Here is a 95,463-nt window from a genome sequence, read left to right as displayed (position 1 = left end):
GGGCTCCATCGCCAGCCGGAAGAGCCACTCCAGCCCCAGGCGCTGCATCGCCCCGGGTGCCTGCCGGACCCGCCCCGAGTGGAAGTCGAAGGCCGCGCCCACCCCCAGCATGGTGAGGGGCAGCCGGTCGCGGTGACGGTACATCCACCACTCCTGCTTCGGGCAGCCGATCCCCACGAAAAGGATGCGGGCCCCGGAGGCGAGGATCTGCCGGACGTCCTCGGCGTCCTCCTCGGGCGTCAGCGGGCGGAAGGGCGGGGCAATCGTGCAGGCCACCTGGATGCCGGGGAACTGGCGCTCCAGGAAAGCCCGGAAGTCCCCCAGGCTCTCGGGCGTGCCGCCGTACAACCCGATGGGCACCCCCGCTTTGGCTGCCGCCTCGCAGACATGCAGGGTCAGGGTGGGGCCGTAGACCCGCTCGGCGTCCCGGACCCCCAGCAGCTTCAACCCCCAGACGAGCGGCATCCCGTCGGGCGTGACCAAGTCGGCGGAGTTGGTGACGGCCTGGAAGTTGGGGTCGTCCACTCCCTCCATGACCATGTGGACGTTGGCGGCGTGGACCCGGCGGGGGCCCCCGGCCTGCGCCCAGGTGATCACGTCTGCTGCCGCTTGGGCGTAGCTGGTCGCGTCGATGCGGGTGCCCAGGAGTGGGCGGGAAACGGGCCTCTGGGCGTGATCCGGCAGGGAGGTCGGTGGGGTCTGCGCGGTTACCCCGCCAGTGTACGCACCCTGGCGCGGGAAGGCGGGAGGACGGGTAGACCCCCCCTGGTGACACTGCAGGCCTGGGTGCGCGCGGTGCCGCGGGCATCACCCTTGACCCGCCCCCAGCGGAGAGACGTTCCGGTAACGCCCCCAGGCTGATCCTCGGGGAATGAAATATCGGGTGCGCCGCTACCTCTGGCATTTGAAGCGTCACGACGCCTTCTGGATGACGCCCATGGCCTTCGGGATCGTCCTGATCGCCCTGTTGGTCGTGCAGGTGCTGCGATGACGGGTGGTCGAACGCCGCGCGGCCTGCGCGCCCGATCTGGGACTTCAGTGCGCCAGCAGGCCCAGGACGCCCATCCTGCTGGATTTACTCTGTAAAGACCTGACGTGGCGGCCGTGTCCGCTTTGGCCCCCGACCCGCTCGGGGCACTTCTCGCCGCTGCGAGGCCGTGACCGGGACGGGGAGGGCCAGGCGTGTGCGCCAACTCGCGGGCCGCGCCGTCCCGGGGCCCGGATCAGTCCCGGCCCCACACCCTGACCTTTGGTTCATGAGGAACCTTTTCCGGACGAGAAGATGATAAAACTTGTCGGTCATTCGGAGCCGCCGCTCCGGGCGAAAGGAATGCCATGAAGAACTTCCTCCCCCTGCTCGGCACCTTGCTGCTCGGTCAGGCGCTCGCGGCGGGCACGCTGGTGTACGGCGCGCCCGGCGAGCCCGTGAACCTGAACCCCGGCAATGCCAGCGACAGCCCCAGTCTCCAGGGTCAGGTTCAGATCTACGACCGCCTGGTCCACTTCAAGCCCGGTACCGCGACCCCCGTCCCCGGCCTCGCCACCGCCTGGAAGAGCAACGCCAATGCGACCCAGTGGACCTTCACCCTGCGGCAGAACGTGAAGTTCCACGACGGCACCCCCTTTAATGCAGACGCCGTGATCTTCAACGTGAACCGCTGGTGGGACCCGAAAAACCCCTACCGCTACGGCGGCACCTTCGAGATCTGGGGTGAACTCATGGGCGGCTACAAGGGGCAGAGCGGCAGCCTGCTCAAATCCATTTCCAAGGTGAACGCCAACTCCGTGCGCTTCACGCTCAGCCGGGGCGTCACCGCCTTTCCCGACCTGCTGGGAACCGACTACTTCGGGATCGCCTCGCCCACAGCGGTGAAAAAGCTCGGTGCGAAGTACGGCACGCCCGCAAGCGGCGCAGTCGGCACCGGACCCTTCCGCTACGTGAGCTGGCGCACCGGGGACCGGCTGGTCCTGAAGCCCAGCCCGAACTACTGGGGCACGCGCAGCACACTGGATCAGATGATCTTCCGCTTCATCAAGGACCCCAGCCAGCGCCTGAACGAGCTGCGGGCCGGGACGGTGGACTTCACGAGCAACCTCGATCCCCAGGTGGCGAAGTCGATCAAGGCCGATCCCAACCTGCGCCTGGTGCTGCCGCCCGCCTTCAACGTGGGCCTGCTGAACATGAACGTCCGCAACAAGGCGCTGAGCAACACCAAGGTGCGCGAGGCGATCCGCTTCGCCGTCAACCGCCCCGCCATCGTGGACGCCTTCTGGGGCGACCTGGGCGCGACCGACAACAGCCTGCTCCCCCCCGCGCTGAACTGGGCGAACTCCAAAGACGTGCCCAAGGTGACCTACAACCCCGCCGTCGCCAAGCGCCTGCTGGCCGAGGCGGGCTACCCGAACGGCTTCTCCGTGGACCTGTGGTACATGCCCATCAGCCGCTCCTACTTCCCGCAGCCCAAGCCCGTCGCGGAGGCCATCGCCGCTGATCTGGGGGCTATCGGCATCAAGGTGAACCTGAGGACCGAGGACTGGGCCAAGTACCTCGAAGACCGCCAGAAGGGCCGCTTCGACCTGTTCCTGTACGGCTGGAGCGGCGACTACAGTGACCCCGACAACTTCTACAGCGCCTTTTACGGCGACGCGGGCAGTGACGACATCGGCTTCGACCCCGGCAACATCAACGCGCTGCTGGGCAAGGGCCGCGCCGCCCTCGACCGCCAGGCCAAGGCGCGGGTGTACGCCCAGCTTCAGGAGCTGACGTACAACGCCAACGTCCGTCTGCCCATCGTCCACAGCGCGGCCCCGGCTGCCGCCCGCACCCGGGTCAAGAACTGGATCACCGGCCCGCTGGGCACCGTGGGGTCGCTGAACCTGATCCGGGTCGAGGGGAAGTAGGACCTGGACAGTTCGGGGAGGAGGGGCGCGGCGTATGGCCCCTCCTCCCCGGGCGTTTAGGCTGGGCCGCCATACAGGCGGTGAAAGGCCGCAGTGTAGGCCCCGCGCGGCGCGTGTGATGGGACGGGCGGGGCGGGCTCTTCCGGGAGGTCCGGCCTCCCCATCGCTTCCCCCAGACGGGCGTGCAGCCCGCCCTCGGGCATGGCGAGCACGGCGGCGCCCTCGGCCGCGCCCGCTGCCGAGCCCGTGCGGTACACGTCCAGCCCCAGCGCGTCAGCCATCAGGCCGAGCCACAGGTCGCTGCGCGCGCCGCCGCCCGTGGCGAGCAGGGAGCGCAGCCCCACATGCTCCCGCATCACGTCGTAGGTGTCGGCGAGGGCGAAGGCCGTTCCTTCCAGCACCGCCCGCACGAGGTGACCCCGGCGGTGCGCCAGGCTCAGGCCCAGCCACGCGCCGCGCAGGTCAGGGTCCATGTGCGGGCTGCGCTCCCCGGCCAGGAAGGGGAGGAACAGCACGCCCTCCTCGCTGGCGGGCACGGCCCGCGCTTCCTCCAGGAGTGTTCCCAGTTCGGCCTCGGGAAACAGGCGGTCATGCACCCACTGCAACGCCCCGGCACAGGCCAGCGTCACGCCGAGCAGGTGGTAGCCCCCGTCCGCGTGGGCGAAGAGGTGGACCCGCCCCCCGGGGTCGGGGGTGGGCCGCGCGAGGGGGGCGAACAGCACGCCGCTCGTCCCCAGGCTCAGCGAGCCGGTCTCGGGCCGCGCGGCGCTGAGCCCCAGGGCGATTCCGGCGGCGGCATTGTCCCCCCCGCCCGCCACGACGGGCAGGCTGGCCGGGAGTCCGGTGCGCGCCGCGAGGTCCGCCCGCAGGGTTCCCACCCGCGCGGTGGAGGGCCGCACCCCGGGAAACAGGGTGGGGGAGAGGTCCAGCGCCCCCAGGATGTCCCCGTCCCAATCCAGCCAGGCGAGGTTGAGGGCCCCCACCCCGCTCGCGTCGGACGGTTCGGTCGCCAGCTCCCCGGTCAGGACGTACCCCAGATAGTCCTTGGGGAGCAGCACGTGGGCGAGCCGGGCAAAGACCTCCGGCTCCTCGTCCCTCAGCCACAGCACCTTGGGGAGTTGGAAGCCGGTCACCGCGCGGTTTCCCGTGCGCGCGATGAGGTCGGGCCGGGGAATGCGCGCCTCGATCTGCCGCACCTGCGCGCCCGTGCGCTGGTCGTTCCACAGCGGGGCGGGCCGCAGCACCTCGCCGCCCGCGTCCAGAAACACCGCGCCGTGCATCTGCCCACTCAGCCCCAGGGCCGCCGGGGTGTGACCGCCCTCCCGCAGCAGGCCTGCCACCTCCGAGAGGGCGTCCAGCGCCGCTGCGACCCAGTCCCCCGGGCGCTGCTCGGTCCAGCCGGGCTGGGGGGTCAGCAGGGGATAGCTGCGGGTGGCCGAGGCGACGGAGCGGCGGGCCGCGTCGAGCGCGACGACCTTGACCCCGCTCGTCCCCAGGTCCACGCCCACGGTGACCTCGGCCATCAGCGCACGCCCAGCAGGAGTTCGACGGTGAGCTGGTCGAGGTGTTCCAGCCCGGGGCCGCGCTGACCCAGCAAGGCCCGGTCGAAGGTCCGGTTCTTCAACGCCTGCGCGTTCTCCGGGCTGAACTGCCGGGTCAGGCTGGAGAGTTCCGCGTCCTCCACCCGGTACGCCGCGAGGGCCGCCTGAATCTCCGGGTCCTCATTGAACTGCCGCGCCCTGTCTCTCAGGATCAGGTACGTCCGCATGCATCCCCGTGCAAACGCCCACACCCCCGCTTCGTCCTCCGTCCGCAGCGCGTGGGCGTCGAAATGTCGCGGCCCGTCGTACCCGCTGTCCTCCAGCAGCTTGACCAGGAAAAAGGCGGTCTTGAGGTTCTCCGCCCCGAACCGCAGGTCCTGGTCGAATCGCCCCGGCTTCTGGTCGTTCAGGTCGATGTGGAAGAGCTTGCCCGCGTCGATGATCTGCGCCACCGCGTGCGCGAAGTTCAGCCCCGCCATGGTGTCGTGCGCGAACTCGGGATTGACCCCGAAGAGCTCCGGCTGGTCGAGGGTGGCGATAAAGCCCAGCATCGAGCCCGCCGTGGGAAAAAAGATGTCCCCGCGCGGCTCGTTCGGCTTGGGTTCCAGGGCGAAGCGGTAGCCGTACCCCTGGGACTGGCTGTATTCGGCGAGGAAGTTCAGGCTGTCGCGGAACCAGGCGAGGGCGTCGAGCAGCTTCCCGCTGGCGTCCACTTCCGTGCCCTCGCGCCCGCCCCAGAAGACGTAGGTCTGGGCACCCAGCTCGTGGCCCAGGTCCATGCTGTGCATCGTCTTCTGGAGGGCGTAGGCCCGGACCCTCGCGTCGGCTGAGGTAAAGGCGCCGTCCTTGAAGACCGGATCGGAAAAGAGGTTGGTGGTCGCCATCGGCACGACCAGGCCGTGATCCGACAGGGCCTGCTGGAACTCGGCGACGAGGCGGTCACGCTCCCCGGCAGAGGCATCAATTGGAACCAGGTCGTTGTCGTGGAGGTTGACGCCGTAGGCGCCGAGTTCGGCGAGTTTCTGGACGATGTGCGGGGCGGAGAAGCCGGGGCGGGTGGCCTCGCCGAAGGGGTCACGGCCCACGTTGCCCACGGTCCAGAGACCAAACGTGAACCGGTCGGCGGGGCGGGGCTGGAAGTCACTCGTCATGGGTCACCTCGGGGGGCAGGACAGGTGGGCGGCGGGTCTGGTCCCCGACCGGCAGCCGGAGACCGCCGTGAAGCGGCAGGTGTTCCCCATACCGTACCCCGGACGGGCGCGTGACGGCGCGACGTGGGGGTCACGGCCTGCGGGGTGGGTGCTTTCCGCGCCCGGCATGCCCCCCAAGTGTCTGTGCCGTTAGGCTTCTGTATGACCGAATATCCTACCCTGACGCCCGTGGTCAACCTGACGCCGCAGCTCCCGTTCACGGGGTGGGGCGCCGCGGGACCGGCCGCCCCACGACCATGAGCCAAACGCTGCCCACCCCCAAGCCCGTTCTGGACGCGCATGTCCTGGTTCACCTGGCCCGTTCGTCCCAGGACGTGTTCAGCCGGTGCGTGACCCTGGCCCTGGAGGCCACCCGCGCCACCACGGTGCTCGCCCTGCTGCACCGCCCGTGCCGCGAGGAACTGGAGGTCGTCGCCGCCGCCGGTCACCTTGCCGAGCAGGCCGTTGGCCGCACCTTTCGCTGGGGGGAGGCGCTGGCATGGCGGGTCTTCGTGGCGGGGGAGGCGTATCTGGCGCCCGACGCGCACACCCGCGCCGACGCGCACTTCATCTCGGGCCAGGCCCGGCCGGGGATGTACCTGGGCGTGCCCCTCACCGACCCCGACGGGCAGGTGATCGGCGTGCTGTCCATCGACACCACCGACAGTGCCGAAACGCTGGGGGACGGGGACGCGCAGACGCTGACCCTGCTGGGGCAGGCCGCTGGGGTGGCCTACGCCCGCTGGTTGGCCCTCGAACGCGCCCAGCAGACGGCCCACCGCTTCGAGCAGCTGGCCCGGCTGTCCGCGGAGCTGGAGTCCCTGCAGACGCCGGATGAAATCGCCCGCCGGGCGCTGGAGACCCTGCTGGACCTCAGCGGCTTCACGACCGGGGCGGTGTTCGAGCGGTGTGGGGAGTCGCAGGTCGCCCTGACGGTGCTGGCGGGCCACCTGGGTGAGGGTGACCTGAACGCCGTGCGCCTGCACCAGCCTCACGCCCCGACGGGGCTGGTCGCCCAGGTGCTGGACACGCAGTCCACCCTGGTGGTGCCGGACTATCCCCGCTGGTGCCAGGCGTCCCCGGTCGCGGTGAATCAGATCCACACGGCCCTGGCCGCGCCGCTGCGGTCGCGGGGCCGGGTGGGCGGGGTCATCGGGCTCGCCCATCTCGGCCAGGTCCATGAGGTCTCTCCGGAGACCGTGACCCTGCTGGAGATGGTCGCGGCGCACATTGACCGGGCGACGGAGCGGGCGGCGGGCGTGGAGCATCTGCGCCGGATGCGCGAGGCGGCCCTGCGGGGGGTGGGCCGGGTGCTGGAGCGCCGGGACGGCGAGACCTTCGGGCACACCGACCGCGTGACCGGGCTGGCCGTGCGGCTGGGCGAGGCGTTGGGGCTGTCCCCCGCCGCGCTGCAACACCTGCGCTGGGGCGCGTACCTGCACGACGTGGGCAAGGTGGCGGTGGACGACCAGATTCTGCGCAAGCCCGGTCCCCTCACCCCGGCGGAACGGGAGGCCATGCAGGCGCACGTGGTGGTGGGCGACGACATGCTCCGCGACGAGGCCTTTGTGCCGCGCGAGGTGCGGCAGGTGGTGCGGTCGCACCACGAGCGCTGGGACGGGGCGGGCTACCCGGACGGCCTGGCCGGGGAAGACATCCCCCTGCTCGCCCGCATCTTCAGCGTGGTCGACGTCTACGACGCCCTGATCAGCCCCCGCCCCTACAAGCCCGCCTGGCCCGCCGAGGCGGCGCGGGCGGAGCTGGCCCGGGGTGCCGGGCGCCAGTTCGATCCGCGGGTCGTGCAGGCGTTCCTGGGGCTGCCGTCATGAGCGGGGGCGCGGGGCGGGACCGCGGCGCCCCCCGGGAATGCGGCTGATGTCCGGCCTCCCCCCAGCGTCAGGGGCCGCCCCCCTGCGAGCGGCGGTCGAGGCCCGGCAATCCGCCCTGGCCGCCCGCCGGGACGCGGGGGCGCCGCCCGCCGAACTCGCCGCCCTGCACCGCGAGGTGGTGTACGCCGCGCTGGACTCGGGCGACGTAGCGGTGGCGATGACCCACGCGCTGGCCTGCCTGGACCTGGCCCGGGCGGCGGGCGACCCGTCCCTGCAGGCCAAGGCGCAGGTGGCGCTGGCCCTCGTCCAGGCCGAGGCGTACGACGACCTGGGGGCCGCCGTCCACTTCCAGCAGGCCGACCGGCTGGCGCGGGAGGCCGGGGACGACCGGGGGGTGGCGCTGGTCGCGGTCAACGCCTCCCACCACGAGCTGGAGCGCCGCCAGTACGGCGCGGCCCTGACGCGGCTGCACGAGTTGCAGGCGTCCCCACAGGCCCGCGGCCTGGACCTGGGCGACTCGCGCGAGATGCGGCAGGCCTTTGCGATCAACTACGTGACCAGCGCGGCCGAGGCGCTCCGCGCGGGCGAGGTGCCCGGCCCGGCCCGCGCGGGAGTCGAGGCGCAGCTCCTCGCCGCCGTCGCCGAGCTGCGCGGGTGGAATGCCGACCGCGCCGCGCTGACGCAGCCCCTGCACGTTCTGTCCATCCTGGACGCGCTGACCCGCCACGCCGTCTGGGCGCGGGACCTGCCCGCCGCCCGGCGCCTGGCCGATGAGCATGTGGGGCTCGCGGGGCAGACGGGCAGCCTGCTGCTGCTCGGCCGGGCGCTGCTGGAGCGTAGCCGCCTGGCGGCCCACGCGGGGAGGTGGCCGGAGGCGATCCGCGACGCGGAACAGGCGGTGCGGCACTTCGAGGCTGGCGGGCAGGACCTTTGGGCCGCGCGGGGACGTGAGGCGCTGGCCGAGGCCTATGCCCGGACCGGGCGCTTTCAGGACGCCTTCGAGGCGCAGCAGGAGGTGACGCGCCGGGTCGAGGACCTTTTCCGGGCCTACCACCAGCAGCGCGCCCTGGTCCACCAGATCGAGCAGCAGGCCCGCGAGGCGGAGGTCCGCGCAGCGGCCCTGGCCGAGGCGGCCCTGAAAGACCCGCTCACGGGGGCGCCCAACCGCACGCACGCCATGCGGGTGCTTGAGGGGCTGCGGGTGCGGCCCGGCCAGGGGAGCGCCGTCGCCCTGATGGACCTCGACCACTTCAAGCGGGTGAACGACACCTACGGGCACGGCGTGGGCGACACTGTGCTGAGGCGGGTGACCCGGGACCTGACGGCCGCGCTCCGTCAGGTGGACTGCCTGGCGCGCTTCGGCGGGGAGGAATTCGTGGTCATCCTGTCCGGCGTTAGCCTGAGCGAGGCCCTGGCCTGCTGCGAGCGCCTGCGGTCCGTCCTGGCCGACCTCGACTGGGCGGACGTGGCGCCCGGACTGCGGACCACCGCCAGCTTCGGGGTGGCGCCGCTCGATCCCGACACCGGGCTGGACCTGACGTTGCAGGCCGCCGACGAGGCGCTGTATGCTGCCAAGGCCACGGGGCGCAACGCCGTGCGGGTGGCCGAGCACCGGTCGCCGGGCCGTCGCCCCCGGACCGTGCCCCAGCCCCCGCGGGGCGGCGAGGGGCCAGGCTCCCCCGGGCAGGGGTGAACCTCGGCGGTCCGGAGGCTGGGACGCAGAACGCCTGTCTCAGGAATCAGGGTCACCTGGAGCAGTCCTCCTCCTTCCCGGTTTCAGCCCCGGTCCTCCGCCACGTCCGTGAGGTCCATCGCGCGCAGCTCGGGCGCCAGGTACGCCGTCACGCCCACCACCAGCAGCGTGACCAGGCCGCCGAGCCACACGCTGCGGGCGGTGCCCAGCAGGCTGGCGGCGACCCCGCTCTCGAAGGCGCCCAGCTCGTTGCTCGCGCCGATGAACATGGAGCTGACCGCGCTCACCCGCCCGCGCAGGTGGTCGGGAGCCTTGAGGCGCAGGGTGGCGCGGCGCACGACCATGCTGATCCCGTCGAAGAGGCCCGCCAGCACGAGCGCCGCCACGCTGAGGGCGAGGTTCCGCGACAGCCCGAAGACGACCATGCACACGCCGAAGCCCGCCACGGCCCCCAGCAGGGTGCGACCGGCGTTCTTCCCCGGCGGTCGGGTGGTCGCGTACAGCATCACCGCGAGCGCCCCGACGCTGGGCGCGGCCACCAGCAGCCCCAAGCCGGTCGGCCCCACCCGCAGGATGTCCGAGGCAAACACCGGCAGCAGCGCCACCGCGCCCCCGAACAGCACGCTGAACAGGTCGAGCGCCATGCTGCCCACCAGGACCTGCCGCCGCAGGACGAAGGCCAGCCCCTCCTTGATGCTCTGCCACACGGGCTCGCCGGGCACGAAGTGGGGCCGCGGCTTGGGCCGGATAAAGGCCACGCATCCCAGCGCCACCCCGAAGAGCGCGGCAGCGAAGAGGTACGCGCCCCGCGCCCCCAGCGCCGCGTACAACACGCCCCCCACCGCCGGACCCGCGATGGCCGCCGCCTGCCACACGCTCGCCTGCCAGGCCGACGCCCGCAGCAGGAGTTCGCGCGGCACGACCTGCGCCTCGAAGGCCGGGAGGGCCGGGTCGGAAAAGCCGCGCGCCAGCCCCAGGCAGAACACCAGCGCCAGGATGGGCCCCACCCCCGCGCCCGCCCCCAGCAGGGCGTACCCGGCAAACAGCAGCGCGCACCCCACCTCGATGGTGGTCGTCGTGAGCAGGATGCGGCGGCGATCGTTGCGGTCGGCCACCACCCCGCCGAAGAGGGCCAGGCTGAGCGCTGGGATCGCCTCCACCAGCCCGAGAATGCCCAACGTAAGCGGGTTTTTCGTGAGCTGATAGAGCTGGTAGGCGACGGTGAGGGCCACGGCGCGGCCCGCGAGGGTGCTGCACAGCGTGGCGAGGAGCATGGCGCGAAATTCGGGGAGTTGCAGGACGGCCCGGCTGGAGGGGTCCCTGGCGGAAACCAACATGGGCGCACTCTAGCGGCTTCCTCCTGACCGTGGGCGTGCCGCTGGGCCGTCTCCCCCCCTTTGTCTTCGCCAGCGTCCCCCAGGCGCTAGACTGTCCGTCTCCAGAGACCGGGTGCCGCACCGTGCCGGGGCTCCGGCCACGACTGGGGTCACCGGAAAGGAAGTGGAGGATGACCCAATCCCCAGCCCGCTGCGTCCGCCTGGGCGGCCTGGGCCTCGCGCTCACCCTCGGCGTTGCCCTGGCACAACCCGCCGTGCAGCGGCAGACCGTCCGCGCCGGTTCGGCCAATGTCGCGGTCACGTCCGTCCGCTTTCCAGCCGGACGTTACGACCTGAGCGTCGCCCTCGCTGGGCCCCGAGTGGCCTCGAATGCCCCGCTCGCGCAGATCGCGGCGCGGTCCGGGGCCACCTGCGCGATCAACGGCACCTTTCTCGCGGCGTATGCCGGGCAGAGCGGCGAGCCATACGGGACGCTCGTGGTGGGGGGGCGGGTGCTCCACCTGGGCACGGTGGGCACCCGGCTGGACGTGCTGCAGGACGGCCGGGTGCGCTTCGCGCGCGACGGGCTGCGGATTCGCGGCACGCTGGACGGCTCCGGCGCCTCCCCCAACAACTGGTACGCCTACAACGTCAACCAGACGCCCTCGAACGCCAACTACGCCTACCTCTACACGCCCGACTACGGCCCGCGCCTGCGCTTCGTGCCTGACGTGGCCGTGATCGTGCGGAACGGGGTGGTGGAGCGCGCGGTTCGGGGCGAGGCGGCCCAGATTCCGGCGGACGGCTTCGTGCTCGCCCTCGCCGGAAGCGAGGTCCGGCAACTCGCGGGGCGGTTCACCCCTGGGCGCCGCGCCGACTACCGGGTCGAGGAGGCAGATGGCACGCCTCTGGGGGCCCGCTTCAGTCTGGGTGCGGGACCCCTGCTCGTTCGCGACGGGAGCGTCGTCGCCGATCCCTCAGCGGAGGGCTTCCGGCAGGACAAGATCCTCACGGCCCGCGGGGCGCGGTCGGCGGTGGGCTTTACCGCGGCGGGCGACCTCCTGCTCGTCACGTTTCCGGGCGCCACGATCCGGGAGGAAGCCCAGGCGATGCGGGCGCTCGGGGCCGTGAACGCCATGAATCTGGATGGGGGTGCGTCGAGCGGGCTGGTCTGCGGGGGCCGGGCGGTCGTGCCAGGCGGGCGCCAGATCGCCAACGCCCTCGTCGTGCGCTCCCGCCGCTGAGGCCCCGGGTGAGACCGGCCTGCCCGGACGCCAGAACACCCGGGCAAGTGCCGGGGGTTCGAGTGGCCCCTCGCCCCTGTGGTGAAGAGCGGCGTGGACCGACTCGCTCACCGCCAGTTCGGAGGGGTCACGGCCCGACCCGGATGCCCCGCACGGCCGCGTCCAGCTTGCCGAGCGATGGGGAGAAGTCCGCTGGCCCGGTCGCACCCAACATCTGTGCCGTGCGGGACAGGTACGCCGGGTACCCCACCCCGCGCGCGAGGGCGTCCCGCTGGCCAGGGGGCACCGCATCGTAGTTCGCCGGAAGCCGCCGGGTCGAGACCGGGTAGGTCAGCACCAGGATGTACTTCCCGTCCTCCGTCAGGCCCTGGAAGGTGTAGAAGAGGCGATCACTCGTCACCGGGGACACGTCGCTCGAATACATCGTCAGGTAGCGCACGCCGCTGCCGCCCGGGAAATCGAGGTAGCGCACCGCCGTGGCGAACACCTGATCCGCGGGGGGACCCAGCAGGTAGGGGAGTTCGCCCGAAGGCCGGGCGGGCCAGCTCTTCAGCAGGGTCCGCAGCCGCCCGAGCTGGGTCTGGACCTCGCGGCCGAGGTCCCCGGGGTTCGCCGCGACGAGTCCGGCCACGGGGTAGACCGAGAGCGCCGCCTCCTGACGGGCGGGGTCCTGGGGACCCAGGGCGAGGTGGACGGCGGCGGCGTGCCCCCAGTCGAGCGGGTCTTCCGGGTTGACCCGGTGGGCGGGCAGGACGGTCTTGTGTACGGCCACGCCGAGCGGGCGGGTGTCCAGGGTGACGGCGGGGGGAGTGGGGGCGGCCCAGGCTAAGTGCGCCCCCAGGCCTAGCCCCAGGACCGCTCCCAGGATCAACAGTGGTGTTCGCATCGTCTGTCCTCCAGGGGCGGGTCACCCCGCTCGGCCCCAGTTCACCCCCCCGGGCATGTCTGGCCGATGATGCGGCCGGGGGGTCATCCCCGGGGCGCACCTTCCTGGCTGGGTTTGGGCGCGGGATTCTGATTGAGGTAGAGGATGTCGTCCGCCCGCAGGTAACGCCGACCGCCCAGCACCTTCACCGTCCCGGTGTCGCCGCTGTCGTACTGGAGCGAGACGGTGTCCCCCTCCAGCGCCCCTCCCGGCTTCACGCTGTAGCGGCCCCAGGTCGTCGTCATCTCGTATCTCGGCTGGAAGGTCGCGTCTAGCCCCCCCGGCAGCGTGACCGAGTGGACGAAGCGCCCGTTCGGGTAGAAGAAGAACTCGGCCGCCTGGAAGGTCTGGTACTGGTCGGACTGGTTGACATTGTTCGGGTCGACGTAGGCGCGGTCGAGGATTGTCATGTCCATGAAGCGCACGAAGGGCGGGGCGTAGACGGTCGCGCCGGGATTCACGCGCTCGGGATGCGGGTCCTTGTCCCGGTTGCCGGGCCGGGCCTTACCCACCGGATACTTCTTCTGCCAGCCCTGGGCGTTCGCTGCGGCGGCCGCGTACTGCCGGGCGTACTCGTTCGCGGCGTCCCCCGCGTCCCCGACCCGCCGCAGTTCGATCCAGCCCGCCAGGGTCATCCCGTCCCCCGTCACGCCGTAGTCGAGGGGCTCGGGCCCGCTCACCAGCCAGTTGAAGGCGAGCTTGTGGTTCTGAATCTGCCAGGTGCCCGGCTGGGCCGCCACCTTGCTGCTGGACTGCGTGTTGAGCACGAACACGCGCCCGTCGGGCAGGAAAGACAGTTCGAGGGTATCCCCGTAGTTCTGCCAGACGCCGACCACGTCGGGGTCGAGGGTGGGGGCGGCGTGGACTTGGGAGAGCAGGGCGGTCAGGGCGAGGGCGGCACACTTGTTCATCGGTTCTCCTGTGGGGAATCACGGTGTGGAGCAGGGGAGGAGCCGCAGGGCCCGGGAGGCGCCGCGCAGGTCGAAGGTTTCCGGGGGACGTGTTCCCACGCGCAGGGTGAGGGTCCTGGCCTGTCCCAAACCCGACAGCAGCGTGGCGGCGGTGCGTCCAGGAATGGCGAGGGCCGCCCGCGTCTGCACCATGCCCCAGCGTTCCGGGGCCGAGGGCGGACGCGCGTCCAGGCGCCAGCTCACAGGCAGGGCCTCGTCCTCGGCGGGGGCTGTGCCGTCGTCCCCCAGGAAGGGCGCCTGGACCTCATAGAACGCCGCTGGCCTGCCGCCCGGGCAGGAGAAGCCCAGCCGGTCCCCGTTCCGCGCGGAAACCCAGATCGAGACGGTGGGCGGCTGAGTGCTGGTGTAGGTCCGCACCGTCCACGCCCCTACCCTGGTGGCCGAATCGGCCAGAGCCGGGCCGGGCGCGAGCAGGGCGGCGAGGCAGAGCGCCATGAAGGGGGTGGGTGAGCGCATGGGTCCTCCTGTGCCGTCCCTACTGGAACTGCCGCTCCTCCCCCGCGTTCGGCTTGGGATTCTGGTTGAAATACAGAACGTTCGGCGACTTCAGGAAACGCCGCCCGCCCAGCACCTTCACCGTCTGCGTGTCGCCGCCGTCGAACTTGAGGGTCACGGCGTCACCGTCCACGGGTCCGCCCGGTTTCACGCTGTAGCTGCCCCACACCCTCGTCAATTCGTGGATGGGCTGGAAGTTGGCGTCGAGCCCCTTGGGAATCCAGCTCTGGTGCCAGAAGCGCCCGTTCGGAAAGAGGAAGAACTCGACCGCCTGGCCGACCTGGTACTCGTGGACCTGCTGGTAGGGGTCCTTGTACGAGCCCGTCAGGATGGTCAGGTCCTCGAAGTCGAGCCCGGCCCCCGTGTAGACGGTGACGTTCCTGGGCGCCCGCTCGGGATGGGGGTCGTCTTTGGCGTTGGTGGCCCTGGCGGGGCCCACCGGATACTGCCCCGCCCACTTCCGGGCAATCGCGGCGAATTGCCCCATACGCTTCGTGTACTCGTTCGCGGCGTCCCCCGCGTCCCCGACCCGCCCCAGGTTCAGCCAGCCGCCGAGGGTCAGGCTGTCCCCCGTGACGCCGTAGTCCTCACGCTCCACGCCGGAAATCAGCCAGTCGATGACGAGCTTGTGGTTCTTGATCTGCCAGGTGCCGGGCTCGCCCTCGACCTTGTTGCCCGCCATCGTGTTCAGGCTGAAGGTGCGGCCGTCGGGCAGGAACACCATTTCGAGGTCCTCCCCGGCGTTCTCCCACACGCCGACCAGATCGGGGTCGAGGGCGGGGGCGGCCTGGGAACGGCTGGCCGGGGCGAGCAGGACGATGAGGGCGGCGGTGAGGACATGGCGGAAGGTCGGTCGCATGGCGGCTCCTGGGATGTGGCCCGGCGGCTCAGAAACGCTCACTGCCTCCCCTGCGGGGCAGCCTCGTGGACCTCGGGCCGGGGCGTGAGGGTCACCCCCATGGGGTCGAAGGCGGCGGGTTCGGCCACGCGCCAGCCCTTGTCGATGAGCACGCGGTCCAGGCCCTGCGACTTGCCGTTCGGCAGGAACACCTCGGCCACCTCCGCCCCGCTCAGGGTTCCTCGGGCGTCAAGGTGCAGGGCGCCGCGGATTGTCAGCCGGTCGAAGGGCGCGGCGCCCCAGTTCGTCTTCGGATCGTCGCTGCTGAGCATCACGGCGCTGAAGTAGGCGGTGCCCCCCCGCGCGGTCCAGCGGCCGACCATGAGCGGGCTGTCGGACCAGGAGGTGTTGTAGGCGGTCAGCGTGCCGTCCGGCGCCAGGTTGAGCACCCCGGGATTCGGACCGTGGCGGACGTGCACGTTGGGGTAGTTGCTGTGGTCGTGGTCCTCCCAGATGAACCACAGGCCCGTGAACGGGGCGGTCGGCGTACTGCGCGTTTGGGCCTGGGCCCGGAGGAGTTCGGGGGCGGCGAGCGTGGCGGCGCAGAGGGTCAGGACACCCGCCGCGGCGGCCCGGGTGGAGGGAGAAAAGGGCATACGTTTTGGCTCCTTTCGGCCCCTGGCGCGTGCCTGGCGACCTGGCCGTACCGTAGGGGGAAAGGGCCGGGCGGCGCATCGTTCGTTTCAACCGCAGCCCGCCCGATCCCGAGCGGTGGGGGCAGGTTCAAACGAACGATGGAATCGGGTTCGGCCGAACGCCGCCAGGTGGGGCTCCTGCCGGGACAGGCGGGGCCCCATGGTTGGAAAAGCTTCCGGGCAGCCGCGGCTTATCATGGCGCTACCAGGACACAAGGAGTGCGAACCGTCGCGGGCATCGTCGACAAGTCTTGGACAGTTCACAGACCAACTACGGCGAGGAGCGGCGAATGGAACGAGTGGTGGTAACGGGTGTGGGTGTATGCAGCCCCCTGGGCTCGGGGGTCGAGGAGTTCTGGCGCCGACTGCTCGCGGGGCACACGGGGGTCCGAGGGCTGGCGGATCCGGAGAGGGAGACCCTGGGCCTGCGCGTGGCCGCCACGGTGCCGGGCGGGGACATTGAGCCCTACCTGGACCCCAAGGCGGCGCGCCGGATGAGCCGCTCCTCGCACCTCGCGCTCGTGGCCGCCCGGGAGGCGGTGCGTCGGGCGGGCCTGGAAGGGGCAGGCGTGGACCGGGAGGAGGTCGCCGTGATCGTGGGCAGCTCCATCGGTGGTTACAGCGCCAGCGAGGCCTCGTTCAAGGCCTTTTACCGGCAGGAGTCAGTCAGCCCCTTCACCATCCCGCTGTCCATGAACGTCGCGCCCGCCGCGAACATCTCCATCCACCACGGTTTTCAGGGCCCGCTGCTCTCGGTGGACGCCGCCTGCGCGTCGGCCGCCCACTCCATCGGGCACGCCTTTGGCCTGGTCGCCAGCGGCGCGGTGCCCGTCGCCGTCACGGGTGGTGCCGACAGCCCCTTTTCCCCCGCCGTCGTGCGCGCGTGGCGGGCCCTGCGGGTGCTCTCCGACTGGGTGGGCCCCCCGGAGGAGGCCTGCCGTCCCTTCAGCGCGGACCGCAGCGGCCTGGTGCTGGGTGAGGGCGCCGGAATCCTGGTGCTGGAAGCCGAACGCTCAGCACGGGCGCGCGGGGCCACCATTCTGGCCGAAGTGGTGGGCTACGGGGCCAGCTCGGACGCCCACCACCTCACCCAGACCGAGTCCGCCGGTCCGGTTCTCGCCATGCGGCGGGCCCTGCGTCAGGCCGGGGTGGACCCCGAGCGGGTGGACTACGTCAACGCCCACGCCACGGCCACGCCCCTCAACGACAAGACGGAGACCCGGGCGATCAGAAAGGTGCTGGGGGAGCGTGCCCCCCGCGTCCCGGTGGTCGGGAACAAGGCGGCGCTGGGGCACGCGATGGGTGCGAGCGGCGCCCTGGAACTCATCAGCACCGTGCTCTCGCTGCGCGACCAGGTGGTGCCGCCCACCCTCAACTGCCGGGTGCCCGACCCGGAGTGCGACCTGGACTACGTGACGGAGGGCTGCCGCCCGTGCCGAGTGGAGTACGCCCTCAGCAACTCCTTCGCGTTCGGCGGAAGCAACGCCGCCCTGCTGGTGAGGGCGTACAGCGGGGCTTAAGGCCGCGCCGGGCGGGGAAAGGGGGAGATGGGCCGATTCCCCGAGGCGAGGAGCTTTGGTGGTTCTGCCCGCGAGGCTGACGGCAAGACGACGGTCACCGTGGACCCTAGGCTGGAGGAGCCGCCCTGGTACCGGTTCAAAACCTCTGGGGAAGCACCGCAGGGTCTTTCGGTGTCGCCAGCCGGTCTCCTGTGAAGCTGCCTGTCCGCGCGCCCCTTGCCTGCGCCTCACTGCGAGTTCGGGTGTGTCCCCTCCGTGCAGCGCGGCTGCGCCCCGCTCTGCCACACTTTTCCCGGAGGTCCACCCGTGAACGACTCGCCCATCCCCACCCTGACCACGCCGCGCCTCGTGCTGCGCGCCTTTGAGCTTGGTGACGCGCCCCAGGTCGAGACGCTGGCTGGGGACCCCGCCGTCGCCCGCTTCACCTTCGTGCCGCACCCCTACCCGCCCGGGGGTGCAGTGGGCTGGATCGCGGGCCATGCGCAGGAGGCGCGGGTGGGGCGGCAACTGTCGTGGGCGATCACGCGCGGGGGCGAACTCGTCGGGTGCGTCGAACTCGCCCTCAACCCCTTTCACGGCTGGGCTGAGATCGGCTTCTGGCTCGGCACGCCGTTCTGGCACCGCGGTTACGGGACCGAGGCGGCGGAGAGAGTGCTGACGTACGCCTTCGAGGACCCCGGCCGCCGCCGGGTGCAGGCCGCCGTGTTCGTCGAGAACGCCGCCTCGGCCCGGTTGCTGGAGCGGCTGGGCCTGCGCCGCGAGGGCACGCTGCGGGGCTCCGGCCGCCCGGGGCCGGGACGGTCCGGCGATATGCACATGTACGCCATCCTCCGCGAGGACCTCGGGCGGGCGTGACGGCGCCTCCCCGGTCCGGTCTCTTCCAAGAGGCCGGATCGTTCGTTTCAACCTGCGCGCCCCGGGTTCAACCGAACGATGTGCGATGTTCCGGCCCTCCGTACCGTGGGCCTCACCGGAGCACCTGACACGCTCACCGCTCCGCCGGAGGTCCCCATGAAGACGCGCCCCGACACCCGCACGCTGCTCCTGACCCTGGCCCTCGCCGGACCCGCCCTCCTCGCGGGCTGCGGGGGAGGAACGGCCCCCACGCCCGGGAAGGAAGGCCTGGTCACCCTCACCCTGAAAGCCCCGCTGCCCGCCCCGGTCCAGGCCGCCGGTCTGCGCTCCCAGGCCGTGCCCATGGGCAGTGACGGGAACACTCCGGTGGGGGGGGTCCGCGTTCGGGTGTTCACCGGGGACGGCACCCCCGTCAAGTTCAACGCCCAGCACCAGGCCGATCCGCAGGGCGGCGTGGACCACCTGGACCTGACGCCAAGTGCATCCAGCACCTCGGTGAGCCTGACGCCCGGGACGTACACCTTCCAGTCGTCGGGACTGAGCGAGGCGGAGAACGGTACCCTGCTCGCCTTCGGGCGGCTGGAACACCAGGACGTCGCGGCGGGAACCACGGTCAACCTCAAGGTGCAGACCCTCACGGACGACGTGACGCTCACGAGCGCCCTTCCCATGAATGCCGCCGTGCCCGGGCAGACCTTCGACGTGCTGCTCACCGTCCGCACGCCGGGCGTGAATGGAACCCGGTTTGCGGTGCCGCTCTCGGACTTCAAGGCGACGTACACGCTGGATGCCGCTGCGGGTAGTGTCCAGGCATCGAGCAACCTGGGGGCCCGGGTGGGGGTGGCGGCCTCACCTTCAGCCGCGAACTTCACCCTGAAGGCCGCCTTGGACGGCCTTACGGCCAGGGATGCGGAGACGGCGCAGCCCAAGACCTTCGGGCCCACCTTCACCCTGCCGTTCCTGTCGGGGACGGGCATAGGGGTGGACCTCCGCGCCCCCGACCTCGCGGTGGACACCCCGCAGGTCACGGCGGGCCAGCCTATCCTCCTGACGGGCACGGGTGGAGACAACGTGGGTCTGAAAAAACTGGAGGTGTTCGACGGCCCGGTCCTGATCGGCAGCACGGAGGACAGCGCCGGAGTCCCGAAGGTCACCTTCGACCTGGACGGCGACGGGAAGGTCACGAACCGGTGGCGCCTCTCGTGGGCGAACGCGGCGGTGGGCCCCCACGCGGTCACGGTGATCGCCACCGACACGAGCGGCAACGAGACCCGGCGCGAGATCAGCGTGACCGTGGGCGGTGGTGACGGGGGCGGAGGTGGAAACGGCGGCAACGTGATCCCCACCCCGGACTACAGCGCCTCAACGGGGGACATGATCTCGGCCAAGGACGGGGGCACCCTCACCACCACGGGGGCGGACGGCACCCTGTACCGCCTGACCTTTCCGCCGGATGCCCTGGCCGAGGACACCCAGATCACCATGACACCCCTCTCAGGGGTCGGGGGGCTCCCCCTCTCGGGGCCCCTCGCCGGGGCGGTGAAGCTCGAACCCGACGGCCTGAAGCTTTATCAGCCCGCCACGCTGACGATCACGCCCGCCCACCCGCTCGCGGCGGGGGCCGTCTCGCCCTTCTCCTTCGAGGGGTCCGGGACCAGTCCCGGCATTCCCGCGCTGGGGCCGGACAGTACCCCGAGCAGCTACGCCCTGAAGCTGCTGCACTTCAGCGGCTACGGGGTGGCGGGCGGCTCGGACGCCGAGCGGGCCGACCTCGCCGCGCGGGCCGTGAGGTACGGGACCGAGGCCGTGACCTCGCAGATCAACGACCTGCTCAACGCGCAGCGGCGGCGGATTCTGGACGGCCAGCCGGGCGACCCGCAACTCTGGGACAAGCTCTCGGCCCTGATGGAGCAGATGTACGACGAGGACGTGGCGCCCTACCTCGGCGAGGTAGCGGGGAACTGCACCGTGGGCGAGGCGCTGATCCCCTCGCTGCTGGTGTGGGTGCGTCAGGTGGAGCTCGTCGGCCTGGGCGGCTTCGAGGCCCAGAAGGGCGCCGTGATGGACGCGGTTCGCGGCTCGGTGGGGTCCTGCCTGCGGGAGGAGACCGTGCCGTGCGTGCTGCCCGACCTCCCGTCGCTGCGGAAACTGTTCGGCACCATTCGCAAGGCGCAGTTGCTGGGGGTGGACGACAACCACGCCTCCCTCGCCCCGACCTGCGGTTGGCAGGGCACCCTGAAGCGTTCGGTGCACAAGAACGCGCAGACCACGCCCGTGCCCAATGTGACCGACACGGTCCAGAAGGACGCGGAACTCAGCATCGACCTCACCACGCCCCCGGCGGCGGAGATGGTGGACATCCTCGCCGGGCGGGGCGCGCACAACAACCTCACCTCCGCCTCGTACGACCTGCGGCACGAATGGGTGCGGCTCGTCACCGGGCCGGACGAGGCGCGCGACTGGAAGGGGGACATCCTCTGCCAGGGGAGCTACAGCATCCGCCAGACCGACAAGAGCACGGAGGCGGGGGAGTCCCACGAGAGCGCGGGGGGCGGCGTCAGCTTCCAGGACGGCAAGTGGGTCATCAACTACGGCGGCCCGACCATCTTCACCCAGTACACCCGTACCCTGACCAACGTCTCGAACTACGATTGCGAGCCGCAGCAGAACGTCGACACCGTGACCACCGAGGGCCCCACCTGGCAGTCCGAGGGGCTGGGCCTCTACGCGGAGGTGCCGGGGAGCGCGGACCTGGACTCCCTCTCGGGCACGGCCAAGGGTCCCGAGGACGGCAGCGACACCCAGGACCTCATTACCTACAACCTGATGCTCCTGCACCGGTGAAGCGGCATGGACGATCAATCCTTCACCCTGCCCGCCCGCGTCACCCGCGCCGGGGAGCGGCGGGTGCTGACCCTGGGCGGCCTGCGCCTCGCCTACTTGGAGGGCACCGACGGCGAGGGCAATACCCTGGAACTGCTGCTCCCCCCTCGCTTCCACGAGTGGGCACCCACGGCCTTTCACCTTACCCACCTGACGTACTTCGTGGTCTTGGGCGAGGTGACGTTCACCTGTGGGGAACGCGTCACCTTGGCCGGACCGGAAACGTCGGTCGCCGTGCCACCCGGACTTGCCCACTCGCTGGAGAATTCGTCGGGTGCGGAGGCGCATGTCCTGCTCCTCGCCCGGCCCGGCGGGCTGCACCGCTACTTCGAGGCCCTGGCGGGGCTGCGCTCGCGCTCGCGGGGCTGGCCGCCCGAGCCGCCCGGCCTGCTGGAGGCGCTGGAGCGGGCCTACGGGGTGACCCACGAAACCGCCTGAGCCCCACGCCGCCGTATCATGAGGGGCAGCCATGCGACCTGCCAGCGGGGAGTCACACCGTCCATGAGGGGGGAAGAAGCGGGGGAAGCCGCGCGAGCTCCGAGGCTGGACCCTTCACCCGGCGAGCTGCTGGGCCGGGAGCGTGAACTCGCCGCCTGCGCCGAGCTGCTGCGCCGCGGCGACGTCAGCCTGGTGACGATCACCGGAATGGGCGGGATCGGCAAGACCCGCCTGGCGACCCGCCTCGCGCAGGACCTCGGGGGAGCCTTTCCCGACGGGGTGCGGCTGGTGTCGCTGGCCGCCGTCACCGACGCCGAGCTGGTGCCCCAGGCCGTCGCCACCGCCCTGGGCGTGAGTGGGGAACAGGCCGCTGCCGAGGCCGTCTTCGCGGCGTTGCGGGGCGCCCGGCTGCTGCTCGTGCTGGACAACCTGGAACACGTGCTCGACGCGGCGAGCTTCGTGGCCGAACTGCTCGTGGAGGCCCCCGGCGTCCGGGTCCTGACCACCAGCCGCGCGCCGCTGCAACTCACCGGCGAGTACGAGGTGCCGCTCGGCCCGCTCGCGCTGCCCGGGCCCCCCGACCGCCTCTCCCCGCAGGCCCTCCTCGCCGTGCCCTCGGTGGCCCTCTTCGTGGCGCGCGCCTCGGAGGTGCAGCCGGGCCGGGTCTGGGACGCGGAGGCGCTGGGGGTGGTCGCCGACATCGTGACCCGGCTGGGAGGCTGGCCGCTGAGCATCGAACTCGCCGCCGCCCGCACCCGGCTGTTTCCACTCCCCGCCCTCAGGAGCGCCCTGGACGCGCCGCTGGGGGTGCTGACCCGGGGGGCGCGCGATCTCCCGGCCCGGCAGCAGACCCTGCGCGCCACCCTGGATTGGAGTTACGCCCTGCTGAACGGGGGCGAACGGGCGCTGCTCGCGCGGCTGGCGGTGTTTCCCGGGACCTTCACCCCGGATGAGGTGGAGGGCGCGTTGGGGGAGGTGGGTCGCCTCGACGCGCTCGCAGCCCTGGTCGAGCACAGTTGGGTGGTGCGCCCCGAGCCCGAGGGCGGCGGGCTGGCCCTGCTCGAACCCGTGCGCGAGTACGCGCTGGAGAAGCTGACGACAGAAGGGGCGCTGGACGCCGCGCGGGAAGCGCACGCCCAGTACTACCTCGCCCGGCTGGAGGACCTGTTCGCGTCTGGCGAAGCGACCCGGGCGTATTTCGCCTGGGTGCAGGTCGCCTACCCGCACCTGCGTTCGGCGATGAACTGGGCGCTCTCCGCGGGGGCGCTGGACCTGGCCCTCCGGCTCGAACAGGGCCTGCTCACCTTCTGGACGATGGGCGGCAGCGGCCTGGTTACCGAGGGGCGGTTATGGGCCGAGTCGCTGCTGGCGCGGGTGCCCGAGAAGGACGAGCGCGCGGTGGCCCAGTTGTGCATCGCTGTCGGCCTCTTCGCCGCACGCCAGAGCGAGTTCGTGGCCGCCCGGCACCTGTACGAGCGGGCCCTGACGCTCGCCCGGCGTGCGGCGGACCCCGTGGCGGAAGCCGATGGCCTCTTCAGGATTGCCGAGGTGGCGCGAATGGGCGGCGGAACGCCCGACGAGGCCGAGGCGCTGATGCGCGACGCCCTCGCCCGGTTCCGGGCGTTGGGTGAGGTGGGCCGCTGGCTGTCCGGTACCGTTCAACTCGCGGCGCACCTCGACACCCTGGGCCGTTACGCCGAGGCCCTGACCTTGCTGAAGGGCATTCAGGCAGAGGCCTGGAATCACCCCGACCCCCGCGCCTCCGTGAGAGCGCTGGTGTACTCGGCTTGGCTGCTCATCCGTCTGGGCCGGCCGGAGGAGGCTCGTGCCCCCCTGGAGGAAGCCCAGGGCCGCCTCGCGGGGCTGGCGCTCCCCTCGCTGTGGCAGTCGGTGCAGCACGCGCTGGCAGAGTGGGCGCTGGCGACCGGGCGGGAGGCCGAGGCCGAGGCGTACCTCGCGCGGGCGCAGACCCACATCCTCGACCTCCAGTCCCCTCACCTGCTGGCCGGACTGTTCGAGACCCAGGCCCGCCTCGCCGAGCGCCGGGGCGAAACGGCCCGGGCCGCCGCCCTCTACTGCCGGATGCTCGACGAGCTGGGCCCGGGCGGCGCCCCCTACATGCTGGCGGAAGCCCGCCAGGGCCTCGCCCGCCTGGAGGGGAGGGCCGTGACCGTTTCCGCTCCCAAAGCCCCCCGCTCCGAGCCGGGCCTCACCGACCTGACCCCCCGCGAGACGGAGGTGCTGGCGCGGGTCGCGCTGGGGGACACCAACGCGGGGATCGCCCGGGCGCTGGGGATCAGCCTGCCGACCGTGAACGCCCACCTCCGCACCATCTTCTCCAAGCTGGGCGTGGGCAGCCGGGTCCTGGCCGCCCGCGTTGCCGTCGAGCGCGGGCTGGTTGGACCGGGCTGACCCGCCGGGAGTAGGCTGGAGCCGGAGCCCCCCACATGACCCACCCGCCGCGTCACGCCGCAAGTCTGCCGCAGCCGCCCACTCCGCTGATCGGCCGGGGTGCTCAGGTTGCCGACCTTCTGACTCTGCTCGCCCGGCCCGAAGTCCCGCTCGTCACCCTGACCGGGCCGGGCGGTGTGGGCAAGACCCGCCTGAGCTTGGAAGTTGCGCGGCACCTCGCCGCTGTCGGGGAGGAGGCGGTCTTCGTGCCCCTGGCCGCGCTGCCGAGTGCCGACCTCCTCCTGCCCGCCACGCTGCGCGCCCTGGGCCTCGACCCTGGCGAAAGCGCGCCGCTGGACGCCCTGCGACAGGCCCTGGTCGCCCGTCCCCCCCTGCTGATCCTCGACAACCTCGAACATCTGCCCGGTGCCGCGCCCGTCGTGGCTGAGCTGCTGTCCAGCGTGCCCGGGCTGCGGGTGCTGGCGACCAGCCGCGCGCCCCTGCGCCTCTCGGGCGAGCAGGAGTACCCGGTGCCGCCGCTCGCCCTGCCCGAACCTCGGCGGCCCCCGGAGGAGCAGGCCGCCTCGCCCGCCGTGGAGCTGTTTCTCGCCCGGGCGCGGGCGCGCGGGGCGGCGCTCACCCCGTCAGGCGAGACCGTGGGGAGCGTCGCGCAGATCGTGCGGCGCCTGGATGGTCTCCCCCTCGCCATCGAACTCGCCGCCACGCGGGCGAGGGTGCTGCCCCCCGCCGCCATGCTCGCCCACCTGGACCGGGCGCTGCCCCTCCTGCAGGGCGGCCCGCGCGACCTGCCTGCCCGCCAGCGCACCCTGCGGGCCACCCTCGACTGGAGCTACGGGCTGCTGGGGGGGGAGGAGCAGGCGGTCCTCGCCCATCTCGGCGTGTTCGCGGGCGGCTTCACGCTGGAGGCGGCGGGGGCGGTCACGGGCCGATCCGACCTGCTCGACCCCCTCTCCGTCCTCGTCGAGCAGCACCTCGCCCTGGCGGTGCCCGGAACGGCTTTCACCCCGCGCTTCACCCTGCTGGAGACGGTGCGCGAGTACGCGCTGGAGCGGCTGGAGGAGCGCGGGGAACGGGAGGAAGCCGAGGCGCGGCACACCGCCTTTTTCCTCGCGCTCGCCGAGAGCGCCGAGGCGCCCCTGCGCGGTGGGGACCAGCGGCTGTGGGCCGAGCGGCTCGAACAGGACGCGGACAACCTGCGCTCCGCCGTGCGCCGCGCCCTCGCTTCCGGCCAGCCGGACCTCGTGGCGCGGATCGCCTGGGGCGTGTGGTACTTCTGGTGGCAGAACGGGCACCACGCCGAGGGCCGCCGGGCCGTCGAGGAGGCGCTGCGCTTGGGGCTGGCGGACGGCACCCTGCGGGCGCGGGCCCTCTTCGCGCTGGGCGGCATGGCCTACCTGCAGGGCGACTTCGAGCTCGCCGCCCGCTGCGCGGGGGAGGGCTTCCCACTGATGCAGGCCGAGGGGGACCGGCTGGGCCTGGCCCACTACCTCTCCGCGCAGGCCACGATGGCGATGTACGCGGGCAACCTGGAGGAGGCCGCGCCGAGCTTCGGGGAGGCCGAGCGGGCCTACGCGAGCGTCGGGGACCGCTGGGGTGTGGGCTACGTGCGGCTCGGGCAGGGGCGGCTGGCGGCGCTGCGGGGCCGCTGGGAGGAGGCCCGGGCCTTTCTGTTGCAGGCCGTCTCCCTCTTCCGTGAGCACCGGGACCGCAGCTACCTCGTGTTCGCCCTGCACAGCCTCGCGCTCGCCGAGCTGCGGCTGGGCGACGAGGACGCGGCCCGGCGCGGACTGGAGGAGGCCTGGGCCCTCGCCCGGGAGGGCCGTGACCCGGGCAGCGTGGCCTACGTGTTGGAGGGCTTCGCGGCGCTGGAAGCAGTCCGGGAGCAGCCCGAGCGTGCCGCCTCCCTCTGGGGCACCGCCGAGCACTGGCGGGAGGCCCAGGAGGTCGCCCTCACGCCCACCGAGCGCACCCTGTACGTCCCCTTCCAGGAGGAGGCGCGGCGGGGGGCCGGGGCACGATTCGATCCCGCCTGGCAGGCTGGTCGGGGTCTGACGCCCGAGGCGGCCCTCTCCCCGGAGCCTGCTCACCAGGAGCCCTGGCCAGCCGCCGCCCCCCACCCCGACCTCACCCCCCGCGAGGCCGAGGTGCTCGACCTGATCGCCGACGGTCTGACGAACGCGGGGATCGCCCGCCACCTGGAGGTGAGCGTGCCCACCGTGAACGCCCACGTGCGGACCCTCTTCTCCAAGCTCGGGGTGACGACCCGGGTCATGGCGGCCCGGCTGGCCCTGGAACGGCGCGAAACGGGGGGTGGGTCCGGGACGTGAGGTGGGCGGCCCATCTCCCGGCCGCCCACCCCAAATGCCGCCTGGACGCTTCAGGGTTGCGTGGCCGGGCGAACCCGCGGGTCATCCGCACCGTTTCCCCGGGCCTCCCACCCGAGAACCGCCAGAAAGGCCAGACCACCCAGCAGGGCCAGCCCGCCGCCCGTCACCCCCCAACTGCCCGCTCGCTCGACGGTGGCAAAGGCGCAGACGCCGAGATACACGAGCGAGAGGCCGACCAGCGTGCCGACTACCCGGGCTCCGGGCGCCCGAGTCGCGCTCAGCAGCCCGCCCAGGGTCAGGAGCAGCGCGAGCGTCACGGCGCTGGCGTGCGTGTGGTGCTGCGCGAGGTAGTCGTGGGTGGTGGCCTGGAGATGCGCCTCGTGCAGGCTCACCGGGAGCAGGGCCAGCGCCAGCCAGACACTGGCGACCACGAGGGGGAGGCTGACGTTCGTGAGAGCAGGTGGGCGCAGCAGCGCGCGGCGGGCGGGGTAGGTGCCCAGGACGAGCGCCAGCGGGAGGCCCCCGGCAACCAGCAACTCCAGCCCGGAGCCGGGATTGCCCCCGGGTTGGGCACGACCACGAAGGTGAGGCTGACCAGCCCCATCACCAGGGCGAAGAACTGGACGAGCAGGGGCCGCCCCGCCGGGCGCCGCAGCGAGGCGAGGAGCGCGCCGCAGGGCAGGATGGCCGACAGCACCGCCCACTGTCCCTGATACCAGGCGTCGATGAAGTGGGGCACGTCCGGCTCGAACGGCCCGAGCTTGACGCCGAACGGTTCGAGCGCCACGGTGAACGAGCCCGTGAAAAGCTGCATGGCCGCGAAGGTGAGGAGCGCCGCGACCGTGTAGAGGACGGTGCGCCAGCGGGCGTGCGTGCGGGCCGGGGTGCCTGGCGAACGGTCGGTCAATAGAGTCATCTTTTTCCTCCTGCGGCCCCTAGGACCGCTGGGAGCAGCGTAGGCGGGACCATTTTCCCGGCACATCGTTCGGTTCAACCGCGCGGGCCGGGAGAGGGCAGGTTGAACCTGACGATGTGCGGGCTGCGGAGGGCCAGGTAGGCTCGGAGCGTACCGGACGGCCATTCCCGCCCCGAGAGGAGCCCCCCATGCCCAACTCCCGCCACCGAACCACCGCCATCCTCGCCACGCTCACCCTGCTTCTGGCCCTGCCCGGGCACGCGCTCGCCGCAGATGACCTCGCGCCGCTCAGTGACGAGTTCTCGGATGCGGGCACCCTGCGCTCGTGGCAGCGCGCGGACGAGGTGGAGGGCTGGCCGGGCAAGTGGCGGGCGCTGGACGTGAACGCGGCTTTTCCCGGGGAGCTGCACATTGAGCCGCAGACGAGCGAGTGGTACGGGGACTGGCAGGCGCCCTACCTGTTCAAGACGGTCTCCGGGGACTTCGTGGTGACGGCGCGGGTGAGGGTGACGGGGCGCGGGGGTGCCGTGCCGCAGCGGGCCTTCTCCCTGCTTGGCCTGATGGCCCGTGCCCCCCGAATGGATACGGCGGCCACCTGGACGGCCGGGCGCGAGAACTGGGTCTTCCTGACCGTGGGCACCGGGAACGGCGGCGTGCCCCAGTTCGAGGCCAAGACGACGGTGAACAGCGCCTCCACCCTGGAACTCACCCCGGCGCGCACGGGCTGGGTGGAACTGCGGCTCGCGCGCGTCGGCGCGTCGTTCGTCCTGCTGCACCGCCTGGATGGAGGGCGCTGGACCCTGCACAAGGCCTACTTCCGCCCGGACCTGCCCGCCACCCTCCAGGTCGGCCTCAACGCCTACACCGACTACGACACGATCCAGCGGTACCTGCGCCGGGGAGAGTACGACCCCAGGCAGGCGAACGGCAGCCTGGTCCCGGACGGCCAGCCGGACCTGATCGGGCGGGTGGACTTCGTGCGCTTCGGGCGCCCCAACGTGCCCGATGCCTGGCGCGGGCAGGACCTGTCCGGAGTGACTCCCGCCGAGCTGGTCAGCCGCTTGGGCTTCCCTTCGGACCCTGTTCGCTGAGTGGCCTCAAGCCGACGAGAGTTGCGAGCAACAGCATGCTGTGGAGGATGGCGGTGGGCGTGGCTGACGAGTTCCACGAGCGCACCGTCGCCCGCACGCTCTCCAGAGCGAGCAGCGAAGCCGGGCTCTTGACAGCGATTTCTCTACCATCTGATTGCAGAAAGCTACTTTTAACGTTCCATTCCGCCCCCGCGAACCCCTCCTCAGAAAAGTAATTGACAGCGGTTTCAAAACCTGCGTATGCTCTTCGCAAGCACATATGGAACCTACTGTGACGCTCGCGGAAGTGGCGCGTGCGGCCGGAGTGTCGGCCAGCACGGTCTCCCGGATTCTCAATGGCACGGCGAACGTGAGTGCCGAGAAGCGGGAGGCCGTCGAGCGCACCCTGACGCGGCTGAACTACCGTCCCAATGTGCTGGCCCGCGGCCTGGCGAGTGGCCGGACCATGAGCGTCGGCGTCCTGACGCAGGACATCTCCAGCCCCTTCTACGGTGACACGTTGCGGGGGCTGGAACAGGGGCTCGCCCGCAGCGGCTACCACCCGGTCGTGATCAGCGGCCACTGGCGGGCGCAGGAGGAGATGGAGGCCATCGACTTCCTCGTCTCGCGCCGGGTGGACGGCATGGTCGTGCTGGGCGGCGTCACGCCCGACGAGCGGCTGCGCGAGGTGGCGGGACAGGTGCCGCTCGTTGCCCTGGGGCGTTGCGTTCCCGGCCTCGACGCGCAGTGCCTGCGGCTGGACAACCACAGCGGGGCATACGCCGCCACCCGGCACCTGATCGACCTCGGTCACCGCGCCATCGCCCACATCGCCGGGGTGAACTCGCACCGCGACGCGCAGGACCGCCTCGCAGGATACCGCGCGGCCCTGCAGGACGCGGGGCTCCCCTTCGACCCCGAACTCGTGCTGGAGGGAGACTTCCTGGAGCAGTCGGGCTTTCTGGCGGCGACCCGCCTGATTGAGGGGCGGCGGATGTTCACGGCGATTTTCGCGGCGAACGACCAGATGGCCTACGGGGTGCGCCTCGCGCTGTACCGCCGGGGGCTGCGCGTGCCCGAGGACGTGTCCCTGGTGGGCTTCGACGACCTGCCGGGTTCGATCTACACCACCCCCCCGCTCACCACCGTCCGGCAGCCCACCTACGAGATGGGCGTGGCGGCCGCCGCCTGCGTCCTGCGCCTGCTCCGGGACGAGCCCCCTGAACTGCCCCCCCTCGACGTCACCTTGATCGTCCGCGAGTCCACCGCCCGCCGCCGCACGTAGAAAACCTCACCCGGGCCGGAAGGAGCTCCGCCGCAGGAATGAAAGCGTTTTCAAAGTAAAGCCACCCCTCGTCCCCGGAGGACTGTATGAAGAAGACCTTGACTGCCCTGACCCTCGCCCTCGTCGCCAGCGTCGCCGGAGCCCAGACCAAGAAGACGATCACCGTCGGCGTGTTCCCCGACCTCGACAGCGTGGTGAAGGCCGCCCTACCCGGCTTTTACAAGACGCACCCGAACATCGAGGTCAAGATCAACTCGCTCGCGTACGCCGATCATCACAACGCGCTGACCACGGCGCTCTCCACCGGCTCGGGCGCGAACGACGTGGAGGCCATTGACTTCGGCTACATCGCCAAGTTCGCTGAGGGGGGGGGCCTGGTCGACCTCAGCAAGGCGCCATACAACGCGGGCAGCCTGCGGTCCCGTTTCGTCGCCTACACCATGCCGCAGGCCACCACCCAGGACAGGCGGATCGTCGCCATCCCGACCGACATCGGCCCGGGCAGCATGTACTACCGCACCGACTTCCTGAAGAAGGCCGGGGTGCGCCCCGTTGACCTCACCAAGAGCTGGGACTCGTACATCGCGGCGGGGAAAAAACTCGTGGCGGCCAATCCCGGCACCTTCCTGATCCCCGACGCCTCGGAGGTCGCCACCATCATCATCCGCACGGGCCTCCAGCCCGGCGAGGGGCTGTACTTCGACAAGGACAACAAGGTGCTCGTCGGGCCGAACAACCCCCGCTTCGTGCGCGCCTTCACCGTCGCCAAGCAGATCCGCGACGCGAAACTCGACGCTAAGGTCGGAGCGTCTTTCAGCGCCGACTGGACGACCGGTTTCCAGAAGGGCAACTTCGCCACCGAGGTCAGCGGCGCGTGGCTCGTGGGCCACATGCAAAATTGGCTCGCCAAGGATTTCGCGGGCAAGTGGAACGCCACCCAGCTTCCCGGCAACACCTTCACCTCGTACGGCGGCTCCTTCTACGGCATTCCCAACCAGAGCAAGAACAAGGCCGAGGCCTGGGAACTCATCAAGTACCTCACCACCAACCCCGACCAGCAGGTGCTGGCGTTCAAGACGACGGGCGCTTTCCCCGCGCTGCTCGCCGCGCAGAACGCCCCGCTCTTCAACGAGGGAGTGCCCTACCTCGCCAACCAGAAGGCTCGCGTCCTGTGGCGTCAGGCCGCCCTGAAGATCAAGCCCATCGACGTGAACCGACTCGACCCGGTCGCCGAGCAGATCGTGAACGATTCTCTCAGCGCCGTGCTCGACGGCTCCAAGAGCGTGCAGCAGGCGCTCACCGACGCGCAGGGACTCATCCAGCGCCGAGCCCGCTAAAGGCCGCACCGGGGGTCGCCAGGCGCGGCCCCCTTTCGTGAAGAAGGAGACCGGCCTTGCAAGCCCCGCTGTCCACCCGAACGCACCCCCGCCTGACCCCGCGCGCCCGCTGGGACAACTTCCAGCGGCGGTACGCGCCGTACATCTTCATCAGCCCCTTTTTCGTCCTGTTCGCCGTCTTCGGCCTGTTTCCCATCGTGTTCTCGCTGTACCTGTCCTTCCACTCGTGGCAGCCCGCGGCGGGCCTGGGCGACATGGACTTCGTGGGCTGGCGCAACTTCACCGACAACCTCACCGACCCGACCTTCTGGCAGTCGCTGAGGAACACCATCGTCATCGGGCTGGAATCCGGCATCCCGCAGCACCTGATCGCCATCCCGCTCGCCTTCGCCATCCACATGGGGCTCAGGCGGATGCAGGGCATCCTCACCGCCCTGTATTTCGCCCCCTACATCACGTCCGTGGTGGCGATCACGGTCATCTTCTTCACCCTGTTCAGTTGGCAGTACGGGGTCGTGAACGCCGTCCTGTCCAGCCTGCATGACCTCCCCGTGATCGGCGGCCTCTTCCCGGAGGAAAAGGTCAACTGGCTGGGCAACCGCAGCTTCGTGCAGCCCGCCGTGGCGACCGTCGTCGTGTGGCGGTACGTCGGGTGGAACGTCGTGCTGTATCTCTCGGGTCTCCAGAGCATCCCCAGGGACCTGTACGAGGCCGCCAGTGTGGACGGCGCGACGACCTGGCAGCAGTTCCGCTTCATCACGCTGCCGCTGCTGCGCCCGATCATGTTCGTGGCGATCACGCTCACCCTGATCGGAAACCTGCAACTGTTCGAGGAGCCGTACATCCTGACGGGCGACTCGGGCGGCATCGGGAACATGGGCCTGACAACCGTCATGTATATGTACCGCACCTACAACTTCTACAGCGATGCGGGGCTGGCGGCGGCGATGTCGTGGTTGCTCTTCCTGGTGATCGGCGTGCTGACCCTGGTGAACAACCGCCTCTTCGGCCGCAGCGGCCTGGCGAGGGCCGACTGATGCGCGTCCCGGAAAGGAACTGACGTGGCGATTGCCACCCCCACCGTAAAGTCCCCGGTCCGCCCGCGCGGCACGGTCCGACCACTCAGCCGCTGGGCCGCGGTCGCCCTGCTCTTCCTGGGCGCCCTGCTGACCGTCGCGCCCTTCTACTTCATGTTCGTGTTCGCCACGCACACCCGCGCCGAGATCTTCCAGATCCCGCCGCCCACCTGGTTCGGCGAGGCGGCGGGCCGCAACTACGACAGCCTGCTCGAACGCCTGCCCTTCTGGCGCAATCTCTGGAACAGCCTATACCTCGCGCTCATGAGTACGGTCACCACGCTGTTCTTCTGCTCGCTGGCGGGCTTCGCCTTCGCCATGTACAACTTCCGCTTCCGGGAAGGGCTCTTCGGGGTGGTGCTCGCCACGCTGCTGATCCCCAGCGCGCTGAACATCGTGCCCTTCGCCCTGATTATGCAGGCGCTGGGCTGGATCAACACGCCCCGCGCCCTGTGGGTGCCCGGCATGGCGAGTGCGTTCGGCATCTTCCTGATGCGGCAGTACATCGGCAGCGCGATTCCAAAAGAACTCGTGGAGGCCGCGCGCATCGACGGGGCCAGCGAGTTCGGCATCTACCGGCGCATCATCCTGCCGCTATGCGGACCCGCCCTTGCCACCCTCGGCCTGGTGACGTTCGTGAACTCGTGGAACTCCTTCGTGGGGCCGCTCATCATCTTCCGCACCGCCGAGACGTATACGGCGCCGCTCGCGCTGCGGAGCCTGCAGGGGATCGCCAATACCGACTGGGGCGCCCTGATGTGCGGCGTGGCGCTGACCGTGCTGCCCCTGCTGATCGTGTTCGTGTTCTTCTCGCGGCAGCTCATCGAGGGGCTGACCTCGGGCTCGCTCAAGGGGTGAGGGTGCGGCGTTTCCTGCTCCCCCTCCTCCTGAGCGCCACCGCGTCCGCCGCCCCCGCCACGTTGACTGTTACCGGTCCGGGCACTCCCATCGCCCCCCTCGCGGTGAACGGCTTCAACACGAGCTGGCAGATGTCGGTCGCGGAGGCCGTGGAGCCGGTGCGCTCCGTCGCCCCCACCTCCCTGCGCTTCCCGGGCGGGAACGTGGGGGACGAGAACGACCTGACCGACAAGGCGCTGGTGTACTTCAAGGGGAACCTGGGCCTGACGGGAGGGAACACCGCCGCCATCGTCCAGACCAGGGTTTTCGCCACCCGCCCGGAGGCCCGCAACCGCCCCGAGGATGCCGCGCAGGCGGCACATGACGCGAAAGCCCTCGGCCTGAAGGTCACCTACTGGGAGATCGGCAACGAGCCCGACCTGTACTCCAAAAATCGCGGGGATCAGAGCTGGACGCCGGAGAGGTACTGCCAGGTCTTCCGCGCCCAACGCGGGGCCATCCTGAAGGTGGACCCGGCGGCGAAGTTTGCCGGTCCCGCGATCTCCAACCTCACCCTGCCCTTCCTGGAGGGCTTCGTCAAGGGCTGCGGCGACGTGGTGGACCTGTTGACCTGGCACGAGTACCCGACGGACGGCACGGCCACGGACGAGGCGGCGCTGGCGACCGCGCCGACGGTGACGCAGCACGTCAGCATCGTGCGTGACCTGCTGCGCGACCCGGAGCGCAACCCCCTGGGCCACACCCGGGACGTGCCGCTCGGCGTCACCGAATACGGCCTGTCCTGGCGCAGCGACCGGCCCCGCCACCTCGCCGATCAGGTGGGGGCGCTGTGGGCCGCCGAGGCCGACCTGCGGCTGGCCGAGGCGGGCGTGAACGTGACGAACTACTTCGCCCTCATCGCGGCGGGGAATCACGGGCTGGTGGACCTTGCGGGCATTCCACGCCCCACGCTGTACGCCTTCCAGCAACTGCGGCACTTCCGGGGGACAGCGCTGCCCGTGCAGTCGAGTGACCCCGCCCTGTGGCCGCACCTCGCCGAAGATGGCCGCCTCCGCACCCTGCTCGTCACGAACACAGCGACTGACACCCACCAGATCACCACCGCCATGCCCGGGTACACCCTGATCGGCGCCAAGACCTTCACTGAACAGACCGTGCAGGACGAGGCGGACTTCATTCGGCTGAAGCTTGGCTCCACCCTCGACTTGCCTGGACGCTCCCTTACCCGGCTCGTCTACAAGCGCCTCCCGTAATTCCCTCCCCAGTTCAGAGGACCTGCTCCATGACCATCACCCGCAAGGATTTCCCCGAGAATTTCGTGTTCGGCGTTGCCACGTCCTCCTACCAGATCGAGGGGGCGACCCGGGAAGACGGGCGCGGCCCCTCCATCTGGGATACCTTCTGCCGCGAGCCGGGCCGGATTCTCGACGGCACGAACGGTGACGTGGCGTGCGACCACTACCACCGCTGGGCCGAGGATCTCGACCTGATGAAGAGCCTCGGCGCCGACGCTTACCGCTTCTCCATCGCCTGGCCGCGCATTCAGCCGGAGGGGAGGGGAGCCGTCAACCCCAGGGGGCTCGACTTCTACGACCGCCTGGTGGACGGGATGCTGGAGCGCGGCCTGAAGCCCTACGCCACGCTCTACCACTGGGACCTGCCGCAGACGTTGCAAGATGCCGGGGGCTGGGCCAACCGCGACACCGCGCACCGCTTCGCCGAGTACGCCCGCCTCGTGGCCGAGCGGCTGGGGGACCGGGTGACGAGCTACGCCACCCTCAACGAGCCGTGGTGCTCCTCCATCCTCAGCTACCAGATCGGGGAACACGCGCCCGGCCTGCGAAACCGCAGGCTCGCCCTGGCCGCCGCCCACCACCTGCTTCTCGGGCACGGGGAAGCCGTGTCGGCGATGCGGGAGGTTGTGGGTAACGCCGAACTCGGCATTGTCCTCAACCTCCAGCCCACATACCCCGCCTCCGACCGGGCCGAGGATGTGGCCGCCGCCCATCACGCCGACGGGACCTTTAACCGCTGGTTCCTCGATCCCCTGCTGAAGGGCGAGTACCCCGACGACATCTGGGCGGCGTACGGCGCGGACGTGCCCGAGGTGCGTGGGGGCGACCTCGCCTGCGTCGCGCGGCCCCTCGACTTCATGGGCGTGAACTACTACAGCCGGGGCGTGAACAGCGCGAATGGGAGCGTGCGGCCCGCCGACTCGGCTTACACCCACATGGGCTGGGAGGTGTACCCCCAGGGCCTGACGGACCTGCTCGTGCGGCTGAAGGAGGACTACGCCGTGCCGCCGCTTTTCATCACCGAGAACGGGGCCGCGTACCCGGATGAACCGAACGGGGACCGCGTCCACGACCCGGAGCGGGTGCGCTACTTCGAGTCGCACCTGGAGGCTGTCGCCCGTGCGGCCCAACACGGTGTGGACGTTCGCGGCTACTTCGCCTGGAGCCTGATGGATAACTTCGAATGGGCCTGGGGGTACAGCCGCCGCTTCGGGCTGGTGTACGTGGACTACGCCTCGCAGCGCCGGGTCCTCAAGGACAGCGCGCTGTGGTATCAGGGGCTTCTCACCGGGCAGTCCGAAGGTGTACTCCTGTCCGCCACCGACTGACTCCGCTGTGCCGGGCCGGGTTGGAAGGGTCCCTGTCCAGCCCGGTCGCCCCTGAAGGAGCCCCGCATGACCCATCCCCTCAGCGAAGAGAACCGTGCCCTGATCGAGCGCCTGCTCGGCGAGATGACGCTGGGCGAGAAGATCGGGCAGATGACCCAGGCCGAGAAGAACAGCGTGCGCCGCGGCGACGTGGCCCGCCTGGGCCTGGGTTCGGTGCTCAGCGGGGGTGGGGGGAGCCCGAAGCCCAACACGCCGGAAGCGTGGCGCGAGATGGTCACGGGCTTCATCCGCGAGTCGCTCGCCTCGCCGGTGGGCATTCCGCTGCTGTACGGGGTGGACGCGGTCCACGGCCACAACAACGTCGTGGGGGCGACCATCTTCCCGCACAACATCGGGCTGGGGGCGACCCGTGACCCCGACCTCGTGCGCCGCATCGGCCGGGCGACGGCGCTGGAGGTCGCGGCGACGAACGTCCGCTGGGACTTCGCCCCGGCGGTCAGCCTTCCGCAGGACCTGCGCTGGGGCCGGACCTACGAGGGCTACAGCCAGGACCCGGCGCTCGTGTCCGACCTCGCCGTCGCCTACATCGAGGGGCTGCGCGGCGAGGGCTGGGACAGCCCGACCTCGGTGCTCCCCAGCGTGAAGCATTACGTGGCGGACGGGGCGACCGCCTTCGGCACCTCCACCCGGGTGAACCGCTTGGGGGTCACCCTCGACCACACACTCGCCCTGGCACGGACGGGGGAGGGGATGAGGAGCCTGCTGAACCAGGGCGCCTGGCAGATCGACCAGGGGGACAGCCCCATCGACGAGGCGACGCTGCGCTCGGTCCACCTCCCGCCGTACCGGGCGGCCATCGAGGCGGGGGTGCTCAACGTCATGGCGTCCTACAGCTCGTGGCAGGGGCTCAAGATGCACGCGCACCGCTCCCTGCTGACCGACGTGCTCAAGGGCGAGCTGGGCTTCCAGGGCTTCGTGGTGTCCGACTGGGAGGCCATCGACCAGCTTCATCCCGGCGACTACGCCAGCTGTGTGGCGGACGCGGTCAACGCGGGCGTGGACATGGTGATGGTGCCCTTCGACTACGAACGCTTTATCCACACCCTGCGCGCGGAGGTGGAGGCCGGGCGCGTGAGCGGGGCGCGCATCGACGACGCCGTGCGCCGCATCCTGACCGCCAAAGTTGCGCTGGGCCTCTTCGAGCGGCCCTCCACCGACGAGGCGCTGCTGTCCCTGGTCGGCTGCCCCGAACACCGCGCCGTCGCCCGCGAGGCCGTCCGCAAGTCGTTGGTCCTCCTCAAGAACGAGGGGAACGTCCTGCCCCTGTCCCCGGACCTGCCCGCCCTGCTCGTCGCGGGGGAGGCGGCGGACGACCTCGGCGCCCAGTGCGGCGGCTGGACGATCACCTGGATGGGCGGGCACGGCCCGACCACGCCCGGCACGACCATCCTGGAGGGCCTGCGCCGCCAGTTCGGACACCCCGCCCGCGTCCACTACGTCCCCAATGGAGAAACGAGCAGCCGCTACCCGGTCGGCCTGGCCGTCCTCGCCGAGGAGCCGTATGCCGAGGGCATGGGGGACCGCCGGGAGCTGCGCCTGTCGCCCAAACACCTCGCGCTTCTCGCCCGCGTCCGGCAGCAGTGCGACCGGCTGGTGGTCGTGCTCCTCTCCGGTCGCCCCCTGGTGATCACCGAGCAGGTGCCGGACTGGGACGCCTTCGTCGCCGCCTGGCTCCCGGGCACCGAGGGAGACGGTGTGGCCGAGGTGCTGTGCGGGGCCGCCCCCTTCACGGGCCGCCTGGGCTTCGACTGGCCGCTCTCGCAGGCCGATGTGGCCCGGACGGCGACCAGCCAGAACCTCTGGAAGATCGGGGCGGGGCTCACCCCGGTGTCCGGGGAGATCCCCCCCCTCTCTCCAACCCCATAGGAGCCCGATGCACCAAACCCTCCTGACCGCCCTGCTCCTCGCGGCCCCTGCTGCCGCCCAGACCGCGCCCTACCTCGACCCCAGCCTGCCCACCGAGCGCCGCGTAGAGGACCTTTTAGGCCGCATGACGCTGGAGGAGAAGGTCGGCCAGCTCGCGCAGATCGACGTGCTGCGCCTGATGGGCCAGGGCGAGTGGGACCGCGGCCCGCTGAACCCCGAATGGCTGGAGAACATCCTGGCCCAGCGGCACGTGGGGTCCCTCCTGAGCAGCGGCGGCGCCGCCCCCGTGCCCAACACCCCGGAGGCGTGGGCGCGCATGACGAACGACCTCCAGCGCTACGCCATAGAGCATTCCCGCCTGAAAATTCCCATCCTGTACGGCATCGACGCCGTCCACGGGCACAACACGGTCATCGGCGCGACGATCTTCCCGCACAATCTGGGCCTGGGCGCGACTTTCGATCCGCCACTCGCCCGCCAAATCGGCACGGTGACGGCGCGGGCATTGCGGGCCACCGGGATCACCTGGAACTTCGCCCCAGATGCCGACATGGGCCGCGATCCCCGCTGGGGCCGCTTCTACGAGACCTGGGGCGAGGACCCCCTCCTCGCCTCCACGATGGTCGCCGAGAACGTGCGCGGGCAGCAGGGGGACACGCTCGGCCCGAACTCGGTCGCCGCGACCTTGAAGCACTTCACGGGGTACGGGTCACCCCTCGGGGGCAAGGACCGGGCGGACGCACGCATCACCGACACGGAATTGCGCGCCGTCCACCTGCCGCCCTTCCAGGCGGGCCTGGCGGCGGGGGCGGCGTCGGTCATGGTGAACAGCGGCTCGGTGAACGGGGTGCCCGCCCACGCCTCGGGGAAGCTCCTCACCGACGTGCTGCGCAAGGAACTGGGCTTCACGGGCGTCACGATCTCCGACTGGGAGGACGTGACCAAGCTCAAGACCGTCTACAAGGTCGCGCCGACGGACCGGGAAGCGGTGCGGCTGGCCCTGATGGCGGGCGTGGACGTGTCGATGGTTCCCCACGACGCGCAGGGCTTCACCGAGGCGGTCCTCGACCTGGTAAGGACGGGTGAGGTGCCGGTGCCGCGCATCGACGAGGCCGCCGGGCACGTTCTGGACCTCAAGTTTCGCCTGGGCCTGTTCGAGCGGCCATACGTGGACCCGGCCGGGGCGCAGGCCGCCGTGACCGCTGGACAGGACCTCGCGCTGCGGGCCGCACGTGAGTCGGTCACCCTGCTCGCCACGGATGGCCGGACATTGCCCCTCGGGAAGACGGTGAAAAACGTCCTCGTGGTGGGGGAGCGGGCCGCCGACCCCCGCGCCCAGCTCGGCGGCTGGACCATCGGCTGGCAGGGGCTCCCGGAAGGGGAGAGCACGCGGGCGGTCACCGTGCTGAACGGGATGAAGGCCGTCGTGCCCCCCGGGACCAAACTCGCCTACAGCACCTCCGTGCCCGCCAGACCCTCCGCCGACGCCCTCGTGGTCGTCGTGGGCGAGCCGCCTCACGCGGAGGGCGAGGCGGACAATCCACCGCTCACGCTCCCAGACACGGACCTCGCCCTGCTGCGGGACGCGGTGGCGACTGGAAAGCCCGTCGTGGCCGTCCTCCTCGCCGGGCGGCCCCTCATCCTGCCTGAAAACATACGCACCCGCCTCGCCGCCCTCGTGATGGCCTACCTGCCCGGCAGCGAGGGGGGGCGGGCGGTAGCCGACGTGCTGTACGGCAACATCAACCCGAGCGGGCGCCTGCCTTTCACCTGGCCGAAAACGCTCGCGCAGGTGCCCGGCCCATACGACGCGCCCTCCTCACCGGGCACGCCGCTCTACCCCTTCGGCCACGGCCTGAGCTACACGACCTTCACCTACAGCGGGCTTCAGGCGGCGGGTGACAGGATCACGGTGAACGTGACGAACAGCGGGAAGGTCGCGGGGGCGCATACCGTCCTCGCCTTCGCCCGGCCACGGGGCGCTGGCGCCCCCCCAAAACTCGCCACGTTCGGGCGGATCATCCTTCAACCCGGCGAGACACGCAACGTCGCTCTGCCCCTGCCCCGGGGGCTGCTCCCGGCGGGCGGGGCGGAGATCCGCGTCGGGGACCTCCATACGAATACGGACCTGCCGTGAGGAGGGGGCTGTACGCTGGCCCCGTCCCGCCTCTTTCCCCCATTCCCCAGGGAGCGTGATCCTATGAAACTGCGTGTCGGTGTCGTCGGTGCCGGAAATATCAGCCCGATCTACCTGAAGGCCCCCTCGAAGTTCTCCGTGCTGGAGGTCACCGCGATCAGCGACCTCGACCCCGACCGGGCGAGGTCCCGGGCGGAGGAGTTCGGCGTCCCCCGCGCCCTGCTGCTGGACGAACTCCTCGCCGCCAAGGACGTGGACGTGGTGCTCAACCTCACCGTGCCCGCCGCTCACGCGGACGTGTCGCTCGCCGCGTTGGAGGCGGGCAAGCACGTGTACTCGGAAAAACCCCTCGGCACGGACCTTGCGGCCGGGCGGCGGGTCATCGACCTTGCCGCCGAGCGGGGCCTGCGGGTGGGCTGCGCGCCCGACACGTTCCTGGGGGCGGGGCTCCAGACCGCCCGCAAGGCGCTGGACGACGGCCTGATCGGTGAGCCTGTCGCCGCGACCGCCTTCATGCTGAGCCACGGGCCGGAACGCTGGCATCCCAACCCGGACTTCTTCTACCAGCCGGGTGCGGGGCCGATGTTCGACATGGGGCCGTACTACCTCACCGCCCTGGTGAACATGCTCGGTTCGGTGCGCCGCGTCACGTCCTCGGCCCGCGCCTCCCTCCCCGAGCGGGTCGTGGGGACGGACCCGTCTGGGCGGCGGATTCCGGTGAACACGCCGACCCACGTGGCGAGCGTCCTCGACTTCGAGGCCGGTCCCGTCGCCACCCTCGTCACCAGTTTCGATGTCTGGGCCGCCGACGTGCCCCGCATCGAGATCTACGGGACGGAGGGCACCCTCAGCCTCCCCGACCCCAACACCTTCGGCGGGCCGGTGAGGGTTCGGCGCATGTTGGAAGAGGAGTGGGAGACCCTCCCCCTGACCCACCCCTTCGCGGAGAACAGCCGGGGCATCGGGCTGGCCGACATGGGAACGGCCCTGGGGAGGGGGCGGCCCCACCGGGCCAGCGGCGACCTCGCCCTGCATGTGTTGGAGGTCATGCACGCGAGCCTGCACGCCTCCGAGGCGGGCCGCCACATTGAGATCGAGTCCCGGCCCGGGAGGCCGGAGGCGCTGCCCGTGGCCGCGGGCGAGGAGGTGTTGAGGTGACCGGTGCCCTGCTGGACCGGGTGGCGCTGCAACTGTACACGGTGCGGGACGCCGTCCAGGGGGACATCCTGGGCGTGCTGCGCCAGGTCGCCGCGATGGGCTACCGCGGGGTGGAGTTCGCGGGCTTCGGCGGCCTGCCCGCCCGCCAGGTGCGCGAGGTGCTGGACGGCGAGGGCCTGAGCGCCGCGGCCTGCCACGTGGGCGCCGCGGACCTGGAGAGGGACTTCGAGGGCACACTCACCGGGGTGCGGGAGGTCGGGGCGGACTACGCCGTCTGCCCCTGGATCGATCCGGCGGTCGCGCAGGACGCCGGGCGCTGGGACGAGTTCGCCGCCCGGCTGGAGAACTGGGCGCGCGGGGCGGAGGCGCAGGGCCTGAGGTTCGCCTACCACAACCACGTCTTCGAGTTCGAGGCCCGCCACGGGGACGAATACGCGCTCGACCGCCTCTTCGCCCGGGCCCCGACGGTCCTGATGGAACTCGACGCGGCTTGGGCGCACGCGGGCGGGGTGGACCCGGCAGCCTACCTCCGCCGGTATGCGGGCCGGGTGCCCCTCCTGCACGTCAAGGACGTGACCGGGGCGCGCGAGACGGTCGAACTCGGCCAGGGGGAGGTGGACCTGCCTGGCCTGCTCGCCGCCGCCCCCGAGGCGGGGGTGCAGTGGCTCATCGTGGAGCAGGACCACTGCCAGCGTGACCCGGTGGTGAGCGCGGCGGCCAATGCCCTCTGGCTGCAACGGACCCTGGGCGCCGCGGCCCCTGCCTAGGTGGCCTCCACGGCCGCCGCCCTCCTCCCGCCGCGCCGGCTGGCCGCCGCGGGCCTCGGCAACTTCCTGCTGCTGGGGCTGCTCTATCCCATCCTGGGTCCCGCGCTGCCCACCCTCAGCGAGCACTTCCACCTCAGCGGCAAGGGGGCCTCGCTGCTGCTGAGCCTCAACTCGGCGGGGGCCTTTGCGGGCGTGCTGCTCGCGGGCGGGCTCTCCCGGTCCTGGCCGCCGCCCCGGCGCGCGGCGCTGGCCCTGGGGCTGCTCGCCGCCGGGTGCCTGGGGCTGATCCTCGCCCCCACCTTCGGGCTCGCGCTCGCCTCGTCGGGGCTGCTCGGGCTGGGCTTCGGGGTGCTGGACCTTACCACCAACGTGTGGCTCTCCACGGCCTACGGGGAGCGCAGTGCCTCCATGCTCAACCTGCTCAGCGCGAGCTTCGGCGTCGGGGCCGTCCTCGCGCCGCTGGCGGTGGGCCTCGCGGGCGGCGACTTCCACCGACCCCTGCTGGGCTGCGCGGCCCTCGCGGCCGGGCTGCTGCCCCTGATGTTCACCCTGCGTGGGGCTGCGGGGGGCGTGGTCACCCCGGCTGCCAGGGCCACTGGGCGGTCGCGCGCCCTGCTGCTCGGCTTCGTGGGGCTGTTCCTCACCTACGTCGCCGTGGAGGGCGGCGTCGGCGCCTGGGAGGTCACGCACCTGCAGGGCGTTCTGGACCTCACGACCGCGAGTGCGGCGTCCCTCACCGCGCTGTTCTGGGTGAGTTTCACGGTGGGGCGCCTGGTCTCGGCGGCGCTGGCCCTGCGGCTGGAGCCCGCACGGCTGGTGACCGTCTCGCTGGTGCTGGCCGCCGCCAGCCTCGCCCTCGCCTGCGTGCCCGTCGCCGCGCCGACGGCCTACACCCTGACCGGGCTCTTCCTCGCGCCCGTGTTCACGACCGGTCTGGTGTGGCTGGCCCGCACCCTGCCCGGAAGTGGGGTCACCACCCTCGTCTTCGCCAGCGCGTTTCTCGGCCCCGTGCTGTTCTCCCCGGTCGTCGGCGCCTTCAAGGACGTGTACGGCGCCCCCGCCATCCCCGTCACGCTGCTCGGCGTCACCCTGCTGTGCCTCGCCACCGCCCTCGGGCTGCGGCGGGCGCTGCGCTCGTGATCCCTCAGGCGGGCTGGTAAGCCGCCGCCCCGGCGCCGTCCCCCTGCCGGACCTTCACTGCAGGGTCGGCGGGCAGGCGCATCCGCATCAGGCCGGGCTCCATCTCCAGACTGCCGCCGTGCTGGTGCAGGATGCGCCGGGCGCTGGCGAGGCCGATGCGCTCCCCGGCGCGCAGGGGGGAGGGAACTGCGCCGTCCGCCCCGTCCGCCGGGCAGGTGTGCCGGACAGACACCACAACCTCGCCCTCCTGCCGCTCGGCCCACACCTCGATTCGGGGCTGGGGCACGTTCCCGGCGGCGTCGAGCGTCGCCGCGAACACCTCCGTGAGAGCCAGCCTCAGCAACATGATGTCCCCGCGCACCCGGGGCAGTTCGTCCATGTTCCACTGCACCCGCCGTCCCCGCAGCAGGGGTTCGAGGTCGCTGCGGACCTGCCGGACCAGGACTCCCAGCGAGACCTCCTCGAACCGGGCGGGCGTGCCTTGAAAGAAGGGGAGCTGCCGGAGCTGCGCCACATGGGTGCCCATGCTGTCCACCTCCTGCCGCAGCAGGGCCAGGTAACGCTGCACCCGGGGGTCCGCCGTGTTGCCCAGGGTCCGCTCCAGGAGCTGCGTGACCCCGGCTGCCCGGCGGGTGGGTTCGGCGAGTTCGTGGGACAGCGCGACGGCATAGGCCAGCAGTTCGGCGTGGGCGTGTTCCAGTGCCTCGGTGCGCTCGGCCACCCGGCGCTCCAGCTCGCCGTTGAGCCGCTGCAGCTCGGCCGAGCGGGCGACGTGCGAGGTGATCCGCTCGTTCATCAGCAGGGCCCACACCGCCATGCCCAGCAGGGTGACGGCGACCAGGGCCACGCTCCGCGCCAGCCCCACGCTCGACAAGACGCCAGTCGTATCCCCGGCGGCCATGCCGTCCAGATGGAAGTGCGCCGCGTGCATCCCCGTGTAGTGCATGCTGGCAATGGCGAGGCCCAGCACCATCGCGCCGCCCAACCGCCAGCGCTCCTGATGCGTGGGAGCCGTGACCCGCACCCGCAGCCCCAGCCACAGCGCGGCGGTCGCCGCCCCCACGGCGACGAGCACCGAGAGCGCCACCCCCCACGGGTCGTACTCCACGTGCCCGCCGAAGCGCAGGGCGTGCATCCCCAGGTAGTGCATGCTGGTGATGCTCAGCCCCAGCAGGACGCCCCCGCTCATCAGTTCCCGGGGGCCCACCTCCCGGCGGTGGACAAAATGCAGCGCCAGCGCAGCGGCCAGCACGGCGGCCAGCCACGAGAGCAGCGTGGTGGGCAGCGCGTAGGCCATCGGGACCGGAGCCTTCAGGGCCAGCATCCCGATGAAGTGCATGGCCCAGATGCCGAACCCCAGGATCAGGGCGCTCCCGCCCAGCCAGACCCAGGACGCCCGCCGCGCCGCCCCGGCACCCGCCGCCAGGCTCAGTGTGGCGTACCCCGCCAGGCAGGCGATCAGAAAGGACAGCGCCACAAGCTCGGGCTGGTAGGTGGGCGTCAGGGAAGGCATGAAGTCGAACTTAAGCTAAACCTCCAGGCCCGCTCACAATGGGAATTTTCCGTCAATCAGGGCTTCATCAAACCGGAGGTGGGGCGCCGAACGGGGCCGAACCAGGTCAGTGGGGCGCCACTCAGTCCCGCTGCAGAACCCCCACGCGAGGACGAGCAGCACGCCGCCGACCAGCACCAGCCGCCCCTGGGCGCTGTGGTGCCAGGGGACGGCGCGGGAAGGGCCGGGGCGGCCTCCCTCTGCTCCTCCCGCGGGGTCAACGTGTGCGTCGTGTACCCCAGGGCGGGCAGCTCCTCCAGCGCTGCCCGCGTCGTCCGGCTCTCGTTCAGGCGCAGCGTCTGGATGGTGAAGTTCGGCTGCACTTCGTGGGCGCCGGGCAGGCGCGACACCGCCCGCTCGACCTTCTGCACGCACGGGGCGCAGTCCATCCCGTCCACGAGGGAACGCAGGTCCGGCCAGGAAGTGGGGGAGGGGACAGGTGCGGCGGGGCGTGACCCGCGGTCGTTATACCTGAGCAGACGCTCAGGTATTTGCCCTGCCGTTTGGAACCATTCATCCCGGGCCGCAACCGCGCGAAAGGAGCGGCTGAAGAGGCTCTCCGGCACGGCTGTTCCGCTCGCGTCCGCCACTCACGGCCATTTGGGCGCCCGCACCTCGATCAGCAGGTCGTCCGGCCCCCGGCACATGAAGTAGACGTTGGGGCCGCCCTCGCGCGGCGCCGACAGCGTCTCCACCCCCGCGCTCCTGAGCCTCTGGTAGACGGCCTCGACCTGCGAGGCCTCCTCCAGGATGAACCCGATGTGGAAGTCCGGCGGGTAGCTGGGACGGCCGGACTGCCCATTCAGGTTGCTCACCCCGAACGAGAACCCGGTGTCGTCCCCAAAAAAGGCGAGCTGCGAGCCCCTGGCATACACGCATTGGAGGTCAAAATGGGTCTCGAAAAAGACCCGTGCCGCCTGAACGTCGGACACCTGAAGGTCGAGATGGTTGAGCCGCATGCCTGCTCCTTTCGGGGAAGAGGTCCCCGCGAAGAGGAAGGGCGAGGTCTGTTCCGCCGTTAGCGCAGCACGGCCCCACCAGCCACGTCCAGGATGACGCCCGTGACCCACCCGGCCGCGTCCGAGGCCAGGTAGAGCGCGGCGTCGGCCACGTCCTGCGGGGTGCCCAGCCGCCTTAAGGGATGGGCGTCCGTCCACCTTCCCCGCAACTCCTCCGGAATACGGGCCTCGTTGCGCTCCGTAAGGATCGTTCCCGGCGCGATGCCGTTGACGCGGATGCCGCAGGGCCCCACCTGCGCGGCGAGGTCCTGGGTGAGGAGTTGCACTCCGGCCTTGGCAGCGCCGTACGGCATGGGCGCCCCCGGGTGCGGCTGCCTGCCCGCCGACGACGAGAGGGTGATGATGCTGCCCGACCCGCGCGCCTTCATCCCCGGCAGGAAACTCTTGAGGGTCAGGAAGGTGGCCGTGAGGTTGCCGTTCACCGCGGCGTGCCAGCCCTCCTCGCTGATGTCCTCCAGGGGTGCGGGCGGCGTGAAGCTCCCGCCCGCGTTGGCGACCAGGATGTCCACCGGCCCCAGGTCCGCCTCGGCCCGGCGGCGCATCGCCTCGATCTCGGCAAAGCGGGTCACGTCGGCGACCACGCAGATCGCCCGGCCGCCCGCCGCCGCGATGTCCGCCCGCACGCGCTCCAGCGCCGCCTCGTCCCGCCCGTGCAGGACCACCCCGGCGCCGTGCCGAGCGAACTCCCGCGCGATGGCCGCGCCGATGCCGCGCGAGCTGCCCGTCACCAGGGCCACCTTGCCGTTCAGCGACCTGTTGTCCATCTTGCCTCCACCGTTGCGGCGTGATCGTGCGCGGTTCGTCTCCCGGACCCGTGGGGTGGCGGGGCGATGGGGCTCAGGTGCATCCCCGCCAGGGCCCAGCGCTCGTCCTGACGAACAAAGGCCTGTGCGCCGCGAAACGGCCCATTGCTCGGGCGGCCATGACGGGTGGGCTCCTGCACCTGCCGCCCGATCAGGGCCACTCAATCCCCGCAGAGGCGCCTCTCCGCGTCCTCCCAGGACAGCGACTGACACCTGAAGTGGCCCGGGCGGGAGCGGTGGGGCCACTGCGGCTTCGTGAGGAGGAAGCCCGGCGGACCGACCCCCCGGAAGTCCCCGGTAGGGAGCCCGTCGAGAAACCCGGTGTCGCCGCGCCACTCGGCCCTCTCCCACGCCCGCCCCAGGCTCAGAACGTCCTGCGTCATCGTGCTCCCCCCGTGCCTGACGTCGCCGGAACGCCCGGCTCCCCAGGTACGTTTACCTTACACCTCTAAGCGTTAGATATCAATACATTAGACCTCTACCTCTTTGATAAGGTGAGGCATGGCGGGGCCACCGAGAGAGACTCCCCTGGGCATCGTCCTCGCGGGCGTGGGGCGCGAGGTCAGCCGGGCGTTCGACGACGCGCTGAGTGCCGCCGGGGGCTCGCTGCCCACCTGGCTGGTGCTGCTGGCCCTGAGGCGCCACCCGGGGGCCAGCCAGCGGGAACTGGCGGCGGGCGTGGGCATCCAGGGCGCCACCCTGACCCATCACCTCAACGCGATGGAGGAGGGCGGGCTCGTCACGCGCCGCCGCGATCCCGCCAACCGTCGCGTGCATATCGTCGAACTCACCCCGCAGGGCGAGGCGGCCTTTCACCGGCTGCGGGAGGCCGCCGCCACCTTCGACCGGGGGCTGCGCGCGGGGCTGGGCGAGGCCGAAGTCCACACGCTGCGCCTGCTGCTGGCGAAACTGCAGGCCAACGTCCGCGACCCGGGCACGGCTGAAGTGGGGTCAGGCACCGCTTCCCCCGCGGCCACGGCCGCTCCCCACCTCCCCGCGGGTGCGGAAGATGCCGGGTCCTGCCCCTGAACGTTCGGCCCGCCTCCACCTGGCCCCCGGGGTGTGCCGCGCGCTGCTGGTGCTGCACCTCGTCGCCGGGGTGGGCTGGATGGGCGTGGACATCGCGCTGCTCGTGCTGCTGCACCACGCCCGCACCACGAGCGACCCGGTCGCGGCGCTGGGCGGCTACGCCAGCGTGGGCCTGATCGTGCCCGCCGCCGTGCCGCCCCTCGGCCTCGGCGTGCTCGTGACCGGCCTGGGGCTGGGGTGGGGCACCCCGTGGGGCCTGACCCGCCACTGGTGGGTGCTCGTCAAGCTGGTGCTGGCCCTGGTCATGACCGCCCTGGTGTTCTTCCTGCTGCTGCCGCTGGTCGGGCGCCTACCCCCCCTCACGTCCGCCGAGGCCCAGCCCGCCCGTGACGGGCTGGGCAGGCTGCCGGTCCTGCTGATGTTCCCCCCGGCGGTGTCGTTCCTGCTGCTCGCCCTCGCCGCCGTCCTTTCGGTGTTCCGGCCGTGGGGGCGCACACCCTGGGCGCGGTGAGGGGAGGCGGCCGATCAGTGGCCCCTTCTGTTCCTTTCCTGCCCGGGAGGTCGTCGCCCGGGGCGTCAGGCCCCTCCTCCGGCCCGGCTGACCTTCCCCGCCTGGCGTTCGAGCAGGGCCACATACGCCGCGAGCAGGGCGTGCCCGGGTGTCCTGCCCCGCCGGGTCTGGCCCTCGCCCGTCCCCTGGGTCGACACGCGCGCCAGGTACGGCGGCGCGTCCTCCTCGACCGGGGCGAACAGCATCACCCAGCGCCATCCCCGCGCCTCGACCACATCCCACAGGGCGTGCAGCAGCCTCCCCTGGCCCCCCGGCTCGTCCGCCTCCCCCGGGGATACCGGGACCGGCGCCCCCTTCAGTCCCCCGCCAGTTCGCCGCCCACCCGCCGGTTCCCCCAACGCCCCGGGTTCCAGTTCCGCCCACCGCCGCAGCAACTCGTCCATGCCCTGACGATAAGGGTTTCGCGTCTGAGGAACCTCCGGGTCGGCACATAGGTCCGCGCCGCCGGGGAACACGGGACCTTCACGCTCAACGTCCCGCCACCGGACGCCGTCCCATCTGTGGAGCGGGTGACCCATGCCCGCGCGGGAACAGCCCCACCTTCAGCCCGGCCCCGGCGGCAGCCTCACGCTCCCCAGCAGCTCCTCCAGCCTCCCCCCCAGCCAGAGCGCCAGGCCGTCCTGCCCGGGCGGCGTCACGATCTGGAGGCCGACCGGCAGCCCCCCTGCGCCGAAGCCGCCATTCACGCTCAGGGCCGGGAACCCGGTGAGGTTGTGCGGCCCCGTGCGCCGGGCCTCCGCCGCGCCCTCGTCGCCCGCCACCGCCGGGTCCTCGTGCGGCGCGACCCAGGGGGCCGTGGGCGTGAGGATGGCCTCGACCTCCCCGAAGACCCGCGCGAACTGGCGGCTGAGGTGGCGGCGGTACTGCCCGGCGCGCACGTGCGTCACGGCGGGCACCGCGAAGCCGAGTTCGAGTTGCGTCCGGGTGGCGGGGGCGTAATCCCCGGGACGTTCCGAGAGCCAGCGGGCGTGAACCGCGCTCGCCTCGGGAAGCAGGACGTTCAGCAGCGCGGCGTCCGCGAGGTCGAGGTCAGGCACCTCCACGTCGGCAAGGACGGCCCCTGCCTCATGCAACGCCGCACAGGCCCGCTCGAACACCTCGTGTACCCCGGCTTCCACCTCCTCCCCCCCGGCATGCGCCCGCAACACCCCCACCCGCAGCCCGCGCACCTCCCGCTCCAGCACGAAGGAGCGCCCCGTCAGCGCCTCCAGCAACAACCGCGCGTCGTCGCTCGTGCGCGCGAGCGGCCCCGCGTGATCCAGCGACCACGACAGGGGAAAGACACCCTCCAGGTCCACCAGCCCGTACGTCGGCTTGAGCCCCGCCACCCCGCAGTAACTCGCGGGGATGCGGATAGAGCCCCCGGTATCCGTCCCCACCGCCGCGAAGCACAGCCCCGCCGCGACCGCCGCCGCCGAGCCCCCGCTCGACCCACCCGCTGTGCGCGACCTGTCCCAGGGGTTGTTCGTCTGCCCGTAGTCCGGGTGAACGATCCCGTACGCGAACTCCAGCATGTTTGTCTTGCCGACGAGAACGGCGCCCACGGCCTCCAGCCGCGCGGTGATGGCCGCGTCCCGTTCGGGCAGATGGTCCGCCAGAATCCGCGAGCCGCAGGTCATGGGCACACCCGCCATGTCCACGAGGTCCTTGAGCGCGATGGGAACGCCGTGCAGCGGTCCCCGGTCCAGGCCGCCGCGCAACTCCTCTTCAGCCCGAGCTGCCCCCGCGAGCGCCCGCTCCGCCGTGACGGTGATGAAGGCGTTCAGGGTCGGGTCGAGGCGTTCGATGCGCTCCAGCGTCAGGCGCGTGACCGTAGTGGGGGAGAGGGAGCCGTCCCGGTACCGCCTGCCTAGTTCCGCGATGGGCAGGAACAGCACGTCGTCTGTTGCTGACATTCATCCTCCTTGCCCCAAAACGGGCCTGAAGCTCACGATACGCACGTCCGAGTTGCCCACCACCATCTCCACCTCCAGAAGATCCAGCACCTCAGCCAGCTCCTCGTTGGTGCTCAGCCGCACGGCCGCCGCCAGCTCGTGCTGGGGCGGCATGCTCGCCGGGGCGGGAGTTGGCGGGGCCGCCAGCGAGGACAGGCGGGCCGTCAGGGTTGCCCGCCGTTGATCATAGGTCGCCCGGTCGATCACCTGCTGGTGCGCTTCCTTGACGGGTACACGGCGGTCGTGCCGAGCGGCGTGCTGAAGAGGATCACGTGAACCCATTCCCGACGCGCCAGGCGGCCGAGGCGTACCTCTCACGCATCCCCGACCAGGTCGTGCGTGAAGTCACCCGGGCACGGCTGGGGCTGGACACCGCAGCGAACACTCCCGCCCCCGCCCAGCGCACCGCAGGTGCCGGACATTGCCCCCGCCACTCTGCCCGGCGCCCTCCTCTTCGCCCTGCCCTGGCCGCCCTCCCTCAACAGCATCTGGCGCGCGACCGTGGTCCCCTGCAAACCCAAGAAGCCGGGCGCACCCCCCTACACCGCCCGCGTGCTGCTCAGCCAGGAGGGGAGAGCGTACCGGAGGGCCGTGCGTGAGGCCATGAACGCCTACCGCTCCCACGCGCCCTACACCACGCCGCCGGGCGCCCGCCTCGCGCTGACCCTCACCGCCTGCCCGCCCGACAAGCGCGCCCGCGATCTCAGCAACCTCCCGAAAGCGCTGGAGGACGCCCTGACTCACGCTCAGGTCTGGGCGGACGACAGCCTGATCGACGAGCTGATCGTGCGGCGGGGCGAGCCAACCCCGGGCGGCCGGATGGTCGTGCAGATCGTCCCCATCGGCAACGTGCTGTTTGGAGAACCATGACGACGAATGACGACACCCAGATGACCGCAAATCCCTGGGCGACCACGCTGCCCGGGCGTCTACTCGCCCTGGCTGCCCGCGCAGGGGGTGAGGAATGAGTCCTCTACCGAGAGAGCACAGTGCTCACCGCGTCGGCCGTCACCCCGACTGTGCGGAACAGCCAGTAGAGCCTCAGCAGGACCAGGGGGAACGCCCAACCCTTCCGGTTTGCCCGCCAGGTCTGACGAGCCTGGTAGAACAAGAGGAACGACACGAGCAGCCCTACCAGCCCGATCAGAACTGCCCCAGCCCACAACGTCCTGGCCTCGCTCGGGTCACCGCGAAACAGCAGGAAGCTGACGACCAGAGCAACGGCGTAGAGAATGCCAACCACCTGGAGAGGTTTGAGGCGGCGCATAAGACCCTTGTATCACTCTGCCGGGTCCAGTGGAGGGCCGCATGACCGCTCCCACCAAGAAGCGCGTCAACTCCCGCGAGGAGGGCCAGTGCGGCGAGAGGGCGCGGGCCAGCTCCCTCGCCTCCCAGCCCACCCCGACGCTCAGGTGGAGATAAACGGCCCCGTGGAGCGGGTCATGACTGCCCGCTCAGCTCCCCTGCACGCTGGCCTGCACCCAGGAGGGCTCCTGGTCGAGCAGAAGGATCTGATAACCCTCCCGCTCGATGACGGCACCCAGCAGCAGAACCAGCGGGACAGCGAGCAGGGCCGCCCAACCTCTGAGGCCAGCCTGGCGCTGGCGGGAGTGATGCACGTACAGCAGCAACACCAGGCTGGTGGTGAGCAAGAGACCGGCGGCCATCCACAAGATCGTGCGGTCCGTGATCAGGGCGTACAGCCCGCCCGCCAGGCCAACAACGATCAGCGTGTCGCTCACGTCTACCAGACGCTGCCATTCATCCTTGCGTGGATGCCGCTGCGTGTTCATGTGCCCTTCATACCAGCTCCCCCCGGCGTGGTCATGGGCGGTTGTGCCTACCAGCGATACGCCAACCGCACGGTCCTGGGGGGACTCATCACCCAGGCCGTGAGCCGCTCCAACGGCTGCATCAGCCAAGCGGTGGGGGGCGGCCACAGGTTTGGGATTCTCCGCTGTTGGGAGCAGCCGTCAGAGAACGGGTGAAAGGTGCTGCGCTACGAACTCCGTGTGGACGGCAAGCGCCACGGTGAGCGGCAGAGCGGCCCGCAGGCCAGCCAGACCCTCACCACCCGGGACCTCAGGGGGAAGGCGTGACGGGGGGCAAGAAGCGCCCCACCTACTCCACCCAGGAGCTGAAGGAACGCGGTTGGACGCCCGCGATGATCCGGGACCTCCTGGGCCAGCACGACGCCGAGCGTCCCAACGAGATGCGCGTGGGGCGCCGGGATCGCCGCCTCGACGCCCCCATGAAGCTCTACTTCCGTGACCGCGTGGAACACGCCGAGATGTCCGAGGTGTTTGCCCGTGCCCAGGAGCGTGCCCGGGTGGCGCAGGACCGGGCAGGAAAGGCGCAGGAGACGCGGCAGGCTAGGGTGGAGAAGCAGGTTGCCGAGTACGTCGAGGCGTACAACCTGACCCTCACGCCCCACCCGGACGCGGCGGGCATGACCGACCACGACCCGTGGCGGCATCACCTGAGCGACCTCTACCAGTGGGAACTGGACCACAGCCACCTGCTGAACGGGGTGCGTGGAAAGCAGCGGCGGGACGCGGAGAACGCGGCCTTCGAGAAGCACCAGGCAGTGGTGCATGCCCTGTACGAGAGGACCCCCATCACTGCCCTTGCCGCGGCTGCGAGCCAAGGGGGTGAGGGGCGGTGACGGGCTACCCCACCTTCCGGGTGATCTGGACCAGCACCTCCACCGCTTCTCCCTTTACGGGAAGGAGCTCGACGACCACCCAGGCGCCCAGCGAGTCGAAGACGAGGCGGTCACCGAGGCTCGGCGGGCGCACGCTGGGATGGAGCCGGATACACACACCGCCCTCCGCGAGCCGCATGTCCAGGATGTGGCCGTCAGGGAGACGCATGGTCTGCATGTACTTCAGTACCACATCCGCTCTGACCGTTGGTCAGCTCTGCCTAGGGGCCGCGTGACCACCCTTCCGGATGATTCGCGACAGATGCGAAGCAGGCGTGGGACCGGCGTTGTGGGTTCAGAGCAAAAGGAAGCGGCCGCGCATCACGCGTTCCAGGTCGTTGTAGTTCCCGGCCACCCGGCCCACAGCCGTGCGGCCCATCGCCGTCACGACGTGGTGCCGAATGGTGGTAGCCAGGTGTCGGGCGCCACGCTCGCGCATGGCGGTGACGATCTCCTGGGCGGTAAAGGTCGGGTAGTCCGCTCTCGACTCCATGTTCGAGCGACAGCAGGAAGCTTGTCACGCCAGGCCATGACGAGATTCCGCCGAAGATCATCGCGTGACGGGCGGCGGCCCGCCTCGCGCCTGAAGGGGCAGAGCGGGCCGCTGAGGCTGTTGGAGGTGTCGTGACGTCAGTACGGCAGTTTCACCGCGAGAAAGGGACCAACCACGGCGCCCAGAGCGGTCCCCATCGGCGTCATCGTATTGGCATCGCCGAACAGGACGCCTACCACCAGCCCCAACAGCAGCCCGACCCCCATCGAAACTGCCACCACTTCCCCTTTAGTCTCCATGAGTAAGAGTTTAGTTTCTCTTAATCCCTCAGGCTGTGAAGATTTCCACGCCGCCTCGGCTGGCCAGAAGCCCACGAACGCCTGCCGCAAGGAGACGAGTGGCGAGCGCGAGCTGGCGAAAGCCCTCACCGCCCTGGACTACCCCGCCAAGCACGGGCAGCAGCGCACGGGGGGAGAGGAACGCCCGGACGTCCTGTGCTCCTCCCTGGCCGGGTTCCATATCGAGTGCGGGGCGACGGCCACTTCGCAGCTGAATGGCTCAGCCGGGCATGAGCAGGCACGACTGGACGCGGGCCCAGACGAACTTCTGGTGAATGCACATAAGGGGACGGGTTCTCCCAGGGGGGCGTCAACCTGGATGGAGGCCCGTCTGGCTGACCCTGCCGAACGGCGTCGCGGAGTGGGGAAGGTAGTCGAGTTGAGCGCCAGCCGACAAGTGCTGGACGGCTTCAATGAACGCCATAGCGGCGGCCTTCCGGAGATGGGCGTCACGCCCTTGCCCGATGACTGCCCCGTAGTGAGCGATGGTAATGCACTCCAGAACCTGACCCACAGGTCCCCGTTCCTGAGTCAGAATCAGCTCGCACTTCGCCTCTCTCAGCAGCGCCCATACCTCGCCCAAGATGCCCGCAGTCAGGGAATTCATGCCGCTCAGGGTAGGCAGATGCCAAGCCGCTTACCTGCGGGATGCCTTCAAAAGGTTTCAGGCGCTGGGGGCCCCCCGCTGACCGAAGGAACTCTTATGACCCTGACCCTTCCACTTCCCCCCTCCCAAAGTGCCGCGTCACCTACCCGAACCGTCCCTCATGGCCAGCTCCCCGGCGGGCGCGACCGGGCAACCCGTGTTGAGAGGCCCTGAGTTCATCGGGTGGCCGTCGAGGTCAAGCTCATGGCGCCGTGCCGGACCCGTCGCCCGGCCACGGTTGCCCAAAGGGAGGTTCTACCCGCACGAGCTGAGGCTGACGCGCGAGTGCTGGCAGACATGCCCGCCCCCAGGGGAGCCCGTGCCGGTGATCAGGACGGGAAGGAGAGCATAATCTCGTCCCTCAAACGCACAGCTTCCTCATGGGACATGCCGCAGTTGACCAAATAGCTTTCAACTGCGGCACCTGCTGACGTAACTGCCTCTTCTTTCACTTCCATGCCAGAGAACATCATCACGTAGAGCCTGAAAAGGTGTTCGGCTGTTGCGAAAGCGACCCTGTTCGCGTCCATTCCCCACCCTACCCCCGGGGAGGTGGCCGTACCCACGCAAACCGACGGCCCCAACCTCCTATCAGCAACCTGGAGCAGGTGCATAGGCATGGGGGCACACGTGCGTGCGAATGCTCTATCACCCGCTGGGCTGGGAGGAAGCTGGTGATCCCAAACGCGACAACCACTGCGGGTTCGGTAAGCCTCTACTCCTCGTGCAGAAATTCGCCACGCAAGCTTGACCACCCCGCTAAGCTGAGCGCCGCATGAAAATATTCTGTGCTTCCAAAGTAGTTCTGCGTCTCCTCGCCCTCGCCGTGGTGGGCATGGTAGTGGGATGCGCCCCGGCTGCTACCACGCCCCCCATCAATGATCCGATCTTTGCCCAGGGACAAATTTGGGTCATGACGCTCCAAGGCGCCAACGTGGGCACTCCCAGGACGATGACGGTGGGTACCCGCAGCAGCGTGAAGCGGGACGGGGTGTTTTATGAACCGACCATCACCCGGGAGGGTGGGAAGGTCGTCGGCGACAGCTTTGTCTTCGACCCGCTGGACTCCGATCCCGAATTCATCTTCGCGCTGCGGCTGGTCAGGGACGGGACCACGGATGTCAGCGAGGTGTGCGTGGTGAGGACGCCGGGCGCCGTGGCGATTGGGCAGCCGCTGGCTGGCGTGTACGCCAGGACCGTGGACAAGGAAAAGACGCCTGAATATTTCAACACCTACATCGAAGACGGGAAGACGGAGGGGTTGCCCACCTGCACCCTAACCCGGACCCGGTAAGACGCTGCTCGACACAGCTCCCGTCTCCGGACGGGGTTTTTGGTTGCACACCGACAACCCCCGTCCATGCCCCTGCTTGGAGCGGTGATTTGCGGGAGTAGGGGCTGCTCAGGGATGATGGGCTGGATGACCTCCATGCCCCTCCTCGTAACTCTGCACCTGAACAACGGAGTCACCATCACCCAGGAGATGACGCTCCAGCAGAAGCAGCGCATCTCCCGCACGTTAAATCAGGCCGTCCTGCCCGTCACGCCCTACGAGACGACCGTGGATGACGCCCACTACGAGATTCCCTGGCGCAGCATCAGCCACATCAGCTTCCACAGTTGGGAGACCCTGCCATGAGGAGGTGAGAGACCGTGACCCAGCTCGACGCTCCACACGCCAAGACCGCCGAGGAACTGGGCACGAGCCCCACCGAGCGGCGCCCCAAGAGGCACGCCATCCCACAGCGGATGGGCAGAATCCAGGGCAGAACTGGAAGGACGCACTTGCACGAGCTCCTCATGAGGACCTCGTACTTTGGGCATAACCCACAACTCAGAGCCGCTCGGGTGAAGGCGGCGGGCAGCCCCACTCGGCGTGGGGCTTTTGCGGTAGGGAGGCGGTAGGCACGAGTCCGAGGACACACCGGTCGCCCTCACCAGATCTCGCGGCGATCCAACATCCCCCGCACCACGTCCAGCAAGTCCTCGTCCGGCAGGCGATCCGCGTCCGGCACGAAGACGATCTGCCGGTCCACCCGGACCGTGGTGCTCCGCCACACTCCATAGATGCCCGGATGGTTTGTCCGCTCGATCGTAATGGCTCGCCCCCGATGCCTGGCGTGCATGCCCCACCGTACTTCCACCCTTGAGGAGGTGACCGTACGCTGTAGCCCGAAACGAAACAACCCACCGCCCCACTCCAGCGGTGGGGCTTTTTGCTGCCGCCCTCGCACCCCACATTGCACCTCGCGCCACATCAAGGAGCATCCCGCGTCGGCGAGGTTTTTTACGCCGACGGGCCCGACGAGTCCAGAGTCCTTGGTTCTTCCCGCGTAAGGACCCTGACGAGGCGCCCCATACCTGTCAAGAAAGGTGCCCCATCCCCTCCCAGGATGCCGACCTCCTTGGGCGGGCGTTTACTCATGCAACGCCCCTCCCGCTTCCCCCGTATCAAAATTCACCATGAGCAAGGTCATCCACCTCCCGCTCCTCGCCGCGCTCCCCGCTCTACTGGCCGCCTGCGGAAACGACCAGGACCTGAGCCGGTACAGCCGCACGTCCTACAACTCCTACGCCCAGTGTCAGGCCGCCTACCGCGAGCAGATCCGCCAGGGCCTGCAAAACCCCTGCCAGAAGACCACCCGGACAGGCGGCGGCTTCTTCTACTTCGGGCCGTACATCTACAACGCGGGCGGCACGACTCGCTACGTGGGCTACACCCCCACCGGCGGCGTGGCGACCACCGGCCTGACCTCCAGCAAGAGCGGGTATTCCACCTTCAAGGCCCCCTCAATCAGCCGCGGCGGCTTCACCACCAGCAGCCGGGCGAGCGGGAGCGTCGGCGGCTGATGCGGCGCCTCACGTTTCCACCCCGGCCGAACTGGGAAGGGCGTCTCGAAGACGTTGGTTTCACCTGGTACGCCCCGACCCCCGAGCACCCCGTCCCCTACTGGGGTGAGGAGGCCTGCTATGCCTTCACGCCGGGGGAGATCGAGACCATTCGGGCCGACGCGCAGGAGCTCACGCGGTTGGTGCTGGACGCCACCGGGTCCGCCATCGCCTGGGGACGGCTGGAGGAGCTGGGTATCCCCACCTACCTCCACCAGGCGGTGCGCGAGTCCTGGGACCGGGACGACCCCACCCTGTACATGCGGCTCGACCTCGCCTACGACCCTGCGGGCCGCGTCCGGCTGCTGGAGGTGAACGCCCAGACGCCCACCTCGCTGATCGAGGCCGCGGTCAGCCAATGGCACTGGCTGGAGGACCGCCTCGCCGCGGGCCAGCTTCCTCCAGGCACGTCCCAATGGAACACCATCCACGAGGGGCTGGGGGAGCAGTGGGCGCACCTCGCCCGAGAGCGCGGCGTCACCAGCGCGCACTTCTCCTCCGCACCGGTGGACGAGGACATCGCCACGGTGACCTACCTGCGTGACCTCGCCCAGCAGGCCGGGGTGAGCGGGTCCTATCTCACCGCCGACGAGGTGGGGACGAGCCCCGAGGTGAATCACTTGGTGGACCTGCTGGGGCTGCGCATCCGGAACCTGATGTGGCTGTGGCCATTTGAGTTTGCCTGGGAAAGCCGGGACGCGGCCTTCCTTGCCTCCACCGAGACCCGCTTCATCGAGCCGCTGTGGAAGGTGGTGACCGGCAGCAAGGGCCTGCTGGCGTGGCTGCACCAGCGTGAACCGGACCATCCCCTGCTGCTGCCCGCCGCGCTCGCGCCCGGCGCCCTGGGGGGGAACGTGGTCCGCAAGCCGTTGTACTCCCGCGAGGGGCAGAACGTCACCCTGCCCGGGGAAGAGCCGACGCCCGGTGCCTATGGGGACCTGCTCTTCGTCGAGCAGGCGTACACGCCTCTGCCCGAGTTCGGGGGAGAGGACGGCACGCCGCGTTATCCCGTGCTCGGTGTGTGGGTGGCGGGGGACGAGGTATGCGGGCTGGGCATCCGTGAGGGGCGGGGCCGGGTGACCGACAACCGGGCGACCTTCGTGCCCCACGTCGTGATGCCGTAACTGTGCTGCCCCGAGACCAGAGGCTCAGCACCATCCGGCACAACTGGGCCAGGGGCGAGCACGGCGTCCTGCCCATGGTGACTATCATGCGCCGCCTGATCGACGAGGAGGGCCTAACGGTCGAACGGGTGATGGCCCGATGCGGCATGGAGAAAGAAGAAGTCACCCGCCTCAACGACCAGGGCGAGATGACCGAGCGTGGGGCTTTTTTCGTGGCGACAAACATCCAGGGGAAGACTTGAAATAGAGCTATGGCTTCAAGTTGCCCTTCTCGGGGAGATGCCTGCAGGTGGCTCGTGGTTCCTCTTCGAGTGTCGCCAACTCACTCTGGTACTTCTCAGTCCAGGGATCTGCGTGGTTGAACACGTCAACCGCTCGTCCCAAACCCATTTGCACAACCCAATTCAGGGCATTACCTTTCTCGGCGTACTCGGCTGCGGACTTGCGCCCTTCCTCCAGGGCTTCTGCAACGATGACTGATTCATCCATCCTTAAAACGTTCCAAGGAAGTGAGCCGCGACATGCCTCATCTACCCCATGACAGGGACACGTCGCGGGCTACCCCATGACCGGGACACCCCGCCGCAAGCCCGGCCAGAAACCCACCACCCGCGCCGAGGGCGCCAAGCTCCCGACCTGCGGCGCCGAGAACCGCAGCGGCAAACCCTGCAACCGCCCGGCAGGTTGGGGCAACAATCACCCCGGGGAGGGCCGCTGCAAGCTCCACGGCGGCGTCGGCCAGAAGCCCAGCGCCCGCTACGCGGCCGTCAACGCTTCCCCCACCCTGAAGCAAGCCATCGCGCAGCAGCAGGCGGACCCGGACCCCTGAACCTGCTCCACGACCTCGCCCTGATGCGCGCCCTCCTGCAGGACTACGTGGAGCGCCACAGCCACCTCACCGACGCCATCATTGCCTGGCACGCCAGCCACACCCGCAGCTACCAGGAGGAGGTCAAGCTCTGACGTGAGCGGCTGGCGACCTACCTGGAAGCGGTCCAGCAGGGCCACAGCGAGCCGGAGAGGGGCCGCCCCCGCCCCCCACCCCATCCCCGAGGCTTTCGAGAACAAGCCGCGCCAGCTCCCCGACCTCGCCAGCGCCGTCGGCCTGCTCGACAAGATCGGCGGGATGGTCGAGCGCATCCAGAAGCGGGAGGGCGAGCGCAGCATCAGCCTCGCGGACATGGACCGCGTGCTGAGCGAGCTCGGCTTCAAGGCCGAGCTCGCCCTGAAGGAGGTGATCCCCGACGACGCAGTCCTCCAGACCTTCGAGCCAGCGGCCCTGCGTCGTGAACTTGGACGCGCTCTTACAAGACACTGGGCCACCGTTCGCTACTGAGCCCATTCTGGCGTCCCCGCTCCTCCGGGGCCTGGAGCGCGGCCTGACCGAGACCGCCCCCAAGCCCTCGCCCCGGGCCGACGAGAACCCCTTCGCCCGGTACCGGGATGACCCAGTCGGCTTCGCCCGGGACGTGCTCGGCCTGACGGTCTGGGCCGCGATGGAGCACATCCTCCTGGCCGTCCGGGACAAGCGCAAGGTCGCCGTCCGCTCGGGTCACAAGGTCTCAAAGTCCACCACGGCGGCTGTGATCGCCCTGTGGCGCTGCCTGTGCCAGGAGGGCAGCCGCACCGTCCTGAGCGCGCCCACCGCCCGCCAGGTAAAGATCATCATCTGGAAGGAACTCACGGCCCGCCGCCGCGCCGCCTGGCTTCCCGGCGACCTCTTAGTGGACCCCGGCACCGGCTTCCACTACCGGGACAGCGAGGTCCTCGGGTTCGCCACGAACGAACCGGAAAAGATCGCCGGGGTGTCCGGCGTGGACCTGCTGTTCATCATTGACGAGGCGTCCGGCGTGGATGAAGCGCTGTTCGAAGCCATCGAGGGGAACATGGCGAGCGGCGCCAGTCTCTTCCTCATCAGCAACCCCACCCAGGTCAGCGGCACCTTCTACGACGCGTTCACCACCAAGCGCCACCTCCGGGAGACCATCCACATCTCCTCCGAGGACACGCCGAACGTCATCTCCGGCGAGATCCTGATTCCCGGCCTCGCCACGCGGGACTGGGTGATGGAGAAACGCCAGGAGTGGGGGGAGGACTCCCCGCTCTATCAGGTGCGTGTCCGGGGCAACTTCCCGACGCAGTCCGAGAACACCGTCATCGGTCTCACCCTGGTGGAGGCTGCCCGGCTGCGGTACGACGCGGACGACGCGCCCATCACCGGGGCCTTCGACCTGGGTGTGGACGTCGCCCGTTTCGGGGATGACAGCACGGTCTTGCAGCCCATCCTCCGGGCACGCAAGCGGGCGCTGCCGCCCCGCGTTCACGCGAAGCAGGACAACGTCGAGGTGGCCGGACACGTCATGGACCTCGTGCAGGAACTACGGGAAACGCTCGACTACCCCGTCTCCGAGGGCCCTGTCCACGTCAAGATCGATGACACTGGCAACGGTGGCGGCGTCACCGACCACCTCCGGCACAGCGAGCGCGCGGCGGCCCTGGGCATCGTCGTCATTCCCGTCACCGTCGGCGTGCCCGCCACCACCGAGGGGTACAGCAACCTCCGCGCGCAGATCTGGTTCGCCTCCCGCGACTGGCTCAAGGAGGGCGGGCAGCTCCCCCCGGACGGGAAGATGGAAGGCGAGGCCGTCGCCGTGAAGTACTCCTTCGACACGCAGGGCCGCGCGAAGGTCGAGCGCAAGGAAGACATCAAGAAGCATCTCGGGAGGTCCAGCGACCGCTGGGACGCCCTCGGCTGGGCATTTATGACCCGCCCGTCCAGGACCGCCAGGACCGTGCAGCGGAGGCTGCGGCCAGCCTCACGGTGCAGTCCGGCCCGAACGCGGAAGGGGATGAGTACAACGACCTATATTCTTGGCCCTGACGGGCAACCGGTCAGCAGTCCCCGCGAGGACAGTACCCCCGCCACCGCCCAGCTCCGCGGCGCCTCCCTCCCCGCCAACCCCACCATTCTCGACGCCACCGGGAGCACCGCCCCCGGCCTGCGCGGCGGCTGGACGTACGCTGACGGGGCCGGGCGACCCCTCCGCACCGGGCGCTACGGGATGAACCGGGACGCCGAACGGCTGCGCTGCCCCAGCATGTACTTCCTCAACCCGCTCTTTCAGGCCGCCCTCCGCATCGCCACCTCCTTCCTGATCGGGGACGCCTTCACGTACGGCGAGGTGCAGGACAAGACTGCCCGCCTCGGCCTGGAGGAGTTCTGGCAGGCGAACAACCTCGGCACGCTGATGAGCGAGCGCTGGCTTACCGAGGTCTTCCTCGACGGCGAGAACGCCACGGTGTTCCCGCAGGGTGACGCCAACCCCGGCCCGGACGCCCCCGCCCGCATCGCCTTCCTCGACCTGGAATCCGGAGTGCGCGTGGAGTCCGACACCGCCCTGGGCACCACGGCCGCCGACATGGTGACCGCCCTCTACCTGCGCCAGGGCGTGCGGGAACGCACCTGGGAGCGCGGGCAGTTCGTGTGGACGGCCGAGGGCGCCCTCTGGAACGACCCCCGGGGGTTGCCTTTCGCATCCGGCGCGGTGGACGCGGCGATGGCGTACATTCAGCTCGCCAACCACCGCCTGAACATCCACGAGGTGCAGCAGCGCATCATCGGCATCTACACCGCGATGCTCAACCCCAGTGAGCCGGACGGCGGGGAGGCGAAGTGGCGCGCGAAGGCCGCCGCCTTCCGGTTCATCCCCTCCAAGGGCGCGGTCATCCCCCTCATCACGAAGCCCGGCCACGTGGACAAGGAGGGCAACCGCTACGACGGGGTGACCGAGAAGCTGGAGTTCCCGAAGCCCGCGAGCGGCGCGTCCGACGCGAAGGAGGACATGGGCGTGTTCCTGCGCCTCGTCGGCCTGTGTCTGGGCGGTCTGCCCGAACACTGGCTGGGGGAGGGCGGCGAGGTCACCCGCACGGCCGCCGACAACATGAGCCTCCCCGCCGTGCGCCTCGGGCAACTGCGACAGGCCACCGTCCGCAGCTACCTCGACCGCCTGGGACGGACTGAACTCGCCCGCCGCTGGCCCGGGCGGCTGTACACCGTGTACATCACCCGCATCTGAGATCCGGCCCACCGACCCCTTGCGGTTCGTGCGGCGCCACCAAGAAGGCTATGAGGCCTCCTCCGGCCGCTGGGGTCTGGTGCCGAGCGGCATGAGTCTGAAGCAGGCCAGGCGGTACGCCACATTCAACGCCCGCATCGAGAGCGTCGAGGACAAGCCCATGTTTCGAGACGCGTTCAGAACCCGGCGCTGCGTCATCCCCCTCGCCGGGTTCTGGGAATGGCCGATGCGGGATGGCGTGAAGACGCGCGTGCGGATCGCCCGACGGGACGGGCTGCCGTTGCTCGTCGCTGGGCTGTGGAATCAGCTCGAAACATTGCAGGGGGCGCTGGAGTCCTGCACCATCGTGACCCGCCCCCCGACACCGGACCTGGCCGAGGTGCATGACCGCATGCCCGCCCTGCTGCTGAACCGGGATCTCGACGCCCGGCTGGGAGGCCATCCGGGTGCGGCCCGCACCGCGGCGCTGGAGAGCTGTCCACCACGCATCCTCAGCGTTTCGGTATCCTCGCCGCCCGGATCAGCGCGCTCCTGAGCAGGGCCCTGGTGTCCCACGGACGGTCAATACGCGTCCAGTAAGGCGAGCAGGGCATGTTACAGTCGACCATGACAGCAGCCCATGTCCGTCCGCTGCCCCTCCTGTGGGTGGCCGGGCTCCTGGTTCCCGTCCTGTACTTCGGCTCACAGGTGCTCGCCGCCCCCTCCTTCCCAGGCTTTGATTTCCTTCGAACGACCGCGAGTGACCTGGGCTCAGACCACTCCAACGTGCCCGGCATCGCCAACACGGGAGCCCTGCTCGGCGCCCTGGTGACCATCGTGACCGCCGCCTGGTTCGCGCTGCAGTTGTCCCGCCGGGTCCCGGTGGTGCTGGTGGCGTTGGTCACGCTCGCCCTGGCCTTGACAGGCGCGATGAACTTCTGGGCCTGGCTGCACCCTCTGCCGGACCCCCTGCATGGCCGCAATCCATTCACCGTCGCCTCGCTCATCCTCCCGGTGCTGCTCCCCCTCGCCACGTGGAGGCTGCTCTCACGTGGGGTTCGGGTGTACCTGCTGATCAACCTCGCGGGCTACCTGGTGCTCTTCGCAATGTTCACCGGGTTGTACCCCGGCCCAACGCAGACGTATCCCGGGTTGATGCAGCGGCTGCTGGCTGTCACCACCTTCGTCCCGGTGGCCGTCCTTGCCGTCGCGCTGCGTCGCTTCCCAGTCCGGTCACATGGTCGGCACAGCAAGCCGGGCGGTGAACACGCGACCTGAGGGTGCTGCTGCCCAGGAGGTCAACGCCTGATGGTCAGCGGAGGGCACGCTACCCTCCCCCCATGCGCCCCGCCGATCTCACTCCCGCCGAACTCGTGGACCTGCTCGACGACGCCTATCAGGAAGACCGGGGCGGCCCTTCCTCCGGGCTTGCGCCCGCCGAACGCAATGTCTTGGCCGACTACCTGGGCTGCCACGGGGAGGCGCGCGCCGAGGCCCTGCACCTGTGGCAGGAGCGGCTGGCATGGCAGGGCGGCGACGGGGAGGACGCGGCCTACTGGCTCGACGGGGAGTTCGTGGGGACAGGATAGGACCATTCCTCAGGGGCACCATCCATCCTCTGAAGCCTTTTGCGCTGAACCTTTCTTGCTACGGTGGGGCGTGATCAAAGACGACATGGCGATTCATGCCGGTATTCCCGAAAAGGCCATCAAGGCGGCGCTCCGACAATTCGACGAAGTGCCTTCGGAAGTCACCTGGAACCTGGCCCGCAGCCGCCCGGGTCGTCCCACCAAGGTGTACTTCGAGGCGCCCACCACGGCGGAGATGCAATTGGCCAAGCAGCGCCTCGAGCAGCTGCTCAACGCCAGTGGGTTCGATCTGTACCCCTAAGGTGGGCCAGGGGAGGCGCTTCATCGTCAGGAAGGGGGCCACTTTCGTTTACCTTCTGTCCTCGTGACTGACTTCCGACCCTGATGACGCGGCGTACTGGCTTCAACGTGGCGTTCATGGGGGCGAGCCAGTAGGAACTCCACATGCTGAGGCGCCAGGCCCCTTGAGTGTGCTCACCAGGTCACGACGTCATGTTGGGTGACACGATTTTGATCAACCCAGACGTGAAAAGTTGAAGAAAGTAGTTCTTCCCGTTCCACACGAGAAAACGTGCGAAAGCACGGGGAAGTCAAGCTCAGCCTTCAACGCTGAGAAAAAATAGGCAGGTGCCCGATATACCTGCAGGTCACCAGGTCATGGCTCTCCAGAAACGCCAGAACCTCAATCAGATCACTTCTTGGACAATTCACGGCGCTACCGATGTCACCCAGCGTAACCTTACGACCCACGACGTACGCCATGACCTTCTGCTGTAAGGGGGACAGAACGGGCGGGAGAGCGGGAGCCGCCAGGGAAGTGTTCAGACTGTAGGTTGCCCCGGTAGCCACAGCCCTGGATGGATCGATAAAACGTTGACGAAGGGTGCCGTCACCCAGAAGGTCGGAGAGCAGTTCTTGGAGGACTGGTTCCTCAAGCTCGGAGGCGGCGCGCAGGTCATCCGCATGCCAAGTGGGCCGCGTGGCAAGGAGCTCGAGCAGGTGAGGACGAGCGGCTCGAACACGACCGGCATACCTGGTCGTTGTCATGAACCTCCTGCCTTCATGCCGCGGGCAGGGCCCGCGCATTTTAAGTTGTGTGGCATGTCCGCACTATAGACACTCCGGAGGGTAACGAAGCAGAGAACGCGTTCCTCCAGAACTTAAGCTGCCAGGAGGCCGCAGTGACATGGCGTGAGTCCACCCCAGCCCTCCCCGCTGTTCAATACGTCCGCCAGTCCAGCAGCGCCGCCCGCGTCAGCTCCCGTGCATCCAGCGCCGAGCCGTCCGCAGCCCGCACCAAAGGCAAGCCCGCCCGCATCTGCCACAGGATCACCAGGCGGTGGCCCAACGCCTCCGCCACGTCGTGAAACTCGGTATGCCGACCCCACTGGACCGAGACGGGGAAGAGGTCGGCTGGGGAGGATGAATTGCAGTGTCCTCACTCACGTGACCCCTCCGTCCAGGGTGGACCCAGGGCGCTCAGTGGACCGAGGTCGAGTCTGGCGATCCGCGCGTCCCCCTCCAGCACGGACTGAAGGAGCGGTACGAGGTCCGCCGCACGCTCAGGGGCCAAGTCCAACCCAGCCAGGCGCGTGACTTGCCGCACGAGGTCCGGTGTCAGGTCTTCCCCCCTCATCGCGCCAGGTACGTGTTCACGAAGACGTTGTTGCCGAGCGGTGTCTGAACGAAGCCGCGCACATTCTTCGCCAGCGCCACCGGGAAGGGCTGCTCGTACAGGAAGACCATTGGGGCGGCGTTCACGTAGAGGCTCTGAATCCGCTTGTAGAGGGCGGCACGCTTGGCCGGGTCTATCTCGCGCTGACTCTGGGCAAAGAGGCTGTCCACCTCCTTGCTCTGAAAGCCGGTGTGAAAGGACTCGGCGGAGCTGTACACCGCCGCGTAGGCCGTGAGTTCATTCGGGTCGGCGATGTCGTCGTTCCAGTAGTTCATCTGCATCTGGAAGTCGTTCGCCTGGTACCGCCCGTTGGCGGTCGCGCTCTCCAACTGCTCGATCCTGAGCTGAACTCCGATCTGTCCCCACATCTGCTGAAGGGCCGTCGCCAGCGCGAGCTGGTCGGCGTTCCCCGCCACGACCTGGAGGGTGAGCGCCAACCCCGCCTTCACCCCCGAGGCCGCGAAGAGCTGTTTGGCTTTGTTCAGGTCGAAGGAATACGTGTTCTGCGGCGAGAAGAGCGGCGTGGCGCTCGACAGATACGACTGCATGGGCTTGCCGTTCCCGAAGGTGACGAGCGAGATCAGCGCCTTCTTGTCCGTCGCGTAGTTCAGCGCCTGCCGCAGCCTCAGGTTGGCGAGCGGATTGGCCGACCCGTCCTTGAGCTTGGGCCGCGTGTTCAGCACCACGAAGCTCACGCGAGTCGAGGGGAACAGCTGCATGTTGATCTTGGGATTCGCCTTGAGTTCCGCCACCCGCGAGAAGGGGATGAACTCGGCGCCCTGCAGCTCGCCCGCCTGCAATTTGAGGATGCGGGTGTTGTCGTCGGGGATGATCTCAAACCGGACAGCGTCGAGATAGGGGAGGGGCTTGCCGTCCGCCCCCTTCTGCCAGTAACGCGGATTGCGCTTGAGGACCATGGACGAGCCGCGTTTCCACTCACTGAGCACAAAGGGGCCCGAGCCGAGGGGCTTTTCCCCCACCGCCTTCGCCTTGTCGGCGTCCGTCTTGCCCGGAGCATTGGCGAACAGCTTGCGCGGCACGATGGCCGAGTTGAAGGTCGCCAGCGCCGCCGTCAGGCTGGGGTCGGGGTTCTTGAGGTTCAGGATGACCTGATTGCCCTTCGTGGTGACGCTGGCGATGGAGCCCAGCAGGAAGTTCCACGCCCCGTTGTCCGGCTTACGCGCCCGGTCGAGCGAGAATTTCACGTCCTGGACGGTCACGGGCGAGCCGTCCGAGAAGGTCACGCCCGAGCGCAGGGTCAGGGTGAAGGTCTTCCCGTCCTTCGAGAACCCGTAGCTCGACGCGAGGCCGGGCCGCAGCCCCTTGCCCCCCGGCCCCGTCTGGATCAACGTGTCGTAGATATTCGTCAGAATCCAGATATCGAGGTTGGCGTCCGTGAACACCGGGTCGAGCAGCAGCGAATCCGCGTAGCGCCCGTACACCAGGGTCCCGCCGCGCTGTGGGGCGGGATTTTGCGCGCTCAGACTGGCGGACGCAAGCACGCAGGTGGCGAGCAGGACGAGGGCGCGGCCTTTGGGGTTTCGCATGGACTGCCTCCGGGGAAGGGCGCGAAGTGTTATGCCGGGCGGGGGAGGTGTACTGAAGGCGGGGCAAGTCCATCGTGGTGTTTCGGCACGCGGTCAGCGGGAACTCGTCCAGACAGGGGACGGAGTGCTTGACCACTGCCGGACTGACCGTTACAGTTCACCATAACACTTTGAATTCGTTGTGCAGTCCGCTGCCGCCTGTGTTCGTCCCCCCTTGTTCCCCGTGGCTTTTCTGTGGAGGTTGGCATGAACCGATTCACCCGTCTGACGCTCGCCCTCGGTGCCGCCCTGACGCTCGGCTCCTCGCTCGCCGTAACGCGCGGCGGCACGATGGTCTATGGCCGCTACGCCGATTCGCTGTTTCTCGACCCGGTCCTGAACGACGCGAACCTCGACATCTGGATTCTGACCAACCTTTACGACACCCTGCTGCAACCCAGCCCGGACGGCAAGAGCGTCAAGCCGGGCCTCGCCAGCCGCTACGTGGTGAGCCCCAACGGCCGGGCGATGACCCTCACCCTGCGGCCCGGCATCAAATTCGCCAACGGCTCGCCCATCACCGCGCAGGACGTGAAGTGGTCCCTCGACCGGGCGCGCAACCCCAACAACGGCGCCTGGAACGGCTCGCTCGCCTCCATCACCTCCATCACCGCGCAGGGCAACACGGTCGTGCTGAACCTTAAGAGTCCCGACCCCACCCTGCCCGCCGCGCTGGCGACCTTCAACGCGGCGATCATGCCCCAGAAACTCTTCAACGCCGCCCCCGGCAAGAACGACGCCGAAAAGGCCAAGGCGTTCGCGGAGAAGCCCATCGGCTCGGGGCCGTTCGTCCTGAGCGAGTGGAAGCGCGGCTCCTCCATGGTCCTCAAGCGCAACCCCTACTACTGGCAGAAGGGCGAGGACGGCAAGGCCCTGCCGTACCTCGACGCCGTGCGCTTCGAGATCATCCCCGACGACAACACCCGCATCCTCAAGTTGCAGGCGGGCGAGTTGCAGGGCGCCGAGTTCATCCCGCTCTCGCGCGTGTCGGAACTCAAGGCGAATCCCAAGATCAACATGCAGCTCTTCCCATCCACGCAGGTCAACTTCATCACGATGAACAACCGGCCGAAGCTCAAGAACGGCTCGGCCAACCCCCTGTCCGACGTGCGGGTGCGGCAGGCGCTGAACTACGCGACGAACAAGGACGCGCTCATCCAGGTCGTGACCTACGGCACGGGCAAGCCCATGCGCTCCTTCATGTCGTCCACCACGCCGCTCTTCACCGCGCAGCAGGGCTACCCGTACGACGTGAACAAGGCGCGGCAGCTCCTCCAGGCGGCGGGCTTCGGCAATGGCTTTGAGGTGAGCTGCCTCGCCACCTCGGGGAGCGCCAACGACCTCGCGCTCCTCACGGCCCTCCAGCAGATGTGGGGGCAGGTGGGCGTGAGACTCAAGATCGAGCAGGTCGACGCGGCCACCAAGACCGCCCGCTACCGCGAGAACGACTTCCAGATGCGGACTGCGGGCTGGACAAACGACATCAACGATCCCAGCCAGATCACCAGCTACTTCGCCATCTACGAGAACGTGGAGAGCCTGCACACCGGCTTCAAGAACGCCGAGGTGGAAAAGCTCTTCGCGCAGAGCCAGTCGGAGACCAGCCGCGTCAAGCGCGCCGGGCAGTACCGCCGTATTCAGGACATCTACATGAAGGCTTCCCCCATCGTCTTCCTGTACGAGACGCCGTACCCAGTGGCGCTCGCCAAGAACGTGCGGGGCTTCGTGCAGATTCCGCTGGGCAACAACATCTTCACGGCCACGTCCCTGGAGAAGTGAAGACGAGGATTTGACGAACCGTTTTTCTTGAACGTCAGGCCCGTTCACCCCCACCCGGCCTCCCCCCTCTGCCTCGCAGCTTTGCAAGTCAAGGGGGAGGAGTAAAACCTCGCCTCTACCACTTCGGTGAAGAGGGGCTCACTTCTGAACCAAAGCTCCAAGAGGTTCCTATGCGATGGACCTACGTCCTCACGCGCCTGCTGCAAATCATTCCCACCCTGATCCTCGCGGCGGTGCTGGTGTTCACCCTCGTGCGGCTGCTGCCCGGCGACCCCGCGAGCGCCATCCTGGGAGACCGCGCCACCCCCGAGATCGTCGAGCGCACCCGGCGGGAACTCGGCCTCGATCAGCCGCTGCCCGTGCAGTTCGCGCGCTTCGTGGGGCGGCTGCTCCAGGGGGACTTCGGGATCAGCACCAGCCTCAAGGTGCCGGTGCTGCGGCTGATCGCCGAGCGGCTGCCCGTCACGCTGTTTCTGACGCTGTACGCCGCCGTCCTGGGCGCGCTCCTCGCCGTGCCGCTCGCGGTGCTCGCCGCGGTGCGGCGCAACACCTGGGTGGACGCCGTGATTCGCGCCGTCTTCCAGGTCGGCCTCTCGCTGCCAGTGTTCTACATCGCCCTGCAACTGCTCACCCTGCTGGGCGCGCGGCTGGGGTGGTTTCCCATCGGCGGGTACGGCGATACCTTCGCCGAGCACCTCTATTACCTCTTCCTGCCCGCCCTGACGCTGGGCTTCAACCTCGCGGCGGTCCTGATGCGGACCCTGCGCGCCTCGATCATCGAGGTGCTGACGGCGGAATACGTGGACTTCGCGCGGGCGAAGGGCCTGAGAAGCCGGGTGATCATGACGCGGCACGTCCTGCGGAACGCGATGATCTCCACCGTCACGCTGCTCGGCCTGAACATCGGGGCGCTCATCGGCGGCGCGGTGATCACTGAAACCGTCTTTGCCATCCCCGGTGTCGGCCGCCTGATGGTGGACGCGATCTTCGGGCGCGACTACCCGGTGATCCAGGGGCTGACGCTGATGTTCGCCGTCATCGTCTCCCTGGTGTTCCTGCTGACCGACCTCATCCACGCCCGCCTCGACCCGAGGGCGCAGCATGCTTAGGGGCGCGGACGCGGCGGCCACGGCGCCCCTTCCCAGCCGTACCCGGCGGCGCTCGCGGCCCAAGCCCACCCTGCTCGCGGGGCTGGTCATCCTCGGCGTGCTGCTGTTCGCGGCGCTGTTCCCGGCGCTCGTCGCCACCCACAGCCCCACCGACTTCGACTACAACGCGATCCTCAAGGGGCCGAGCGCCGGGCACGTGTTTGGCACCGACAACTTCGGGCGCGACGTGTACTCGCGGGTGGTGTACGGGGCACGCATCGACCTCCAGATCGCCCTCTTCACCACCCTCTTCCCCTTCGTGTTCGGCAGCCTGATGGGCGCGCTGACCGCCTTCACGGGCGGGTGGCTCGACGCGGTGTTCGGGCGGCTGGCGGACCTGGTGGTCGTGTTCCCCTTCCTGGTGCTGGTGATCGCCATCGTGGCCGTGCTCGGGCCGGGGCTCCTCAACCTCTACCTCGCGGTGAGCGCGGTGGGGTGGGTGACGTACTGGCGGCTGGTGCGCGGGGAAGTACTGGCGCAGAAGAGGGCCGAGTACGCCCAGGCCGCCCAGGTGATGGGCTACAGCCCGGCGCGCAGGTTGCTGCGCCACCTGCTGCCGAACGCGGTCACGCCGAGCATCGTGTACCTGATGACCGACATGAGCCTGGGCATCCTGCTCGGCGCGTCGCTGGGCTACCTGGGCCTGGGCGCGCAGCCCCCCACCCCCGAGTGGGGCGTGATGGTCGCGGACGGCAAGAACTTCATGGCGAGCGCGTGGTGGGTCTCGACCTTCCCCGGCCTCGCGCTGACGCTGGCGGGTGTGGGCTTCAGCCTGATCGGCGACGGCCTGGCGGACGCCCTGAGGCCCCGCTCATGACGGTCGCGGTCGATACCACCCTTTCCGTGCGCGACCTGCGCGTGCGCTTCGCCACCCCGCGCGGTCCCCTCGACGCCGTGCGCGGCGTGAGTTTCGACCTGCGGCCCGGCGAGGTGCTGGGCCTGGTCGGCGAGTCCGGGTCGGGCAAGAGCGTGACCCTGCGCGCCCTGCTGCGGCTGCACCGCCCGCCCACGCAGGTCAGCGGGGAGGTGCGCTGGAACGGGCAGAATCTGCTCTCCCTGCCGGACACCCGATTGCGCTCGGTGCGCGGCGGCCAGATCGGCATGATCTTTCAGGAACCGATGACCGCCCTCAACCCCGTCCTGACGGTAGGAGAGCAGATCGGCGAGAACCTGCGCGAGCACGCCCGATTGACGGGTCGGGCGGCGCGGGACCGGGCGACCGAACTCCTGGGCCTCGTCGGCATTCCCTCGCCCGCTGCCCGGCTGCGCGACTACCCCCACCAGTTCTCGGGCGGGATGCGCCAGCGGGCCATGATCGCCATCGCGCTCGCCTCCCAGCCGAAGGTGCTCCTCGCGGACGAGCCCACGACCGCGCTCGACGTGACCATTCAGGACCAGATTCTGCGGCTGCTCCTGCGGCTGCGCGAGGAACTGGGCATGGGCCTGATCCTCGTCACCCACGACCTCGGGGTGGTCGCCCAGACCTGTGACCGGGTCGCCGTGATGTACGCGGGCACGCTGGTGGAGACGGCGCCCGTCCTCGATCTCTTCCGTGCCCCGAAGCACGCCTACACCCTGGGCCTGCTGCGCTCGCTGCCGGAGGGGGGAGACCGCCGGGTGCCCCTGCAACCCATCCCGGGCTCGCCGCCCAACCTGCTCGCCCTCGGCGACGCCTGCCCCTTCGTGCCCCGCTGCGCCTACGCGACCCTGAAGTGCCAGGTCGGGGAGCCGCCCCTGGAGGAGGTCGCCCCCGGACGCTTCAGCGCCTGTGTCCACCATGCCGAACTGCCCAGACCGGAGGTGCGGGGATGACGGCCTACGAGAACGTGGTCGCCGCCGAGCAGAATGCCCCCGGCGAGGTCATCCTCACCGTGCAGGGGCTGAACAAGTTCTTCCCGGCGCCCTCCTCGCCGCTCGACCGCCTGCGCGGTGTCCCCCGGCGGGTCGTGCGCGCCCTCAACGACGTGAACCTCGACGTGCGGCGCGGCGAGACGCTGGGGCTGGTGGGCGAGTCGGGCTGCGGCAAGTCCACCCTCGCGCGCTGCCTGGTGCGGCTGCATACCGCCGACGCGGGCAGCATCACCTTCGAGGGACGCGACGTGCTGGGGCTGCGCGGGTCCGAGCTGCGCGCCTACAACCGCCGCGTGCAGATGATCTTCCAGGATCCCTTCTCGTCCCTCAACCCGCGCATGACGGTGGGACAGACGCTGCGCGAGGCGCTGAGCGTGCATAGGATGCGCCCTCCCGCCGAGATTCCCGCCCGGGTCCGCGAACTCCTCGACCTCGTCGGCCTGCCCGCGGAGGCAGAAAGCCGGTTACCCCACGAGTTCTCGGGTGGGCAGCGGCAACGCATCGGCATCGCCCGGGCGCTGGCCGTGGAGCCCCAGTGCCTCGTGGCGGACGAACTCGTCTCCGCCCTCGACGTGAGCGTGCAGGCGCAGGTCGTGAACCTGCTGCTGGAGTTGCAGGAGCGGCTGGGCCTGACGGTGCTGTTCGTCGCGCACGACCTGCGGCTGGTGCGCCACCTCTCGCACCGGGTCGCGGTGATGTACCTCGGCTCGGTGGTGGAGGTGGCGGGCACCGACGACGTGTTCGAGCGTCCCAAGCACCCCTACACCCAGGCCCTGCTCGCCGCCGCGCCCAGGCTCGACCCCGCGCACCGGACGGACGCGCCCGCCGTGGAGGGGGAGATTCCCAGCCCGCTGAACGTGCCCAGCGGCTGCCCCTTCCGCACGCGCTGCCCGCACGCCTTCGACCGCTGCGTGACCCAAAAGCCCGCGCTGCTGGAGACCGACCCCGGACAATACGTCGCGTGTCACCTGTACGATCCACGTCCCGGGCAGGCCGCCCCATGAGCGAGCCCGCCCCCCCTCCCGACACGGCCCCGCCGCGCTTCGCCTTCCGCATCGACCGCTCGCTGGCGGTGCCGGTGGGGGTGCAACTGCGCGGGCAGATCGAGTACGGGGTCGCCTGCGGGGAGATTCCGCGCGGGGCGCAGATGCCGTCGGTGCGCGAACTCTCGCAGGACCTCGGGCTGGCGCACGTGACGGTGGCTGGGGTGTACAAGGAACTGGGGCAAAAGGGCCTGCTCACCACCCATCCGGGACGCGGCACCTTCGTCGCGGACGGGGTGGATGGGGCGCCAAAGCGCGACCTCGCGGCGCTGCACCGGGCGGTCGAGCGGCTGCTCGCCGAGGCGGAGCGGCTGGGCTTCACCCCCGAGGAGGTCTCGCAGGCGCTGGGCACCGGGCTGGGCCGTCTCCGCTCCCCGGAGCGCCCGTTGCGCCTCGCCTTCGTCGGCATCTTCCCCGAGGCGACCCGCTTTTACGTGGACGAGCTGAGAAAGCAGCTGCCCCCGGGGGACCGCATCGAGGCCCTCACGGTGCAGGACCTGCTGGACGACGCGGTGGCGGCGCGGGTCTCGGAGATGGACCTCGTCATTACCCTCGGCCACCGCGAGGCCCAGGTGCGCGACCTGCTGAGCGGCCCCCCGGTCGTGTCGGTGCAGTTCATCCCGGCCGATTTCACCCGCACGGCGCTCGCCGCCCTGAGTCCCCTCATGCGGCTGGGCCTGGTCGTCACCTTCGAGGACTTCCTGCCCACCATGCGGGCGGGGGTGGCGCGCTTCGCCCCGCACATCGACCACGTTCAGGCCGTCACCCTGGACAGCCCGGGGCTCCCCGAGCTGCTGCGCGGCAGCGACGTGATCGTGTACGCCACAGGCTCGGAGCGGGTCGTGGCCGAGCTCCCCAGCGGCACCCAGGCCTTTGAGTACCGCCACGTCCCCGACCCCCGCGCTGTGGAGGGCACCCTCCTCCCCCTGATCGAGGAGCGGCGGATGAGGCTGGCCTCCCAGGACCGTGCCCCTGAAGAAAGGACCCCCCATGCGAATTGAGGACATGAACTGGATGCAGGTCGAGGAGCACCTGACCCGCGACGACCGCTGCGTCCTGCCCCTGGGCAGCACCGAGCAGCACGCCTACCTCAGCCTGTGCGTGGACAACATCCTGCCCTCGAAGCTCGCGGAGGAGGCCGCCGAACCGCTCGGTGTGCCTGTCTTTCCAGTGCTGCCCTACGGGATCACCCCGTATTTCCGCGCGTACCCCGGAAGCGTGACATTGCGGGTCCAGACCTATCTCGCGGTCGTGCGGGACATCCTGGACGGCCTCTACGAGCAGGGCTTCCGCCGCATCCTGATCGTGAACGGGCACGGCGGCAACTCGCCCGCGCAGGGCTTTGTGGGCGAGTGGATGGCCGACCACCCGGAGGCGCGCGTGAAGTTCCACAACTGGTGGAACGCGCCGCGGGTGTGGGCCAAGGTGCAGGCCACCGACCCCAACGCCTCCCACGCCTCGTGGATGGAGAACTTCCCCTGGACGCGGCTGGAAGGTGTGGACCTGCCCGACGAGGAAAAGCCCATGACCGATCTCGACCGCCTGCGCCTGCTGCCCCCCCGGGAACTGCGCGACTTCCTGGGTGAAGGGAATTACGGCGGACGCTACCAGCGCCCCGACGAGGACATGCGGGCGATCTGGGACGTGGCGGTGGGGGAGACGCGCGAGTTGCTGGAGGGTGGCTGGGGCGAGGACCGGACGGCCGCTCCCGTCGGTTTCGGCCGGGGGCAACGATGAGGCTGCTGGTCTGGGGCGCGGGGGCCATCGGCGGCACCATCGGCGCGCACCTCGTGCGGGAGGGGCATGACGTGACCTTCGTGGACCGCGCGGCGGAGCACGTGGCGGCGATGAACAGGAGCGGCCTGCGGATCGAGGGACCCATTACTGAGTTCACCGTGCCCGCCACCGCCGCCACGCCCGAAAGCCTCAGCGGCCAGTGGGACCGGGTGCTGCTCTGCACCAAGGCGCAGGACACCGAGGGGGCTGCGCTCGCCCTCGCGCCGCATCTGGCGCCGGACGGTTGCGTGGTTTCCGTGCAGAACGGCCTCAATCCCCTCACGCTGGCGGAGCACTTCGGCCCGGGACGCGTCCTCGGCAGCTTCGTCAACTTCGGCGCCGACTACCTCTCGCCGGGCGTCATTCACTACGGGGGGCGGGGCGCGGTCGTGCTGGGGGAACTGGACGGCAGGGCGAGCGAGCGGGCACAGGAGTTGTACGCGGCCTTTCGCCAGTTCGAGCCCAACGCCGTCCTCACGCCCAATATCCTCGGCTACCTGTGGAGCAAGCTCGCCTACGGGGCGCAACTCTTCGCCACCGCCCTCACGAACGACGGCATCGCGGACGCCCTCGCGTGGCCCGAGTACCGCCCCCTCTACAGCGAGATCGCCCGCGAGGTGCTGCGGGTGGCGACCGCCGGGGGCATCAAGCTGGAGAGCTTCAACGGCTTCGACCCCACGGCCTTCCTGCCCGGCGCCTCCGAGGAAACCTCCCAGCGTTCCCTCGACGACATGGTCACCTTCAACCGGAAGAGTGCCAAGACCCACAGCGGCATCTGGCGCGACCTGGCCGTTCGCAAGCGCCGCACTGAAGCGGATGCGCAACTCGGCCCCATCGTCGCCTTCGGGGAGAAGTGGGGCGTGCCCACCCCCCTCACCGCGCGCCTGATCGAACTGGTGCATGACCTGGAGGAGGGGCGGCGGGACTTCGGCACCGCCAACCTGGATGAACTGCGCGCCGTGATGGCGGTGCGGGTGTGAACGTCCGCTTCGACGGGCAGCGGGTGATCGTCACCGGGGCGGCCCACGGCTTCGGGCGCGCGATCTCCCTCGCCTTCGCCGAGCGCGGCGCGACCGTCTGGGCCTGCGACCTGAACCGGGACGGGCTGGCGATGACGGAGCAGCAGGCGCTGGAACGCAGCGTGCCCCTCAACGTCCGCGTGGTGGACGTAAGCGACTGCGAAACCGTCCAAGCCTTCGTGCAGGAGGCGAGTGGGGGAGAGCGGGTGGACGTGCTCGTGAACAACGCGGGCGGCGTGCTGGGCCAGGTGGGGCGACCTCTGGAAGAAATTTCTGAGGACGACTGGCACGCCATCTTCCGGGTGAACGTGGACGGCGCCTTCTACTTCGCGCAGGCCGCCGCGCCGCTGATGAAGGCGCGGGGCTCCGGGCGCATCGTCAACATCTCCAGCGGGGCGGGGCTGGGCGTGAGCCTCACGGGCATTCAGGCCTACGCGAGCGCCAAGGCCGCGCAGATCGGCCTGACCCGGCAACTCGCGCACGAACTCGGCCCCTTCGGCATCACCGTGAACAACGTCGCGCCGGGCTTCGTGCGGAGCAACCCGACGACGGAAAGGCAGTGGGAGAGCTACGGCGAGGAGGGGCAGAGAAAGTTGGTGGAGGGGATCGCGCTGAAAAAACTGGGGACGCCCGACGACATCGCGCATGCCGTCCTCTTCTTCGCCTCCGAGTACGCGGGCTGGATCACCGGGCAGGTCCTCAGCGTGGACGGGGGGAAATGATGGAGGAGGTTCTGGCGTATCTGGACGGGAAGAAGGACGCGAACCTGGCAGACCTTCTGACCTTCGGCGCAATTCCCAGCGTGAGCACGGACCCGGAGAGCAGGGGAGAGGTGCGGCGTGCGGCCGATTGGCTCGCCGACCGTCTGCGCGCCACCGGTCCCCTGACGGTCGAAGTCCTCGACACGCCCGGCCATCCCGTCGTCTATGCCGAGTGGCTCGGTGCGCCGGACGCACCCACCGTCCTCGTCTACGGGCATTACGACGTGCAGCCGCCCGACCCCCTGGACCGCTGGGAGAGCCGGCCCTTCACGCCGACGGTGCGGGGGGAACGGGTCTACGGGCGCGGGGTGTCGGACGACAAGGGGCCGCTGCTGATCCCGGTTCAGGCGGCAGAGGCCTTCTTCCAAACACGGGGAAGGCTCCCCCTCAACGTCAAATTCCTCTTCGAGGGCGAGGAGGAGGTCGGCAGCCCCAACCTCGCGCCGTTCGTGCGGGAACACGCGGGGCGGCTGCGCGCGGACGTGGTGCTCTCCGCCGACGGGGGGATGTGGCGGGCGGACGTGCCCACGCTGACCGTGAGTTCGCGTGGTCTCACCGGACTCGAATTCACCCTGCGCGGCCCCAGCAAGGACCTGCACTCGGGGCGGCACGGGGGCGCGGTGCAAAACCCGCTGCATGCCCTGGCCTCACTCATCGCCGGATTGCATGACGAGCAGGGCAGAGTAGCGGTAGACGGTTTTTACGACGATGTCCAGGAGTTGGGCGAGGGCGAGCGGGCGAGCCTCCGAGCCCTGCCCTTCGACGAGGACGTTTACCGCGCGGAAGTCGGCGCCCCCGAACTGGTCGGCGAGGACGACTACTCCACACTTGAACGCCTATGGACCCGCCCGACACTGGAGGTCAACGGGATGTGGGGCGGCTACACCGGGGAGGGCACCAAGACGGTGTTGCCGAGCGAGGCGCACGCCAAGATCACCTGCCGTCTCGTGGCGAGTCAGGACCCGGAGCGGGTCGCTCAGGCCGTCGTCCGCCACCTGGAAACGCACCTCCCGCCCGGTGTGACGCTCGACGTTCGAGCCTCCGACCACGGGGCCCGGGCGTACCGGATTCCCAACAATCATCCCGCCCTGCTTGCCGCCCGCAAGGTTCTCACCCAGGTCTACGGCCAGCCGCCCCTCGAAGTCGGCATGGGCGGCTCCATCCCCATCTGCGAGGTGTTCCAGCGCGAACTCGGCCTGGAGACGATCTTCTTCTCCTTCGCGGTGGGCGACGAGGACATTCACGCGCCCAACGAGTTCTTCCGCGTTCCCCGCCTGTACGAGGGGCAGCGGGCCTGGGCGCTGCTGTGGCAGGCACTCGCGGTGAGGGAGGCAACACCGGCATGAACGAACTGAACACCCAACTCGCGCAGATCAACGATCTGCTGTGCGTCATCAACGTGCTGAACTGGGATGCCCGGACGCAGATGCCGCCCGGCGGAACCGAGACGCGGGGGCATCAACTCGCCACCGTCAGTGCCATCGCCCAGGAACGGTTGACCGCTCCGGCATTGTTGACGGCGTTGGAGAAGGCCGAGGCGAACCTCTCAACCCTCAATGACCGAGAGGCCCGCGCCGTGCGGCAGGCCCGTGAGGCGGTGGACCTCCTTTCCCGCGTCCCCGAGGGGCTCACGCGCGAGCTGGCCGAGGCGAAAAACCGGGCGCAGGCGGTGTGGGCGCGGGCCAAAGGAGAGAACGACTTCGCCGCCTTCGCCCCCGAACTCGAACGGATGGTGGCGCTGAACCGCCGCCTCGCGGACGCCATCGGGTTCGAGGAGCATCCCTACGACGCCCTCGTGCGCCAGTACGAGCCGGGGATGACGGCGGGAACGTTGCAGACGTTGTTCGCTGGGCTCCGGACCGGACTCCTCCCCCTCCTGAACGAGATTCGCGCCGCTCCCGAGCCGCGCGCCGACTTCCTGACCCGCGACTACCCGGAGGACCGGCAACGCGCCTTCGCCCTCGAAATCGCCCAGGCGTTCGGCTACGACCTGACGCGGGGACGGCTGGACGCCTCCGCCCACCCCTTCGAAATCTCCTTCACCCGCCAGGACGTGCGGATCACCACCCGCTACCGACGCGATTTTCTGCCCGGCGCCCTCTTCGGCACCCTGCACGAGACGGGGCACGCGTTGTACGAGCAAAATATCGATCCGGCGCTCACCCGCACGGTGCTGGCCTCGGACCTGCTGGGCCTGTACGCGGTCGGCGGCACGAGCTACGGCACCCACGAGAGCCAGTCGCGGCTGTGGGAGAACCGGGTGGGCCGCTCCCGCGCGTTCTGGGCACACCACTTCCCGCGTCTGCAAGAGGTCTTCCCGGAACAACTCGCGGACGTGACCGGCGAGGAGTTCTGGCGGGCCGTCAATCGGGTGCGCCCCTCCCTGATTCGCGTGGAGGCGGATGAAGTCACGTACGACCTTCATATCATGCTGCGCGTGGAGCTGGAGATGGCCTTGATGGACGGCAGCCTGAGGGTCGCCGACCTCCCCGAGGTCTGGAACGCGAAGGTGAACGACTACCTGGGCGTCACCCCGCCCGACTTCGCCTCCGGCGCCCTCCAGGACATTCACTGGTCGGCGGGCCTCTTCGGCTCCTTCCCGACGTACACGGTGGGGAACGTGATGGCCTCGCAGTTCTATGCGGCGGCGCGGAAGGGCGTGCCGGGGCTGGAGGAGAGCCTGGCGCGCGGCGAATATGCCCCCCTGCGCGAGTGGCTGACGGAGAACGTCTACCGGCACGGGCGAACCTACAGCCCGGCCGAGCTTCTGGAACGCGCGACGGGCCAGGGCCTCGACCCCGCCCCCTACCTCGCCTACCTGCGCGGCAAGTACGCGGAGCTTTACCACCTCACCCCTCAAGGAGAAACGGCATGAGCGCAGCGTCTACCAACGCAGGCATTCGGGGCAAGGTCGCCGTCGTCACCGGCGCGTCGTCCGGCATCGGCGAGGCGACGGCGCTGGCTTTGGCCGAGGCGGGCGCCAAGGTTGTTCTGAATGCCCGGCGCCAGGAACGGCTCGAAGCCCTCGCCGGTCGAATTCGGGACGCGGGCGGTGAGGCAACCGTCTTCGTCGGGGACGCAGCCGACGAGGGGCAGGCGCGGGGAATGATCCAGCACGCCACCCAGACCTTCGGCGGGGTGGACATCCTCGTGAACAACGCCGGACTGATGCTCCTCGGCCCCGTCGCCGACGCCGACACCGAGGACTGGCGGCGGATGATCAATCTCAACCTGCTCGGCCTGATGTACGCCACGCACGCGGCCATTCCCAGCATGAGGGCGCGGGGCGGCGGCCACATCGTCAACGTCTCCTCGGTGTCGGGGCGCGGCGCGAGTCCCACCTCGGCGGGATACAGCGCGACGAAGTGGGGGGTGGGCGGCTTCAGCGAGGGGCTGCGCCAGGAGGTGCGGCTGCACGGCATCCGCGTCACGGTGATCGAACCCGGCGTGGTCCGCACCGAACTCACCGACCACATCACCCACCAGGAGACGAAGACGACCTACGAGGGCCGCATCGCCCAGATGACGCCGCTGGAGCCGGAGGACATCGCCGCCGCCGTGGTGTATGCGGTCACGCAACCCGTGCGCGTCAACGTCAACGAGATCCTGATCCGGCCCCTCGACCAGGGATGAGCCTTTCCCGGAGGCCCATTTGAGGAGGCACAGTTGACCACCCTCCCCGCCGCGCCCTCCGTCCGTCCCCGCTCCGCCCGCTGGCGCCGCTTCAGCCGCGACCGCGCCGCCCTGCTGGGTCTCGCCCTGTGCCTCCTGATCGTCCTCGCCGCGCTCCTCGCCCCGTGGCTGGCCCCACACGACCCCAACTATCAGTTTGCGGAGGGCCTGAGCCTGGAGGGCGCCCCGCTGCCCCCCGGCGGCGCCTTCCCCCTGGGGACCGATCTGCTGGGCCGCGACCTGTTCTCCCGGCTGCTGTGGGGAGCCAGGGCGTCCCTGATTGTCGGGGTCGTCGCCAACGGGGTCGCCGTCCTGATCGGGGTGTTGATGGGGGCGCTCGGCGGGTTGTGGCGGGGGTGGGTCGGCACCCTCGTCATGCGTTTCACGGACGTGATGCTGGCCTTCCCGGTGCTGCTCCTCGCCATCGCGCTCACCGCCGTGCTGCGCCCCAGCCTGTGGATCGTGACGCTGGTGATCGCCCTGCTGAACTGGGTGCCCGTCGCCCGGGTGGTGTACGCCCAGGTCGTCTCGCTGCGCGAGCGTGAGTTCGTGGAGGCGGCCCAGGCGGTCGGCGCGTCCGGCACCCGCATCCTGTGGCGGCACGTCGCCCCGCACCTGCTGCCCACCGCCTTGGTGTGGGGCTCGCTCGGCATCAGCACGACGGTGCTGCTGGAGGCCACCCTCTCCTTCCTGGGCGTCGGCGTCCAGCCCCCCACCCCGAGCTGGGGCGGCATCATCAACGAGAGCCAAAGCTACCTCATGACTGCCCCGTGGCTGGTGATGTTCCCCGGCCTCGCCATCCTGCTCACGTCGCTGGGCTTCAACCTGCTCGGCGAGGGGCTGCGCGACGCCCTCGACCCGAATGGGGGAGGGTGAGTGCTCCGCTTCGCCGCGTCCCGCACCCTCCAGAGCCTCGGCGTGCTGCTCGTCGCGTCGGTGCTCACCTTCAGCCTGATCTTCCTGCTGCCCGCTGACCCCGCCCGGCTGGTGGCCGGGCCGAGCGCCAGCGTGGAGACGGTGAACAGCATCCGGCGCGAGCTGGGTCTGGACCGCCCCTTCGCCGTGCAGTACGCGGGCTACCTGGGCGGTCTGGTGCGCGGCGACCTGGGGAGGTCGTACAAGCAGCAGTCCACGGTGAGTTCGCTGATCGCCTCGCGGGTCGGGCCGACCTTTCAACTCATGCTGGGGGCCATCGCGCTCGAACTCCTGATCGGCATCCCGCTGGGGATCTGGGCGGCGCTGCGGCGGGGCCGCTGGCCCGACCGGATCGTGATGGGCTTCGCCTTCCTCGGCGCGTCGGCCCCGCAGTTCTGGCTGGGGCTGAGCCTGGTCTATCTGCTCGCCTACGCCCTGAACCTCTTCCCGCTCGGCGGCTACGGCGGCCTCTCGCACCTGTTCCTGCCCGCGCTCACCCTGGGGCTGGGCGGCGCGGGGTGGTACGCGCGGGTGCTGCGCTCCTCCATGCTCGACGTGCTTTCCCGCGACTTCGTCCGCACGGCGCGGGCCAAGGGGGTGGCGCCCCGCGGCGTCATCCTGCGCCACGCCCTCCGCAACGCCATCACGCCCGTCGTCACCATGATCGGCCTGGACATCGGGGCCTTCATGGGCGGCGTGGTCGTCGTGGAGAGCGTCTTCGGGTGGCCGGGCTTGGGCCGCCTGGTGTGGGACGCGATCCGCGTGGTGGACATCCCCGTCATCGTCGGCGTGGTGATCTTCAGCGCCCTGGTCATCACGCTCGCCAACCTGCTCGCCGACCTCGTTCAGCTCCTCATCGACCCGCGTACCCGCTACGCGTAAGGAGAGACCCATGCACAGAGCCCTCGGTCTGCCGCTCCTCCTCGGCCTCACGCTGGCCCTCGCCCAGGGGGCGCCCCAGCGCGGCGGGACGATCACCGTCTCCTACAAGGACGACGTGACGACGCTCGACCCCGCCATCGGCTACGACTACCAGAACTGGCCGATGGAGAAGATGGTCTTCGACGCCCTGCTCGACTACAAGCCCGGCAGCACGGCGCTGGAGCCCCGCCTCGCCGCGAGGATGCCCGAGGTGTCGAGGGACGGGAAGACCTACACCTTCACCCTCCGCAAGGGCGTCAAGTTCCACAACGGCCGCGTGATGACGGCGGACGACGTGCGCTACACCCTGGAGCGGGTGCTCGATCCCAAGACGAAGAGCCCCGGCCAGAGCTTCTACACCGGCATCCAGGGCGCCCAGGCCTTTGTGGACGGCAAGGCGAAGAGCGTGAAGGGGATTCAGGTCCTCGGCCCCGACCGGGTGCGGATCACCCTGGAGGCGCCGAACGCCGCCTTCCTGAACATCATGGCGATGAACTTCGCCTTCATCGTGCCGAGGGAAGCGGTCGCCGCCGCCGGGGGAGACTTCGGGCACAAGCCGGTCGGAACCGGGCCCTTCAAGCTGGCCTCGTGGGTCTCCGGCCAGCAGCTCCAGTTCACCCGCAACCCCAACTACTTCATGGCGGGGATGCCGTCCCTCGACGGGGTGACGGTCAAGGTCGGCCTCGATCCCTCCGTCGCCTTCCTCAGCCTCCAGCGCGGCGAGGTGGATCTCCTCGGGGACGGCATCCCGCCCGCCCAGTTCCTGCAGGTCACCCGCGACCCCAAGTTCAAGCCGAACATCGTCTCCAAGACGTCGGTGAACACGACCTACCTCAGCCTCAACACCAAGATGGGGCCGCTGAAGGACGTGCGGGTGCGGCAGGCGATCAACCACGCGGTCAACAAGACGAAGATTCTGCGGATCATCAACGGGCGCGGCGTGGTCGCGCAGAGCGTGCTGCCGCCCCTGATGCCCGGCTACAACAAGGGCGAGCAGGGGTACACCTACGACCCGGCGAAGGCAAAAACTCTCCTGACGGCGGCGGGCTTCCCGAACGGCTTCTCCACCACCCTCTACACCAACTCCACCGATCCCAACCCGCGCATCGCGCAGAGCATCCAGCAGGACCTCGCCCAGGTCGGCATCAGGGCGCAGATCAAGAGCCTGGCGCAGAGCAGCGTCATCGACGCGGCAGGCACGCCGAACACCGTGCCGATGGTCTGGTCGGGCGGGATGGCCTGGACCCAGGACTACCCCGACCCCAGCGACTTCTACTGGCCGATCCTGTCGTGCCGCAGCGCCGTGCAGGGCGGCTGGAACTGGCCGATGTACTGCGATAAGGCGCTCGACGCCCGCGCGGACAAGGCCGACCGTATGGTGTCGTCAAACCAGCAAGCCGCCCGCCTCGCCGAGTACGGCCGGATTTTCGCCGCGCTGAACAAGCAGGCCGTCTGGGTGCCCGTCTTCCACGAGGTCCGCTACATGATGAAATCCGACCGCCTGGTGGGCGACGTGAACAACCTCGTGGACCCCACCCACTTCATCAATTACGAGCGCCTTTCGGTGCGGAAGTGAGGCGGGGGAGATGACGACGCGCCCGAAATGCACCATCCACGACCACCACTTCGGCTGGGACAACATCCTGCCGCCCAAGTTGGAGGTCGAGCCCGGCGAGACCATCGAGTTCGAGGTGCTTGACTCCAGCGGCGGGCAGTTCACCCGCGCGTCCGGCCACTCGGACGTGAGTGTCCTCGACTTCGCCAAGGTGAACCCGGTGACCGGCCCCATCTTCGTGCGTGGCGCCGAGCCCGGGGACGCCCTGACGGTGGACATCCTCGAATTCCGGCCCTCGGGCTTCGGGTGGACGGCGGCGATTCCCGGCTTCGGCCTGCTGACGGAAGACTTTCCCGAGCCGTACCTCAAGCTGTGGCACTACGGACAGCACACGGCGGAGTTCCTGCCCGGCATCGAGGTCCCGGTGCGCCCCTTTCCCGGCACCATCGGCAACGCGCCCGCTGAACCCGGTCACCACTCGGTCGTGCCGCCGCGCGCCGTGGGCGGAAATATGGACATCCGCGACCTGACGGCGGGCACCACGCTGCACCTACCCGTCGCGGTGCCCGGCGCCCTCTTCTCGGTGGGCGACACCCACGCGGCCCAGGGCGACGGCGAGGTGTGCGGCACGGCCATCGAGTCCGCCATGCACGTCACGCTGCGCTTCGGCCTGGTCAAGGGGGCAGGGTTGAAGACGCCGCGCTTCTCCACACCGGGCGCGGTCACCGCCCACATCGACGGGAAGGGCTACCACGTCACCACCGGCATCGGCCCCGATCTCTACGCGGCGGCGCAGGACGCGACGCGGGGCATGATCGACCTGATGGGGAAGGAGTACAGCCTCGCCCCCATGGACGCCTACCTGCTGTGTTCCGTGGCGGCCGACCTGCGAATCAGCGAGATCGTGGACGCGCCCAACTGGCTGGTGAGCCTGTACCTGCCGAGAAGCATCTTTTCCTGATCCGCGCACCGGAAGGCCGGGGTCGGCACCTTCGACCCCGGCCGCCTTCGATCCCTTGCCGCGGGCACGCAGGCGAGGAGAGGGAGCCAAAGGGCGCCCTTTGGCTCTCAATACGTCACGGGCAGAAATATACCTGTTGTTTAGTTGATGTGCGAATTGAAGCGTAGCTTAACCGCGTCCTGGACGCGACTAAAATTGCAGCCTCATAGGAAGGCCAGGAAGGGGCCTCGAAACTGTTTTAAGGGGTAGAGGATGGGTGAAGGGCCCAGGCGCGAGCGGGTCTCCCCGGCCACTCGTGGTTGCATTTGAGTTGTAGGCCAGGCGAGCTGCGTGGGAAAAGAGACTTGGTCCAGCCGCGCCGCCAACGGACGGAGGCCGGACGCGCCGAGCCGTTCCAGGGAAGACGGGGCCACGCCCTCGCTGCCAGAAGAGGCCCAGCCGTGTGGGTTGGACGGCGACTGCCTTCATTTCTGTTCTCACACTAAGTCAGATTAGTGTGAATTACCCAGGACGGGTGTCGGCGGGCTGTCGCAAGACGGGTGACGGCCTTCGTCAGCGTCCCGCCCCGGGGTCCTGCTGCGCGACCAGGCGCTCCAGGCTGCCCCGCCAGTTCCGGCGCAGCAGGGCAGCGGCCCGGTCCCACTGGCGGGCGCGCAGGGCCTCGACCATCGCCGCGTGGTCGCCCAGGAGCGTTCCCCGCACGCCTCCTGGCCGAAGTACGCGAGTTCCACCCGCCGCGACTTGAGCTTGACCTGCCCCAGCACATCGGCCAGGGCCCGGTTGCCCGCCGCGTCGACCCGCACCTCGTGAAACGCGTCGTCCGCCGAGAGGGCGCGGGCGTCGTGGTCCTCCAGCGCCCACGCGAGGTCAGCGTTGGCCTCCTCCAACCGCCGCAGGTGGCCCTCGGTGATCTGTGATCTGGCCTGTTCCAGCGCGAGCACGTCGAGCGCCTCGATTGCGGGGCTGCTCGCCGCCCTGACCGGGCTGGACGCCGGGGTCCACCGGGACGCCCTCGGAATGGGTGGGGACAGCCGCGTGCTCCTGATCTCGACCGAGGGCGCGACCGACCTCCAGGGCTACGCCCGCATCGTCGGCACCCGGGTTCCCGGAATCTCCCCGTGAAGGCTCCCCGGATTCCGGTGGAAAGGTTCTGAACATACCCTGACCTCCATCCGAAGGGAACAGGAAAGAGGGCGGGCTCTGGGAGGTGGATGGGCCGGTAGGCCTGCACGGGCTGTGCGGACCTCGGACGTAGTTGATGCCCCGGTTGCCTCCCGGGCTCTCCCCTTCCCATCCCTGGGGGTTCAGGAACTGGAGTCACTTGGGCTCAGTCCGCGCTGAGCGCTCCCTCGCGCACCCCGGCCGCCTGCGCGACGAAGCGGGCGGTGCGACGGGCCAGCGCCATACAGGTGATCATGGGGTTGGCGCCCGAGGAGGTCGGAAAGGCGCTCGTGTCGCCGATCCAGACGCCGGGGGTGCGGTGCAACTCGCCCCGGGGGTTCGCGACACTGGTGTCGGGGTCGAGCCCCATCCGCGCCGTGCCCATCTGGTGCGCGCTGAAGACCGCGTGCCCGCCCGTGTCGATGGGCTGGGTCCGCAACCCGGCGATCCAGGCCTCCAGGTCCTCCCCGCGTTTCCAGGGTCGCGCGCGTCCGGACGACGCATGGATGGCTTCCGCGCCCGCCGCCTCCAGCAATCGCGCCACCGTCGCCTGGCCGTGCCAGTAGTTTTCCACGTCCAGCGGGTCGGTCACGGCGTAGGTCACCCGCGCCTGGCCCTGCCCGTCCAGGGTCACCCGGCCGTGGCCGTGGTCTCGGGTGAGGTGGATCAGGGTGACGCTGCGGCTGTGCCCGGCCATCAGGTCCTTGTGCGCCGCGCCACTTCTCCAGGTTGCGGCCGCCGCGTGCAGGCCGGTGGTGTACTGGATCGTCTCGACCAGGTAGCCGTAGCCGCCTACGCGCCCCGAGAACTCGTCGACGAGAGCGGCCTGGGCCGGGCCCCACCAGTTGCGCTGGTCCTCGGCGAACAGCCCGGTCAGCACGCCGCAGGGGTGCAGCCGCAGGTACTCGCCGACCGCCGGGCCGCCCAGCCCCGAGCGCAGCAGCAGCGCGGGTGTCTCCAGCGCCCCGCCTGCCACGACGACCTGGGGGGCGCGCACCGTCACCTGCCGGAACGTGCCGTCCTCCCCCCTCACCGTGGCCGCCACCCCGACCGCCCGGCCCCCCTCGGTGAGAATGCGCTCAGCGGCGGCGCGCGTCACGATCCGGGCGCCCCGCGCCACCGCGTCCCTCAGGTACGTCTTGAGGGTGCTCTGCTTGCTGCCGGTCGCGTCCCCGAAGCCGATGTGCCCGGCGTGCTGTGGGTCGTGCCGCGCGGGGTCGGCGTTGCGGAAGGCTTTCCTCGCCCGGTAGCCCAGCCGCTGCGCACCCTCCAGCATCCGCAGGTGGGTGCCGTTGTACTCGCTCGCCTGGTCGTTCGCCCCGAGGCGCGCCATGACGGCGTCGAGGTCGGCCTCGAACGCCGGGCCGTCCAGTCCCTCCAGGCCCAGCCCGGCCCACTCGCGGCGTACCTCATCCGGGGTGCGGACGCAGTTCATCCAGTTCACGGTGGTGCCGCCGCCCAGGGTTTTTCCGGCGATCAGCGACACGTTCCCATCGGCGGTCGGGGTAAAGCCGCCGCGCCAGTACAGGTTCCGGTACGCCCACAGCTCGGACTTGCCCAGCTCGGCGTCGGCGAACTGCGCGCCCGCCTCCAGCACGACCACCCGCAGGCCGCGCCCCGCGAGTTCCCCGGCGATCACGCCGCCCCCCGCCCCGGACCCCACGACCACCACGTCCGCCTCCAGCGTGGCACCGTCCCCGGGGCGCACGGTCGGGAGGTCAGGCTCGCTCGCCCCGCCCGTGAAGGTGGGTCCCGGGTAGCCGAACTGCCGCCAGAAGGGGTTGGGCGCCTCCGGGCCCGCCCCCGCGTAGGTCAGCATCAGGCACAGCCGCCGCAGCGCCGCGATCCCCTGGGCGGCCCGCGGGTCGAGACGGCTCACCCCACGCAGCACGGCCTCACGCCCGGCGAGCGGCATCCACCGCCGCATCCCGGCCCGGCCCAGGATGTCCAGCAGCCGCCCCAGGTCGGCCCGCTGGTCGCCGGAAAGCTCCGCGAGGAACGCCTCCGCGGCCAGGTGTGCGCCCGAGGCGCTGCCGGGGGTCGCGTAGAAGCCGTGGGGGTCGCCTGCCCGCCTGAGCGCGGGGGCGAAGGTGTCCACCAGGGCGAGCAGGGTCCGGCGCTGGCCTGGGCTGAGGGGCTGGGACATGGTCTTCCTCCGGGGGCAGGCAAGGGCGCGGCCGACCTCGTCGCCAAACTGGGTTGTGCTGCCCCCGTACTCTAGCCCAGCGGCGCCGGGGGAGTGGGCTCCTCCGGCGGGCAGGCGGGCAGGGTGAAGAGGAACGTGCTTCCCTCCCCCGGCGCGCTCTCCAGCCAGAGTTCCCCCCCGTGCTGCTCGACGATCTTCTTGCACACGGCCAGCCCGATGCCGGTGCCGTCGAACTCCTCGCGGCCGTGCAGGCGCTGGAAGATCACGAAGATGCGCTCGAAATACTGCGGCTCAATCCCGATGCCGTTGTCGCGCACGGAAAAGCGCCACAGCTCCCCCTCGCGCCGGGCGGAGACGTGCACTCGGGGCGGCGCCCCCTCGCGGCGGTATTTCAGCGCGTTGGACAGCAGGTTCTGAAGCAGTTGGTCCAGCCGCGCCGGGTCGGCGAGGACGCAGGGCAGGGGATCGCGGGTGAGCCGTCCCCCCGCCGCCTCCACCTCGTCCGCGATGCGCCGGGCGACCTGGTCGAACACCGCGGCGGCGTCGGCGGCCCGGGGGTGGCGGGGCCGGGTGTTCAGGCGCGAGAAGCCCAGCAGGTCGTCCACCAGGCGCTTCATGTGCTGCCCGTTCTCGACGATCTGGCGCAGGTAGAGCTGGCCGCGCTCGTCGAGCCCGTCCCCGTAGCGCCTGAGGGCGAGTTCGGCGAAGCTCGTCACCGCCCGCAGCGGGGCCTGGAGGTCGTGGGAGGCCACGTAGGCGAACTGCTCCAGCTCCGCGTTCGAGCGCCGCAGTTCCTCGTTGCTGCGCCGCAGCCGCTCCTCGGCCTCGCGGCGCTCGGTCACGTCGCGGATCAGGCCGACCATGCGCGTGACCTCGCCCCCCGCGTTCCACATGAAGTGCCCGTCCGTCTCGACCTCGCGCACGCTGCCGTCCTTGCGCTGGACCCGGAAGCCGGTGTGCAGCACCGCGCGCTCGCGCACCGCCCGGATCGCCTCCTCCCGGAAGGCGGCCCGGTCCTCGGGGTGGACCAGGCTTTCCATCCACCGGCCCGCGTGTCCGGCGAGTTCCCCCGGGGTGTAGCCGGTGATCTCCTCCAGCGGGCCGCCGTAGACCATCTCTCCCGTGGCGGCGTTCCAGTCGTACAGCAGGTTGCCCGAGCCCTGCACGGCGACCTCGTAGCGTTCGCGCCACTCGGTGACCTCCCGGGTGCGCCGCGCGAGGTCCGCCACCCCCTGTGCCGCCTCCAGCGCGGTGCCCAGGCTGCGAACCACCGTCTCCAGCACCACGCGGTCGGTGCGCGTCCACGCCCGCTCCTCGAACAGCACGGCGATGAACACCCCGGCCACCTCCCCCCGGCGCAGCACCGGCAGGGACGCGGCGGCATTCACGTGCTGCACCAGCTCGGCCGGGGTGTCGCTGCCCCGCGCGTAGGCGTCTTGGTAGAAGGGCTGCCGGGTGGCCCAGGGAATGTCCACGCTCGGCGTCACGCCGACCAGCGGCCCCGCGTCAATGAAGGCCTGGAGGTCGGCGTGCCCCACCTCGCCCACCTGCACCCGGTTGCGCCAGCGCTCCCCCTCCCGCTCGTAGTACAGCGCGTAGCCCTGGGGCAGCAGCGAGAGCACGACCTCCTGCGCCCGCCGGACCAGCGCGTGGGGGTCGGCCCGCAGGCTGAGGTCTCGGGTCAGCTCGGCAAAGCCCTCCAGGGCCCGGGCGCGGGCCTCCAGCTCCGCGTTCTGGGCGGCGAGCCGCGCGGCCACGTCCGCCCGCTCCAGGCTCAGCCCCAGGCTGCGCCCCACCGCCAACACCACCGCCTGCTCGCGCTCGGACCAGTCCCGCGCGTCCTGAGTGCCCACGACGAGCAGGCTGCGCGGCCCCGCCCCGCCGAAGTACGGGAACAGGGCGACGGCGCCGTAGGCCTCGGTGTGCTCCACCTCCTCGCGCGCCGCGTCCCAGCCGGAGACGAACACCGGCTCCCGGCTCTCCACCGCCCGCGCGAAGCTGGGCGTATCCAGGGGCAGGCCCTGGGTCAGGGTCCCCACGACCTCGGGCGCGAGGTCCTCGGTCCAGACCCTCGCGCGCCACAGCGCCCCCTCCAGCTCGTAGTACGCCACGCTCACGCCCCCCAGCGTGGCGCGCAGCACTTCCCCGGCCCGCCGGGCCAGCGCGTACACCTCCGTCTCGTGGCCCACCGCCTCGCTGAAGGCCACGAAGGCGTCCAGGGCCGCCGCCCCCTCGGCCAGCCGCTGCACCGCCGCCGCGCGTTCCAGGGCCAGGCCCAGCGTTCCCGCCGCCCGCCGCAGCAGCCTGCGTTCCTCGGGCTCCCAGGGCTGAGGCCCCACCGGGCGCCACACGACCAGAAAGCCCTCCAGGGTGCCGCCCGGCGTGCGGATGGGCTCGACCCCGCAGGCCAGCGCCGGGAAGGTGGTCAGGGTGCCCGGCTCGGCCCGGTAGTCATGCAGGTACACGCCGTGCCCCTCGCGGGCCACCCGCGCCAGGACCGGCGCCCCCGCGAGCGTCAGGCCGGGGCGGGTCATGTGCGCCACAATGGCGGGCGGCGTGTCGCCCCAGATCGTGGGCAGGCGGATGGCCTCGCCGTCCAGCCGCACCACGAGCATGCTGCGCGCCCCCAGCGCCGGGCCGATCAGCCGCAGCGCCTGCTCGGCCACCTGCCCGGGGGTCGCCGCACCCTGCAGCGCCGCCGACAGCGCCGCGAGGAGTTCGGCGTCCTGATAGGCCCGCTCCAGCGCGTGGACCCGCTCCTCCCCCGTGCCGGGACGCTCCGGCCCCTCCCGGTCCAGCTCGTGGGCGGTCCAGACCCAGGTGCCCGGGCCGAGGTCCGGGGCGGGGCGGGCCCGCAGGGCGAACCAGTGGTACTCGCCCCCCGCCCCGCGCAGCCGGTGGTCGCCCGCCACCTCCTCCCCCAGCGGCCAGGCGGCCTGCCAGCGGCCCAGCAGCTCCGCACGCTCGCCGGGGTGCAGCGCCTCTACGAAGGGCTGGCCCAGCACCTCAGACTCGTCCAGGCCGGTGTAGGCCCGCCACGCCTGGTTGACGAGCGTGAGGTGGCCGGAGGCGTCCGCCAGCCACAGCGGGTCGGGCAGGGCGTCGTACAGGAGGCGGGCATGAAACAGAGTCTCGGTGCCCGGGCTGGGCTTCATGGGCCGATTCTAACGTTCCCACCCGGCTCCGGAAGGCGAAAAGTTCCCGCCCCTCACGGCCCCGCCAGCCGGTACACCCGCACGTAGTCGAAGCGGGTGGTGAACCCCTTGCCGCCCATTGAGACCAGGCCGATCCTCGCCTGCCCCAGAGCGTGTGTCCAGGTGCCGCCCCGTGTCCAATGGACCCCGTCGCGGCTGGAGTACCCGGTGTACGTCTCCTCGTTGCCCACCGCGCGCCGCGCGATTCGCAGCCAGGTGTCGCGGCCGGGAGAGGCGAGGACGGTGTTGCCGTAGCGCGGGAAGCCGGGAGCGCTCGCCTGAACCTCCTTGGCGAACTCGATCTGCCGGGTGTTCCAGTTGGAGAAGACCACCGCCTTGAGGAAGCGGTCGTCGTCCCCGTAGATCACCAGCCCGCCCTGCGAGTAGTTGAAGCAGCACCCCTCGTCGGGCAGGTCGATGTTCAGCTTGACCTCGACGAGGTAGTCCCCAGGGGGGGCCTGCTCGGTCAGGATTGAGGCGTTGTCTGTGTCCTCGAAGAGGTCAGCCGACTGGGTGTCGAAGCGGAAGACGCCGTTGTCGAGCCCGGCAGCGCCACTGGTGGGCGGGCGCACCCAGGTCCAGCGCGGGTCGAGGCTGTTCCCGCTGAACTCGTCACTGGAGGCGTCCAGCTTCGCGCCCGGCTGGTCGTTCGCCCGGACCGGGGACGGTGGGGCAGCCCGCTCCCAGCGGTGGACGGCGGGGGCGGGCTGCGGCCCCTCGGACGCCCAGGCCCCGCCGCGCACGGTGGGCCAGCCGTCCACCCAGTCGAGGGGATCGAGCAGCATGGGGCGCTTGTTGATGTTGCGCCCCACGTCGATGTACGAGTCGAAGCGGTCGATGGCGTGGTAGACGGTCCAATCGCGCCCGGCGGCGTCCTGGAATACGGCGTTGTGCCCCGGTCCCACCCAGCGGTTGCCGTTCATGCTGATGACCGGCGTGCCGCCCACCCGCGGGTCCATCAGCGAGACGCCGTCCTTGTCGTAGAAGGGTCCGGTCGGGCTGGCCGAGCGCCCCGCGAACACGCTGTAGCCGCTCAGCGGCCCGTTGCAGCAGTTCGTCGCCGAGAGCATCAGGTAGTAGTAACCGCCGTGTCTGACCACCTGACTGCCCTCGTAGCGGTTGTCGAGCGCCACCTCCTTCTGGTTGGCGGGGTCGGTTCGCAGGCCGTCCGCGCTGAGTTTCCGCACCGAGATGCCGCCGAAGTAGCTCCCGTAATACATCCAGCGGTTGCCGGAGTCGTCGGTCACCACCTCGGGGTCGAACACCCAGCGGCGGGCCTTCGGGTCGTTCCCCCCGGGAGGCGGCTGCGGTTCAACGACCGGCGTGCCGCTGTCCGTCCACGGCCCGGTCGGCGTGGGCCCCGTCGCCACCCCGATGGCGCTGCCGCCCGCCCTGGTGTCCGACGCCGTGTAGTACAGCAGGTACTTGCCGTTCAATTCCTGCACCTCGGGCGCCCACAGCCCCGCGTCGTCCTTCACCCACCCCGGCTTGGAGCTGAAGGCGTCCCCCACGTACGTCCAGTTCACCAGGTCGCTCGACTTCGCCATGCTGATGAGGTGGAAGTTGAGGTTGCCCTGCGCGTCCCGGTCGTTCGCGCTGTGCGGGTCCGTCGTGCAGTACAGGTACCAGTTGGCATCGCCCGACGGCCCCCGAATGATGTCGGGGTCGGCACATGACTCCACCCGCGAGCCGTCCGCCTTGGTGATGACGGGCGGGTTGGTGTACGTCCGCCCGAACTGGGGCAGGGGCAGGCGCCCGCACGAGGTGAGCAGCAGCGCTCCCAGCAGGGGCGGGGCGAGCAAGACACGGCGGGTCTGCATGGAAAACCTCCGGGATGAGGGAGATGGACCGTCAGATGGGTTCGGGCAGGGCGGTGGGGCTCCCACTGACCCAGCGCAGCGGCGCGGCGTGCAGTTGCCGTTTGGTGCGTTCCTCGTTCCAGGCGTGAAAGATCAGGATGTCCTCCTCCCCCCGCCGGGTGACGCTGGCGTGCCCCGGGCCACGCAGGTGCCCGGCGGTCCGCAGCACGTTCGCGCCCGGCTGCGGTTCCGTCCACGGCCCCAGCGGATGGTCCGCCGTGGCGTGCCCCACCCCGTACGTCTCGTTCGTCCACGCCCCGCCCGAGTACAGCAGGTGGTATTGACCGTCCCGGAACAGCACGAAGGGGCCTTCCAGTGTGTGCCAGTCGTACACCGCCCCGTACATCGTGCGGGCGCGCTGGTACACCTGCCAGTCCCCGCTCGCGCGCAGGATCGTCCGGGTCTCCCCCAGCCGGGTCATGTCGCGCAGCTCGGCGGCGGCGAGCAGCGTCCCGGGCCGCTCGCCCGTCAGGTCGTCCCGCGCGTAGAACAGCCACCACGAGCCGTCCGGCGCCTGGAAGGGGTGCGGGTCGATGGCGAAGGGCTCGTCCGGCGTGAGGTTAAGCCCCTGGTCCACGAAAGGCCCCAGCGGACCAGACGCCGTCGCCACCCGCAGGTGGTGGCCCTTATCCCCATTCCCCACCGAGTAGTACATGAAGAAGGTGTCGCCATTTCGCGCAACCTCCGGCGCCCAGTAGTCCTGCTCCCCCTCGCTCAGCGGCTCCAGCGCGCCGCCGTGCGAGGTCCAGTGGACGAGGTCGGGCGAGGACAGCACCTCGAAGGCCCGCTGCCCCGCCCGGCCGTTGAGGCCGGTGCCGTAGGCGTAGTACGTGCCGTCCACCAGGAGCACGAAGGGGTCAGCGAAGTTGGCGGGATACAGCGGCTCCTGGGGCAGGGGGCCGGAGTGGAGGGTATGGGTCATCGGTGGTGCCTTTCGGAGATGTTGTTCGGGGTGGGGCCGTTATGGTGTGGGTGCCCGCTGCGGCGTGAGGGTCGGTCCCGCCACCGTCACCCTGCCGCCCGCGAAGGTGACCGCGTCCAGCCGCAGGCTGCGGTAGCCCACGCTGTCGCCGATCTGCCCGGCGGTCCAGGCATGGTAGGCGAGCCAGGTCTTCCCGGCGCCGTCCGTCACGACCGTCTGGTGTCCGGGTCCCGCCACGGCGCCCTTGGTCTGCAGGATGGGATTTTCCGTCGCCTTGCGGTAGGGCCCGGTGATGCGATTCGCCGTCGCGTACCCCACCGCGTACAGGTCGCTGTCGAAGGGCCCGCCCGAGTACAGCAGGTAGTACACGTTGCCCTTGCGGTACAGGGTGGGCGCCTCGATCACGTTCCCCTCCCACAGCTGGAAGTTGTTGATGAGCTGGGAGGGCTTCCCGGTCAGTTTCAGGCCGTCCGCACTGAGGGGTTGCAGGTAGATGTTGGTGAGCTGGTTGCAGCAGTTGCCATCGTTCTTCCACAGCAAGTAGTGCTGGCCGTCGGCGTCCAGAAAGGGGCTCGCGTCAATGCTGCCGCCCTCGGCGACCTGGCACACCAGTGGCGTCTTCGACGGGTCCTTGAAGGGACCGGCGGGCGAGGTTGCCGTCGCCGCGCCGATGCACTGGCGTCCACTGTCCTTGTCCTGCGCGGTGTAGTACAGGACGTAACGGCTGCCGACCCGCGCCACCTCAGGCGCCCAGGTCCGCCCACCCTCCGCCCAGCCCGGCAGCACGGGCATCACGTCCCCCGCGAACTCCCAGCGCACGAGGTCGCGGCTCACCGCGTGCGGCACGTTCGCGTTCTCGCTGTTCGTCGCGTAGGCGTGGTAGGTGTTGCCCACCCTCAGGATAAAGGGGTCGGGGAAGTTCTCGTTGATCACCGGGTTGCGGAAGGTGGTGGGGGCGGCGGGCCGGGTGGTCGCCGGGCCGCTCCCCCCCGCCAGCGTCTCGGACGGGGTGAGCAGCGCGCCGAGCGTGAGGGCCACGGCGAGCCTGGGAGCGGAAAAATGTTTGGCCACCCTCATTCCTTCATTCCGGTGGTGGACAGGCCCGCGATCAGGTAGCGCTGCGCAAGCAGGTAAGCGATCAGCACCGGCACGCTGGCGATGGCGGTGGAGGCCATCAGCTTGCCGTACTCGGTCACGTAGCGCTGCGAGAAGGTGTTCACGCCGACCGGCAGCGTGAGCTTGTCGATGTCGGTGACCACGAAGGTCGGCCAGATGAAGTTGTTCCAGGAGCCCATGAATGAGAACACGGCCAGCGTGACGAGCGCGGGGATGCTCAGCGGCAGGATCACGTTCCACAGCACCTGCAGGCTGTTCGCCCCGTCGAGCCGCGCGGCCTCCTCCAGCTCCTTGGGCAGCGCCATGAAGAACTGCCGCAGCAGGAACACACCGAAGGCCCCCGCCAGCCCCGGCCAGATCAGCGAGTGGAAGGAGTTGATCCAGTTGAACCTCAGCATCATCAGGTACGTCGGGATCATGCTGACGACCCAGGGAATCATCATGGAACCGAGGATGATCCAGAAGATCGTGTCGCGCCCCTTGAAGCGCATCCGCGCGAGGGGATAGGCCGTCAGGGCGCACAGGGCGACGTGCAGCACCGTGAAGACAGTCGCCACGAAGAAGGAGTTCCACATCCAGCGCAGGATGTTGCCGTCGGGCGAGGTGAACACCTCACGGTAGTTGTCGAGGGTGGGCCGGGCCGGGACCCACTGGGTCGGCGTGGCGATCACGTCCGTCTCGGCCTTGAGCGACGTGGCGACCATCCAGTACATCGGCGCGAGGAAGATCACGGCGAGCAGGCACAGCAACAGGAAGCGCGGGATATCGCGCGGGCCCCGGCGGCGGGGACCACTCTCACGCGTGGTGGTGACGGCCGGTAGGTCGCGGGCGGGTGCGGCCATCTCAGCTCCCCTCTCTGGCGTCACGCGCCATGATGCGGAATTGCAGGATCGTGAAGATCAGCATGACCAGGCCGAACATAAAGGCCATCGCCGAGGCGCTGGAGAACTGGTTGTTGCTGAAGGCCTCCTCGGTGATGTACTGGATCGCGCTCTGGGTGGTGCGGTTGGGCCCGCCCGCCGTGATCACCAGTGTCTGACCGAAGAGTTGGAAGCTCGCCAGCACCGTCGTCACGAAGACGAACAGCGTGACCGGGCCCAGCAGCGGCCAGGTGATGAAGCGAAACTTGGGCCAGGCGGTCGCGCCGTCGATCTCGGCGGCCTCGTAGAGGCTCTGCGAGATGTTGCCCAGCGCGGCGAGGTACAGGGTCATGTTGAAGCCGATGGTCCACCACAGCGTGCCGACGATGATCGGAATCCAGGCGAGGCCCTGAGTGGACAGGAAGGGCAGC

General features: G+C 70.0%; 90 protein-coding genes and 1 pseudogene (1 of these 91 running past the window's edge). 55 read left to right on the top strand and 36 right to left on the bottom strand.

Going from position 1 to position 95,463, the window contains the following annotated elements; translation table 11 throughout:
* Positions 1-597, bottom strand: a 597-nt coding sequence (locus tag F784_RS0110780; protein WP_019586743.1) for a WecB/TagA/CpsF family glycosyltransferase, incomplete at its 3' end; no start/stop codon positions are given.
* A gap of 738 nt (positions 598-1,335) precedes the next feature.
* Here F784_RS0110780 and F784_RS0110770 point away from each other — a divergent pair.
* Positions 1,336-2,901 (top strand): ABC transporter substrate-binding protein, encoded by a 1,566-nt coding sequence (locus tag F784_RS0110770; protein ID WP_019586741.1) that lies wholly within the window; start codon positions 1,336-1,338, stop codon positions 2,899-2,901.
* A 56-nt stretch (positions 2,902-2,957) separates the two neighbouring features.
* On the opposite strand, the gene xylB is transcribed toward F784_RS0110770, so the two are convergent.
* Positions 2,958-4,424: a xylulokinase gene (xylB, locus tag F784_RS0110765; protein WP_019586740.1), complete on the bottom strand. Its 1,467-nt coding sequence runs from the start codon at positions 4,422-4,424 to the stop codon at positions 2,958-2,960.
* A complete protein-coding gene (gene xylA, locus F784_RS0110760) occupies positions 4,424-5,593 on the bottom strand; it encodes a xylose isomerase (protein ID WP_019586739.1) in 1,170 nt (389 codons plus the stop codon). The genes xylB and xylA overlap by 1 nt, the downstream gene beginning before the upstream one ends.
* Before the next feature lie 296 nt (positions 5,594-5,889).
* On the opposite strand from xylA, the gene F784_RS22960 reads away from it, so the two are divergent.
* Both F784_RS22960 and F784_RS0110750 read left to right on the top strand, forming a co-directional pair.
* On the top strand, positions 5,890-7,461 hold the full coding sequence (locus F784_RS22960) for an HD domain-containing phosphohydrolase (protein ID WP_019586738.1): 1,572 nt from the start codon (positions 5,890-5,892) through the stop codon (positions 7,459-7,461).
* A 46-nt stretch (positions 7,462-7,507) separates the two neighbouring features.
* The gene (locus tag F784_RS0110750; protein WP_019586737.1) at positions 7,508-9,154 is read left to right on the top strand and encodes a GGDEF domain-containing protein; all 1,647 of its coding nucleotides are present in this window, start codon (positions 7,508-7,510) and stop codon (positions 9,152-9,154) included.
* 83 nt (positions 9,155-9,237) lie between these two features.
* Here the strand turns inward: F784_RS0110750 and F784_RS0110745 are convergent, their stop codons facing one another.
* The gene (locus F784_RS0110745) at positions 9,238-10,491 is read right to left on the bottom strand and encodes an MFS transporter (RefSeq protein WP_019586736.1); all 1,254 of its coding nucleotides are present in this window, start codon (positions 10,489-10,491) and stop codon (positions 9,238-9,240) included.
* Positions 10,492-10,661: 170 nt separating this feature from the next.
* On the opposite strand from F784_RS0110745, the gene F784_RS22955 reads away from it, so the two are divergent.
* The gene (locus tag F784_RS22955) at positions 10,662-11,714 is read left to right on the top strand and encodes a phosphodiester glycosidase family protein (RefSeq protein ID WP_019586735.1); all 1,053 of its coding nucleotides are present in this window, start codon (positions 10,662-10,664) and stop codon (positions 11,712-11,714) included.
* Between the two features lie 127 nt (positions 11,715-11,841).
* Here the strand turns inward: F784_RS22955 and F784_RS0110735 are convergent, their stop codons facing one another.
* From F784_RS0110735 to F784_RS0110715, 5 genes are all read right to left on the bottom strand, one after another.
* Positions 11,842-12,600, bottom strand: coding sequence for a hypothetical protein (locus F784_RS0110735; RefSeq protein WP_157465182.1), 759 nt, complete (start codon positions 12,598-12,600; stop codon positions 11,842-11,844).
* A gap of 83 nt (positions 12,601-12,683) precedes the next feature.
* Entirely contained in the window at positions 12,684-13,550 is an 867-nt protein-coding gene (locus F784_RS0110730) for a hypothetical protein (RefSeq protein WP_019586733.1), read from the bottom strand.
* Between the two features lie 18 nt (positions 13,551-13,568).
* Entirely contained in the window at positions 13,569-14,066 is a 498-nt protein-coding gene (locus F784_RS0110725) for a hypothetical protein (protein ID WP_019586732.1), read from the bottom strand.
* A 19-nt stretch (positions 14,067-14,085) separates the two neighbouring features.
* On the bottom strand, positions 14,086-14,964 hold the full coding sequence (locus F784_RS0110720; protein ID WP_019586731.1) for a hypothetical protein: 879 nt from the start codon (positions 14,962-14,964) through the stop codon (positions 14,086-14,088).
* Positions 14,965-15,002: 38 nt separating this feature from the next.
* A complete protein-coding gene (locus tag F784_RS0110715) occupies positions 15,003-15,599 on the bottom strand; it encodes a hypothetical protein (protein WP_019586730.1) in 597 nt (198 codons plus the stop codon).
* 329 nt (positions 15,600-15,928) lie between these two features.
* Here F784_RS0110715 and F784_RS0110710 point away from each other — a divergent pair, with 329 nt between their 5' ends.
* From F784_RS0110710 to F784_RS27575, 6 genes are all read left to right on the top strand, one after another.
* Positions 15,929-17,158: a beta-ketoacyl-[acyl-carrier-protein] synthase family protein gene (locus F784_RS0110710; RefSeq protein WP_019586729.1), complete on the top strand. Its 1,230-nt coding sequence runs from the start codon at positions 15,929-15,931 to the stop codon at positions 17,156-17,158.
* Positions 17,159-17,464: 306 nt separating this feature from the next.
* The gene (locus F784_RS22950; protein ID WP_019586728.1) at positions 17,465-18,013 is read left to right on the top strand and encodes a GNAT family N-acetyltransferase; all 549 of its coding nucleotides are present in this window, start codon (positions 17,465-17,467) and stop codon (positions 18,011-18,013) included.
* Positions 18,014-18,169: 156 nt separating this feature from the next.
* Complete coding sequence (locus F784_RS0110700; RefSeq protein ID WP_020700647.1) at positions 18,170-20,857, top strand: hypothetical protein; 2,688 nt, start codon at positions 18,170-18,172, stop codon at positions 20,855-20,857.
* Positions 20,858-20,863: 6 nt separating this feature from the next.
* Positions 20,864-21,334: a cupin domain-containing protein gene (locus F784_RS0110695; RefSeq protein ID WP_019586727.1), complete on the top strand. Its 471-nt coding sequence runs from the start codon at positions 20,864-20,866 to the stop codon at positions 21,332-21,334.
* A gap of 63 nt (positions 21,335-21,397) precedes the next feature.
* On the top strand, positions 21,398-23,746 hold the full coding sequence (locus F784_RS0110690) for an ATP-binding protein (RefSeq protein WP_019586726.1): 2,349 nt from the start codon (positions 21,398-21,400) through the stop codon (positions 23,744-23,746).
* Between the two features lie 35 nt (positions 23,747-23,781).
* Positions 23,782-26,073 (top strand): ATP-binding protein, encoded by a 2,292-nt coding sequence (locus tag F784_RS27575; RefSeq protein WP_019586725.1) that lies wholly within the window; start codon positions 23,782-23,784, stop codon positions 26,071-26,073.
* Positions 26,074-26,123: 50 nt separating this feature from the next.
* Here F784_RS27575 and F784_RS0110680 read toward each other — a convergent pair whose 3' ends face one another.
* On the bottom strand, positions 26,124-26,504 hold the full coding sequence (locus tag F784_RS0110680) for a hypothetical protein (protein ID WP_019586724.1): 381 nt from the start codon (positions 26,502-26,504) through the stop codon (positions 26,124-26,126).
* The gene (locus tag F784_RS0110675; RefSeq protein WP_157465180.1) at positions 26,462-26,989 is read right to left on the bottom strand and encodes a hypothetical protein; all 528 of its coding nucleotides are present in this window, start codon (positions 26,987-26,989) and stop codon (positions 26,462-26,464) included. The genes F784_RS0110680 and F784_RS0110675 overlap by 43 nt, the downstream gene beginning before the upstream one ends.
* A 188-nt stretch (positions 26,990-27,177) precedes the next feature.
* Here F784_RS0110675 and F784_RS0110670 point away from each other — a divergent pair, with 188 nt between their 5' ends.
* The 12 genes from F784_RS0110670 (at position 27,178) to F784_RS0110615 (ending at position 42,366) form a co-directional block, all read left to right on the top strand.
* A complete protein-coding gene (locus tag F784_RS0110670) occupies positions 27,178-28,080 on the top strand; it encodes a DUF1349 domain-containing protein (RefSeq protein WP_019586722.1) in 903 nt (300 codons plus the stop codon).
* 259 nt (positions 28,081-28,339) lie between these two features.
* On the top strand, positions 28,340-29,344 hold the full coding sequence (locus F784_RS0110665; protein ID WP_026332407.1) for a LacI family DNA-binding transcriptional regulator: 1,005 nt from the start codon (positions 28,340-28,342) through the stop codon (positions 29,342-29,344).
* Between the two features lie 86 nt (positions 29,345-29,430).
* Positions 29,431-30,681 (top strand): ABC transporter substrate-binding protein, encoded by a 1,251-nt coding sequence (locus F784_RS0110660; RefSeq protein ID WP_019586720.1) that lies wholly within the window; start codon positions 29,431-29,433, stop codon positions 30,679-30,681.
* A 56-nt stretch (positions 30,682-30,737) separates the two neighbouring features.
* Entirely contained in the window at positions 30,738-31,718 is a 981-nt protein-coding gene (locus tag F784_RS0110655) for a carbohydrate ABC transporter permease (protein WP_019586719.1), read from the top strand.
* 24 nt (positions 31,719-31,742) lie between these two features.
* Positions 31,743-32,615 (top strand): carbohydrate ABC transporter permease, encoded by an 873-nt coding sequence (locus F784_RS0110650; protein WP_019586718.1) that lies wholly within the window; start codon positions 31,743-31,745, stop codon positions 32,613-32,615.
* Positions 32,616-32,617: 2 nt separating this feature from the next.
* The gene (locus F784_RS0110645; protein WP_019586717.1) at positions 32,618-33,868 is read left to right on the top strand and encodes a GH39 family glycosyl hydrolase; all 1,251 of its coding nucleotides are present in this window, start codon (positions 32,618-32,620) and stop codon (positions 33,866-33,868) included.
* A gap of 29 nt (positions 33,869-33,897) precedes the next feature.
* Complete coding sequence (locus F784_RS0110640; protein WP_019586716.1) at positions 33,898-35,238, top strand: GH1 family beta-glucosidase; 1,341 nt, start codon at positions 33,898-33,900, stop codon at positions 35,236-35,238.
* A gap of 66 nt (positions 35,239-35,304) precedes the next feature.
* Positions 35,305-37,164 carry a glycoside hydrolase family 3 protein gene (locus F784_RS0110635; RefSeq protein ID WP_019586715.1) on the top strand — a complete coding sequence of 620 codons (1,860 nt, stop codon included), beginning with the start codon at positions 35,305-35,307 and terminating at the stop codon, positions 37,162-37,164.
* Between the two features lie 7 nt (positions 37,165-37,171).
* Positions 37,172-39,301, top strand: a complete 2,130-nt coding sequence (locus F784_RS0110630) for a glycoside hydrolase family 3 N-terminal domain-containing protein (protein WP_019586714.1) — start codon at positions 37,172-37,174, stop codon at positions 39,299-39,301.
* A gap of 63 nt (positions 39,302-39,364) precedes the next feature.
* Entirely contained in the window at positions 39,365-40,459 is a 1,095-nt protein-coding gene (locus tag F784_RS0110625; RefSeq protein WP_019586713.1) for a Gfo/Idh/MocA family protein, read from the top strand.
* Complete coding sequence (locus tag F784_RS0110620; protein ID WP_019586712.1) at positions 40,456-41,226, top strand: sugar phosphate isomerase/epimerase family protein; 771 nt, start codon at positions 40,456-40,458, stop codon at positions 41,224-41,226. Before F784_RS0110625 ends, F784_RS0110620 begins: the two co-directional genes overlap by 4 nt.
* The gene (locus tag F784_RS0110615) at positions 41,227-42,366 is read left to right on the top strand and encodes an MFS transporter (protein ID WP_019586711.1); all 1,140 of its coding nucleotides are present in this window, start codon (positions 41,227-41,229) and stop codon (positions 42,364-42,366) included.
* Positions 42,367-42,370: 4 nt separating this feature from the next.
* Here F784_RS0110615 and F784_RS24595 read toward each other — a convergent pair whose 3' ends face one another.
* The 4 genes from F784_RS24595 to F784_RS0110595 all read right to left on the bottom strand — a co-directional run bounded on the left by F784_RS24595 (position 42,371) and on the right by F784_RS0110595 (position 45,701).
* Positions 42,371-43,879, bottom strand: coding sequence for an MHYT domain-containing protein (locus tag F784_RS24595; protein ID WP_019586710.1), 1,509 nt, complete (start codon positions 43,877-43,879; stop codon positions 42,371-42,373).
* A 56-nt stretch (positions 43,880-43,935) separates the two neighbouring features.
* Complete coding sequence (locus F784_RS0110605) at positions 43,936-44,307, bottom strand: cation transporter (protein WP_026332405.1); 372 nt, start codon at positions 44,305-44,307, stop codon at positions 43,936-43,938.
* 201 nt (positions 44,308-44,508) lie between these two features.
* On the bottom strand, positions 44,509-44,877 hold the full coding sequence (locus tag F784_RS22935; protein WP_019586709.1) for a VOC family protein: 369 nt from the start codon (positions 44,875-44,877) through the stop codon (positions 44,509-44,511).
* Positions 44,878-44,936: 59 nt separating this feature from the next.
* Complete coding sequence (locus F784_RS0110595; RefSeq protein WP_019586708.1) at positions 44,937-45,701, bottom strand: SDR family NAD(P)-dependent oxidoreductase; 765 nt, start codon at positions 45,699-45,701, stop codon at positions 44,937-44,939.
* A gap of 540 nt (positions 45,702-46,241) precedes the next feature.
* Here F784_RS0110595 and F784_RS22925 point away from each other — a divergent pair.
* Entirely contained in the window at positions 46,242-46,769 is a 528-nt protein-coding gene (locus tag F784_RS22925; RefSeq protein ID WP_019586706.1) for a MarR family winged helix-turn-helix transcriptional regulator, read from the top strand.
* Positions 46,750-47,280: a hypothetical protein gene (locus F784_RS22920; RefSeq protein WP_019586705.1), complete on the top strand. Its 531-nt coding sequence runs from the start codon at positions 46,750-46,752 to the stop codon at positions 47,278-47,280. Before F784_RS22925 ends, F784_RS22920 begins: the two co-directional genes overlap by 20 nt.
* A 65-nt stretch (positions 47,281-47,345) precedes the next feature.
* On the opposite strand, the gene F784_RS0110575 is transcribed toward F784_RS22920, so the two are convergent.
* The 3 genes from F784_RS0110575 to F784_RS0110565 all read right to left on the bottom strand — a co-directional run bounded on the left by F784_RS0110575 (position 47,346) and on the right by F784_RS0110565 (position 49,556).
* Complete coding sequence (locus tag F784_RS0110575; RefSeq protein ID WP_019586704.1) at positions 47,346-47,723, bottom strand: hypothetical protein; 378 nt, start codon at positions 47,721-47,723, stop codon at positions 47,346-47,348.
* 159 nt (positions 47,724-47,882) lie between these two features.
* Positions 47,883-49,235 (bottom strand): amidase, encoded by a 1,353-nt coding sequence (locus F784_RS0110570; protein ID WP_019586703.1) that lies wholly within the window; start codon positions 49,233-49,235, stop codon positions 47,883-47,885.
* The gene (locus F784_RS0110565) at positions 49,236-49,556 is read right to left on the bottom strand and encodes a hypothetical protein (RefSeq protein WP_157465177.1); all 321 of its coding nucleotides are present in this window, start codon (positions 49,554-49,556) and stop codon (positions 49,236-49,238) included. It abuts the gene before it with no gap.
* Between the two features lie 57 nt (positions 49,557-49,613).
* Here F784_RS0110565 and F784_RS0110560 point away from each other — a divergent pair, with 57 nt between their 5' ends.
* Entirely contained in the window at positions 49,614-50,144 is a 531-nt protein-coding gene (locus F784_RS0110560; RefSeq protein WP_245557821.1) for a RusA family crossover junction endodeoxyribonuclease, read from the top strand.
* A gap of 103 nt (positions 50,145-50,247) precedes the next feature.
* Here the strand turns inward: F784_RS0110560 and F784_RS0110555 are convergent, their stop codons facing one another.
* Positions 50,248-50,541 (bottom strand): hypothetical protein, encoded by a 294-nt coding sequence (locus tag F784_RS0110555; RefSeq protein ID WP_019586700.1) that lies wholly within the window; start codon positions 50,539-50,541, stop codon positions 50,248-50,250.
* Between the two features lie 187 nt (positions 50,542-50,728).
* Positions 50,729-51,067 (bottom strand): hypothetical protein, encoded by a 339-nt coding sequence (locus tag F784_RS0110545; protein ID WP_019586698.1) that lies wholly within the window; start codon positions 51,065-51,067, stop codon positions 50,729-50,731.
* A 302-nt stretch (positions 51,068-51,369) separates the two neighbouring features.
* Here F784_RS0110545 and F784_RS24585 point away from each other — a divergent pair, with 302 nt between their 5' ends.
* A complete protein-coding gene (locus F784_RS24585) occupies positions 51,370-51,939 on the top strand; it encodes a hypothetical protein (RefSeq protein ID WP_019586696.1) in 570 nt (189 codons plus the stop codon).
* A gap of 4 nt (positions 51,940-51,943) precedes the next feature.
* Here the strand turns inward: F784_RS24585 and F784_RS0110530 are convergent, their stop codons facing one another.
* The 4 genes from F784_RS0110530 to F784_RS0110515 form a co-directional block, all read right to left on the bottom strand.
* Positions 51,944-52,147 (bottom strand): hypothetical protein, encoded by a 204-nt coding sequence (locus tag F784_RS0110530; protein WP_157465176.1) that lies wholly within the window; start codon positions 52,145-52,147, stop codon positions 51,944-51,946.
* Positions 52,148-52,273: 126 nt separating this feature from the next.
* Complete coding sequence (locus F784_RS22910; RefSeq protein WP_019586694.1) at positions 52,274-52,471, bottom strand: hypothetical protein; 198 nt, start codon at positions 52,469-52,471, stop codon at positions 52,274-52,276.
* A gap of 137 nt (positions 52,472-52,608) precedes the next feature.
* A complete protein-coding gene (locus F784_RS26125; RefSeq protein ID WP_157465175.1) occupies positions 52,609-52,770 on the bottom strand; it encodes a hypothetical protein in 162 nt (53 codons plus the stop codon).
* A gap of 349 nt (positions 52,771-53,119) precedes the next feature.
* Entirely contained in the window at positions 53,120-53,416 is a 297-nt protein-coding gene (locus F784_RS0110515) for a hypothetical protein (protein ID WP_019586692.1), read from the bottom strand.
* Positions 53,417-54,368: 952 nt separating this feature from the next.
* On the opposite strand from F784_RS0110515, the gene F784_RS0110505 reads away from it, so the two are divergent.
* Together F784_RS0110505 and F784_RS22905 are read left to right on the top strand one after the other, a co-directional pair.
* Entirely contained in the window at positions 54,369-54,749 is a 381-nt protein-coding gene (locus F784_RS0110505; protein WP_157465174.1) for a hypothetical protein, read from the top strand.
* Positions 54,750-54,875: 126 nt separating this feature from the next.
* Positions 54,876-55,094, top strand: a complete 219-nt coding sequence (locus F784_RS22905; RefSeq protein ID WP_019586689.1) for a hypothetical protein — start codon at positions 54,876-54,878, stop codon at positions 55,092-55,094.
* A gap of 295 nt (positions 55,095-55,389) precedes the next feature.
* Here F784_RS22905 and F784_RS0110495 read toward each other — a convergent pair whose 3' ends face one another.
* Positions 55,390-55,581: a hypothetical protein gene (locus F784_RS0110495; RefSeq protein ID WP_019586688.1), complete on the bottom strand. Its 192-nt coding sequence runs from the start codon at positions 55,579-55,581 to the stop codon at positions 55,390-55,392.
* A gap of 337 nt (positions 55,582-55,918) precedes the next feature.
* Here F784_RS0110495 and F784_RS0110490 point away from each other — a divergent pair, with 337 nt between their 5' ends.
* The 10 genes from F784_RS0110490 (at position 55,919) to F784_RS0110440 (ending at position 63,413) form a co-directional block, all read left to right on the top strand.
* Positions 55,919-56,305: a hypothetical protein gene (locus F784_RS0110490; protein WP_019586687.1), complete on the top strand. Its 387-nt coding sequence runs from the start codon at positions 55,919-55,921 to the stop codon at positions 56,303-56,305.
* Positions 56,305-57,468 carry a glutathionylspermidine synthase family protein gene (locus F784_RS0110485; RefSeq protein ID WP_019586686.1) on the top strand — a complete coding sequence of 388 codons (1,164 nt, stop codon included), beginning with the start codon at positions 56,305-56,307 and terminating at the stop codon, positions 57,466-57,468. The genes F784_RS0110490 and F784_RS0110485 overlap by 1 nt, the downstream gene beginning before the upstream one ends.
* 2 nt (positions 57,469-57,470) lie before the next feature.
* Entirely contained in the window at positions 57,471-57,710 is a 240-nt protein-coding gene (locus tag F784_RS22900) for a hypothetical protein (protein WP_019586685.1), read from the top strand.
* Between the two features lie 323 nt (positions 57,711-58,033).
* Positions 58,034-58,297, top strand: a complete 264-nt coding sequence (locus F784_RS22895) for an HGGxSTG domain-containing protein (protein WP_019586684.1) — start codon at positions 58,034-58,036, stop codon at positions 58,295-58,297.
* A gap of 135 nt (positions 58,298-58,432) precedes the next feature.
* Entirely contained in the window at positions 58,433-58,804 is a 372-nt protein-coding gene (locus F784_RS0110465; protein WP_019586682.1) for a hypothetical protein, read from the top strand.
* Positions 58,761-61,544: a hypothetical protein gene (locus F784_RS24580; RefSeq protein ID WP_019586681.1), complete on the top strand. Its 2,784-nt coding sequence runs from the start codon at positions 58,761-58,763 to the stop codon at positions 61,542-61,544. The genes F784_RS0110465 and F784_RS24580 overlap by 44 nt, the downstream gene beginning before the upstream one ends.
* A gap of 28 nt (positions 61,545-61,572) precedes the next feature.
* Entirely contained in the window at positions 61,573-62,079 is a 507-nt protein-coding gene (locus F784_RS22885) for an SOS response-associated peptidase (protein WP_245557819.1), read from the top strand.
* A gap of 71 nt (positions 62,080-62,150) precedes the next feature.
* The gene (locus F784_RS0110450; protein ID WP_019586679.1) at positions 62,151-62,801 is read left to right on the top strand and encodes a DUF998 domain-containing protein; all 651 of its coding nucleotides are present in this window, start codon (positions 62,151-62,153) and stop codon (positions 62,799-62,801) included.
* A gap of 62 nt (positions 62,802-62,863) precedes the next feature.
* Positions 62,864-63,112 (top strand): hypothetical protein, encoded by a 249-nt coding sequence (locus F784_RS0110445; protein ID WP_019586678.1) that lies wholly within the window; start codon positions 62,864-62,866, stop codon positions 63,110-63,112.
* A 70-nt stretch (positions 63,113-63,182) separates the two neighbouring features.
* Entirely contained in the window at positions 63,183-63,413 is a 231-nt protein-coding gene (locus F784_RS0110440) for a hypothetical protein (RefSeq protein ID WP_019586677.1), read from the top strand.
* Between the two features lie 918 nt (positions 63,414-64,331).
* On the opposite strand, the gene F784_RS27570 is transcribed toward F784_RS0110440, so the two are convergent.
* Together F784_RS27570 and F784_RS0110425 are read right to left on the bottom strand one after the other, a co-directional pair.
* Positions 64,332-64,460: a hypothetical protein gene (locus F784_RS27570; RefSeq protein ID WP_019586676.1), complete on the bottom strand. Its 129-nt coding sequence runs from the start codon at positions 64,458-64,460 to the stop codon at positions 64,332-64,334.
* A gap of 284 nt (positions 64,461-64,744) precedes the next feature.
* Entirely contained in the window at positions 64,745-66,334 is a 1,590-nt protein-coding gene (locus F784_RS0110425; protein ID WP_019586674.1) for an ABC transporter substrate-binding protein, read from the bottom strand.
* Between the two features lie 246 nt (positions 66,335-66,580).
* Here F784_RS0110425 and F784_RS0110420 point away from each other — a divergent pair, with 246 nt between their 5' ends.
* From F784_RS0110420 to F784_RS0110345, 16 genes are all read left to right on the top strand, one after another.
* Positions 66,581-68,152, top strand: coding sequence for an ABC transporter substrate-binding protein (locus tag F784_RS0110420; RefSeq protein ID WP_019586673.1), 1,572 nt, complete (start codon positions 66,581-66,583; stop codon positions 68,150-68,152).
* A 170-nt stretch (positions 68,153-68,322) separates the two neighbouring features.
* On the top strand, positions 68,323-69,261 hold the full coding sequence (locus F784_RS0110415; RefSeq protein WP_019586672.1) for an ABC transporter permease: 939 nt from the start codon (positions 68,323-68,325) through the stop codon (positions 69,259-69,261).
* On the top strand, positions 69,254-70,117 hold the full coding sequence (locus tag F784_RS0110410; protein ID WP_019586671.1) for an ABC transporter permease: 864 nt from the start codon (positions 69,254-69,256) through the stop codon (positions 70,115-70,117). The genes F784_RS0110415 and F784_RS0110410 overlap by 8 nt, the downstream gene beginning before the upstream one ends.
* Positions 70,114-71,112, top strand: coding sequence for an ABC transporter ATP-binding protein (locus F784_RS0110405; RefSeq protein ID WP_019586670.1), 999 nt, complete (start codon positions 70,114-70,116; stop codon positions 71,110-71,112). The genes F784_RS0110410 and F784_RS0110405 overlap by 4 nt, the downstream gene beginning before the upstream one ends.
* A complete protein-coding gene (locus tag F784_RS0110400; RefSeq protein ID WP_019586669.1) occupies positions 71,109-72,155 on the top strand; it encodes an ABC transporter ATP-binding protein in 1,047 nt (348 codons plus the stop codon). Before F784_RS0110405 ends, F784_RS0110400 begins: the two co-directional genes overlap by 4 nt.
* Positions 72,152-73,195, top strand: coding sequence for a GntR family transcriptional regulator (locus F784_RS22880; protein WP_019586668.1), 1,044 nt, complete (start codon positions 72,152-72,154; stop codon positions 73,193-73,195). The genes F784_RS0110400 and F784_RS22880 overlap by 4 nt, the downstream gene beginning before the upstream one ends.
* Positions 73,185-73,931 carry a creatininase family protein gene (locus F784_RS0110390; RefSeq protein WP_051086965.1) on the top strand — a complete coding sequence of 249 codons (747 nt, stop codon included), beginning with the start codon at positions 73,185-73,187 and terminating at the stop codon, positions 73,929-73,931. Before F784_RS22880 ends, F784_RS0110390 begins: the two co-directional genes overlap by 11 nt.
* The gene (locus F784_RS0110385) at positions 73,928-74,950 is read left to right on the top strand and encodes a ketopantoate reductase family protein (RefSeq protein WP_019586666.1); all 1,023 of its coding nucleotides are present in this window, start codon (positions 73,928-73,930) and stop codon (positions 74,948-74,950) included. The genes F784_RS0110390 and F784_RS0110385 overlap by 4 nt, the downstream gene beginning before the upstream one ends.
* Positions 74,947-75,711 (top strand): SDR family NAD(P)-dependent oxidoreductase, encoded by a 765-nt coding sequence (locus F784_RS0110380; RefSeq protein WP_019586665.1) that lies wholly within the window; start codon positions 74,947-74,949, stop codon positions 75,709-75,711. Before F784_RS0110385 ends, F784_RS0110380 begins: the two co-directional genes overlap by 4 nt.
* Entirely contained in the window at positions 75,708-77,096 is a 1,389-nt protein-coding gene (locus F784_RS0110375) for a dipeptidase (RefSeq protein ID WP_157465173.1), read from the top strand. Before F784_RS0110380 ends, F784_RS0110375 begins: the two co-directional genes overlap by 4 nt.
* Entirely contained in the window at positions 77,093-78,625 is a 1,533-nt protein-coding gene (locus F784_RS0110370; protein ID WP_019586663.1) for a carboxypeptidase M32, read from the top strand. The genes F784_RS0110375 and F784_RS0110370 overlap by 4 nt, the downstream gene beginning before the upstream one ends.
* The gene (locus F784_RS0110365) at positions 78,622-79,383 is read left to right on the top strand and encodes an SDR family NAD(P)-dependent oxidoreductase (RefSeq protein WP_019586662.1); all 762 of its coding nucleotides are present in this window, start codon (positions 78,622-78,624) and stop codon (positions 79,381-79,383) included. The genes F784_RS0110370 and F784_RS0110365 overlap by 4 nt, the downstream gene beginning before the upstream one ends.
* Positions 79,384-79,416: 33 nt before the next feature.
* Positions 79,417-80,298 carry an ABC transporter permease gene (locus F784_RS0110360; RefSeq protein WP_019586661.1) on the top strand — a complete coding sequence of 294 codons (882 nt, stop codon included), beginning with the start codon at positions 79,417-79,419 and terminating at the stop codon, positions 80,296-80,298.
* On the top strand, positions 80,299-81,219 hold the full coding sequence (locus tag F784_RS0110355) for an ABC transporter permease (protein WP_019586660.1): 921 nt from the start codon (positions 80,299-80,301) through the stop codon (positions 81,217-81,219).
* Between the two features lie 10 nt (positions 81,220-81,229).
* Positions 81,230-82,834, top strand: coding sequence for an ABC transporter substrate-binding protein (locus F784_RS0110350; protein ID WP_019586659.1), 1,605 nt, complete (start codon positions 81,230-81,232; stop codon positions 82,832-82,834).
* A gap of 10 nt (positions 82,835-82,844) precedes the next feature.
* Positions 82,845-83,774, top strand: coding sequence for an acetamidase/formamidase family protein (locus F784_RS0110345; RefSeq protein ID WP_019586658.1), 930 nt, complete (start codon positions 82,845-82,847; stop codon positions 83,772-83,774).
* Positions 83,775-84,326: 552 nt separating this feature from the next.
* Here F784_RS0110345 and F784_RS27100 read toward each other — a convergent pair.
* Positions 84,327-84,476 (bottom strand): hypothetical protein, encoded by a 150-nt coding sequence (locus F784_RS27100; RefSeq protein ID WP_019586657.1) that lies wholly within the window; start codon positions 84,474-84,476, stop codon positions 84,327-84,329.
* Between the two features lie 65 nt (positions 84,477-84,541).
* A pseudogene (locus tag F784_RS27805) lies at positions 84,542-84,715 on the bottom strand (FCD domain-containing protein); the annotation flags it as partial.
* On the opposite strand from F784_RS27805, the gene F784_RS26615 reads away from it, so the two are divergent.
* Positions 84,681-84,896, top strand: a complete 216-nt coding sequence (locus F784_RS26615; protein ID WP_019586656.1) for a hypothetical protein — start codon at positions 84,681-84,683, stop codon at positions 84,894-84,896. The pseudogene F784_RS27805 and the gene F784_RS26615 sit on opposite strands and share 35 nt — an antisense overlap.
* 205 nt (positions 84,897-85,101) lie before the next feature.
* Here the strand turns inward: F784_RS26615 and F784_RS0110330 are convergent, their stop codons facing one another.
* The 7 genes from F784_RS0110330 to F784_RS0110300 form a co-directional block, all read right to left on the bottom strand.
* Positions 85,102-87,081, bottom strand: a complete 1,980-nt coding sequence (locus F784_RS0110330) for a GMC family oxidoreductase (RefSeq protein ID WP_019586655.1) — start codon at positions 87,079-87,081, stop codon at positions 85,102-85,104.
* Between the two features lie 71 nt (positions 87,082-87,152).
* Positions 87,153-90,236, bottom strand: a complete 3,084-nt coding sequence (locus F784_RS22875; RefSeq protein ID WP_019586654.1) for an ATP-binding protein — start codon at positions 90,234-90,236, stop codon at positions 87,153-87,155.
* Positions 90,237-90,289: 53 nt separating this feature from the next.
* A complete protein-coding gene (locus F784_RS0110320; protein ID WP_019586653.1) occupies positions 90,290-92,095 on the bottom strand; it encodes a glycoside hydrolase family 43 protein in 1,806 nt (601 codons plus the stop codon).
* A gap of 31 nt (positions 92,096-92,126) precedes the next feature.
* Positions 92,127-93,056: a glycoside hydrolase family 43 protein gene (locus tag F784_RS0110315; protein ID WP_019586652.1), complete on the bottom strand. Its 930-nt coding sequence runs from the start codon at positions 93,054-93,056 to the stop codon at positions 92,127-92,129.
* A 39-nt stretch (positions 93,057-93,095) separates the two neighbouring features.
* A complete protein-coding gene (locus F784_RS0110310) occupies positions 93,096-94,133 on the bottom strand; it encodes a glycoside hydrolase family 43 protein (protein WP_083939188.1) in 1,038 nt (345 codons plus the stop codon).
* On the bottom strand, positions 94,130-95,014 hold the full coding sequence (locus F784_RS0110305; protein WP_019586650.1) for a carbohydrate ABC transporter permease: 885 nt from the start codon (positions 95,012-95,014) through the stop codon (positions 94,130-94,132). Before F784_RS0110305 ends, F784_RS0110310 begins: the two co-directional genes overlap by 4 nt.
* Position 95,015: 1 nt before the next feature.
* Positions 95,016-95,463: the end of a carbohydrate ABC transporter permease gene (locus tag F784_RS0110300; RefSeq protein ID WP_019586649.1), read on the bottom strand. It continues 494 nt past the right edge of the window; 448 of the gene's 942 nt are visible here — the last part of the coding sequence; its start codon lies beyond the right edge, outside the window; it ends in the stop codon at positions 95,016-95,018.

This window comes from Deinococcus apachensis DSM 19763, from assembly GCF_000381345.1.
In the GTDB taxonomy this organism is placed as follows: domain Bacteria; phylum Deinococcota; class Deinococci; order Deinococcales; family Deinococcaceae; genus Deinococcus; species Deinococcus apachensis.
Note: the sequence above shows the minus strand (reverse complement) of the source record. Positions and strands in the feature narration are given on the sequence as shown.

Bases quoted from the DNA above. Each gene is read 5' to 3' on its own strand.
- F784_RS0110735 (WP_157465182.1), bottom strand. From the start codon at position 12,600: ATGCGAACACCACTGTTGATCCTGGGAGCGGTCCTGGGGCTAGGCCTG.
- F784_RS22875 (WP_019586654.1), bottom strand. From the start codon at position 90,236: ATGAAGCCCAGCCCGGGCACCGAGACTCTGTTTCATGCCCGCCTCCTG.
- F784_RS0110725 (WP_019586732.1), bottom strand. From the start codon at position 14,066: ATGCGCTCACCCACCCCCTTCATGGCGCTCTGCCTCGCCGCCCTGCTC.
- F784_RS0110660 (WP_019586720.1), top strand. From the start codon at position 29,431: ATGAAGAAGACCTTGACTGCCCTGACCCTCGCCCTCGTCGCCAGCGTC.
- F784_RS0110400 (WP_019586669.1), top strand. From the start codon at position 71,109: ATGACGGCCTACGAGAACGTGGTCGCCGCCGAGCAGAATGCCCCCGGC.
- F784_RS0110665 (WP_026332407.1), top strand. From the start codon at position 28,340: ATGGAACCTACTGTGACGCTCGCGGAAGTGGCGCGTGCGGCCGGAGTG.
- F784_RS0110630 (WP_019586714.1), top strand. From the start codon at position 37,172: ATGCACCAAACCCTCCTGACCGCCCTGCTCCTCGCGGCCCCTGCTGCC.
- F784_RS0110715 (WP_019586730.1), bottom strand. From the start codon at position 15,599: ATGCCCTTTTCTCCCTCCACCCGGGCCGCCGCGGCGGGTGTCCTGACC.
- F784_RS0110310 (WP_083939188.1), bottom strand. From the start codon at position 94,133: ATGAGGGTGGCCAAACATTTTTCCGCTCCCAGGCTCGCCGTGGCCCTC.
- F784_RS0110565 (WP_157465177.1), bottom strand. From the start codon at position 49,556: ATGGGTTCACGTGATCCTCTTCAGCACGCCGCTCGGCACGACCGCCGT.
- F784_RS0110390 (WP_051086965.1), top strand. From the start codon at position 73,185: ATGCGAATTGAGGACATGAACTGGATGCAGGTCGAGGAGCACCTGACC.
- F784_RS0110445 (WP_019586678.1), top strand. From the start codon at position 62,864: ATGCGCCCCGCCGATCTCACTCCCGCCGAACTCGTGGACCTGCTCGAC.
- F784_RS0110345 (WP_019586658.1), top strand. From the start codon at position 82,845: ATGACGACGCGCCCGAAATGCACCATCCACGACCACCACTTCGGCTGG.
- F784_RS0110730 (WP_019586733.1), bottom strand. From the start codon at position 13,550: ATGAACAAGTGTGCCGCCCTCGCCCTGACCGCCCTGCTCTCCCAAGTC.
- F784_RS0110495 (WP_019586688.1), bottom strand. From the start codon at position 55,581: ATGCACGCCAGGCATCGGGGGCGAGCCATTACGATCGAGCGGACAAAC.
- F784_RS0110415 (WP_019586672.1), top strand. From the start codon at position 68,323: ATGCGATGGACCTACGTCCTCACGCGCCTGCTGCAAATCATTCCCACC.
- F784_RS22880 (WP_019586668.1), top strand. From the start codon at position 72,152: ATGAGCGAGCCCGCCCCCCCTCCCGACACGGCCCCGCCGCGCTTCGCC.
- F784_RS0110635 (WP_019586715.1), top strand. From the start codon at position 35,305: ATGACCCATCCCCTCAGCGAAGAGAACCGTGCCCTGATCGAGCGCCTG.
- F784_RS0110405 (WP_019586670.1), top strand. From the start codon at position 70,114: ATGACGGTCGCGGTCGATACCACCCTTTCCGTGCGCGACCTGCGCGTG.
- F784_RS0110690 (WP_019586726.1), top strand. From the start codon at position 21,398: ATGAGGGGGGAAGAAGCGGGGGAAGCCGCGCGAGCTCCGAGGCTGGAC.
- F784_RS22960 (WP_019586738.1), top strand. From the start codon at position 5,890: ATGAGCCAAACGCTGCCCACCCCCAAGCCCGTTCTGGACGCGCATGTC.
- F784_RS0110375 (WP_157465173.1), top strand. From the start codon at position 75,708: ATGATGGAGGAGGTTCTGGCGTATCTGGACGGGAAGAAGGACGCGAAC.
- F784_RS0110305 (WP_019586650.1), bottom strand. From the start codon at position 95,014: ATGGCCGCACCCGCCCGCGACCTACCGGCCGTCACCACCACGCGTGAG.
- F784_RS22925 (WP_019586706.1), top strand. From the start codon at position 46,242: ATGGCGGGGCCACCGAGAGAGACTCCCCTGGGCATCGTCCTCGCGGGC.
- F784_RS22935 (WP_019586709.1), bottom strand. From the start codon at position 44,877: ATGCGGCTCAACCATCTCGACCTTCAGGTGTCCGACGTTCAGGCGGCA.
- F784_RS0110515 (WP_019586692.1), bottom strand. From the start codon at position 53,416: ATGAATTCCCTGACTGCGGGCATCTTGGGCGAGGTATGGGCGCTGCTG.
- F784_RS0110490 (WP_019586687.1), top strand. From the start codon at position 55,919: ATGAGCAAGGTCATCCACCTCCCGCTCCTCGCCGCGCTCCCCGCTCTA.
- F784_RS0110695 (WP_019586727.1), top strand. From the start codon at position 20,864: ATGGACGATCAATCCTTCACCCTGCCCGCCCGCGTCACCCGCGCCGGG.
- F784_RS0110505 (WP_157465174.1), top strand. From the start codon at position 54,369: ATGACGCTCCAAGGCGCCAACGTGGGCACTCCCAGGACGATGACGGTG.
- F784_RS0110745 (WP_019586736.1), bottom strand. From the start codon at position 10,491: ATGTTGGTTTCCGCCAGGGACCCCTCCAGCCGGGCCGTCCTGCAACTC.
- F784_RS24595 (WP_019586710.1), bottom strand. From the start codon at position 43,879: ATGCCTTCCCTGACGCCCACCTACCAGCCCGAGCTTGTGGCGCTGTCC.
- F784_RS26125 (WP_157465175.1), bottom strand. From the start codon at position 52,770: ATGGAGACTAAAGGGGAAGTGGTGGCAGTTTCGATGGGGGTCGGGCTG.
- xylB (WP_019586740.1), bottom strand. From the start codon at position 4,424: ATGGCCGAGGTCACCGTGGGCGTGGACCTGGGGACGAGCGGGGTCAAG.
- F784_RS0110450 (WP_019586679.1), top strand. From the start codon at position 62,151: ATGACAGCAGCCCATGTCCGTCCGCTGCCCCTCCTGTGGGTGGCCGGG.
- F784_RS0110370 (WP_019586663.1), top strand. From the start codon at position 77,093: ATGAACGAACTGAACACCCAACTCGCGCAGATCAACGATCTGCTGTGC.
- F784_RS0110485 (WP_019586686.1), top strand. From the start codon at position 56,305: ATGCGGCGCCTCACGTTTCCACCCCGGCCGAACTGGGAAGGGCGTCTC.
- F784_RS0110315 (WP_019586652.1), bottom strand. From the start codon at position 93,056: ATGACCCATACCCTCCACTCCGGCCCCCTGCCCCAGGAGCCGCTGTAT.
- F784_RS0110385 (WP_019586666.1), top strand. From the start codon at position 73,928: ATGAGGCTGCTGGTCTGGGGCGCGGGGGCCATCGGCGGCACCATCGGC.
- F784_RS0110700 (WP_020700647.1), top strand. From the start codon at position 18,170: ATGAAGACGCGCCCCGACACCCGCACGCTGCTCCTGACCCTGGCCCTC.
- F784_RS0110710 (WP_019586729.1), top strand. From the start codon at position 15,929: ATGGAACGAGTGGTGGTAACGGGTGTGGGTGTATGCAGCCCCCTGGGC.
- F784_RS0110410 (WP_019586671.1), top strand. From the start codon at position 69,254: ATGCTTAGGGGCGCGGACGCGGCGGCCACGGCGCCCCTTCCCAGCCGT.
- F784_RS0110530 (WP_157465176.1), bottom strand. From the start codon at position 52,147: ATGCGTCTCCCTGACGGCCACATCCTGGACATGCGGCTCGCGGAGGGC.
- F784_RS0110555 (WP_019586700.1), bottom strand. From the start codon at position 50,541: ATGCGCCGCCTCAAACCTCTCCAGGTGGTTGGCATTCTCTACGCCGTT.
- F784_RS22920 (WP_019586705.1), top strand. From the start codon at position 46,750: ATGCCGGGTCCTGCCCCTGAACGTTCGGCCCGCCTCCACCTGGCCCCC.
- F784_RS22895 (WP_019586684.1), top strand. From the start codon at position 58,034: ATGACCGGGACACCCCGCCGCAAGCCCGGCCAGAAACCCACCACCCGC.
- F784_RS0110625 (WP_019586713.1), top strand. From the start codon at position 39,365: ATGAAACTGCGTGTCGGTGTCGTCGGTGCCGGAAATATCAGCCCGATC.
- F784_RS0110330 (WP_019586655.1), bottom strand. From the start codon at position 87,081: ATGTCCCAGCCCCTCAGCCCAGGCCAGCGCCGGACCCTGCTCGCCCTG.
- F784_RS22905 (WP_019586689.1), top strand. From the start codon at position 54,876: ATGACCTCCATGCCCCTCCTCGTAACTCTGCACCTGAACAACGGAGTC.
- xylA (WP_019586739.1), bottom strand. From the start codon at position 5,593: ATGACGAGTGACTTCCAGCCCCGCCCCGCCGACCGGTTCACGTTTGGT.
- F784_RS0110420 (WP_019586673.1), top strand. From the start codon at position 66,581: ATGAACCGATTCACCCGTCTGACGCTCGCCCTCGGTGCCGCCCTGACG.
- F784_RS0110545 (WP_019586698.1), bottom strand. From the start codon at position 51,067: ATGAACACGCAGCGGCATCCACGCAAGGATGAATGGCAGCGTCTGGTA.
- F784_RS27575 (WP_019586725.1), top strand. From the start codon at position 23,782: ATGACCCACCCGCCGCGTCACGCCGCAAGTCTGCCGCAGCCGCCCACT.
- F784_RS0110595 (WP_019586708.1), bottom strand. From the start codon at position 45,701: ATGGACAACAGGTCGCTGAACGGCAAGGTGGCCCTGGTGACGGGCAGC.
- F784_RS0110575 (WP_019586704.1), bottom strand. From the start codon at position 47,723: ATGGACGAGTTGCTGCGGCGGTGGGCGGAACTGGAACCCGGGGCGTTG.
- F784_RS0110365 (WP_019586662.1), top strand. From the start codon at position 78,622: ATGAGCGCAGCGTCTACCAACGCAGGCATTCGGGGCAAGGTCGCCGTC.
- F784_RS0110425 (WP_019586674.1), bottom strand. From the start codon at position 66,334: ATGCGAAACCCCAAAGGCCGCGCCCTCGTCCTGCTCGCCACCTGCGTG.
- F784_RS0110640 (WP_019586716.1), top strand. From the start codon at position 33,898: ATGACCATCACCCGCAAGGATTTCCCCGAGAATTTCGTGTTCGGCGTT.
- F784_RS0110320 (WP_019586653.1), bottom strand. From the start codon at position 92,095: ATGCAGACCCGCCGTGTCTTGCTCGCCCCGCCCCTGCTGGGAGCGCTG.
- F784_RS22910 (WP_019586694.1), bottom strand. From the start codon at position 52,471: ATGGAGTCGAGAGCGGACTACCCGACCTTTACCGCCCAGGAGATCGTC.
- F784_RS0110675 (WP_157465180.1), bottom strand. From the start codon at position 26,989: ATGACTCTATTGACCGACCGTTCGCCAGGCACCCCGGCCCGCACGCAC.
- F784_RS0110770 (WP_019586741.1), top strand. From the start codon at position 1,336: ATGAAGAACTTCCTCCCCCTGCTCGGCACCTTGCTGCTCGGTCAGGCG.
- F784_RS0110750 (WP_019586737.1), top strand. From the start codon at position 7,508: ATGTCCGGCCTCCCCCCAGCGTCAGGGGCCGCCCCCCTGCGAGCGGCG.
- F784_RS22955 (WP_019586735.1), top strand. From the start codon at position 10,662: ATGACCCAATCCCCAGCCCGCTGCGTCCGCCTGGGCGGCCTGGGCCTC.
- F784_RS0110570 (WP_019586703.1), bottom strand. From the start codon at position 49,235: ATGTCAGCAACAGACGACGTGCTGTTCCTGCCCATCGCGGAACTAGGC.
- F784_RS0110605 (WP_026332405.1), bottom strand. From the start codon at position 44,307: ATGGACTGCGCCCCGTGCGTGCAGAAGGTCGAGCGGGCGGTGTCGCGC.
- F784_RS0110350 (WP_019586659.1), top strand. From the start codon at position 81,230: ATGCACAGAGCCCTCGGTCTGCCGCTCCTCCTCGGCCTCACGCTGGCC.
- F784_RS0110670 (WP_019586722.1), top strand. From the start codon at position 27,178: ATGCCCAACTCCCGCCACCGAACCACCGCCATCCTCGCCACGCTCACC.
- F784_RS0110720 (WP_019586731.1), bottom strand. From the start codon at position 14,964: ATGCGACCGACCTTCCGCCATGTCCTCACCGCCGCCCTCATCGTCCTG.